The 114784-nt window shown below is 69.8% G+C and carries 102 protein-coding genes (1 of these 102 cut by a window edge); 53 read left to right on the forward strand and 49 right to left on the reverse strand.

Features of this window, described 5'->3' with window-relative positions:
* The first annotated feature begins 145 nt into the window (after positions 1-145).
* A complete protein-coding gene (locus WYM_RS08010; protein ID WP_019180310.1) occupies positions 146-466 on the forward strand; it encodes a MarR family winged helix-turn-helix transcriptional regulator in 321 nt (106 codons plus the stop codon).
* 80 nt (positions 467-546) lie between these two features.
* On the forward strand, positions 547-2253 hold the full coding sequence (locus WYM_RS08015) for a BCCT family transporter (RefSeq protein WP_019180311.1): 1707 nt from the start codon (positions 547-549) through the stop codon (positions 2251-2253).
* 15 nt (positions 2254-2268) lie between these two features.
* On the opposite strand, the gene WYM_RS08020 is transcribed toward WYM_RS08015, so the two are convergent.
* The 3 genes from WYM_RS08020 to WYM_RS08030 all read right to left on the reverse strand — a co-directional run bounded on the left by WYM_RS08020 (position 2269) and on the right by WYM_RS08030 (position 6755).
* On the reverse strand, positions 2269-4224 hold the full coding sequence (locus tag WYM_RS08020; RefSeq protein ID WP_019180312.1) for a vWA domain-containing protein: 1956 nt from the start codon (positions 4222-4224) through the stop codon (positions 2269-2271).
* Positions 4225-4455: 231 nt separating this feature from the next.
* Positions 4456-5838, reverse strand: coding sequence for an MFS transporter (locus WYM_RS08025; RefSeq protein WP_083866184.1), 1383 nt, complete (start codon positions 5836-5838; stop codon positions 4456-4458).
* A gap of 188 nt (positions 5839-6026) precedes the next feature.
* Complete coding sequence (locus WYM_RS08030) at positions 6027-6755, reverse strand: alpha/beta fold hydrolase (protein ID WP_019180314.1); 729 nt, start codon at positions 6753-6755, stop codon at positions 6027-6029.
* Positions 6756-6894: 139 nt separating this feature from the next.
* On the opposite strand from WYM_RS08030, the gene WYM_RS08035 reads away from it, so the two are divergent.
* On the forward strand, positions 6895-7575 hold the full coding sequence (locus WYM_RS08035; protein WP_019180315.1) for a GntR family transcriptional regulator: 681 nt from the start codon (positions 6895-6897) through the stop codon (positions 7573-7575).
* 58 nt (positions 7576-7633) lie between these two features.
* Here WYM_RS08035 and WYM_RS08040 read toward each other — a convergent pair whose 3' ends face one another.
* On the reverse strand, positions 7634-7843 hold the full coding sequence (locus tag WYM_RS08040) for a DUF2188 domain-containing protein (protein WP_019180316.1): 210 nt from the start codon (positions 7841-7843) through the stop codon (positions 7634-7636).
* 185 nt (positions 7844-8028) lie between these two features.
* On the opposite strand from WYM_RS08040, the gene WYM_RS19690 reads away from it, so the two are divergent.
* The 7 genes from WYM_RS19690 to WYM_RS08075 all read left to right on the forward strand — a co-directional run bounded on the left by WYM_RS19690 (position 8029) and on the right by WYM_RS08075 (position 15712).
* Positions 8029-8793, forward strand: a complete 765-nt coding sequence (locus WYM_RS19690) for a hypothetical protein (protein WP_019180317.1) — start codon at positions 8029-8031, stop codon at positions 8791-8793.
* Between the two features lie 152 nt (positions 8794-8945).
* On the forward strand, positions 8946-10829 hold the full coding sequence (gene dnaK, locus WYM_RS08050) for a molecular chaperone DnaK (RefSeq protein WP_019180318.1): 1884 nt from the start codon (positions 8946-8948) through the stop codon (positions 10827-10829).
* 2 nt (positions 10830-10831) lie between these two features.
* Positions 10832-11431, forward strand: coding sequence for a nucleotide exchange factor GrpE (locus WYM_RS08055; protein ID WP_019180319.1), 600 nt, complete (start codon positions 10832-10834; stop codon positions 11429-11431).
* A 15-nt stretch (positions 11432-11446) separates the two neighbouring features.
* The gene (locus tag WYM_RS08060; RefSeq protein WP_019180320.1) at positions 11447-12442 is read left to right on the forward strand and encodes a DnaJ C-terminal domain-containing protein; all 996 of its coding nucleotides are present in this window, start codon (positions 11447-11449) and stop codon (positions 12440-12442) included.
* A gap of 73 nt (positions 12443-12515) precedes the next feature.
* The gene (locus WYM_RS08065; protein WP_019180321.1) at positions 12516-12986 is read left to right on the forward strand and encodes a heat shock protein transcriptional repressor HspR; all 471 of its coding nucleotides are present in this window, start codon (positions 12516-12518) and stop codon (positions 12984-12986) included.
* 46 nt (positions 12987-13032) lie between these two features.
* A complete protein-coding gene (locus WYM_RS08070) occupies positions 13033-13437 on the forward strand; it encodes an MmcQ/YjbR family DNA-binding protein (RefSeq protein ID WP_019180322.1) in 405 nt (134 codons plus the stop codon).
* Between the two features lie 31 nt (positions 13438-13468).
* Complete coding sequence (locus tag WYM_RS08075; RefSeq protein WP_019180323.1) at positions 13469-15712, forward strand: LuxR family transcriptional regulator; 2244 nt, start codon at positions 13469-13471, stop codon at positions 15710-15712.
* A 2-nt stretch (positions 15713-15714) separates the two neighbouring features.
* On the opposite strand, the gene WYM_RS08080 is transcribed toward WYM_RS08075, so the two are convergent.
* Entirely contained in the window at positions 15715-16038 is a 324-nt protein-coding gene (locus tag WYM_RS08080; RefSeq protein ID WP_019180324.1) for a carboxymuconolactone decarboxylase family protein, read from the reverse strand.
* 131 nt (positions 16039-16169) lie between these two features.
* Here WYM_RS08080 and WYM_RS08085 point away from each other — a divergent pair, with 131 nt between their 5' ends.
* Positions 16170-18536 carry an arylsulfatase gene (locus tag WYM_RS08085; RefSeq protein ID WP_019180325.1) on the forward strand — a complete coding sequence of 789 codons (2367 nt, stop codon included), beginning with the start codon at positions 16170-16172 and terminating at the stop codon, positions 18534-18536.
* Between the two features lie 66 nt (positions 18537-18602).
* On the opposite strand, the gene WYM_RS08090 is transcribed toward WYM_RS08085, so the two are convergent.
* Together WYM_RS08090 and WYM_RS08095 are read right to left on the reverse strand one after the other, a co-directional pair.
* The gene (locus tag WYM_RS08090; protein WP_026059665.1) at positions 18603-20972 is read right to left on the reverse strand and encodes an arylsulfatase; all 2370 of its coding nucleotides are present in this window, start codon (positions 20970-20972) and stop codon (positions 18603-18605) included.
* A 129-nt stretch (positions 20973-21101) separates the two neighbouring features.
* Positions 21102-21485, reverse strand: coding sequence for an SHOCT domain-containing protein (locus WYM_RS08095; protein ID WP_019180327.1), 384 nt, complete (start codon positions 21483-21485; stop codon positions 21102-21104).
* A gap of 173 nt (positions 21486-21658) precedes the next feature.
* Here WYM_RS08095 and WYM_RS08100 point away from each other — a divergent pair, with 173 nt between their 5' ends.
* A complete protein-coding gene (locus WYM_RS08100; protein ID WP_019180328.1) occupies positions 21659-22792 on the forward strand; it encodes an AI-2E family transporter in 1134 nt (377 codons plus the stop codon).
* Positions 22793-22798: 6 nt separating this feature from the next.
* On the opposite strand, the gene WYM_RS19695 is transcribed toward WYM_RS08100, so the two are convergent.
* Positions 22799-24199: a DUF2252 domain-containing protein gene (locus WYM_RS19695; RefSeq protein ID WP_019180329.1), complete on the reverse strand. Its 1401-nt coding sequence runs from the start codon at positions 24197-24199 to the stop codon at positions 22799-22801.
* 143 nt (positions 24200-24342) lie between these two features.
* Between WYM_RS19695 and WYM_RS08110 the strand changes: the two genes are divergently transcribed.
* A complete protein-coding gene (locus tag WYM_RS08110; protein ID WP_026059666.1) occupies positions 24343-25278 on the forward strand; it encodes an HAD family hydrolase in 936 nt (311 codons plus the stop codon).
* A 77-nt stretch (positions 25279-25355) separates the two neighbouring features.
* Entirely contained in the window at positions 25356-26471 is a 1116-nt protein-coding gene (locus tag WYM_RS08115) for an AI-2E family transporter (protein WP_019180331.1), read from the forward strand.
* Here the strand turns inward: WYM_RS08115 and WYM_RS08120 are convergent.
* Positions 26460-27773 (reverse strand): ion channel protein, encoded by a 1314-nt coding sequence (locus tag WYM_RS08120; RefSeq protein WP_019180332.1) that lies wholly within the window; start codon positions 27771-27773, stop codon positions 26460-26462. The two genes, WYM_RS08115 and WYM_RS08120, sit on opposite strands and share 12 nt — an antisense overlap.
* Positions 27774-27849: 76 nt before the next feature.
* On the opposite strand from WYM_RS08120, the gene WYM_RS08125 reads away from it, so the two are divergent.
* Entirely contained in the window at positions 27850-28614 is a 765-nt protein-coding gene (locus tag WYM_RS08125) for a potassium channel family protein (RefSeq protein ID WP_019180333.1), read from the forward strand.
* Between the two features lie 49 nt (positions 28615-28663).
* Here the strand turns inward: WYM_RS08125 and WYM_RS08130 are convergent, their stop codons facing one another.
* The 4 genes from WYM_RS08130 to WYM_RS08145 form a co-directional block, all read right to left on the reverse strand.
* Positions 28664-28993: an SHOCT domain-containing protein gene (locus WYM_RS08130; protein ID WP_019180334.1), complete on the reverse strand. Its 330-nt coding sequence runs from the start codon at positions 28991-28993 to the stop codon at positions 28664-28666.
* A gap of 23 nt (positions 28994-29016) precedes the next feature.
* Positions 29017-29436 (reverse strand): DUF6325 family protein, encoded by a 420-nt coding sequence (locus tag WYM_RS08135; RefSeq protein WP_019180335.1) that lies wholly within the window; start codon positions 29434-29436, stop codon positions 29017-29019.
* A gap of 130 nt (positions 29437-29566) precedes the next feature.
* Positions 29567-31039, reverse strand: coding sequence for a cardiolipin synthase (cls, locus tag WYM_RS08140; protein WP_019180336.1), 1473 nt, complete (start codon positions 31037-31039; stop codon positions 29567-29569).
* Between the two features lie 64 nt (positions 31040-31103).
* Positions 31104-32603: an arylsulfatase gene (locus WYM_RS08145; protein ID WP_019180337.1), complete on the reverse strand. Its 1500-nt coding sequence runs from the start codon at positions 32601-32603 to the stop codon at positions 31104-31106.
* 387 nt (positions 32604-32990) lie between these two features.
* Here WYM_RS08145 and WYM_RS08150 point away from each other — a divergent pair, with 387 nt between their 5' ends.
* On the forward strand, positions 32991-33782 hold the full coding sequence (locus WYM_RS08150; protein ID WP_237739359.1) for an endonuclease domain-containing protein: 792 nt from the start codon (positions 32991-32993) through the stop codon (positions 33780-33782).
* Positions 33783-34264: 482 nt separating this feature from the next.
* Here the strand turns inward: WYM_RS08150 and WYM_RS08155 are convergent, their stop codons facing one another.
* The 4 genes from WYM_RS08155 to WYM_RS08170 are packed head-to-tail and all read right to left on the reverse strand — an operon-like array spanning position 34265 to position 37494.
* Positions 34265-35158 carry a formylglycine-generating enzyme family protein gene (locus WYM_RS08155; protein WP_019180339.1) on the reverse strand — a complete coding sequence of 298 codons (894 nt, stop codon included), beginning with the start codon at positions 35156-35158 and terminating at the stop codon, positions 34265-34267.
* A 48-nt stretch (positions 35159-35206) separates the two neighbouring features.
* A complete protein-coding gene (locus WYM_RS08160; RefSeq protein WP_019180340.1) occupies positions 35207-35878 on the reverse strand; it encodes a GAP family protein in 672 nt (223 codons plus the stop codon).
* A gap of 57 nt (positions 35879-35935) precedes the next feature.
* Positions 35936-36787, reverse strand: a complete 852-nt coding sequence (locus tag WYM_RS08165; RefSeq protein WP_019180341.1) for an LLM class F420-dependent oxidoreductase — start codon at positions 36785-36787, stop codon at positions 35936-35938.
* Positions 36784-37494 (reverse strand): hypothetical protein, encoded by a 711-nt coding sequence (locus tag WYM_RS08170; protein ID WP_019180342.1) that lies wholly within the window; start codon positions 37492-37494, stop codon positions 36784-36786. Before WYM_RS08170 ends, WYM_RS08165 begins: the two co-directional genes overlap by 4 nt.
* 152 nt (positions 37495-37646) lie before the next feature.
* Between WYM_RS08170 and WYM_RS08175 the strand changes: the two genes are divergently transcribed.
* From WYM_RS08175 to WYM_RS08190, 3 genes are all read left to right on the forward strand, one after another.
* Positions 37647-38885 (forward strand): glycosyltransferase, encoded by a 1239-nt coding sequence (locus tag WYM_RS08175; RefSeq protein ID WP_019180343.1) that lies wholly within the window; start codon positions 37647-37649, stop codon positions 38883-38885.
* 6 nt (positions 38886-38891) lie between these two features.
* Complete coding sequence (locus WYM_RS08180) at positions 38892-40133, forward strand: glycosyltransferase (protein WP_019180344.1); 1242 nt, start codon at positions 38892-38894, stop codon at positions 40131-40133.
* A 263-nt stretch (positions 40134-40396) separates the two neighbouring features.
* The gene (locus tag WYM_RS08190) at positions 40397-41407 is read left to right on the forward strand and encodes a GlxA family transcriptional regulator (RefSeq protein ID WP_019180346.1); all 1011 of its coding nucleotides are present in this window, start codon (positions 40397-40399) and stop codon (positions 41405-41407) included.
* A 51-nt stretch (positions 41408-41458) separates the two neighbouring features.
* Here WYM_RS08190 and WYM_RS19700 read toward each other — a convergent pair whose 3' ends face one another.
* A complete protein-coding gene (locus WYM_RS19700) occupies positions 41459-43075 on the reverse strand; it encodes a M28 family peptidase (RefSeq protein WP_019180347.1) in 1617 nt (538 codons plus the stop codon).
* Between the two features lie 176 nt (positions 43076-43251).
* Between WYM_RS19700 and WYM_RS19705 the strand changes: the two genes are divergently transcribed.
* A complete protein-coding gene (locus WYM_RS19705) occupies positions 43252-45465 on the forward strand; it encodes an ATP-dependent Clp protease ATP-binding subunit (protein WP_019180348.1) in 2214 nt (737 codons plus the stop codon).
* 152 nt (positions 45466-45617) lie between these two features.
* A complete protein-coding gene (locus WYM_RS08205) occupies positions 45618-46406 on the forward strand; it encodes a UbiA family prenyltransferase (protein ID WP_337479466.1) in 789 nt (262 codons plus the stop codon).
* Between the two features lie 343 nt (positions 46407-46749).
* On the opposite strand, the gene WYM_RS08210 is transcribed toward WYM_RS08205, so the two are convergent.
* From WYM_RS08210 to WYM_RS08225, 4 genes are all read right to left on the reverse strand, one after another.
* The gene (locus WYM_RS08210) at positions 46750-47883 is read right to left on the reverse strand and encodes an FAD-dependent oxidoreductase (RefSeq protein WP_026059668.1); all 1134 of its coding nucleotides are present in this window, start codon (positions 47881-47883) and stop codon (positions 46750-46752) included.
* Between the two features lie 212 nt (positions 47884-48095).
* Positions 48096-48800, reverse strand: a complete 705-nt coding sequence (locus WYM_RS08215) for a methyltransferase domain-containing protein (RefSeq protein ID WP_019180351.1) — start codon at positions 48798-48800, stop codon at positions 48096-48098.
* 16 nt (positions 48801-48816) lie between these two features.
* On the reverse strand, positions 48817-49980 hold the full coding sequence (locus tag WYM_RS08220) for a type III polyketide synthase (protein ID WP_019180352.1): 1164 nt from the start codon (positions 49978-49980) through the stop codon (positions 48817-48819).
* Positions 49981-50058: 78 nt separating this feature from the next.
* The gene (locus tag WYM_RS08225) at positions 50059-51468 is read right to left on the reverse strand and encodes an MFS transporter (protein ID WP_019180353.1); all 1410 of its coding nucleotides are present in this window, start codon (positions 51466-51468) and stop codon (positions 50059-50061) included.
* Between the two features lie 58 nt (positions 51469-51526).
* Between WYM_RS08225 and WYM_RS08230 the strand changes: the two genes are divergently transcribed.
* Together WYM_RS08230 and rraA are read left to right on the forward strand one after the other, a co-directional pair.
* The gene (locus WYM_RS08230) at positions 51527-52063 is read left to right on the forward strand and encodes a winged helix-turn-helix domain-containing protein (RefSeq protein ID WP_019180354.1); all 537 of its coding nucleotides are present in this window, start codon (positions 51527-51529) and stop codon (positions 52061-52063) included.
* 89 nt (positions 52064-52152) lie between these two features.
* Positions 52153-52620 carry a ribonuclease E activity regulator RraA gene (rraA, locus tag WYM_RS08235; protein WP_019180355.1) on the forward strand — a complete coding sequence of 156 codons (468 nt, stop codon included), beginning with the start codon at positions 52153-52155 and terminating at the stop codon, positions 52618-52620.
* Positions 52621-52631: 11 nt separating this feature from the next.
* Here rraA and WYM_RS08240 read toward each other — a convergent pair whose 3' ends face one another.
* Entirely contained in the window at positions 52632-54002 is a 1371-nt protein-coding gene (locus WYM_RS08240; RefSeq protein WP_019180356.1) for a glucose-6-phosphate dehydrogenase, read from the reverse strand.
* 102 nt (positions 54003-54104) lie between these two features.
* Here WYM_RS08240 and WYM_RS08245 point away from each other — a divergent pair, with 102 nt between their 5' ends.
* Positions 54105-54515 carry a VOC family protein gene (locus tag WYM_RS08245; RefSeq protein WP_019180357.1) on the forward strand — a complete coding sequence of 137 codons (411 nt, stop codon included), beginning with the start codon at positions 54105-54107 and terminating at the stop codon, positions 54513-54515.
* Between the two features lie 82 nt (positions 54516-54597).
* On the opposite strand, the gene WYM_RS08250 is transcribed toward WYM_RS08245, so the two are convergent.
* Positions 54598-55713: an ABC transporter permease gene (locus tag WYM_RS08250; protein ID WP_019180358.1), complete on the reverse strand. Its 1116-nt coding sequence runs from the start codon at positions 55711-55713 to the stop codon at positions 54598-54600.
* Positions 55710-56594 carry an ABC transporter ATP-binding protein gene (locus tag WYM_RS08255; protein ID WP_019180359.1) on the reverse strand — a complete coding sequence of 295 codons (885 nt, stop codon included), beginning with the start codon at positions 56592-56594 and terminating at the stop codon, positions 55710-55712. The genes WYM_RS08250 and WYM_RS08255 overlap by 4 nt, the downstream gene beginning before the upstream one ends.
* 212 nt (positions 56595-56806) lie before the next feature.
* Here WYM_RS08255 and WYM_RS08260 point away from each other — a divergent pair, with 212 nt between their 5' ends.
* The gene (locus WYM_RS08260) at positions 56807-57376 is read left to right on the forward strand and encodes an NADPH-dependent FMN reductase (RefSeq protein WP_019180360.1); all 570 of its coding nucleotides are present in this window, start codon (positions 56807-56809) and stop codon (positions 57374-57376) included.
* 276 nt (positions 57377-57652) lie between these two features.
* Here WYM_RS08260 and WYM_RS08265 read toward each other — a convergent pair whose 3' ends face one another.
* Positions 57653-58318 carry a response regulator transcription factor gene (locus tag WYM_RS08265; protein ID WP_051008101.1) on the reverse strand — a complete coding sequence of 222 codons (666 nt, stop codon included), beginning with the start codon at positions 58316-58318 and terminating at the stop codon, positions 57653-57655.
* 44 nt (positions 58319-58362) lie between these two features.
* Positions 58363-59652, reverse strand: coding sequence for a histidine kinase (locus tag WYM_RS08270; RefSeq protein ID WP_019180362.1), 1290 nt, complete (start codon positions 59650-59652; stop codon positions 58363-58365).
* A 136-nt stretch (positions 59653-59788) separates the two neighbouring features.
* On the opposite strand from WYM_RS08270, the gene WYM_RS08275 reads away from it, so the two are divergent.
* The 4 genes from WYM_RS08275 to WYM_RS08290 are packed head-to-tail and all read left to right on the forward strand — an operon-like array spanning position 59789 to position 62223.
* Positions 59789-60226 carry a VOC family protein gene (locus WYM_RS08275; protein ID WP_019180363.1) on the forward strand — a complete coding sequence of 146 codons (438 nt, stop codon included), beginning with the start codon at positions 59789-59791 and terminating at the stop codon, positions 60224-60226.
* Positions 60227-60925: a winged helix-turn-helix transcriptional regulator gene (locus WYM_RS08280; RefSeq protein ID WP_019180364.1), complete on the forward strand. Its 699-nt coding sequence runs from the start codon at positions 60227-60229 to the stop codon at positions 60923-60925.
* Between the two features lie 47 nt (positions 60926-60972).
* Entirely contained in the window at positions 60973-61611 is a 639-nt protein-coding gene (locus WYM_RS08285) for a dihydrofolate reductase family protein (RefSeq protein ID WP_019180365.1), read from the forward strand.
* Positions 61612-61659: 48 nt separating this feature from the next.
* Positions 61660-62223, forward strand: a complete 564-nt coding sequence (locus WYM_RS08290) for a hypothetical protein (RefSeq protein ID WP_019180366.1) — start codon at positions 61660-61662, stop codon at positions 62221-62223.
* A 3-nt stretch (positions 62224-62226) separates the two neighbouring features.
* Here the strand turns inward: WYM_RS08290 and WYM_RS08295 are convergent, their stop codons facing one another.
* Positions 62227-63084, reverse strand: a complete 858-nt coding sequence (locus tag WYM_RS08295; RefSeq protein ID WP_019180367.1) for an exodeoxyribonuclease III — start codon at positions 63082-63084, stop codon at positions 62227-62229.
* A gap of 159 nt (positions 63085-63243) precedes the next feature.
* Here WYM_RS08295 and pyrE point away from each other — a divergent pair, with 159 nt between their 5' ends.
* Positions 63244-63822: an orotate phosphoribosyltransferase gene (gene pyrE, locus WYM_RS08300; protein WP_019180368.1), complete on the forward strand. Its 579-nt coding sequence runs from the start codon at positions 63244-63246 to the stop codon at positions 63820-63822.
* A 50-nt stretch (positions 63823-63872) separates the two neighbouring features.
* On the opposite strand, the gene WYM_RS08305 is transcribed toward pyrE, so the two are convergent.
* On the reverse strand, positions 63873-65177 hold the full coding sequence (locus WYM_RS08305; protein WP_019180369.1) for a cellulase-like family protein: 1305 nt from the start codon (positions 65175-65177) through the stop codon (positions 63873-63875).
* Positions 65177-68455 (reverse strand): DUF5107 domain-containing protein, encoded by a 3279-nt coding sequence (locus WYM_RS08310; protein ID WP_019180370.1) that lies wholly within the window; start codon positions 68453-68455, stop codon positions 65177-65179. Before WYM_RS08310 ends, WYM_RS08305 begins: the two co-directional genes overlap by 1 nt.
* A 67-nt stretch (positions 68456-68522) precedes the next feature.
* Between WYM_RS08310 and WYM_RS08315 the strand changes: the two genes are divergently transcribed.
* A complete protein-coding gene (locus WYM_RS08315) occupies positions 68523-69413 on the forward strand; it encodes an AraC family transcriptional regulator (RefSeq protein WP_019180371.1) in 891 nt (296 codons plus the stop codon).
* Here WYM_RS08315 and WYM_RS08320 read toward each other — a convergent pair.
* The 5 genes from WYM_RS08320 to WYM_RS08345 form a co-directional block, all read right to left on the reverse strand.
* Positions 69410-70279, reverse strand: a complete 870-nt coding sequence (locus WYM_RS08320) for a carbohydrate ABC transporter permease (RefSeq protein ID WP_019180372.1) — start codon at positions 70277-70279, stop codon at positions 69410-69412. The two genes, WYM_RS08315 and WYM_RS08320, sit on opposite strands and share 4 nt — an antisense overlap.
* Positions 70273-71226 (reverse strand): carbohydrate ABC transporter permease, encoded by a 954-nt coding sequence (locus WYM_RS08325; protein WP_051008102.1) that lies wholly within the window; start codon positions 71224-71226, stop codon positions 70273-70275. The genes WYM_RS08320 and WYM_RS08325 overlap by 7 nt, the downstream gene beginning before the upstream one ends.
* Positions 71227-71288: 62 nt before the next feature.
* On the reverse strand, positions 71289-72611 hold the full coding sequence (locus WYM_RS22065; RefSeq protein ID WP_019180374.1) for an ABC transporter substrate-binding protein: 1323 nt from the start codon (positions 72609-72611) through the stop codon (positions 71289-71291).
* Positions 72612-72857: 246 nt separating this feature from the next.
* Positions 72858-73430, reverse strand: coding sequence for a YdeI/OmpD-associated family protein (locus tag WYM_RS08340; RefSeq protein ID WP_019180376.1), 573 nt, complete (start codon positions 73428-73430; stop codon positions 72858-72860).
* 65 nt (positions 73431-73495) lie between these two features.
* A complete protein-coding gene (locus WYM_RS08345) occupies positions 73496-74305 on the reverse strand; it encodes an HAD-IIA family hydrolase (RefSeq protein ID WP_019180377.1) in 810 nt (269 codons plus the stop codon).
* A gap of 59 nt (positions 74306-74364) precedes the next feature.
* Between WYM_RS08345 and WYM_RS08350 the strand changes: the two genes are divergently transcribed.
* The gene (locus tag WYM_RS08350) at positions 74365-75321 is read left to right on the forward strand and encodes an SDR family NAD(P)-dependent oxidoreductase (RefSeq protein ID WP_019180378.1); all 957 of its coding nucleotides are present in this window, start codon (positions 74365-74367) and stop codon (positions 75319-75321) included.
* Positions 75322-75603: 282 nt separating this feature from the next.
* On the opposite strand, the gene WYM_RS08355 is transcribed toward WYM_RS08350, so the two are convergent.
* Both WYM_RS08355 and WYM_RS08360 read right to left on the reverse strand, forming a co-directional pair.
* The gene (locus WYM_RS08355; protein ID WP_019180379.1) at positions 75604-76257 is read right to left on the reverse strand and encodes a metal-dependent transcriptional regulator; all 654 of its coding nucleotides are present in this window, start codon (positions 76255-76257) and stop codon (positions 75604-75606) included.
* A gap of 20 nt (positions 76258-76277) precedes the next feature.
* Complete coding sequence (locus WYM_RS08360) at positions 76278-77687, reverse strand: Nramp family divalent metal transporter (RefSeq protein ID WP_019180380.1); 1410 nt, start codon at positions 77685-77687, stop codon at positions 76278-76280.
* 156 nt (positions 77688-77843) lie between these two features.
* On the opposite strand from WYM_RS08360, the gene WYM_RS08365 reads away from it, so the two are divergent.
* Positions 77844-78479, forward strand: coding sequence for a TrmH family RNA methyltransferase (locus tag WYM_RS08365; RefSeq protein WP_019180381.1), 636 nt, complete (start codon positions 77844-77846; stop codon positions 78477-78479).
* Between the two features lie 13 nt (positions 78480-78492).
* Here the strand turns inward: WYM_RS08365 and WYM_RS08370 are convergent, their stop codons facing one another.
* Positions 78493-79818: an MATE family efflux transporter gene (locus WYM_RS08370; protein WP_019180382.1), complete on the reverse strand. Its 1326-nt coding sequence runs from the start codon at positions 79816-79818 to the stop codon at positions 78493-78495.
* Positions 79819-79987: 169 nt separating this feature from the next.
* Between WYM_RS08370 and WYM_RS08375 the strand changes: the two genes are divergently transcribed.
* The 4 genes from WYM_RS08375 to WYM_RS08390 all read left to right on the forward strand — a co-directional run bounded on the left by WYM_RS08375 (position 79988) and on the right by WYM_RS08390 (position 84744).
* Positions 79988-81967, forward strand: a complete 1980-nt coding sequence (locus WYM_RS08375) for a M13 family metallopeptidase (protein ID WP_019180383.1) — start codon at positions 79988-79990, stop codon at positions 81965-81967.
* Positions 81968-82129: 162 nt separating this feature from the next.
* Positions 82130-82969, forward strand: coding sequence for a serine hydrolase (locus tag WYM_RS08380; protein WP_019180384.1), 840 nt, complete (start codon positions 82130-82132; stop codon positions 82967-82969).
* A 73-nt stretch (positions 82970-83042) separates the two neighbouring features.
* Positions 83043-84155 (forward strand): 5-methyltetrahydropteroyltriglutamate--homocysteine S-methyltransferase, encoded by a 1113-nt coding sequence (locus WYM_RS08385; RefSeq protein ID WP_019180385.1) that lies wholly within the window; start codon positions 83043-83045, stop codon positions 84153-84155.
* A gap of 286 nt (positions 84156-84441) precedes the next feature.
* Complete coding sequence (locus WYM_RS08390; protein ID WP_040569197.1) at positions 84442-84744, forward strand: GIY-YIG nuclease family protein; 303 nt, start codon at positions 84442-84444, stop codon at positions 84742-84744.
* A gap of 186 nt (positions 84745-84930) precedes the next feature.
* On the opposite strand, the gene WYM_RS08395 is transcribed toward WYM_RS08390, so the two are convergent.
* Genes WYM_RS08395 through WYM_RS08410 form a run of 4 tightly spaced genes read right to left on the reverse strand, consistent with a single transcriptional unit; the run spans position 84931 to position 88561 of the window.
* Positions 84931-85896, reverse strand: coding sequence for a VOC family protein (locus tag WYM_RS08395; RefSeq protein ID WP_019180387.1), 966 nt, complete (start codon positions 85894-85896; stop codon positions 84931-84933).
* Positions 85893-87050, reverse strand: a complete 1158-nt coding sequence (locus WYM_RS08400) for a 4-oxalomesaconate tautomerase (RefSeq protein WP_019180388.1) — start codon at positions 87048-87050, stop codon at positions 85893-85895. The genes WYM_RS08395 and WYM_RS08400 overlap by 4 nt, the downstream gene beginning before the upstream one ends.
* A complete protein-coding gene (locus WYM_RS08405; RefSeq protein ID WP_019180389.1) occupies positions 87037-87750 on the reverse strand; it encodes a 4-carboxy-4-hydroxy-2-oxoadipate aldolase/oxaloacetate decarboxylase in 714 nt (237 codons plus the stop codon). Before WYM_RS08405 ends, WYM_RS08400 begins: the two co-directional genes overlap by 14 nt.
* A gap of 37 nt (positions 87751-87787) precedes the next feature.
* Positions 87788-88561, reverse strand: coding sequence for a PIG-L deacetylase family protein (locus WYM_RS08410; protein ID WP_019180390.1), 774 nt, complete (start codon positions 88559-88561; stop codon positions 87788-87790).
* 146 nt (positions 88562-88707) lie between these two features.
* Here WYM_RS08410 and ligM point away from each other — a divergent pair, with 146 nt between their 5' ends.
* Both ligM and WYM_RS08420 read left to right on the forward strand, forming a co-directional pair.
* Positions 88708-90111, forward strand: a complete 1404-nt coding sequence (gene ligM, locus WYM_RS08415) for a vanillate/3-O-methylgallate O-demethylase (RefSeq protein ID WP_019180391.1) — start codon at positions 88708-88710, stop codon at positions 90109-90111.
* Positions 90112-90615: 504 nt separating this feature from the next.
* Complete coding sequence (locus tag WYM_RS08420) at positions 90616-92244, forward strand: tannase/feruloyl esterase family alpha/beta hydrolase (protein ID WP_019180392.1); 1629 nt, start codon at positions 90616-90618, stop codon at positions 92242-92244.
* 444 nt (positions 92245-92688) lie between these two features.
* Here the strand turns inward: WYM_RS08420 and WYM_RS08425 are convergent, their stop codons facing one another.
* From WYM_RS08425 to WYM_RS08435, 3 genes are all read right to left on the reverse strand, one after another.
* On the reverse strand, positions 92689-93474 hold the full coding sequence (locus tag WYM_RS08425) for an NAD(P)-dependent oxidoreductase (RefSeq protein WP_019180393.1): 786 nt from the start codon (positions 93472-93474) through the stop codon (positions 92689-92691).
* Positions 93471-94388, reverse strand: a complete 918-nt coding sequence (locus WYM_RS19710) for an IclR family transcriptional regulator (RefSeq protein WP_019180394.1) — start codon at positions 94386-94388, stop codon at positions 93471-93473. The genes WYM_RS08425 and WYM_RS19710 overlap by 4 nt, the downstream gene beginning before the upstream one ends.
* Positions 94389-94557: 169 nt before the next feature.
* A complete protein-coding gene (locus WYM_RS08435) occupies positions 94558-95955 on the reverse strand; it encodes an aminomethyltransferase family protein (RefSeq protein WP_019180395.1) in 1398 nt (465 codons plus the stop codon).
* A gap of 285 nt (positions 95956-96240) precedes the next feature.
* Here WYM_RS08435 and WYM_RS08440 point away from each other — a divergent pair, with 285 nt between their 5' ends.
* From WYM_RS08440 to WYM_RS08460, 5 genes are read left to right on the forward strand one after another with little or no spacing between them, the layout of a single operon-like run.
* Positions 96241-97020, forward strand: coding sequence for an ABC transporter ATP-binding protein (locus tag WYM_RS08440; protein WP_019180396.1), 780 nt, complete (start codon positions 96241-96243; stop codon positions 97018-97020).
* A complete protein-coding gene (locus tag WYM_RS08445; RefSeq protein ID WP_019180397.1) occupies positions 97007-97717 on the forward strand; it encodes an ABC transporter ATP-binding protein in 711 nt (236 codons plus the stop codon). The genes WYM_RS08440 and WYM_RS08445 overlap by 14 nt, the downstream gene beginning before the upstream one ends.
* Before the next feature lie 3 nt (positions 97718-97720).
* Positions 97721-98602, forward strand: coding sequence for a branched-chain amino acid ABC transporter permease (locus WYM_RS08450; RefSeq protein ID WP_019180398.1), 882 nt, complete (start codon positions 97721-97723; stop codon positions 98600-98602).
* Positions 98602-99702: a branched-chain amino acid ABC transporter permease gene (locus tag WYM_RS08455; protein WP_019180399.1), complete on the forward strand. Its 1101-nt coding sequence runs from the start codon at positions 98602-98604 to the stop codon at positions 99700-99702. The genes WYM_RS08450 and WYM_RS08455 overlap by 1 nt, the downstream gene beginning before the upstream one ends.
* Positions 99699-100967 (forward strand): ABC transporter substrate-binding protein, encoded by a 1269-nt coding sequence (locus WYM_RS08460; RefSeq protein ID WP_026059673.1) that lies wholly within the window; start codon positions 99699-99701, stop codon positions 100965-100967. The genes WYM_RS08455 and WYM_RS08460 overlap by 4 nt, the downstream gene beginning before the upstream one ends.
* A 154-nt stretch (positions 100968-101121) precedes the next feature.
* Here WYM_RS08460 and WYM_RS08465 read toward each other — a convergent pair whose 3' ends face one another.
* Positions 101122-101820: a GntR family transcriptional regulator gene (locus WYM_RS08465; RefSeq protein WP_237739360.1), complete on the reverse strand. Its 699-nt coding sequence runs from the start codon at positions 101818-101820 to the stop codon at positions 101122-101124.
* A 116-nt stretch (positions 101821-101936) separates the two neighbouring features.
* Here WYM_RS08465 and WYM_RS08470 point away from each other — a divergent pair, with 116 nt between their 5' ends.
* The 3 genes from WYM_RS08470 (at position 101937) to WYM_RS19720 (ending at position 106967) form a co-directional block, all read left to right on the forward strand.
* Complete coding sequence (locus WYM_RS08470) at positions 101937-103448, forward strand: aldehyde dehydrogenase family protein (protein ID WP_026059675.1); 1512 nt, start codon at positions 101937-101939, stop codon at positions 103446-103448.
* Between the two features lie 167 nt (positions 103449-103615).
* On the forward strand, positions 103616-104491 hold the full coding sequence (locus WYM_RS19715; protein ID WP_019180403.1) for a PaaX family transcriptional regulator C-terminal domain-containing protein: 876 nt from the start codon (positions 103616-103618) through the stop codon (positions 104489-104491).
* Positions 104492-104585: 94 nt separating this feature from the next.
* Positions 104586-106967: a DUF6351 family protein gene (locus WYM_RS19720; protein ID WP_019180404.1), complete on the forward strand. Its 2382-nt coding sequence runs from the start codon at positions 104586-104588 to the stop codon at positions 106965-106967.
* Between the two features lie 95 nt (positions 106968-107062).
* On the opposite strand, the gene WYM_RS08485 is transcribed toward WYM_RS19720, so the two are convergent.
* Together WYM_RS08485 and WYM_RS08490 are read right to left on the reverse strand one after the other, a co-directional pair.
* On the reverse strand, positions 107063-107530 hold the full coding sequence (locus WYM_RS08485; RefSeq protein ID WP_019180405.1) for a hemerythrin domain-containing protein: 468 nt from the start codon (positions 107528-107530) through the stop codon (positions 107063-107065).
* Positions 107531-107682: 152 nt separating this feature from the next.
* Complete coding sequence (locus WYM_RS08490; RefSeq protein WP_019180406.1) at positions 107683-108093, reverse strand: DUF6157 family protein; 411 nt, start codon at positions 108091-108093, stop codon at positions 107683-107685.
* Between the two features lie 50 nt (positions 108094-108143).
* Here WYM_RS08490 and WYM_RS08495 point away from each other — a divergent pair, with 50 nt between their 5' ends.
* Positions 108144-108977, forward strand: coding sequence for a helix-turn-helix domain-containing protein (locus tag WYM_RS08495; RefSeq protein WP_019180407.1), 834 nt, complete (start codon positions 108144-108146; stop codon positions 108975-108977).
* 152 nt (positions 108978-109129) lie between these two features.
* Positions 109130-110368, forward strand: coding sequence for a DUF418 domain-containing protein (locus tag WYM_RS08500; protein ID WP_040569203.1), 1239 nt, complete (start codon positions 109130-109132; stop codon positions 110366-110368).
* Positions 110369-110386: 18 nt separating this feature from the next.
* On the opposite strand, the gene WYM_RS21080 is transcribed toward WYM_RS08500, so the two are convergent.
* Positions 110387-111823, reverse strand: coding sequence for an HNH endonuclease signature motif containing protein (locus WYM_RS21080; protein ID WP_019180409.1), 1437 nt, complete (start codon positions 111821-111823; stop codon positions 110387-110389).
* A 266-nt stretch (positions 111824-112089) separates the two neighbouring features.
* Between WYM_RS21080 and WYM_RS08510 the strand changes: the two genes are divergently transcribed.
* The 4 genes in view from WYM_RS08510 to WYM_RS08525 are tightly spaced (at most 1 nt apart) and all read left to right on the forward strand, a layout consistent with a single transcriptional unit that may run on beyond the window.
* The gene (locus WYM_RS08510; RefSeq protein WP_019180410.1) at positions 112090-112995 is read left to right on the forward strand and encodes a transporter substrate-binding domain-containing protein; all 906 of its coding nucleotides are present in this window, start codon (positions 112090-112092) and stop codon (positions 112993-112995) included.
* Between the two features lies 1 nt (position 112996).
* The gene (locus tag WYM_RS08515; RefSeq protein ID WP_019180411.1) at positions 112997-113920 is read left to right on the forward strand and encodes an amino acid ABC transporter permease; all 924 of its coding nucleotides are present in this window, start codon (positions 112997-112999) and stop codon (positions 113918-113920) included.
* Positions 113917-114723, forward strand: a complete 807-nt coding sequence (locus tag WYM_RS08520; protein ID WP_019180412.1) for an amino acid ABC transporter ATP-binding protein — start codon at positions 113917-113919, stop codon at positions 114721-114723. Before WYM_RS08515 ends, WYM_RS08520 begins: the two co-directional genes overlap by 4 nt.
* A protein-coding gene (locus tag WYM_RS08525; protein WP_019180413.1) for a CapA family protein crosses the window boundary here: on the forward strand, positions 114720-114784 show its start. Its footprint extends 1078 nt past the window's final position; 65 of the gene's 1143 nt are visible here — the first part of the coding sequence; its start codon is at positions 114720-114722; its stop codon lies beyond the right edge, outside the window. Before WYM_RS08520 ends, WYM_RS08525 begins: the two co-directional genes overlap by 4 nt.

Genomic DNA, 114784 nt, shown 5'->3' on the forward strand with positions numbered 1-114784 from the left:
ATGGGGCCCTGGCGGCGGGCACGGGGGATTGCATGGCGCGGGCCACGCTCCCGGCGACGGCCCCGGGCACGGTCCCTCCGGCTGGGGTCGGGGGCGCGGCGGTCCGCCGTGGGCGGGGGCCGCGCGCATAGGCGGTCCGGCGCGCATGAGACTGCTCGAAGCGCTGGCCGCGGCATCCCACCCGCTCTCGGTCGGTGAGATCGCCGACGCCGTCGGCGTCGATCAACCGCGGGCCTCTCGGCTCGTGCAGCAGTCGGTCGAGCTCGACCTGGTGCGGCGCGAGGCCGATCCCGACGACGCGCGGCGCACGCGTGTGGCGCTGACGGATGCCGGGGCCCGCCTGGTGCGAGGCTTTCGCGGCGAGCGCCGTGAGGCGATCGATGCGGCTCTCGCGCCCTTCAGCGATGCCGAGCGCGCCGAGCTCGCGCGCCTGCTGACCAAGCTCGCCGACTCCTGGCCCCGGTGATCTCCAACGGAACACGAAGTGCTCCGGTCGGCGCGCGCAACCCCCTGGCCGGACGGGGCGTCGTGAGCAACCGTGGAGCCGTGACGCACGACGCCGTGGCACCAGATTCCTCTGCGCAGTCCGTGCCGTCGGACGCCAGCGCCCCCGACCCGGTCCGCACACGCTGGGGTGTCCAGTCGTGGGTGTTCTGGCCGGCAGCCGGCATCGTGCTCGTGTTCAGCGCCTTCGCCATCTTGGCGCCGAGAGCGGCGGAGTCGCTGTTCGACGCCATTCAAGGCTCGATCGTCGATGCCTTCAGCTGGTACTACGTGCTGATCGCGGCGATCTTCGTCGCGATCGCCGTCGTGTTCGGCTTCTCCCGGTGGGGAGACATCAAGCTCGGTCGCGACGAAGACAAGCCCGAGTTCTCGATCGGCGCCTGGTTCTCGCTCCTGTTCGCCGCCGGGATGGGCATCGGCCTGGTGTTCTACGGTGTGAGCGAGCCGCTCAGTCACTTCGTCTCACCCCGCCCCGGCGTGGTGGGCGAACCCCCGCAGCTCGCGCAGCAGGCGCTCACGCAGACATACCTGCACTGGGGGGTGACGGCGTGGTCGATCTACGTGATCGTCGGGCTCAGCCTCGCCTACGCCATCCATCGGCGCGGTCGCCCGATCTCGATCCGCTGGACGCTCGAACCCGTGCTCGGCCGCAAGCGTGTGGAGGGACCCTGGGGCCACGCCATCGACGTCGTCGCACTTGCCGGGACCGTCTTCGGCGTCGCCACCTCGCTCGGGCTGGGGGTGCTCCAGATCAGCGCCGGGCTGGAGTCCGCGGGGCTCGCCGAGCCCTCGGTCGGCCTTCAGGTGCTGATCATCGGAGTCATCACCGTCTGTGTGCTGGCCTCGGTGCTGTCGGGCGTCGCTCGCGGCATGAAGTGGCTCTCGTCCGCGAATCTCATGCTCGCGGGGCTCCTGCTCGTCTACATCCTCATCTTCGGCCAGACCGAATACCTTCTGCGCGAATGGGTGCAGTCCATCGGCGGCTACATCCAGAACTTCGTCGGTCTGTCGTTCACCGTCAGCGCGTTCCAGGGCGCCGAGGGCGAGGCCTGGCAGGCGGCCTGGACCTCGTTCTACTGGGGCTGGTGGATCTCGTGGGCGCCCTTCGTCGGGATCTTCATCGCTCGCGTCTCGCGCGGGCGCACCGTGCGCCAGTTCGTGCTCGGCGTCATCGGCGTGCCGACCATGCTCGGCATCCTGTGGTTCGCCGTCCTCGGCGGGTCGGCGCTGTACCTCGAGTTGACCGCGCCCGGGTCGATGACCACACCCGAGGGCACCGTCGACGTCGAGGGCGCGATCTTCCAGCTGCTCGACTACTTCCCCGGGTCGACGCCGCTGACGCTCGGGGTGATTCTGCTCATCGCGATCTTCTTCATCACCTCGTCCGACTCCGGGGCTCTGGTGATGGGCATGATCGCCACGGGCGGGAATCCGGAACCTGCGCGCTGGGTGCGCACGTTCTTCACTCTGGTCACCGCGGTGCTGGCGATCTCGCTGTTGCTCACCGGAGGCCTCACCGCGCTGCAGACCGCCGCGGTCACGATCGCCCTGCCGTTCAGCGTGGTGATGCTGCTGATCTGCTGGTCGACGATCGTGGCGTTCCAGCGCGAGCATCGCGCGTACGAGCACGCCCGCCGCGCAGCGTTCGTGGAGCGCATCGGCGACTACTACGGCCTCGAAGTCGAGGAGCCCGACCAGGAGGGCGTGCACTGGCCGCAGCTGCCGGCGTGGATGCGCCGGCGACGCTGAGCCGCGGCATCCGTCTCAGAAGCTCGTGACGAGGTCGCCGAGCACCGCCTCGAGCATCGAGGGATCGGTGGCGTCGTAGTAGTGCGCGCCGGTCGCGCTCGCGATCGACTGCAGCGTGGCGACGTCCGCGTCGGCGCCGTAGGCCAGCGTGAAGACGAGCACCGGTGTGGCGTGGTGAAGGTGGTGCAGACCCTCGAGCATCCGGTCCGCGCTGATCGTCGGGGCGTTCGGGGTGTCGTTCTCGCCGTCGCTGAGCACGACGACCGCGTTGATGCGATCGGCCGCCCAGCGGGAAGCCTGCTGGGCGGCGAAGGTGTCGACCGCCTCGTAGAGCGGGGTGTCGCCCATCGACGCGATGCCTCCGAGCGCGGCGATCAAGCCGTCGCGCGACGAGCCGATGTCGGCGACCGGTGACAGCAGGCCCGGCAGCAGCGCGCCGTCCGGTGCCTGCGCGAATGCGGCCAGCCCGACGTCGTCGCCGGTGGTGAAGTGGTCCAGAGCCGCTTCGATCGCCTTCTTCGCCTGCGTCAGCTTGGTGTCGCTCGGCGAGATCGACTCGTCCATCGAGCCCGACGCGTCCAGCAGGAACAGCACGTTCGCCCGCTTGCGCACGGCCGGGAACGCGTCCTGCACCGCCGCGACGACCTCCGCGGCGGGGAACGCGAGCACTCCGGCCTGACTCGTGGTCAGCCTGCCGACGCGCTCCACCTCGGGGTCGAGCTGACGATTGAGGTCGCGGTACCCCGAGGAGCGGACGCTCGCCTGACCCTGCACGGTGCGGGTGAAGCGGATGAAGTCGGCGGCGGCTTCGGACTCCACCGGGTCGATCCAGGCGCCGGTCAGCCGCATCGCCGGGTTGTCGGCCGCGTAGTAGCCGTCGGCCGGATAGATCGGCACCAGCAGCTCGGCCGGCGGCGCCTCCAGGCTGCGGGTGACGCCGTCGCGGCTGGTCACACCACGGTTGTAGTCCCACACCGACTTCTCGTCGACGATGACCGCCGAGAGGAAGTCGGCGGCGGTTCCGGATGCCTCGGCCTGGCGTGCATGCCAGAGGAAGTGCTCCGGGGTGGCCATGTAGTGGCTGGTCGCGAGCTCGTGGTCGTGGACGGCCGCCAGCACCTCGGGGTCGGCGACATCCTCCGCCGACAGACGGGTGATCGATCCGGCGGCGGTGCCGAACGAGGTGAACATGGCCGCCTCGCCCGAGGTCGCCACCAGCGGGCTGGTCTTGCCGAGCTTGAAGCTGCCCCACTCGGGATGGCCGAGTCCGCTCCACAGGTCGGGGTCGCCGGCGGCCTCGAAGATCTCTTCCCACGTCGGCGCCTGCTCGTCCCAGCCGACGGCCTCGGCGAGCGGCTCGGGCATCGCGAGCACGATGTCGGACGAGCCGACGCTCGTGCCCTCCGGTCGCAGTGCGGTGGCGCCCTGCGCCTGCGCGACGTCGACCCATGTCGACGAGTCGGGGAGCCACACGGTGGGCTTCTGATCGTCGGCGAGTGCGGAGAAGCCGGTCGCCACGACCGCCGCCGCGGCCCCCGACTTGTCTCTGCTCGACGTCACGACCACGCACGAGCCGGCGACGTTGCGCGGCTTGCCGTTGTACGCGGCGGCGAGATTCTCGACCATCTCGGCGTTCTCGTACGACGCCAGCACGCGCACGGTCGTGCAGGGTTCGGCGCCGGGGGAGGCGGCCGGCTCGTCCTGCGGCAGCTCGCGCAGCTCCGGCTGGGGCTCAGCAGTCGGCGCAGCGGCTGGCGCGACCTCGTCCTGCGCGGCCAGCGCTGAGACGATCATCGTCGAGACGGTGCCGATCGCGGTGACGAGGATCACGATGCTCACCACGCTCGCCCACACCGCGATCCGCCGGCGCCCGCGCCGGCGCCGAAGGCCCCGCTGCTCCCTCGCCGAGGCGCCGCGCCCGCTCACCGACGGCACCGCGACGACCGCTCCGGGCGACGACGGTTCGCGCATCGGTGAGCGGGGCGCACGGCGGGGTTTCCGCCGCGAGCGGAGTCGGGCATGACTGGACCTCAGGCCGGGGGGTACCTGAGCCGGATCGAGTTCCGGCGTTCGCCCGAAGCCTAACCCGTCGAGGCGTTGCCGCGCGAGGGTCGGTTCTCCGCCGCGAGGCCGTGTCCGGCATCCGGATGAGAATCGGCCCCCACCAGCTCTTTGCGAGACGGGTGCGGTCCTGCGTCGTGGTCAGGAGGACAGCTTCTCCTGCGTCGCGCGCACCGGCAGGAGGAGCAGCAGTCCCACGAGGAGGACGAGCACGATGCCGAGGATGCCGTAGTACGCCTCGCCCGAGACGCCGACGAACACGGCGAACATCGTGGGGGCGAGGAACGAGACGGCCCGACCGGTCGTCGCGTAGAGCCCGAAGACCTCGCCCTCCCGCCCCGCGGGGATGATGCGCGCGAGAAAGGTGCGCGATGCGGACTGTGCCGGGCCGACGAACAGGCACAGGGCCAGGCCCGCGGTCCAGAACACGATCTGGCCGCCGTCGTGCAGGAAGAAGACGAGCAGCCCCGAGATCACGAGCCCGATGAGCGCCGCAACGATCACCGGCTTCGCGCCGAGCCGGTCGTCGAGGGCGCCGACCGCGATGGTCGAGACGCCCGCGACGACGTTCGCCGCGATGGCGAAGATGATCACCTCGCCGGCCGAGAAGCCGAACACGGAGGCCGCGAGCACCCCGCCGAACGTGAAGACGCCCGCGAGACCGTCGCGGAAGACGGCGCTGGCGAGCAGGAACCACAGGGTCGGGCGGCTCTCGCGCCACAGGCGCGCGATGTCGCGGCCGAGGCGCGCATACGAGGCGAAGAACGAGACCTTCTCGCGTCTGGCGCCGGCTCCGCGGTACTCGGGCACGGTGAACAGCACCGGAAGCGCGAAGAGCCCGAACCACACCGCCGAGACGACCATCGCGAGTCGCACCGGCCAGCCGTCCTCGTCGGGCACACCGAACAGTCCCTGGATGAAGCCGAAGTACACGATGAGAAGCAGCACGATGCCGCCCACATACCCCATGCCCCAGCCGAAGCCGCTGACACGGCCGATGGAGCGGGGCGTCGACACCTGCGACAGCATCGCGTTGTAGTTGACGCCCGCGAACTCGAAGAACACGTTGCCCGCGGCGACCAGCAGCAGACCGAGCCACAGATAGCTCGGGTCGGGCACCACGAACACCATGGCGGCGGTCATCCCGACGACGATGTATGTGTTGACCGCGAGCCACAGCTTGCGGCGACCCGAGGTGTCGGACCGCTGGCCGGTGATGGGCGCGAGCACCGCGATCAGCAGCCCCGCGGCTGCGAGAGCCCAGCCGAGCTGTGCCTCGACCGTGCCGGCGGGTCCGAAGCTCGAGCTGGTCAGGTACACGGTGAAGACGAAGGTCGTGACGACGGCGTTGAACGCGGCGGAGCCCCAGTCCCACAATCCCCACGCCAGCACCGCGCGGCGGCTGGTGCGCTCGGGTCCCCTCGCGTGCGCGTCGGCAGCCACGGCGGCGGCAATCGCGTCGGTCGGCGTGACGCCGGAGAACTCGGGGGCGCCGGCGGGGGTGCGAGGCTCGGGCGGACTCATGTCGCTCACGGTATGACCCTTCGGTGAACGGCCGGTGGCGCCGGCAGCATGTGCCGCGTCATCGCGGCGCTCCGCCAGGCTACGGCACGTCGACGCGAGAGAGAGCGGATGCCGGGGCACAGGGCCGTGCCGAGGGTGGGCCGGCGCGCGATCGGCGCGAGCCGGCCCGCTCGGCAGGGACGACCCGCTCAGACGGCGACGGGCAGGGCGCTGCGTGCGGCGTCGTGGATGATGCCGGCGACGACCTCGGGCTGTGTCATGAAGACGGCGTGGCTCGCCGACACGGTCGCGATCTTCGCCCCGCTGCGGGTCGCCATGTGCTGCAGCATGGCCTGGTCGAACGACTTGTCCTCCGTCGCGATGACGGCCCAGCTGGGCTTGGTGCGCCATGCGGCGTTCGTCAGCGCCGTGCCGAACGCCGACATGTTGATCGGGATCTGCGTGTCTCGCAGGAAGGCGGCGTCCGCGTCGCTGGCGTCGTGGGCGAAGCCGGCCTTGAACGTCGCCCGGTTGAGGAACCCGAACCCGTCGTCGGTGACATCGATGACGAAATCCGGCGTCGGCGCGAAGCCCTCGTACTGCTGGGCCGTGGTCTCGCCCGCATCCGGCGCGAGTGCGGAGACGTAGACCAGGCCCGCGACGTGGGGGTGCGTGCCCGCTTCGGTGATGACGGTTCCACCCCACGAATGACCGACGAGGATCGTGGGGCCGTCCTGTGCGTCCAGGATCCGGGTGGTCGCCGCCACGTCGTCTTCGAGCGACGTCAGCGGATTCTGCACGATGGTGACGGCGTACCCGCGTGCCGTCAGGTTCTCGTAGACACCGCGCCACCCCGATCCATCAGCGAAGGCGCCGTGCACGAGCACGACGTTCTTGATCTGCGGGCTCGACGTCGTTGCGGATTCGGTGCTGCTCATGGTTCTGGTCCTTTCCGTTGCCGCTCCCGGCAGGAGCGAGGCTCGTGAAACTTCCAACGCTGGCGATACGCAATATATTGCATGCATCACGCGCAGACAAGGGTGATCGAGAACGCGCTGCGTGTGTGCAATATGTTGTATGCCGATTCCCCAGCAAAGCTCCGTCGTCGGTCGCGCTCTCTTGCGGGACGACGTCTATCGACGCCTCCGCGACGCGATCGTCGACGGGACGTTCACGCCCGGCGAGCAGCTGAAAGACGGCGAGCTCGCTGAGTGGCTGGGCGTGAGCCGCACGCCCGTTCGCGAAGCGCTGCTGCGTCTCGCAGTGAGCGGGCTGGTCGTGGCGCTGCCGGGTCGGTCCACGACCGTGAGCGCCATCGACGCTCCGATGGTGCGCGACGCGAGGGATGTCGTCGCCGCGATGCATGAACTGGCCGTCCGCGAAGTGGTCGGGAGGCTCAGCGCGCAGCACATCCGCGGCATGCGCGAGGCGAACCGCCGGTTCGCTGCGGCCCTGCGCTCAGGTGATGTCGAAGCCGCCCTGGCAGCGGACGAGGAGCTTCATGGCATTCCCGTCGCGGCGTCGGGCAATCAGGCGCTCGACGCGGTGCTGGAGCAGTTCGGCCCACTCGTGCGCCGCGCCGAGCGGGTGCGATTCGGCGGAGACGGCGGAGCATCGGTCGAACAGCACGACCGCCTCATCGATCTGCTGGAGGCGGGGGACGCCGACGGCGCGGCGTCGTTGGCATTCGATATCTGGCGCAGCCTGCCTGCGGATGCCGGGTCTGAGGAAGCGGCCGAAGAGGGGCGTCCGGCTTAGAACGGCGGCGCGCGCGGCGACGAACGCCGGCGGAGCATCGGCTCCCGTCGAGATCGGACTATCGATCCTGTTCGTCCGTGATGGCGCCGGTGGGCTCCGCCTCCTCGACGACGTGCTCGACGCCGAGTTCGTCGGCGACCGTGCGACCCCCGTCGACGGCCTCCTCGCGGCTGGCGTAGCTCCGCGAGAGATCGGGGCGTCCCTCGACCGACACCTCCCACTGTCCACGGTTCGAGCGGGTCACGACGGTGCGGGTGGTGTCGTCCATGGTTCTCCAGTCCTCGGGATCTCCATGGTGTGCACAGTGGGCACGTCCGCGCAGGGGCTTGACGAAGCGGCGCGGCCGGCGCACGCACCCGTCCGCCCGTCGACATCCCTCGGCGCACCCAGGGGCGGCGCCTCGGAGGGGCGCCCGCGGGGCCCGCTCCCAGCCGCGGCTGCAAGACTCCCGCCATGTCGCCTGCCGCCTCGTCACGTGCCGGTGCGCGTCGACCCGGCTCCGGAGGAAAGCGACGCCCACCACCCTCTCAGCACAACGCCCGACGCGCGCGGGCGAAAAACCGCCGCACGGGGGCGTCGCGCGCTCGGCATCTGCGCACGGCGACCATCACCGCCCTCGCGACCGTCGCCGTCATCGCCGTCGTCGGCGTCTTCGCGCTGGTGAGCGCGAGCGTCCGCGGCTTCGACGGGTGCCGGCTGGACGCGTTCGCCCCCGGCGAGGCCCCCGCAGCGACCAGCCGCTGGGACGCCGAGCAGCTCGCGCACGCGTCGGTCATCATGTCCGCCGGCCGCGATCTCGGTCTGTCGGTCCGTGATCAGGCCATCGGCGTCATGACCGCGATGGGCGAATCGTCGCTGCGGAACCTCGACTACGGCGACTGGGAGACCAGCGGCGTCACCAACCCGGACGGCAGCCGCACCACCTCGATCGGGCTCTTCCAGCAGCAGGACGGGTGGGGTGCGCGCGAGCAGCGGCTCGATCCCTACAGCGCGGCCACGCTGTTCTACCGCGCGATGACGCTCGCCGTGCCCGAGAGCGAACGGCACGCGACGGCGCCGACGCTCGTGGCGCACCGCACGCAGATCAACGCCGATCCGCAGCACTACGCGCGGTACTGGCCGCTGGCCGTCGACGTCGTCGAGCACCTCTCGAACGCCGACACGGGGTTGGACGTCACGACCGGCGTACAGGGATGCCGACAGGGTCCATCAACTTGAGCCGGGTCATATCAACTTTGATTTGACGGATCCGGGGCTCCGGCGTATCGTTGAGTCATCGCGGCTCAACCTTCTGGTCTGGGCCGCGAGAAGACTTCCCCACCGACCCCGGGCCGCGGCATCCGTCGTCGCCCACACGAAGGAGAGAACACATGGCACGTGCTGTTGGAATCGACCTCGGTACGACCAACTCGGTCGTCAGCGTCCTCGAGGGCGGCGAGCCCAAGGTCATCGCGAACGCCGAGGGCTTCCGGACGACCCCGTCCGTCGTCGCATTCACCAAGGACGGCGAGGTCCTCGTCGGCGAGACCGCCAAGCGGCAGGCCGTCACGAACGTCGACCGCACCGTCTCGTCGGTCAAGCGCCACATGGGCACCGACTGGGGCTTCGATGTCGACGGCAAGAAGTGGACGCCCCAGGAGATCTCGGCCCGCATTCTGCAGAAGCTGAAGCGCGACGCTGAGCAGTACCTCGGCGACACCGTGACGGATGCCGTCATCACGGTCCCCGCGTACTTCAACGACGCTGAGCGCCAGGCCACCAAGGAGGCCGGCGAGATCGCGGGCCTGAACGTCCTGCGCATCATCAACGAGCCCACCGCCGCCGCACTCGCGTACGGCCTCGACAAGGGCAAGGAGGACGAGCTCATCCTCGTCTTCGACCTCGGTGGCGGCACCTTCGACGTCTCCCTCCTCGAAGTGGGCAAGGACGATGACTTCTCGACCATCCAGGTGCGCTCCACCGCCGGTGACAACCGCCTCGGCGGCGACGACTGGGACCAGCGCCTCGTCGACTACTTCATCAAGCAGTTCAAGGACACCACCGGCGTCGACGTCTCGGGCGACAAGATCGCGCTGCAGCGCCTCAAGGAGGCCGCCGAGCAGGCGAAGAAGGAACTCTCGTCGTCGACCTCGACGAGCGTCAACCTGCCGTACCTGTCGCTGACGGACTCGGGCCCGGTGTCGCTTTCCGAGACCATCTCGCGCGCGAAGTTCGAGGACCTCACCAAGGACCTGCTCGACCGCACCAAGAAGCCCTTCGAGGACGTCATCCGCGAGGCCGGCATCAAGGTGTCCGACATCGACCACGTCGTCCTCGTCGGCGGCTCGACCCGCATGCCCGCCGTCTCCGAGCTGGTGAAGCAGGAGGCCGGCAAGGAGGCGAACAAGGGCGTCAACCCCGATGAGGTCGTCGCCGTGGGCGCCGCCCTTCAGGCCGGCGTCCTCAAGGGCGAGCGCAAGGACGTCCTTCTCATCGACGTGACCCCCCTGAGCCTCGGCATCGAGACCAAGGGCGGCATCATGACGAAGCTCATCGAGCGCAACACCGCCATCCCCACCAAGCGCAGCGAGACCTTCACGACCGCCGACGACAACCAGCCGTCGGTCGCGATCCAGGTCTTCCAGGGCGAGCGTGAGTTCACCCGCGACAACAAGCCGCTGGGCACCTTCGAGCTGACCGGCATCGCGCCGGCGCCGCGGGGCATCCCGCAGGTCGAGGTGACCTTCGACATCGACGCGAACGGCATCGTCCACGTGTCGGCGAAGGACAAGGGCACCGGCAAGGAGCAGTCGATGACCATCACGGGCGGCTCGTCGCTGCCCAAGGAGGACATCGAGCGCATGGTGCGCGAGGCCGAAGAGAACGCCGCCGATGACAAGAAGCGCCGCGAGGCCGCCGAGGTGCGCAACCAGGCCGAGACCCTGTCGTACTCGATCGAGAAGCTGATCAAGGAGAACGAGGACAAGCTTCCCGAGGACGTCAAGACCGAGGTCCAGGGCGATGTCGACGCGCTCAAGACGGCGCTCGCCGGCGACGACGACGAGGCTGTGAAGTCGGCGTTCGACAAGCTGAGCCAGAGCCAGGGCAAGCTGGGCGAGGCGATCTACGCATCGGGCCAGGCGTCGCAGGCGGCGCCGGACGCTTCGGCAGGCTCGGCGACCGGCTCTGACGGCGCGGGCGACCAGGGCGCGACGACCTCTGACGAGGACGTCGTCGACGCCGAGGTCGTCGAGGACGAGGACGAGAAGAAGTAACCATGGCTGACAAGGACTTCGAGAACACCGAGGTCCCCGGTGGCGAGGACCCGGAAGCGCAGGCTTCCGGGTCCGACCCGCAGGAGGGCCAGGGCAACGCCGAGGGCGAAGAGCTGACCGTGGACGACATCCTCGGCGCCTCTCAGAACGCCGACGCCGCGGCCGAGGACGCCGTCCTGGCCGACCTGGAGTCGCAGCTGCTCGACGATCTCAAGCGGCTGCAGGCGGAGTACGCCAACTACCGCCGCCGCACCGAGGAGCAGCGCGAGGTCGAGATCGAGCGCGCGAAGGGCGCCGTCGCCAAGGGGCTGCTCCCCGTGCTCGACGATCTGGACCGCGCCGAGAAGCACGGCGATCTGGAGGAGGGCACGCCCTTCGCCGCCATCGCCGTCAAGCTCCGCGGGGTGGCCGAGCGCATCGGCTTGATCACGTACGGGGCCGCGGGCGAGGTGTTCGACCCGCAGCAGCACGAGGCGATCTTCCAGGCACCGACCCCCGGGGCCACCGAGCCGACGATTCTCGAGGTCGTCGAGATCGGCTACCGTCTGGGCTCGGTCGAGCTGCGTCCGGCGAAGGTCGTCGTCGCCGTGCCGGCCGAGTAGCACCGGAGGAGATGCATGGCCAGCCAGGACTGGTTCGACAAGGACTTCTACTCGGTGCTCGGCGTCTCGAAGGACGTCTCGGACGCGGACCTGAAGAAGACGTATCGCAAGCTCGCCCGCACTTATCACCCTGATTCGAACCAGGGTGACCCCAAGGCGGAGGCGAAGTTCAAGGAGGTCAGCGAGGCGTACTCGGTTCTCTCCGATGCGGAGCAGCGCAAGGAGTACGACCAGATCCGTGCGATGGGCTCGGGCGCTCGCTTCACCGCGGCCGGGTCCGGCGGGGCCGGCGGATTCGAGGATGTCTTCAGCGCCTTCAACCAGGGCCGTGGGGGGCGCCCCCAGTCGGCCGAGGACTTCGAAGACATCTTCGCGATGTTCAACCAGCAGCCGGGCGGCAGCTTCGGCAGCGGCCGGTTCGGCCAGTCGACCGGCGGGTTCCGCGGCTACGGAGGTCCGACCCGCGGGGCTGATGTCACCGCTCGCACCACGATCGACTTCATCACCGCGACCAAGGGCGAGACCATCACCCTCCAGGGCGAGGACGGCAAGCCGTTCAAGGTGAAGATCCCGGCCGGGGTCGCCGACGGTCAGAAGATCCGGCTGCGCGGCCGCGGCCGCCCGTCGCCCGACGGCGGCGAGGCGGGCGATGTCGTGGTGCAGGTGGCCGTGCGGCCGCACCCGGTGTTTTCGCGCGACGGCCTCAACCTGCGGGTCACCGTGCCGGTCACGTTCACCGAGGCCGCCCTCGGCGCCACCATCGAGGTGCCCACGCTCGGGGGAGACCCGGTGAAGCTGCGCGTCGCGCCCGGCACGCCGTCGGGCCGCGTGCTGCGCGTCAAGGGACGCGGCGTCGAGACGCAGAAGGGCACCGGTGATCTCCTCGCCGAGGTGCAGGTGGCCGTGCCGTCGCACCTCGACGAGGCTGCGCGCGAGGCGCTGCAGCGGTTCCACGATCTCGAGCCCAAGGAGAACCCCCGCGCCGACCTGATGGCGAAGGCGCGGGGCTGACACTCCGCCCGTCGGAGCAGCGAAGCGGGACCCGAAGCGGTAGACCGGAAGCACAGCGGAGGAGGGGATGAGGATGGGCGAGCAGCACGAGATCGACGACGACGCCCCGATCTTCGCGATCGCCGTCGCCGCGGAGCTCTCCGGCATGCACCCGCAGACGCTCCGGCAGTACGACCGCCTCGGACTCGTCGTGCCCGCCCGCACGCAGGGCGGCTCGCGCCGCTACTCGCTGCGGCACGTGGCGCAGCTGCGCGAAGTCTCCCGCATGTCGGCCGAGGGCATCGGCCTTCCGGCGATCGCCCGCATCCTCGAGCTCGAAGACCGGGTCCGCGAGCTGCACGGCCGCGTGCGCGACCTCGAGGAGCGTGTGCGGGTCGAGCTGGAGCGCCGCCCCGGTGCACGGGTGTTCGCCGCCGGCTCCACGGGTGCCGTGGTGACACTGCGCCACGGCACGCGCGTGCGCCGCGCCACCGAGCTGGTCGTCTGGCGTCCGCGCCAGCCGATCGAGTCCCCCCAGCCGGAGCACGACGAAGAGCCCGACTGACGCGCATCACTAGCGGATGCCCCGCCGACGCGCGCATCATGAGGCCATGGCGACTCTCGACGACGTCCGCACCCTCGCCCTCGCCCTGCCCGGCGTCGAGGAGCGGGTCGACGGCCATCGCGGGGGCGCGACCTGGCGGACGACGGCCGCGGCGTTCGTGTGGCAGCGCGGACCGAGCGGACGCGACCTCGAGCAGCTCGCCGAGCTCGGCCGCGAGTGGCCGCCCGGCGAGATCGTCGGCGTGCGCACCGACGGCGAGCAGGTGAAGAACGCCCTGATCGAGACCTACCCGGACGTCTTCTTCACCATCCCGCACTTCGACGGCTTCCCCGCGGTGCTGCTGCGCCTCGACGCGATCCAGTCCGATCTCCTGCGCGAGGTGGTCATCGACGCGTGGCTGCTGAAGGCCCCCAAGCGCGTCGCGGCGGCGTGGCTCGCCGAGAATGGTTGAGTCCTCACACGGGCGCCCATAGGATCCAGCTGTGGCGGACTCGTCTTCTGCCGCGGCTTCGCTCACGCACGACCTCGATGCGCTGCTGCTGGATACCAAGCTCACGGCGCCTTCGCCGAGGGCCGGTCTGGTGAGTCGTGCACAGGCGATCGCCGACGCTCGGGAGAGCGGCCGCCGGGTCGTGGCGATCTCGGCTCCCGCCGGTTACGGCAAGTCGAGCCTTCTCGCCGAGTGGGCCGCCGCCGAGCGACGGCCGGTGGCCTGGGTCTCGCTGGACCAGTACGACGACGACCCGGTGGCGCTGCTCTCGCTCGTGTCGGCGGCCTACATCCGTGCGGTCGGCGGCGATGCTCGCCTCGCGAGCGAGCGGAGCAGTCACGGCCTCACCGCGCTGGGTCGTGCCGCTCCGCGGCTGGCTTCGGCGATGCGCAGCAGCCCCACTCCGTTCGTGCTCATGATCGACGACCTCCACGAGCTGCGGGCACCAGCGTGCCATGACGTCCTGACGGTGCTGGTGGGCGGCATCCCGGAGGGTTCGCAGCTGGTCGCGGCGAGTCGCCACGACCAGCCGCACGTGCCCTGGCTCCGCGCCTCCGACGACGTGAAGGAGCTGCACGCCGACGACCTCGCCCTGAACGCAGCCGGCGCCGTGCAGATCTTCGCCGAGGCGCATGTCGCACTGTCACCGGCGCTGGCCGAGGCGGTGGTCGGGCGCACCGAGGGCTGGCCCGTCGGGCTGCATCTGGCCGCACTGATCGCCAGGAACGGGGCGGATGCCGCGGCAGCCGTCTCGGGCGACGACCCGTACGTGACGGACTACCTCTATCGGGAGTCGCTGACTTCGCTTGGTGAGGAGACCCGGCGCTTCCTGCGTCGCACGGCGCTGTTGGACATGCTCTCTGCGGAGCTCTGCGACAGCCTCTTGCAGACGACGGAATCGCAGCGGATCCTTCAGGAGCTCGAGGCGTCCCACGCCTTCATCGTTCCCCTTGATCGCCGGCGCGGCTGGTACCGCTATCACGGGCTCTTCCGCGAGTTCCTCGAGGGTGAACTGAGACGGATCGAGCCGGAGAGCGTTGAGCAGCTGCACATCCGCGCGGCCGATTGGTACGAGGCGAACGCCTCGGCACCGACGGCGGCGGAGCACCTGTTGCGCACCACGCAGCGCGACCGCGCCACACGGCTCGTGACGATGCTCGCGCTGCCCACTTACGAGTCCGGGCACGTCGCCACCCTGCAGCGGTGGCTCCGCGACCTCGGTGACGCCGTGATCGCGGACTATCCGCCCCTGGCGGTCCTGGCGTGCTGGGTGGCGGGGCTCACCGGGCAGGAGCGCGACGCCGACCGGTGGGCGGCGGTCGTCGAGGACGCCGAGTTCGACGAGACCCCCGCGGACGGCAGCGCGTCCTTCGCCTCAGCGCGGGCGATGATGCGCGCCTTCCGGTGCCCGGCAGGTGCCGCCGAGTCACTGGCCGATGCGCAGTTCGCCCTCGCGCACGAGCCGTCGTGGAGTCCGTGGCGGGACCTGGCGCTCGCGGTCGCCGGCGAGGCGCTGCTCATCAACGGCGACGCCACGACGGCCGACGAGCGCTTCGCCGAGGCATCCGCCATCGCCACCGCCGCGGGAAATCACGAGATCCAGGCGGTCTCGGACGCGGAGCGGGCGCTGCTCGCGATGGGCCGCGGGGCGTGGGATGACGCGGCGGACCTGGTCGAGCGGGCGCGATCGACCGTGGAGGAGTTCCAGCTGCACGACTATGCGGCTGCGTCGGTCGCCTTTCCCGCCGCCGCGCGGCTCGCCCTGCACACGGGTGACCGCAAGCTCGCCGAGCGCGAGCTCGCCTGGGCCATGCGCGCCCGGGCTGTGTGCACAGCGGCCCTGCCCATCCTTGCGGTGCGTCTGCGCCTGCATACCGCGATGGCGTACGTCGCGGCCGGCGATCCGACCACGGCGCGTCATCTCATGCGCGAGATCGATGACATCGCCGTCCGCCGGCCCGACCTGGGGACGCTGCGAGAGGAGGTACGGCAGTTCGCTGAGACGCTCGACGCGAGCACCAGCGACGGATTCTCGGGGCCGCCCCTCACGCCTGCCGAGCTTCGGCTGCTGCCGTACCTGCAGACCCACCTGTCGTACCCCGAGATCGGCGCGCGCCTTTTCGTGTCACGCAACACCGTCAGCACGGAGGTGAGCGCCATCTATCGCAAGCTCGGCGTCTCGTCCCGCACCGAAGCCGTCGAGCGCGCGACCGCCATCGGTCTGCTCGGCGGCTGAGCTCACAGGTCGGTCGCCTCGAGGTCGTACCCCAGAGCGAGTGCGATCTGCGGCGCCGCGGCGACGACTCGAGGGGCTCCGACGACGAGACGTACGCCGACCAGGACGTCCACGATCTCGTCCGCTCCCGCGCCCGCGCTGATCGCGGCGTCCACATGCTCTCCGAACGAGGGATCCGGGCCCCCGACGGCGATCAGCGCCGACAGGCGGGCCAGTGCGACAGTCTTCGCGTCGAGGTGCGGAGAGTCGTCGGCCGTCCCGGCGTCGGCCAGCAGGGTGTCGCTGATGGCGAGTTGCCGGAGGCGGTCGCGGTACGTCGCAGTCACGGCATCCTCGTTCCGTTCGTCGTGCGTCGAGAGTATGCCGGGCGCAACGGGCAGACATCACCCGGTTCGCATGACGATTCCGGCGGCCGTGCGGAGTTGGGTGGAACCGCAGCCATTCGCGAGGAGATGCCATGAACCCTGACCGTCACGCGCGCACGATGCTTCCCGTCCCCGACCGCCCCCGGCCGGGGCTCACCACGTACGACGCGAAGGATCCGGCGACGTCATTTCCGCCGATCGAGCCGTTGCTGCCGCCGGAAGGTGCACCCAACGTGCTGATCGTCCTCCTGGACGACGTCGGATTCGGCGCGTCCAGCGCGTTCGGCGGGCCCTGCGCGACCCCGGTCGCGGAACGGCTCGCGGGGGAGGGCCTGCGGTTCAACCGCTTCCATACGACGGCGCTGTGCGCACCGACCCGCCAGGCACTGCTGACCGGCCGGAACCATCACTCCGTCGGCATGGGCAGCATCACCGAGACTGCGACGTCCGCGCCTGGTCAGAGCTCGCTCCGACCGAACACGAAGGCGCCGCTGGCGATGACGCTGAAGCTCAACGGCTACTCCACCGCGCAGTTCGGCAAGTGCCACGAAGTCCCCGTGTGGCAGACATCACCCATCGGTCCGTTCGACGCCTGGCCGTCCGCCGGCGGCGGGTTCGAGCACTTCTACGGCTTCATCGGAGGTGAGAACAACCAGTGGGATCCTGCTCTCTACGAGGGCACCACTCCCATCGAGCCGCCGGCCGGACCCGAGGACGGCTACCACCTGACAGAGGACCTCGCCGATCGGGCGATCGGCTGGATACATACCCAGAAGGCCCTCGCACCCGACCGGCCGTTCTTCGTCTACTTCGCACCGGGCGCCACTCACGCGCCGCATCATGTGCCGCTGGAGTGGGCCGACAAGTACAAGGGAGCTTTCGCCGAAGGCTGGGACGTGCAGCGCGAGCGGACCTTCGCGAAGCAGAAGGAGCTCGGCGTCATCCCGCAGGATGCCGAACTCACGCCACGGCATGACGAGATACCCGCCTGGGACGACATGCCCGACGAGCTCAAGCCGGTCCTCGAACGCGAGATGGAGGTGTACGCCGGGTTCCTCGAGCACACCGACTTCCATGTCGGTCGAGTGGTCGATGCGATCGAAGAGCTGGGCGCCCTCGAGAACACGATCGTCTACTACATCATCGGCGACAACGGCGCGTCCGCCGAGGGCACGCTCAACGGCGCCTTCAACGAGATGGCGAACTTCAACGGCATGGCCGCGCTGGAGACCCCTGAGTTCATGGTCTCCAAGATGTCCGAGTTCGGCACGCCGACCTCGTACAACCACTACGCCGTCGGATGGGCGTGGGCGATGGACACCCCGTTCCAGTGGACCAAGCAGGTCGCCTCGCACTGGGGCGGCACCCGGAACGGCACGATCGTGCACTGGCCGCAGGGCATCGCCGAGCCGGGTGGGCTGCGCTCGCAGTTCACGCACGTCATCGACGTGGCGCCGACGATCCTCGAGGCGGCCGGGCTGCCGGAGCCGGCCATGGTCAACGGCGTACAGCAGTCGCCGATGGAGGGTACGAGCATGCTCTACGCCTTCGCCGAGGCGGATGCCGCGGAGCGCCACGACCTGCAGTACTTCGAGATGTTCGGCAACCGGGGCATCTACCACCAAGGCTGGAGCGCCGTCACGAAGCACCGCACCCCGTGGGTCATGGTCGGAGGAACGATGCCGGCGTTCGACGACGACGTCTGGGAGCTGTACGACGGATCGTCGGATTTCAGCCAGGCTCGCGATCTCGCGGCCGAGGACCCCGAGCGGCTGCGGCAGCTCCAGCGTCTCTGGCTGATCGAAGCGGTGAAGTACAACGTCCTGCCGCTCGATGACCGCACGGCCGACCGCCTCAACGCGGACACGGCCGGCCGCCCGACGCTCATCCGCGGCACCTCGCAGATGCTCTATGCCGGCATGGGGCGGCTGTCGGAGAACAGCGTCGTGAGCATCAAGAACAAGTCCTTCGCCGTGACGGCGGAGGTCGACATCCCGGCCGGCGGTGCGAGCGGTGTGATCGTGGCGCAGGGCGGCCGTTTCGGCGGCTGGAGCCTCTACCTGCACGAGGGCAGAGCGAAGTTCGTCTACAACGTGCTCGGCATCCGTGAATTCGCGATCGAGTCCGACGTGGTCGTCCCCGAGGGCCGGCACCAGGTGCGGATGGAGTTCGCCTATGACGGCGGAGGACTGGCCAAGGGCGGCGACGTCACGCTGTACTACGACGGCGAGAGCGTCGGCTCGGGACGCGTCGAGGCGACGCAGGCGATGGTCTTCTCCGCCGACGAGACGACCGACGTGGGCTACGAGTCCGGAACGACGGTCAGCGCCGACTACAGCACCCACTCCGGGCGCTTCACCGGCACGATCGCCTGGGTGCGCATCGACACCGGCGAGGACGACCACGATCACTTCATCACTCCCGAAGAGCGGATGCGCGTCGCCATGGCGCGCCAGTGATCGGCAGCTGAAACGGCCCGCGGCGATCGCCGCGGGCCGTTCTGCCTGCTCCGGGCTGGTTCGCCGTCACTGCCTCGTCATCACGACCCGGAGCCGCTCCTCGGGAGTGATGAAGTGGTCGGCGTCGCCGGCGTCTTCGCCGAGATCGATCTGGACCCACGCGACGCGCCCGGTGAACTGACTGTCACGCGGCCCGTAGTCGTCGCTGACCGGCGTGGCGCTGTCGGCGCCGAGGTCGGTCGTCTCGTCGGCGGAGAACACCATCGGCTGGGTGCGCTCGATACGGCCACCACCGGCTGACTGGCCGTCGACGTAAAGCGAGACGGTGCCGCCCTTCGCGAGCCCCCCGCCGTCGTACGCGAACTCCATGCGCAGCTGGTGCTCTCCCGCCTCGACCGTCCGGTCGGCATAGATCTTCGTGAGCTCGATGCCGCACAGGTTGTAGCAGAACGCGGGCCTGCCCTCGTGGAGATACAGCGACCATCCGCCGAACGCGCCGCCTTGGGCGATGACGACGCCCGTCCCCGGCGATGCGGCGAGATCGACCTCCGCCGTCACGGCGAAGGACTTGTTCTTCACGTTCACGACGACGTTCTCGGTGAGTCGTCCCATTCCCGAGAACAGCAGCTGGCTGTTGCCCCGGATCAAGACGGGCCGGCCGGCGAGGTCGGGATTGAACCGTTCGATGCGGCGGTCATCGAGCGGGAACACGTTGTACTTCGCCGCCTCGATCACGAAGAGCTGCTGCAGACGGCGGAGTTGGTCCGGATGCCGTGTGGCGAGGTTGCGGGACTGCGTCCAGTCCTCGGGTCCGTAGAGCTCCCACGCGTCGTCGTCGAACGAGGGCAGCTCCTGATGGAACGCCCAGGGCGTGCTGTGCCGCGTCACTGCCGTCCAGCCCTTGTGATAAATGCCGCGGTTTCCCATGATCTCGAAGTACTGCGTCTCGTGGCGGTCGGGGGCGTCGACGTCGTCGAAGCTGTAGGTCATGCTCACGCCTTCGAGTGGCCGCTGCTGAACGCCGTGGACCGCCGTCGGCTCTGGCAGCCCCGCGACGTCGAGGACGGTCGCCGCGACATCGATCACGTGGTGGAACTGATGCCGCATCTCACCCTTCGAGGCGATGCCGCCGGGCCACGACACGATCGTGCCGTTGCGCGTGCCACCCCAGTGGGAGGCGACCTGCTTCGTCCACTGGTATGGGGTGTCCATGGCATGCGCCCATCCGACGGCGTAGTGGTTGTACGCCGCCGGCGTGCCGAACTTGTCGATCCTCTCGGCGAGGAAATCGATCGTCTCCATGTCGGCGAGGCCGTTCAGGCTCAACAGCTCGTTGAAAGTGCCGTTGATGGTGCCCTCGGCCGACGCGCCGTTGTCGCCGATGATCACCATGACCAGCGTGTCATCGAGCGCGTCGAGCGCGTCGAGTGCGTCGATCACGCGTCCGATGTGGTGGTCCACGTGCGACAGGTAGCCGGCATACACCTCCATCTGGCGAGCCAGAATCGCGTGGAGACCGTCGGGCATGTCGTCCCAGGAGGGGATCTCTTCCGGACGCGTGGTGAGCTCGGCATCCGGCGGGATGACACCCAGTTCCCGTTGGCGAACGACGATCTCTTCTCGCAGGACATCCCAGCCGTCGTCGAATCGCCCGCGGTATCGATCCGACCACTCCGTAGGGCAATGGTGCGGGGCGTGCGTCGCGCCCGGTGCGAGGTAGATGAAGAAGGGCTTGTCGGGCATGAGCGCTCTCTGCTGCTGGATCCACCCGATCGCGTGGTCGGCCAGGTCCTCGGTGAGGTGGTAGCCCTCATCGGCGGTGAGATCCGGCTCGACGGGAACCGTGTCGCGGTACAGGGCGGGCGCGTACTGATTCGTCTCGGCCCCGATGAAGCCGTAGAAGTGCTCGAACCCGGCGCCGGTCGGCCAGGCGTCGAACGGCCCCATCGGACTCGACTGCCAGACCGGCACCTCGTGGCACTTGCCGAACTGCGCGGTGGAGTAGCCGTTCAGCCGCAGCACGTCGGCCAGCGGCGCGCACGAGTTGGGACGCAGAGAGGAATAGCCCGGCGCGGAGGTGGCCAGCTCGGTGAGGGAGCCCATGCCCACGGAATGATGGTTGCGACCGGTCAGCAGCGCCTGGCGAGTGGGGGCGCAGAGCGCGGTCGTATGAAATCGCGTGTACTTCAGGCCCGCTGACGCGAGGCGGTCGAACGTCGGCGTCGCGATCGGCCCGCCGAACGAGCTCGACGCCCCGAATCCCACGTCGTCGAGAAGCACCACGAGCACGTTCGGCGCCCCCGCCGGCGGGCGCAGCGGCACGATCGGTGCGAAGAAGGTGTCGGGATCCTTCGCATCGAACGTCGTGAGTCCGGGAACGGCGCGGTCCGGGATCGGGAGGTTCTCGCGGCCCAACGCCGCCATGGAATCGGTCATGCGCTGAGCATCCCCCTCCCCGAGGCGTCGGTCATCACCATGACCGCGTGATCATCCTCAGGGGTGCCGCACCACCCTGGGATCCCGTCGAAGCCGGACGGGATTCCAGGGATGTCGAAGAGGCGACGTCTAGGCCGCGAGCGCCTTCGCCTTCAGCGACTCGAACTCGGCCGGGGTGATGGCGCCGGTGTCGAGCAGCGACTTCGCCTTGGCGATGTCGTCGACGCCGCTGGTGGTGGTGCCGGCGGTCTGCCGGATGTAGTCGTCCTGCGCTTCCCGCATGGCGCGTGCACTGGCAGCGGACCGCTGCGACATCCCCCGGCCGCGGGCGATGAGATAGACGAGGGCGGTCAGAATCGGCACGAAGATCAGGAAGATGATCCACACCGCCTTCAGCCAGCCGTTCAGCTCGGAGTCGCGGAAGATGTCGCCGATGATCGAGAAGAGCACCATCAGGTATGCGATGAAGACGTAGATCCAGAAGAACCACGCCAGCCAAGACCACAGGTCCATGTCGTTCCCATTCGTTCGGGGCTGGGCTCGAGCGCCCGCCGTCGTTGGTCACGCTATGGTTCCCGAGCGTCGACCGCGTCACCCGAGTCGTGTGAGATCCCCGGCCGGCATGTGGTGAACAATCGCCCGGATCGCATGACGCGCCCGCGCGCGCGTCCGCCCTACCGTGGACCATGACCGGAATCCCGCCCGTCCACAGCGAACCCGTCCCCGAGCCGGTCGACGATCCGCCCGGCCCGCGTCAGCGACGGCTCGGCGTCCACGCGCTCGTGGAGCACCCCCTTGTGGGCGCCTTCGCCGCGACCCTCGGTGTGCTCGGCGCCCTCGTCATCGGCTCGGCCGTCGCCTCCATCGCCGCGATCATCGCCTACATCGTGCTCGCCCTCTTCATCGCGCTGGGGCTCGATCCGGTGGTGCGCGCGCTCGAGCGCCGGGGTATGAAGCGGGGCGCCGGGATCGGGATCGTGTTCGGCTGCTTCGCGGTGATCGTCCTTGCCTTCGCGGTGTTCGTCCTTCCCCCGGTTATCGCGCAGATCGGAGCCTTCATCGCGACCATCCCCACGGCGATGATCGACATCCAGCAATCAGACTGGTTTTTGGATCTGCCCGCCGACACCCAGGTGGCGCTCGGGGCGGGCCTGGATCAGGCCGCCCGGACGCTGAGCCAACCAGAGACGATCGCTGCCATCGGCGGCGGCGCGCTCGCCGTGGCGGTGGGTGTCGCCGGTGCGATCACGGCAGGTTTCATCATCGTCGCGCTGACGCTGTATTTCCTCGCATCGCTCACGGCCATGAAGGGGGCGCTCTACGCGCTCGCCCCCGCCCGCAACCGTCCGCGGCTGTCGGCGCTCACCGAGCGGGTCACGGCGTCGGTGGGCAGCTCTCTCATCGGGTCTGTGACCCTCTCGGCGCTCAACGCCGCGGTCGTGTTCGTCCTTCACCTCGTGATCGGGCTGCCGTTCCCCGCGCTCATGGCGGTGATCGCCTTCGTCGTGACGCTCATCCCCCTGTTCGGCTCGGTGATCTTCCTGGTCGTCGGGAGCATCGTGGCGCTGTTCTCGAGCCCGCCGCAGGCCTTGGCCTTCGCCCTGGCGTACCTCGTCTACATCCAGATCGAGTCGTACGTCGTGAGCCCGAGGGTCATGAACCGCGCCGTCGCGATCCCCGCTGCCCTCGTGCTCATCGGAGCGCTCGCGGGCGGGACGCTGATGGGAGTGCTCGGTGTCCTCGTCGCACTGCCGGTGGTGGCATCCCTGCTGCTGATCCTGCGCGAGGTGGTCGTCCCCCGGCAGGACCTCAAGGTCTGACGTCCGTCAGGCGAGCGGGTCGAGCCCGCGATGCCGGCGGAACTGCGCCCAGTCCGCCCGCGAGACATCCGCGTACGCGTATGCCCACTCGAGGATCGCCTCGCCCGCGACGCGACCGCCGCCGAGGTAGCCGACGACGGTCGACGACAGCGGTGACTGACCGTGTGCGCGGGCGAGTGTGGCCGCGCAGGCGTCGGCGTACCAGCGGAAGGCGGGGTCCTCGAGTGTGTCCATGTCGAACCCGCCCTTCTTGTCGTGGAACTGCCGCACGTAGAAGGAGCGGGGCGGCCCGCCCTCGACAGGCGTTCCGCGCACGTGGCCGAGGAACGGGTCCGAGACGGCCTGAAGGATCCGCTGCATCGCGACGACCCGGTCGCCGTCGCCGTTCTGCTCGATGTAGCGCCCCACCGAGGGGGGCTGCTCGGCGTTGCCGTGCTCGATCAGGACGCTGGCGCCTGCCTCTTTCGCCTGCATCAGCAGCACGTTCCCGTCGCCGTCTTGCAAGGCGATGAGATAACACCGCGTGCCGACGCTGCCCACGCCGACGACCCGGCGCACGACGTCCGAGATGACATAGTTCTGCATCAGCACACGGATGTCGATCTTCGCCGAGAAGACGTAGTCCCGAAAGACCTCGTCCACGCGTCGGACGATCGCGGGGTCGGCGTGCGTCATCGTCGGCGGCTGCTCGACGAAGCCGACGCGACCATCGGCCCCCCGCAGCGTGAGTTTGCGCACCGCGCGTGCGGTGGTGCGCTTCTCGGCATCCTTGATCGCCTTGCGCAACGCCTCACGCGACTCCGAATCGTCGGACCGCGCGGCGGCCTCGGCGTCGAAGTGCTCGAAGTACCGTTCCAACGGCGACCGCTGCGCGCCGTTCTCGAGCGCCCGCGCGTACGTGCGCACGGCGCCGAGCGCCGCATCCCGCACGACGCCCTCATCGCGGGATGTCGACTGCCCCGCGATGACGATGCTCGTGACGAGTCGCTTGAGATCCCACTCCCACGGCGCCCACGCGGCTTCGTCGAAGTCGTTGAGGTCGAAGACGAGGGTCCGCTGCGGGGATGCGTAGAGGCCGAAGTTCGAGACGTGCGCATCGCCGCACGACCCGACCGATAGCCCCGTGCTCGGCGAGCGCCCGAGGTCGGACGCCATGATCGCCGCCGTACCGCGGTAGAACGCGAACGCGCTCGCCGCCATGCGCTCGGTGCGGAGCGGGACGAGCTCGGCGACCCGATGCTCGTCCTGGGCGTCGAGGATCGCCATCGGATCGCGCCCGTCGGTGACAAGCGCGGCGAGCGACTCGCGGGGGACCCGCTCCCGCTCGGCCTGACCGCGGGCACGCTGCTCGGTGCGCGAGGGCGGCGGCGCCCAGTCCTGCTGCGAAGTCACCTCGGTCGTGGACATGCGCTCAGTGTGGCACCGAACCACTGCCGGATCTTCGCCTTGTTCGGGTGAGATCTCAGCGCGGACAGCGGATGCCGCGGCCCGGCCGCGGCCGGTAGGTTCAGGCTGTGACCTCGATCGTCCAAGCCCGGAAGGCGACACCTGTGATCAACACTCTGCTCTCCTGGCGCGACACCGGCACGCGTGCCGCGATCCTCGACTTCGTCTCGGCCGTCACAGACGAGACGTCGCCCGATTTCGTTTCGCACGAGGGTCGGATCGCCGTTTTCGACAACGACGGGACGCTGTGGACCGAGAAGCCGATGCCGACGCAGCTGCACTATCTGCTCGAGCAGTGGAAGCTGGCTGCGGCCGCCGACCCGTCGCTCGCGGAGCGTCAGCCGTACCGCGCGGCGGTCGACGGCGACTACGCGTGGCTCGGAGCCGCCATCGACAAGCACTACGCCGGCGACGACTCCGATCTCGGGCTGCTGATCGGCGCGGTGGCGGCGTCGTCCGCGGGCGCGAGCGTAGAGGAGTACGAGGCATCCGTCGCCGCCTTCTATCGCGAGGCGCGCCACCTGACGCTCGGCAGCTCGTACGCGCACACCGTCTATCAGCCCATGGTCGAGCTGATCCGGCTGCTCGACGCCCACGACTTCCGCACCTATATCGTCTCGGGGGGCGAGCGCGACTTCATGCGCCCGATGACGGTGGACTACTACGGCATCCCGGTGCAGCGCGTCATCGGGACCGGGATGTCGCTCGAGTACGACGCCGAGGCGAACGTGGTGCGCTACGGCAAGGCCCTGTCGTTCTTCGACGACGGCCCCGAGAAACCGGTCCGGATCTGGATGCGTACGGGCCGGCGCCCGATCCTCGCGGCCGGGAACTCGAACGGCGACATCCCGATGCTGCGCTTCGCGCAGGGGAGCCCGCGCAGCCTGAGCCTGCTGGTGCACCACGACGACGACACCGGCCGCGGGGACGCGCCCTACGACAAGGGAGCCGAGAAGGCACTCGAGGTCGCGCCCGCACACGGATTCACGGTCGTGAGCGTGCGGGACGACTGGTCGCAGGTCTTCCCCACGTCGGACTGATGTCGGCGCAGATCCGAGCGCGCGTTCTTCAGCGCGTCCGCGGCGCCACCCGCACTGCGGCCCCCTAGCCTGACCACGTGACCCGCGCCGCACCTGCCGCTCCGCCGCCCGCGCTCTCGCCGAGCCTGCGGACCGTGCTGGGCTTGGCGGCGACGGCGGTTCTGCTCGCGGGGGTCTTCTTCGCGCGCGACATCTTCGGGCCGCTGGCGCTGGCGATCGTGCTCGTCGTCATCTGCGAGCCGGTGCGGCGTCCGCTCGAGCGCCGCCGGTGGCCCCGCTGGACGCGGACGACCGCCGTGATCGTCGTGGCCTACCTGGTGCTGATCGGCATGGCGGCCCTGCTCTGGCTGGCCGGCACGCAGTTCGCGCGCCTCGTCGCCGACTTCGCCGACGAGCTGCGCGATCAGGTGCAGGGCGTGCTGTCGTGGCTGCAGTCCGCCGGGCTGGACCAGGAGGCATCGGATGCCGCGGCATCCGTCCTCGACCCGCAGACGCTGGTCGGGCTGGCCTCGAGCCTGGGCGGCACCGTCCTCTCCGTCGCGACGGCGCTGTTCTTCGTCTTCGCCTACGTCATCTTCATGGCCGTCGACGCCGCGAGGTACCGGGGCGCTGAGAGGGTCTTCGGCCCCGAGCGCCGGCCCGTCATCGACCGGATCGGACACCTCAACGCCGGCATCCGCCGCTATTACGTCGTCAACGCCAGCTTCGGTGCGATCGTCGCGATCATCGACGGCCTCGCGCTGTGGGCGCTCGGCGTGCCGGCGCCGGTGGTCTGGGCGATCCTCGCGTTCGTCACGAACTTCATCCCGAACATCGGGTTCGTGCTCGGACTCGTGCCGCCGGCCGTGCTGGCGTTCGTCGTCGGCGGGTGGCCGATGCTGCTGGCCGTCATCGCCATCTACAGCGTCGTGAACGTCGTGCTGCAGGTGCTCGTGCAGCCGAAGTTCGTCAGCGACGCTGTCGATCTGAGCCTCACTCTGAGCTTCTTCTCGGTGGTGTTCTGGACGTTCGTGATCGGCCCGCTCGGCGCCATCCTCTCGATCCCCCTCACGCTGTTCGTGCGGGCGCTCGTTCTCGAGGGCGACCCCGGCGCGCTCTGGCTGCGCTGGGTCACGGGCGACAGATCGGCGACGCCGGCGAACGCCCGGGCCGAGGCGGCGGCCGCGGCGAGGTCGGGTTCGTCAGCGAGCTGAGGCGGCGAAGTCCGTGCCGCGCTCGCGGGCGAGGTCGGCGGGGGTGATGAGCATCGGCCGTGCCCAGGTGACAGTCAGCCATGCGGGCAGCACGATGATGCACAGCATCGGCAGCACGGTGACGTCGCCCACGATGGCCACCGCCACGAAGAGCGCGATCCAGCCGTCGCGCGCGATGGCGAGCACGAGGCCGAGCACCCCGCATGCCACGGCGAGGCCGAACGGCAGCCCCGGCAGGAGCGCACCGCCGAGCATGCCCGCGGCAACGCCGAGGAAGACCGCCGGGAAGATGCGGCCGCCGCGGAAGCCCGCGGAGGCGGCCACGACGAGCGCCGCGAGCTTCACGAGCAGGATCACGGCGAGCTGCGCGGGTGTGTACGCGCTCGGATCCGACAGCAGCTCGGCGCTCTGCTCGAGGCCCTTGAACAGCGTGATCGGTCCACCGATCATGCCGAGCAGGCCCAGCACCATTCCGCCGAGCACGATGTAGAGCATCGGGTGGCGAAGTGCGTGGAACGCGCGATGGACCAGCGGGAAGAGGTAGACGCCGATCAGGCCGAACGCGGCGGCGAGGCAGGCGACGACCGAGCCCAGCAGCAGATCGAACGGCTGCGGGGAACCGTAGGGGTCGAGCGGCTGTGCCGCGCCGAAGCCGCCGCCCAGGAGGTACGTCGTCACCGAGCCCGCACCCGCGGCGACGAGGGGCAGGAACAGCTTGTCCCATAGCGAGCCGCCGGCCTTGAGCTGGCCGACGACGCCGGTGAAGACCAGGGCGGCGGCGACGGGCGTGCCGAAGAGCGCCCCGATGGTGGCCGAGATCGCGAGCACGCCGATCATCTCGGCCGGCACGGCCTTGGCGATGCGGGCCACGAGGGCCACCGCGAGCGAGACGTTGATGGCGATGATCGGGTTCTCGGGGCCGAGGCTCACACCTCCGGCGAGACCGAGGATGACGACCACGGCGAGGCCCGGGAGCACCGAGAGCTTGAGAGGATGCGGCTCGAGCTCGGTGGTCGCCGAGTCCGGGCCTGCGTGTCCCGGGGCAAGCCACACGACGAGTCCGACCGCGATGCCCGTGAAGGTGAGGACGGCGAAGATCCACCAGGGCGAGTCCGGCGAGATGCCCATTGCGCCCGGGGCACCGGTCCACAGCGCGTCCTCGAGGAACGAGGCGACCCACTCGAGCAGCCGCAGCGACACCGCCGAGAGGACCCCGATGACGAGCGCCGGAATCGACAGGAGCACCAGCCGTCGCACGGTGAGCGCCACGTCGGGCGACGGGACTGCGGGGGAGCCGGACATGCGCGCAACACTAGCGGTCGCGCCCCGTCCCGCGCGCCCTCGGGCGGCGGGCGCCGCCGTGCGGGATGATGCGCCTGTGGACGAGCGCGCGTGGCATCAGCACACCCGGACGCTGCTGATGATCGCCTCGCTGCTGTACCTCGTGGCGTACTCGTGGCGGGTGATCGGCGACCTCACGGGACCGGCTCGCATCGTCGCCTCCGCGGTGATCGCCGTCACCTGGGCGCTGTTCATCGCCGACTATCTCGTGCGACTCCTGCTCGCCGAGCAGAAGTGGACGTGGTTCCGCACCCACCTCTCCGCTCTGGCCTTCGCACTGGTTCCCGTGCTGCGCCTGGTCCGCCTGCTGCGGGTGCTGACGAGCATGCCCGGCCTGCGGCGCAGCGCGGGCGGGGTGCTGCGCAATCAGATCCTGGTCTACGGCATCGGCTCGGCTCTCGTGCTCATCTACATCTGCTCGCTGGCCGTGCTCGAGGTCGAGCGACATGCGCCCGACGCCAACATCACGACGTTCGGCATCGCGATCTGGTGGGCCTGCGTGACGGTGACGACCACAGGCTACGGCGACTACTTCCCGGTCACGGATTCCGGACGCTGGGTCAGCGTCGGGCTCATGTTCGGCGGTGTGGCGCTCGCGGGCATCATCACGGCGACGCTCGCTTCGTGGGTGGTGGAGCGGGCCGGACGCGGCCACGACGACGAGCAGCCGGCCACGCGTGCCCAGATCCGCGAGCTGACGGCGAGGCTGGAAGCCCTCACCTCGGGCGGCCCGGGGACTCCGAAGGGCGACGGCAGCGGCACCGGACTGGGCGACGGAGGCGATCGCCGCCCCGGAGGATGACAGCGAGATGACGGATGCCGCGGCCCGCGGCATCCGTCATCGCTTCGTGTCAGGACAGCAGCTTCGCCTTCGCGGCGGCAAATTCGTCGTCCGACAGAATGCCCTGCGCGTGCAGCTGCGCGAGCTGCGTGAGCTTGGCCATCATGTCGTCGCCGGCCGCGGGGGCCGCGGGTGCGGCGGCGGGCTGTGCGTTCGCGACGGCCTGCTGAGCCGCGGCATCCATCGCCGCCTGCTGCTGCTGGGCCTCGTACGCCTGTGCCTCCTGCGCCTGGTTGGCCTTGTCCTGCTGCCGGCGCTGCATGCCGCCCGACACGGCGGTCGCCGTTCCCGCCACGACGGCGGTTCGCGCGGCCATGCCGATCAGGCCGGGGCGCCCCATTCTGCGGATCATGTCGTCCTCCTTCAGTCGGCGTGCTCGGACAGGAATGCGTTGACGATCGGCGCCGGGATGCTCTGGCGAGCGATCACCGCTCCGCCCGCGTCGTACAGCGCGGCGGCGAAGGACTTCGCCCACAGCAGCTCCACCACGAGGATCGCCGCGGACGAGCCGGGCTCGAGCCCTTCGGCCAGCGCGAGGATGTCTTCTTCGCCGGCGAGGCCCTCGAGGTCGAGCGCCGGCGCTCCACCGTCGTCGATCGTGTCCGAGAGCTCGAGGATCTCGAGCTCACCCTCGGGTGAGCGCCGTGCGAATACGAGGTCGAGCACGTTGACCGTGCCCGATGCGACGAGGTCGTCCACCGCCGCGAGCACCGCCGGACCGGGTCGGTCGCCGTCGAAGCCGATGGCGTAGAACTCGATCGGGCCGTAGTCGAATGTCGTCATTTCATCTCCAGGTCCCACACGGGCGGCCGCCCACGTTGTGAAGAACATATCGCCGCCGGTGTCGCGGCGGCATCCCCTGATCAGGATGAAATCGCGGTGAACGTGCGGCGACTCGTACGCCGTTCCCGCGTCAGTTCAGTGCCGAGGTGAGTCGGGCCACGCCATCGAGGAACGTCGCCTTCGCCGGCTCCCGACGCCACTCCTCCAGAGTGAGCTCGCGGCCGGCGGCGCGGTAGCCCTGCTCGACCTCGCGCATCGCCCGCACGAACGATTCGCCGCGCACCATCATCGAGACCTCCGAGTTGAGGCTGAAGGACCGGATGTCCATGTTGCTCGAACCGATCACCGCGACGTCGTCGTCGATCGAGAAGTGCTTGGAGTGCAGGATGAACGGCGGCGGGTAGAGGAAGATCCGCACTCCGGCCTCGAGCAGCGTCGTGTAGTACGAGCGCTGCGCGTGGTAGACGAGCCCCTGGTCGCCGATCTCGGAGACGAACAGCTGCACCTCGAGTCCGCGCTGGCAGGCGGTCGTGATCGCGTAGACCATCGCCTCGTCGGGCACGAAGTAGGGGCTCGTCAGGATGACACGCTCGGTCGCGCCGTGAATCAGCGAGAGGAACAGCCGCAGGTTGTTCTCGGTCTCGTAGCCCGGTCCGCTCGGCACGACCTGGCACAGCAGGCCATCCGCTGATGCCGACGGCTGGAGCTCGGCGGCCGGCACGCGTTCCGCCGTGAGCTCCTCTCCGGTCTCGATGAGCCAGTCGGACTGGAACACCGCGTCGATGGTCGCCACGACGGGACCCGTGACCCGGGTGACCAGTTCCTGCCACTGCAGTCCCCGCTCGATGTTCTTGGGCGCGTCGTACGAGCGGGCGATGAGGTTCTGCGAGCCCAGGAAGCCGACGCGGCCGTCGACGACGACGATCTTGCGGTGATTGCGCAGGTCGGGGCGCTGGTACTCGCCCTTCAGCGGCCGCACCGGCAGCATGTACGCCCACGTGACCCCGATGCGGTCGAGCTCCGCCACGGTGGCGGCGCTGACCGTCGCCTTGCGCGACGCGATGTAGTCCAGCAGCACCCGCACCGATACCCCTCGCGCGACGGCGCGCTCCATCGCTGCGAAGAAGCCGCGCGTCGTGTCGTCGAGCCCGATGATGAAGAACTCGACGTGGACCCAGTGCCGGGCGTCGTCGATGGCGGCCGCCATCGCGTCGATCGACGCCTGGTAGTCGCCGTACAGCGTCGCATCGTTGCCGGTCGTCGCCGGAAGGGCGGTGAGCAGCTGATTCTGCTGCACCACTCGTCGGAACCACAGCGGTGCGTCGGCCGCCGGCGATTCGATACCGGCCTGCGCGACGGCCTGGCGGATGATGCCGTCGATGCGCGCCTGTTCGGCCATGCGCTTCTTCGGAAGCTTGACATTGCCGATGAGGAGGTACAGCACGATGCCGACGACGGGCAGCAGGAAGATCAGCAGCAGCCACGCCATCGCCGCCGTGGGCTTGCGGCCCCGTGGGATGACGATGAGTGCGGTGATGTTGATGGCGAGGATGACGAGCGCGCCGAGGGTCCACCCCAGGTTGGCGCCGAAGGCGGAGTCCATGTGGTGAGTCTGCCCCAGTCTGGTGATGTCGGCGTCGTGCAGTTCGCACTATTCCCGTCGCGAGCTACGACTCGCCGTGCGAGCTCTTCAGCTTCTCCATGACGCGATCGAGATTGAACGCGGCGGGCTCCTGCCGTGGCGGGAACTCGGCCAGGCTCTGCAGCATCCGTGCCACGTACGTCTGCGCAGGGACGAACAGGAAGACGCGGTCGAGCATCCAGTCGAAGTAGGTGTTCGACGTGATGTCGGCGCGCTCGAACGGGTCGGTGCGCAGGTTGAACAGCTTCGGGGCCCGCAGCACCGTGTACGGCTCGAGCCACACGTTGAGGGTGCCCACCGCCCGCTGCTCGAGGAACACGATCTTCCAGTTGTCGAAGCGGAGGGCGGTGAGGTCGCCGTCGTCCGAGACGTAGAAGAAGTGCCTGCGGGCGCTCTCGTCGACCTCGCCGGTGATGTAGTCGAGCTGGTTGTGCCCGTCGAGGTGGACCTTGTACTCGGTCCCGTCGAGTTCCGCGCCCTGCTTCAGGCGGTCCGCGACGTCGGTGTCACCGGCGGCGGCGAGGAGGGTCACGAACCAGTCGCTGTGGCTCACGATCCCGTTGAGGGTGGTGCCGGCGGGGATCCGTCCCGGCCAGCGCACCATGCACGGCACGCGGTACGCGCCCTCCCAGTTGGAGTTCTTCTCGTTGCGGAACGGCGTCATGCCGGCGTCGGGCCAGCTGTTCATATGCGGGCCGTTGTCGGTCGAGTACATGACGATCGTGTCTTCGGCGAGCCCCAGCTCGTCGAGCAGGTCGAGCAGGCTTCCGACGACGTCGTCGTGGTCGAGCATCGTGTCGTGGTACTCCGACTGCCACCGTCCGGCGCGACCCTTGCTCTCCTCCTTGGTGTGCGTGCGGAAGTGCATGTGCGTCGAGTTGAACCACACGAAGAACGGGGTGTCGTCCTCGGCCTGCCGGCGGATGAAGTCGGCGGCCGCGTCACGGAACTCTTCGTCGCATGTCTCCATGCGCTTCTTGGTCAGGGGGCCGGTGTCTTCGATGCGCTGGGTGCCGTCGTCGCTCGCCCACGAGTGGATCACCCCGCGCGGCCGGAACTTCTCGCTGAACCCGGGGAATTCGTCGTCGGTCGGGTAATCGGGGTGCTCGGGCTCCTCTTCTGCGTTGAGGTGATAGAGGTTGCCGAAGAACTCGTCGAAGCCATGGGCGGTGGGAAGGAACTCGTCACGGTCGCCGAGGTGGTTCTTGCCGAACTGGCCCGTCGCATACCCGACGTTCTTCAGCGCGGTCGCGATGGTCGGGTCCTCGGCGCGCAGGCCGATGTCGGCTCCCGGCATGCCGACCTTGGTGAGGCCGGTGCGGTAGGGGTTCTGCCCGGTGATGAAGGCGGCCCGCCCGGCCGTGCAGCTCTGCTCGCCGTAGTAGTCGGTGAACTTGACGCCCTCGTTCGCGACCCGGTCGATGTTCGGCGTGCGGTAGCCCATCAGCCCGTCGGAGTACGTGCTGAGGTTCGAGATGCCGATGTCGTCGCCCCAGATGATGAGGATGTTGGGCTGCGTGGCCATGTTGCTCCTGACGACGAGTGGGTGAAGGAGGCGTACGTCATGATCAAAACAGGTCGGAGGGTCCGAGGGATAGAGGCGGGCGCAAACCCATTCCCGGTCGTCCGACCCGTCGCGAATGGTCCCGCTGCGCTGATCCGAGCGGCCGAACGCGACGGCTGGATGGCGTGGCATCGCTCTCCACAGGCGGCGTGCGGCGGCGATCTGTCCACGGATGACGAGCTCGGCGGATGCCGCGGCTGCGGCATCCTTCAAGATTCGGGGATACCGCGCCCTCGACCTCTGCCCCCGCAACTGAACGTGCACGGCTTCGCCGTCGCCGACGCGTACGCAGCGGGTGTCTCGCGCCGTCGGCTGAGAGCGGCGGATCTTCGGGCACCTTTCCACGGCGTGCGCGCAGGCAGGATCCCCGACGACACCCGGGCGCTCGCGCAGGCCTACGCGGCCGGACTCCGGCACAGCGACGCCTTCAGTCATGGCACGGCGCTCGAGCTGGTCGGTGTCGCGGTGCCACCTCGGAGCACCTCCGACCTGCACGTGACGAGCATGGGCGGCGCGCAGCGAGCCCGTGGCCGCGGCGTCCGCGGGCATGAAGCCGCGACCGGATCTGTCCGCCTCGGCCTCGTCGCCGGTCTCCCGACCGTTCACCCCGTCGACGCCTGGTGTCAGCTCGGCTCGAGCCTCACGACGCGAGAGCTGGTGGCCGTCGGAGACGCCCTCGTCAGACGCGTCGACCCGATCGCAACGCTCGACGAGCTCGCGGTCGCGGTGCGGCGATGGGCGCCGCGTCGGGGTGTGAGGAGCCTTCGCGAGGCCCTGCCGCTCGTCCGCGAGCGCACCGACTCACGCCAGGAGACGGAGCTGCGCTTGGATGCCGCCGAGGCCGGGCTTCCTGAGCCCGAGGTCAACGGCATCATCGTCGACGACGACGGCCGCTTCGTCGCGTACGGCGATCTCGTCTACCGCGAGTACCGCACCGTGCTCGAGTACGACGGCGAACAGCATCGCGTCGACGATGTTCAGTTCGCTCGCGATGTCGGCCGGCTCGACGACCTCGCACGCCTCGGATGGCGCGTGATCCGCGTCACCAAGCAGCACCGGGGCCCCGGCCGCGGTGGCAGGCTCGCGCGACTGCGCGAGGCCCTGATGGACCGCGGCTGGAGGCCCGACGCTTCGTCGTGACACCGCGCGCCTGCCGCGAGCCGAGGCGTCGCCATCGGCCGCATCGTTCGCGGACGAGGAGTCGCAAGTGGCCGCAGCGCTCAGCGATGTCCAGGCGTCGCAAGTGGGCCGCAGCGCTCCGCGATGTCCAGGCGTCGCAAGTGGCCGCAGCGTCGCTCCGCGATGTCCAGGCGTCGCAAGTGGCCGCGGCGACCGTGGCGTTCAGGCCGTTTGCGACGGCTCAGGGAGGAACCCGGCCATTCGGGACGGTTCGGGGAGGAACCCGGCCATTCGAGACGGTTCGCGGAAGGAAACCCGCGCCGGCCCAGCCAGGCGTCGCGAATGGCCGCATCAACCCGGGCGCTCCGGCCGTTTGTGACGGTTCGGGGAGGAGCCCCGGCCGTTCGCGACGGTTCGGGCTCCGGTCGCGCGGACTCAAGCCCCGCGCGAACTCAGGCCCCGCGCGGACTCACGCCCCGCGCGAACGCGGGCCCCGCGCGGACTCAGGCGTCGCGCGCGCAGCGGAAGCCGATGTGCGACATGCCGGTGTCTTCCGCCTGCGGCGAGCGGGCCGCGGGCCGGAAGCGCAGGCAGTAGTCCGGTGAGCACAGATGCGATCCGCCCTTGAGCACCCGCCGGGCGGTTTCGGGGAAGCCCTCCTGCGCGCTCGCCGCGGCCAGCAGGTTCGCGCGCTTGCCGGCGTCGACCGGCTTGTCCGACAGGCGCAGATGCCGGGGGGTGTAGTAGTCGGTCGTCCACTCCCACACGTTGCCGGTCATGTCGAAGAGCCCGAAGCCGTTGGCGGGGTACGAGCCGACGGCTGCGGCATCCCCCACTCCCTGGTTGTCGTACGGGAACCGACCCAGCCACGAGTTCGCCTGCGCGACGCCGCCGGGGTAGGGCTCATCGCCCCACGCGAAGCGGGCGCCGTCGACGCCGCCGCGCGCGGCATACTCGTGCTCGGCCTCGGTCGGCAGCCGCAGCCCCGCCCAGGCGGCGTAGGCCGAGGCGTCCTCGAACGAGATGTGGACGACCGGATGCCGCAGCCTGTCGTCGATCGACGACTCCGGTCCGAACGGCGCCCGCCAGTGGGCTCCCGGCTGCCAGCGCCACCAGTTGCGCCAGTTGCGCAGGTCGACCGGCCCGGGGGTCGGCGTGAAGACCATGGCGCCGGGGACGAGCGCCGACGGATCGGCGCCGGGGAAGGCGGCGGGATCGAGCTCGCGCTCGGCGACCGTGACGTACCCGGTCTCGTCGACGAACGCCGCGTACTGCTCGTTGGTGACCTCGTACCTGTCCATCCAGAACGACGCCACCTCACGCTCGTGCACCGGCTTCTCGTCGGGATAGAACTCGTCCGAGCCCATGCGGAAGGTGCCGCCCTCGAGGAGCACCATGTCGTGGTTCGGCGACGTCACGCCTTTACCGTAGCCCGCGTGTCGGCGTCAGAAGCTGCCGATGCCCTTGCCGATCAGCGAGACGCCGATGACCAGCAGCAGCACGGCCATGATGACGGCGTTCTCCTTGGCGAGCCATCCGCGCAGGGCGTCGAGCGGGCCGCGGAGCTTCTCGGCGGCGATGAGGTAGCCGAGCACCGGAACCAGGACGGTGGATGCCGCGATCAGCGTGAAGACGGCGATCACGACCACGATCGAGCCGGTGTCGAGGCCGGCGGCGCCGATCGTGACGCCTGCGCTCGCGGCGAGGAGCAGGTTCTTCGGGTTGGCCGCCGACAGCAGGAAGCCGAGCCCGAGCGCCTTGGGGAAGTTGACGGAGTCGATGGCGCGCATCCACGTGGGCATCGCCGGCTCGACGCCCGGCTTCGGGCGCCCGCGCCACTGGCGCAGGGCGAGCAGAAGCAGCAGAACGCCGAGGACGAGCTGGATCACGCCCTTGGTCGGCTGGCCGCCCTCTGTCTCGTCCTCGGGAAGGACCGACGACAGCAGGGTGAAGACGGTGACCGCGACGACGATTCCGAATACCCAGCCGAGCAGGAAGCCGGTGCCGGTGACACGCGCCTTCGGCGAGAGCAGCATCAGGATCGCCGCGATGATCGGGATCGGGCTGATCGCCACACCCAGCGCGAGGGTGAGGATGTCTCCGATGACGGCGCCCATGGCGGCCTCCTGGTGGTGTGGCGGGGAAGTACTCCACACCGTAGCGCCGGAGCGGAATCAGGCGCCGTTCATCCGATCGCGCCACTCCAGCAGCGGCCGCAGCGAAGACAGGTCGTAGTCGGGGCCGTCGATGGCGGGGATGACGAGGCGGAAACCCAGCTCGAACAGGCGGGCCGGGGCATCCGTCTCCAGCAGGGGACCGAAGCCGCGGATGGTGTACCCGGTCGACAGCTCGATCTCGGCCGGGTCGCGCCCTTCACGCGCGCACCACTCGTGCAGCACGCCGATCTTGCGCGCCATGTCGTCCAGGCGCGTGAAGGTGTGCCAGATGTCGGCGTGCTGGGCGACGAGCCGCAGCGTCTTGCGCTCGCCCTGCCCGCCGATCAGCACCGGGATGCGGCGGGTCGGCGCGGGCGTCAGCCGGTCCCAGCGCGCGCGGATGCGCGGCAGATCGGCAGCGAGGGCGTCCAGGCGCGATCCGACCGTGCCGAACTCGTAGCCGTACTCGTCGTAGTCCTGCTCGGCCCATCCCGATCCCGTGCCGAAGATGAGCCGCCCGGTGCCGGCCGAGCCGGCGCTGATGTGATCGACGGTGCGCGCCATGTCGGCCTGCAGATCCGGGTTGCGGTACGAGCTGCAGTTGACCAGGGGCCCGAACTCCACCCGCTCGGTGATCTCGGCCATCGCGGCGAGCATCGTCCAGGCCTCGAAGTGCTCCGCCTCGAGCGGCTCGGTCAGCGGGAAGAAGTGGTCCCAGTTGAAGATCGCGTCGACGCCGAGGTCTTCGGCGCGCAGCACGGCGTCTCGGTAGGCCCCGTACGACCCGTGCTGGGGGGCGAGCTGCACGCCGATCCGCACCGGGCGATGAGCGGCCGGATGCCTCGGCTCGGCGTGGGCGGCACCGGTCATGGGCGGTCTCCTCCGTTGTTCGGGGCGATGCGCAGCACCTCGGGCGACTCGCCCACGGCGAGGTCGTCGACGACGCGGACCGTGCGGGCCACGTCGTCGATGGACCCGATCACGGTGCCGAAGCGCTCGCGGTCGGAGCACACCGCGGTGACGGTCACGAAGTGCGAGCCGGTGTCCCACGTGTAGGTCGCGAACGGGGGCTGGCGCGGATCGGAAGGCAGCGCCATCTCGAGCTTCTCGCCGACGCCGAGGTAGGGGTTCGGGAATGACTGGGTGTCGTCGTACTCCATCGGCATCATCGCGCGGGCGGCGCGCAGCTCGTGCGTGGCCTGCTGCAGCTGCGCCATGACGACCACGAGCTCGGCATCCGCCTTCCAGACCCACACCAGCACGCGGCCGGCGGCCCGGCGCATGAGGAGCGGGGCGGCCTGGCTCATCGCCCACGCGGCGAAGCCGCTTCCGGGGCGCGTGCCGTTGGAAGAGCCGGCTGCACCGGCGGGCAGCTCACCTCGGCCGCCGGTCGCTGAGCCGCCTCCGGTCGCTGAGCCGCCTCCGGTCGCTGAGCCTGTCGAAGCGCCGAGCACTCCGCCGGCCTGGTTCAGCAGCATCCGGATCGCCGCCTTGCGGTGACGGCGGCCGCGGAAGCCGAGGGATTCGGTCACCGGCACCCACAGGGTCGGGTCGGCGTCGGCCTGAAGTCGGGGCATGCTTCCAGCGTACGAGAGCCCTTCGGGATCGTCGCTGCGCGGCCTCCCGGGCTTGGCAGACCCCTCGGGTACAGTGGACCCGCGCGTGAACCGAGTTCCCCACCGACCCCGCCCGCCCGCCGCGCCCGCCGCACAGACAGGCCTCTCATCCCGTGACCGATCCTGCGACGCCCGTTGACCTGCCCGCGGATTCGACCCGCGAAGAGCGCCCCGGCGACGATCCCCGGGCGCTGAAGATCCTGATCGGCGCCGACACCTTCCTTCCCCATGTCAACGGCGCCGCGCGCTTCGCCGAGCGGCTCGCCGCCGGACTCGTCGGCCGCGGGCACCACGTCGAGGTCATGGCACCCAGCGCCGGCCACCGCAATCACGGCACGTTCACCGAGGTGATCGAAGGGCAGCAGATGGTCGTGCATCGCCTGCCCTCCTGGCGCTGGCCTCCGCACGACTGGCTGACCTTCGTGCTGCCGTGGATGTCGAAGCACTACGCACGCCGTGTGCTCGACAGCACCCGGCCCGATGTCGTGCACATCCAGTCGCACATCGTGATCGGTCGCGGGCTCGCGCGCGAGGCGCGCAAGCGCGGCATCCCCGTCGTCGCGACCAACCACGTCATGGCCGAGAACATCGTCGACTTCACGACGCTGCCGCCCTTCCTCGACAAGATCGCGATCAAGCTCGCGTGGGACGACGCCAAGCGCACCTTCGACCTCACGCGCGCCGTGACCACCCCTACGCGCCGAGCCGCCGACTTCCTCGAGAAGACGATCGACATCCACAACGTGATCCCGATCAGCTGCGGCATCGAGGCGGCCAACTACACGCCCGACCTGACCCCACGCGACGCCCACCGCATGGTGTTCGTGGGCCGGCTCACCACCGAGAAGCAGATCGACGTGGTCCTCCGGGCGATCGCCCGCCTCGACCCGGCGTTCGAGGTCACCTTCGACATCGTCGGCAACGGCGATCAGCGGCGCAACCTCGAGGAGCTCGCCACCGAGCTCGGGCTCGACGGCCGCGTCACCTTCCACGGGCACACCACCGACGAGGAGCTGCGAGGGTTCCTCTCGCGCGCAAGCCTGTTCGTCATCGCCTCGATCGCCGAGCTCCAGTCGATCGCCACGATGGAGGCCATGGCGTCGGGGCTCCCGATCGTGGCCGCCGACGCCGTCGCGCTCCCGCACCTCGTGCACGACGGAGAGAACGGCTACCTCTTCCGGCCGGGTGACGTCGACGACCTCACGGCGAAGCTCACCACAGTCCTGACGCAGGCTCCGGAAGAGCGCCTGCGCATGCAGCGGGCGTCGCTCGAGGGCGTCAAGGTGCACGACATGCGCCGCACCCTCGACACCTTCGAGGCGCTCTACCGCGACGAACCGCTCCCGGAGTAACGGCTCGTGCACGTCGTGATGTTCGGCGACCAGCACGCCGAGACCCTCGGCGGGGCGCAGGTCTCGATGCGGCTGCAACGACGATTCCTCGAGAAGGCCGGACACACCGTCACCATGGTCGCGCCGGCGATGCACGGCGCCCGCGGTCGTGCGGTACCGGCGGACCCGGCGTACGTCGACCTCCCCTCGGTGCCGATCACCGTCGATCGCGAGTATTCGATGTCATGGCCGGGCCGCCGCACGGATCGGCGGCTGGATGCCTGGTTCCTGAACCTGTCGAAGGACCGCTCCCGACCGCCGGTCGACGTCGTGCACGTGCAGGCCGACTTCTGGGGCGCGTTCATCGGGCACCGATTCGCCCGCCGCCACGGTCTGCCCGTCGTGCACACCATGCACAACCGCGTCGACGTCGGCATCGAGGCGACCGCCCCGTTCCCGGGGCTGGTGCTGCGGGTGCTCAACGCTTGGCAGCGAACGGCCCTGGGTTCGGAGGCGACCGGTTCGGACGGGTGGGCCTACCTGCGCGGCCTCGCCGCCGGGGCATCCGCCGTCACCGCGCCGTCCTCGCACTTCGCGCGCCGCCTCGAGCAGCACCGCGTCTTCCCCGGAGTCGACGTGATCTGGAACGGCATCGACGACGACCTCCTCGACGAGGCCCTCTCCTCGACCGAGGAGGCTCGCATCCCGGAACGGCCGAGATTCGTGTGGCTCGGACGGATGAGCCCCGAGAAGCGGCTGCTGCCCTTCCTCGAGGCCGTCGCGGCATCGGGCATCGACGCCGACGTCGAGGTGATCGGCGGCGGGGGCCAGCTCCGTGCAGCTCGGCGCCTGGTCGAGCGCACTCGCCCGCGTGCGACGGTGCGCTTCGCGGGACGGATGCCGTACGCCGAGACCCTGCGGCGGATCGCGGCCGCCGATGCCGTCGTGCAGACCTCGATCGGCTTCGAGACGCAGGGGATGACGATCTTCGAGGCGGCCTCACTCGGGACGCCCGCCGTGGTGAGCGACCCGGATCTCGGCGCTGAGCTGGGCTCGGGCTTCTGGCCCGTGGGCGATGCGGGGGCGTTCGACCGCGGCGAGGCCGACCCCTCGGTGGCGGCGCTGGCCGACGCGCTGCGGGCCGCGGCATCCGATATCGCCGCCGGAGCACCGCGCCAGCCCGATCCCTCGATCCGCGAGCGGTTCCGGCAGTCGTCGCGGACGGCCGCGATGATCGAGGTCTACGAGCGCGTCACCGCGCGCCGCTGACCTGCGCAGCTTCGAGGAGTCGCGCTCGGCCGGCGCGTTTCGGGAGTGTCAGGGCAGGCGGGTGAGGTCGGTCGGCGTGCGGTGGTAGCCGTCCTTGCGGAGGGCGACGACCGACGAGGCGAGGGCGAAGGCAGACAGGACGGCGAAGGCGATGGCGATGAACATGGCAGAAACGCTACGCTTGCGTGATGACTGCCACGAGTGGCAGGATGGACACACATCGTAAGAAAACTGCCACCTCCGGCATCCCGACAGGAGTCGCCATGAAGACCGTCGCGTGCATCGTCCAGGACGGGTTCGCCCCCTTCGAGTTCGGCGTCGCCTGCGAGGCCTTCGGCCTCGACCGCACCGACGACGGCATCCCCAATTTCGACTTCCGCATCGTGACGCCCGATCCCGGAGCGGTGTCGTCGAAGATGGGCTTCTCGATCAACGTCGACGCCGATCTCTCGTTCGCGTACGAGGCCGACCTGGTCGTCGTCTCGCCGGTCCCGCACCAGTACTGGGCGCACACCGACGAGCGCGTGCTCGACGTCATCCGCGCCGCCGTCGCGCGCGATGCCTGGGTGCTGAGCGTGTGCAGCGGCTCGTTCGTCGTCGCCGCGTCCGGTGTGCTCGACGGGCGCAAGGCGACCACGCACTGGATGTACGCGCAGAAGATGGCCGAGATGTACCCGAGGATCGACGTCGATCCCGACGTGCTCTACGTGCAGGACGGCCGCATCATCACGAGCGCCGGCACCGCCGCGGGCCTCGACGCGTGCCTGCATCTGCTCCGGCAGGAGCTGGGCGCCGAGCTGACCAACAAGATCGCCCGCCGCATGGTCGTGCCGCCGCAGCGCGACGGCGGCCAGGCGCAGTTCATCGACAAGCCGCTTCCCGCCACGACCTCGCTGTCGCTCGCGCCGGTCACCGACTGGATGCTCGACAACCTGCGCCTCGACCTCACCGTCGACCAGCTGGCATCCAAGGCGCACATGTCGCCGCGCACCTTCGCTCGCCGCTTCAAGGCCGACCATGGCGCGACTCCCGCAGCCTGGCTGGCGCGCCAGCGCATCATCCACGCCCAGCGGCTGCTCGAGTCCACCGACCTCGGGCTGGACCGCATCGCGTACGAGAGCGGCTTCGGGTCGGCGGCGGTGCTGCGCCAGAACTTCGCCCGCGTGCTGGGCATCACGCCGACCGCCTACCGCGCGCGCTTCTGCTGCACCCGCGAGGGGATGGCGACCGAGACCGCCGAGTCTGCGCCGGCCGCGCTCGTCTCCGTCGCGTAGCGCGCAGAGACGGCGGGGGCCCGGGCTCGGGCCTCCGCCGTCTCTCGTGGACTATCGCAGTGCGCGGTCGCGCAGCGCGTCGAGATCGACCGCTCCGCCCGCCGACTTCGCGCTGAACGCCTCGACGGAGCCGGTCGCGGTCGACGTCGCGCCGTTCACGCTCGACGTGTCGAACGCGAAGGTGATGACAGCCGCCGCCAGCGCGTCGGAGTTGACGTCGAGGGCGATGCGGTTGACGTTGCCTGTCAGCCGGCGCTTGTAGGCGTCGTTCAGAGCGTCGTACAGTGCCTCGTCCTGGCCGTCCCCGGTGAGGTTGTCACAGGGCTGGTGGTAGCACGGGTCGTAGGCCGCGTCGGGCACGCCCCCGTACAGCACTGCCTCGTCGGCCGTCTTGATGTCTTCCGCGCCGGTGAACAGGCCGCCGGCGGGGATGCCCACCTCGATGAACGGGCCGTAGTCCGAACGTCCCGAGAAGTCGGTGTCCTGGTACGGCAGCTCCCTGGAGTCGTAGAATTGCTCGAACACGTCCTCGATCGCCGCGGAGCCTTCCGGGATGAAGCCTGCCGGAGCCGTGCCGCTGGAGTTGTCACCGTCGTAGACGCCGTAGAAGTAGTTCGGCGAGCCGATCATGTCGAAGTTGAGGTACAGCGCGATGTTGCTCGCCTCTTCGTCCGTCAGGTCGGCGACGTAGTACTCCGAGCCCAGAAGGCCTTCCTCCTCGGCGCCCCACCACGCGAAGCGCACCGTGTTCGTCGGCTTGACCCGCTGCATCTGGATCGCCGTCTCGAGCAGCGCCGCGCTGCCCGTGCCGTTGTCGTTGATGCCTGCGCCGTCCTGCACGCTGTCGAGGTGAGCGCCGGCCATCACGACGTTGCCGTCATCTCCGGTGCCGGTCTCGGCGATGACGTTGTAGCTCGTCCGCTCCTCGGCGAAGTAGTCGACGGTCACCGTGACCTGCGCGTTCGGAGTCGACGCGAGGTCGATTCCCACCTCGGATGCCGCGAAGACGGCCGGGATGGTCAGTCCGGGCGCCGCGCCGATCATGCCCACGAGCCCCGGGCGTCCGTCGTTGGAGACGATGACCGCAGAGGCACCGGCCGCCTGCGCGTTGAGCGCCTTGAGCGAGAAGTCGCACGATCCGCGCTGCACGAGCGCGACCCCGCCCTGGGGGAAGCCGGTGAAGTCCGCGGCTTCACAGCCGCTCGTGCTCATTCCGTCCGCGGGGAAGGGGACGACGAGATCGACCGGGATGAGGGGACCGGTCGCGGTGCCCTCCGGGCTGCCGGTGTCGAAGTTGTTGCGCAGGAAGTCCTGCCCGTCGACCCACGTGGTGGCGGGCTCCTGACGGCTGAGAGCGTTGTTCTCCTCGGCGTACGTGAAGGGGAACTCCTGCACTTCCGGGGTGTACCCGGCGCGTTCCAGCTGCTCGACGACGTAGTCGACGGATGCCGCGTACCCGGGGCGCCCCGCGGCACGGTCGCCGTTGTCGTCGGCGATGTCCTGCAGTTCTTTCAGGTGGTTCATGACCTGGCTGATCTTCACCGCTTTGGTCAGCTTGTCGACGGTGTCGGCGACGGGCACGGCAGACGCCGGCGACGCCAGACCCATCGTTGCCAAGAGTGCGGAGGCGGCCACGACCGCCCCCACCGTGTGCTTTTTGAGCGACATGGCTTTCCTTTCGGACCCGGCGACCTCGTTGACGCCGATTCTCCGACGCTAGTCATCTCGATTGCTCATGACCAGAGTTTTGTGATCCGCGATTCCCCGTTGCCGCGGCATCCAGTGCCTGCTAAACTTGAGCCATCACGACTCAACTTTGACCGTGAGCAGATTTCAGGAGACATATGAACGCCACTCAGCAGCCCGGGCAGGAGGACGCGCAGAGCGCCCTCGAGCAGTTCGGCATCAACCTCACCGATCGTGCCCGTCAGGGCAAGCTCGACCCCGTCATCGGGCGGGACAGCGAGATCCGCCGCGTCAGCCAGGTGCTGACCCGCCGCACCAAGAACAACCCCGTGCTCATCGGCGAGCCCGGCGTCGGCAAGACCGCCGTCGTCGAGGGCCTCGCGCAGCGCATCGTCGCAGGCGACGTCGCAGAATCGCTCAAAGACAAAGAGCTCGTCACGCTCGACATCTCGGCCCTCGTGGCCGGCGCGATGTACCGCGGCCAGTTCGAAGAGCGCCTGAAGAGCGTGCTCAAAGAGATCACCGAGTCCGACGGCCGCGTCATCACCTTCATCGACGAGCTGCACGTGCTCATGGGCGCCGGCGGCGGCGAAGGGTCGGTCGCCGCCTCGAACATGCTCAAGCCCATGCTGGCGCGCGGCGAGCTGCGCATGATCGGCGCCACGACCCTCAACGAGTACCGCGAGTTCATCGAGAAGGATGCTGCACTCGAGCGCCGCTTCCAGCAGGTGTATGTCGGCGAGCCGACGGTGGAAGACACCGTCGCGATCCTGCGCGGGCTCAAGGAGCGGTACGAGGCCCATCACAAGGTGGCCATCGCCGACGCGGCCCTCGTGGCCGCGGCATCCCTCTCTCACCGCTACATCCCCAGCCGGCAGCTGCCCGACAAGGCCATCGACCTCATCGACGAGGCGGCGTCGCGCCTGCGCATGGAGATCGACTCGGCGCCGCTCGAGATCGACGAGCTGCGCCGCCACGTCGACCGCCTCAAGCTCGAAGAGCTGGCCTTGAAGAAGGAGAAGGACGAGGCCTCCAAGGAGCGCCTCGCCGCGCTGCGTGAGACCCTCCGCACCGAGCAGGAGAGGCTCGGTGAGCTGCAGGGCCGGTGGGAGCGGGAGCGCGCGTCGCTCAACCGCGTGGGCGACCTCAAGACCAAGCTCGACACGGCCCGCATGGAGGCCGAGCGCGCGCAGCGCGAGGGCAACCTCGAGAAGGCGTCGCGCCTGCTCTACGCCGAGATCCCGGCTCTCGAGCGCCAACTCGTCGACGCCGAGCGCGAAGAGCCCGCCGGCGACCGGATGGTCAACGACCAGGTCACCGACGAAGACATCGCGGCGGTGATCGCCGCCTGGACCGGCATTCCGGTGGGCCGCCTGCTGCAGGGCGAGACCGAGAAGCTGCTGCACCTCGAAGCCGAACTCGGCAAGCGACTGATAGGGCAGAAGGAGGCCGTCAAGGCGGTGTCCGACGCCGTCCGCCGCTCGCGTGCCGGCATCAGCGACCCGAACCGGCCGACCGGCTCGTTCCTCTTCCTCGGACCCACGGGCGTGGGCAAGACCGAGCTCGCCAAGGCGCTGGCCGAATTCCTCTTCGACGACGAGCACGCCATGGTCCGCATCGACATGTCGGAGTACGGCGAGAAGCACTCGGTCTCGCGCCTGGTCGGCGCCCCTCCCGGCTACATCGGGTACGAGCAGGGCGGGCAGCTCACCGAGGCCGTCCGTCGCCGGCCGTACTCGGTCGTGCTGCTCGACGAGGTCGAGAAGGCGCACCCCGAAGTCTTCGACGTGCTGCTGCAGGTCATGGACGACGGGCGCCTCACCGACGGACAGGGGCGCACGGTGGACTTCAAGAACGTCCTCCTGATCCTCACCTCGAACCTCGGTTCGCCGATCCTCATCGACCCGACGCTGTCGGTCGACCAGAAGCGCGAGCAGGTGCAGGGTCTGGTCCGGCAGGCGTTCAAGCCCGAGTTCGTGAACCGCCTCGACGACATCGTGATCTTCCAGGCGCTCACCGAGGACGATCTCGCGCAGATCGTCGAGCTCACCGTCGACGCCCTGCAGCGGCGACTCAAGGACCGTCGCCTCACCCTCGCGGTGACCCCCGACGCCCGGGCCTGGCTGGCCGAGCGCGGATACGACCCGGTGTTCGGCGCGCGGCCGCTGCGCCGCCTGATCCAGTCCGAGATCCAGGACCGCCTCGCGATGGCGCTGCTCTCGGGCGGCGTGCGCGACGGCGACGTCGTGCGGGTGGACGTCGCGGCCGACGGCTCGCAGCTGGTGCTGACCAGCGACGGCCCGTCGCCGACGCCCGAAGCCCGCGACGAGGAGCAGGATCAGGTCATCGAGGCCGAGCTGCTCGACGACTGACGCGGAGTCCGACGACACGCGCGGTCGGGGTTCGGCGGGTTCGCCTGGTGCGGGCCGTGTGGAATCCGGACCGGGGCCGCGGCGTGAGAGCATCGAGTGTGCGGACGGTGCGGGGATTGTGGGGGTCGTCGCACCCCGGACCGACGCTCGTCGTGACCGCTCTGGCCCTCGCCCTCGGCCTGTCGATCGGGCTGGAGCCATGGCGACTCGTCCTGCTGACGGTCGCGGTCTTCGCCGGACAGCTGTCGATCGGCATCTCGAACGATGCGCTCGACGCGGCCCGCGATCGCGCGGTCGGCCGCACCGACAAGCCCCTCGCCCGCGGCGATGTGAGCCTTCGGGCCGCGTGCGTGGCGGCATCCGTCTGTCTTCTCCTGGCGCTCGCGCTGTCGGCACCGCTGGGATGGCGGATGCTGGCGGCCCATGCCCTCTTCCTCGGATCCGCGTGGGCGTACAACGCCGGGCTGAAGTCCACGCCGCTGTCGCTCGTGCCGTTCCTGGTGAGCTTCGGCACGTTCCCGTCGCTCGCGACGCTGTCGGCTACCGAGCCCGCGTTCGCTCCCGGCTGGGCCTGGGTCGCGGGAGCCGTGCTCGGCGCCGCGGTGCACTTGACCAACGTGCTGCCCGATCTCGCCGACGATGAGCGCACCGGCGTGCGGGGACTGCCGCACCGGCTCGGGCCGCGCGCCTCGGCGGTGATCGCTGCGATCGCGTTGATCCTCGGTGCGGTGGCCGTGCTGCTCGGGCCGGCGGGCGGCGACATCGCTGCGGTCGGAGTGCTGTCGTGGGTGTTCTTCGCCGCCGTCGTGGCGGTGGCGGTCGCCACGGTCGTGCTGGCGGTCGTGCGGCCGCCGTCGCGCGTACTGTTCCGTCTCGTGATGCTCGCGTCGCTGCTGCTCGCCGCGCAGCTCGTGGCCTCGGGCGGAGCACTCGCGGGCTGAGCTCGCTTCGCTCGCCCGGTCGGTCCCAACAGGTCGACCGGCCTTCTACAGGAGGTTCGACCTCGCCGATCTCCTGTGAAAGCGCGGTTGACCTGTGCAACGGGCGCCCTTCCCGGCTCTGCCCCGGGTTGGACTGAGGCCGCCCCGCGAGGCGAAGTCACGGCGGCGCCGGTCGTGCCCCACAGGTCAACCGGCCCTCCACAGGAGCTTCGTGCGCTCAAGCCTCCTGCGGAAGCCTGGTTGACCTGTCGGCGAGCCAGCGGGGGGGGGGTTTCACGCAGGCCGCAAGGGCTCACGCAGGCCGCAAGAGCGCACGCATTCCGGGAGGGCTCACGCAGGCGGGTCACGCGTCGGCGTCGAGGCCCATCGTGTACGCGTGGGCGAAGAGCCGGCTCGCGGGCGGGGTGAGCATCGCGCGCACCGCGGTGCGCCGTGTCACGTCGAGCGCGCGGGGGAGTGCGCGCCCCAGGGCGGTGTTCACCGCCGCGAGTCGTCCCGCCGCCCGCGCCGAGGCCACCCGCCGGGCCTCCCATCGGCGAAGCTCGGCGTCCGGCGCCCGCCCGGTGCGCGTCCACTCGGCCAGCAGCGGGGCGAGCGTCGCGGCGTCGAGCAGCCCGAGGTTCATGCCCTGGCCGCCGATCGGGCTCACCTCGTGCGCGGCATCGCCGATGACGAACACCCGTCCGTTGCGCATCCGCGGCGCCACCGCACGACGCACCCCGAACGACGAGACCTCGGCGGGTTCGGCCTCCTCGCCGCGCCGGGTGAGGGCCGTCCGCATGCGCTCGACGCGCGCCGCCGGGTCGGCGTCGCCGCCCGGCGGGTCCCAGGTGACGAACCGGCGCCTCCCGCCCGGGAGCGGGAAGGACTCGAGCACCCCGGCTCGGTCGAGGTGCACCACGGCCACCTCGGCGTCGGCGCGGGCGCCGGTCTCGGCATCCGTCATCAGATAGCGGTCGCGGTACTCGCGCACGGCGATCGCGCCAGGCCGGTAGACGAGGTCGCGTCCGCCGGATCCGGATGCCACGACCACCAGTCCGCTCGTGCGCTCGACGGGGCGGCCCAGAACTCCCGCCCGCAGGTGCACGCCGTTGGGTCGGGAGAGGAGCGCGGTGACGTGCGCGCCGCGCAGCGGCTCGGGCGCGCCTTCTGCGAGCACGGCCTCGGTCGCCGCCTGCGGAAGGGTCGCCACGAACGGGAACCGCGTCGACAGCCGGTCGAACCGCACCGTGCCGAGCACCCGCCCGCCCGAGCGTGCCTCGCCCCGGCGCACCCGCACCGCGCCGTCGAGCAGTCGCTCCGTCACGCCGGAGTCTTCGAGGGCTGCCAGCACGGGGGCATGGACCCCGATCGCGCGCGATCCGTCGCCGGGCTCGGGCCGCCGCTCGAGCACGTCGACCTCGACGCCGCGGCGCGCGAGCTCGCCGGCGAGCAGCATGCCCACGGGGCCCGCGCCGACGATGGTGACCTCAGCCACGGCCGCGCCCGACTTCTGCCGGTTCGCGGGGCAGGTCGCGCCGCTTCCCACGCGCTGTGCCCGCAGGACCTGCCCCCCGAGCAGTGGCGCTGCGGGGTTCGCGATGTTCCGGGGGCGGTTCCCGCCGCATCCTGGGCGCCGTAGCAGCAGGACGCGTCCCCCGAGCACCGCGCCGACGATGGGGACGGATGCCGCGGCTCATGGCCCTGACCTCAGCCACGGCCGCGCCCGACGGCGAGCAGGCGGAAGGGTGCCGGCTTCTCGACCCGCCACTCATCCGACGCCCTCTCGGCGAGCGCGCCCGCCAGCTCGGCGCGTGTGAAACTGCGGCGGATCGAGCGCAGGCCGTCGGTCCGCAGGAAGGTACCCGGCGCCAACGGGGTGATGCCGGCGGTATAGAGCGCATAGGCGAGGCGGCTCCGCTCGATGTCGCCGTGCAGCACCAGACCCCGCGACAGCTGCAGGGACTCCGCCGCGAAGTCCGAGAGCTCCGGACCGAGGTGGTGCAGCACGTGATTGGACAGCACCACGTCGAACCGCGCGCCCTCGTCGAGGAGGGTCGCGGCATCCGCGCACCGGAACCTTACGGTCTCGGGCAGCTCGCGCTCCACGGCGACCTCGTGCGCGCGGGGATCGGGGTCGACTCCCGTCCACGTGACGTCGAGCCCGTCGCGGTCCGCGAGCGCGGAGAGGCGTGCGACGAGGTCGCCGCCGCCGGCGCCCAGATCGAGCACGTGCGCGGGTCGCCCGAGCGATGCCAGGTACGGCGCGAGGGTGGTGCGGTACACCGTCCCCCAGCCCGACACGAGCCGGTTCACCGTGCCGAAGCGGCGCAGCGTCGCCTTGAGCCGGCGGGCGTCGCACTCGGGGTCGTCCATGAGCTCGACGACGGCCAGATCGCGCACGGCGAGGCTCATCGCGTCACCGCCGCGGTCATGCGCGAACGGCCAGGACAGGGGCGGCCTCAGCCGCGGCCACCGTCCGACCCGCGGTCGTGCTTGCGCGTTTGGTCATGAGCGCCGACTCCACGGTGAGCCCGGGGCCGAACGCGAGGCCCGCCACCCGCGCGCCGTCGGCGAGCGTGTCATCGTGCAGCAGCTCGCGCAGGATGAACAGGATCGTCGCGCTCGACATGTTCCCGTAGTCGCGCAGCACTCCGCGCGACCGCTCGAGCGCGGCCGGGTCGAGCTCGAGCCCCGTCTCCACACGGTCGAGCACACTGCGTCCGCCAGGGTGGACCGCCCAGGCATCGGGGGCATCGTCCAGGCCTACGAAGCGGTCGACGGCGGCGCGGATCTCACGCCCGATGATGCGCGGCACCTCGGCGGAGAGCACCATCTCGAACCCGTGATCGCCGATGGTCCACACCATGTCGGTCTCTCCCTCGGCGGTCAGGGCGGTGCCGAAGCGGTCGAGGTCGAGACCGCCGGCGTCGCGTGCACCCTCCGAGCCGGTGACGATCGCGGCCGCGGCCCCGTCGGCGAAGACGGATGCCGCGACGATCTGCTGCGGGTCGGCCGACGCCCGGATGTGCAGCGAGCACAGCTCGACGCAGACGACCAGCACGACCGCGTCGGGCTGCGCGTCGGTGATGCGAGCCGCCAGCCGCAGTCCGGGCAGGGCGGCCGCGCAGCCGATGAAGCCGAGGTGATAGCGCTCGGTCGTGGTCGGCAGTCCGAGATCGCGCACCAGCCGGTAGTCGGGGCCGGGCGCGAAGAAGCCGGTGCACGAGACGGTGACCACGTGGGTGATGGCGGATGCCGCGAGCCCGGCATCCGTGAGGGCCTGCCGCGCCGCCTCGGCGCACAGTCCCGGTGCCATGCGGGTGTACAGGTCGTTGCGCGGTCCGGTCGTCGGCGCGAGCACGACCCGCTCCGCGTCGAGGAATGCCGGGGCGTCCGGCGCCGGCGGCAGACCGGCCAGCTCGGAAAGCACGGTGTGCCGGTGCTCGATCGCTGAGGCGTCGAACACGGCCTGGATGCGCCGCCGCGTGAGCCGGTCCACGCCCGGCTGCGCGGCGAAGAGCTCGCGCACGCCGTCCTGCGGAAGCCGGGTCGGCGGAACCGCGGTGCCGATGGAGACGATGCGGGCCGTCATGGAGCCACCCAATCACGCCCGGCCCCGTGGCGGCAGTGCTTGCGCGATATCCGCCGCCCGGGTAGAAGAACTTTCTTCTCAGGCGGGAGTCGAGTCGTCCGGCGCACCGGGCAGGTCGCGCATGCGCCAGAACGGGCCGATGACGACGAAGAGACAGGCGAGCAGCTCGCCGGCAGCCGCGATCCACAGCGTCGGCACGGTGCCGATCCAGGTGCCGAGGGCGCCGGCGATGAGCGCGCCGACCGGCATGACGCCCCACACGACGAAGCGGATGGAGGCGTTCATGCGGCCCAGGAGCCGCCGCGGAGTGATCCGCTGGCGGAAGGTGACCTGCGTGATGTTGTACAGCAGCACGGTGAAGCTCATCACGAAGGACTGGGCCACCAGCAGCGGAAAGGCTAGCGCCGGCACGAGCGAGATCGCGGGGAGGAAGAAGGGGACGACGCAGAACGCGATGGCACTCAGCGGGATGGCGCGCGCCTCGCCGATGCGGGCGACGATGCGCGGAGTCGCGATGGCCCCGATGAGCCCGCCGACCGCCGACAGCGAGAACACGATGCCGAGCATCACCGGGGTGAGGCCCAGTTCGCGGAGCACGAAGACCGGCAGGAGGGTCGTCGCGATGGTGCCGAAGAAATTGGCCATGCCGGTGGTGCCCACGATCCGCCTCAGCAGCGGGTTGCCGAACACCCACCGCAGTCCCTCGCCGATCTCGGTCAGCAGCGGCTGGTGGTCCTCGGGTGCGCGGCGGATCTCGTGATCCTTCGTGAACAGCAGCGCGATGAACGAGGCGACGTACGTGCACACGGTCAGCAAGATGGCGAGTGGAGCGGCGAGGGCGCCGACGAGCCATCCTCCGACGGCCGGGCCGGCCAGGCCCGCCAGCTGCTCGGTGGACTGCAGCTTGCCGTTGGCCTCGGCGATCTGATCGCTGCGCACGAGCGAGGGGATGATGCTCTGGTTCGAGACGTCGAAGAACACCGTCGCGACGCCCATCACGAGCGCGACGGCGATCATGTGCCAGATCTCGAGCATGCCGAGCACCGCGAGCAGGGGAAGGGCGGCCAGCGCCACTGCTCGGATGACATCGGCCCAGATCATGACATGGCGCTTGCGCATGCGGTCGATCCAGGCCCCGGCGGGCAGCCCCACGATCAGGAAGGCGGCGACCTGAGCGGCGCCGAGCAGCCCGACCTCCCACTCGGTCGCCTGCAGGGTCAGCACCGCCAGGACCGGCAGGGCGAGCTCGGTGATCTGCGCGCCGAACTGGCTGAGCGCCTGCCCGCTCCACATCGTGACGAAGTTGCGGTCGCGCCACAGCGACCCCTTCGGCGCCGTGGTCACCGGGGCGGGGGCCGCGGCATCCTGATCCGCCTCGACGGCGTCCTCGGCACTCGCACGCGAGTCCGGCGTCATGCTCTCGGCGCGCGCTTCAGCGAGCACGCCGGCCTCGACGTCGCCCGCCGTCGAGTCCTCTGATTGAGACATGTCAATCAGTCTGCGCGGCCGATTGAGAGTTGTCAATCAGTTGGCTAGGCTCAGGAACGTGGTCGAGCATCGCGAAGAGCGCGTGGAGCTTCGTCCGGGGGATCCCGAGGCCGAAGCGCGCATGAAGGCGCTGAGCTCTCCGCTGCGTCTGCGCGTGCTGCGTCTGTGCGCGTTCGAGGCGCGGACCAACAAAGAGCTGGCCGAGCTGCTCGAAGTGAACCCGGGCACGATGCTGCACCACGTGCGTACCCTGGTGTCGACCGGCTACCTCGCCGCCGAGCCGGAGCGCGCCGGGGCGCAGGGCGCCCGCGAGGTGCCGTATCGCGCGACCGGGCTCTCGTGGCGCACGTCGATGCCGGGCGGCAGCACCGTGCTCGTCGAGACCTTCCTGCAGCAGATCGAGGGCCTCACCGACGAGGAGCTCGACACCACCTGGCTCGGGCTCAAGCTCAACGCCGAGCACAAGGCCGAGCTCGAACAGCGGCTCTACGACCTCACCCAGGAGTTCAAGGAGCGCGGCCCCGACGCCGACGGCGAGACCTACTCGCTGTTCACGGCGTTCCATCCCGACCGCAATCCGCCCGCGGGCCGCTGACCGGCGCTTCTTGCGGCGGGCAGAACCATCGGCGGAATTCACGGCCGGACGGATGCCGCGGCCCGGCCGGCGCGCCTACGGTGAGGTCCATGAGCACAGCCACGGCCGACCTCTACGACGAGCGCGGCGACGACCTCGACTCGCTCGCACTGCAGCTGCAGGACATCGGCGGGCTCACGGCCTTCGACGGTCCGATCCGCACGGTGCGATGCCATCGCGACAACGCGCTGGTGAAGTCCGTGCTGGCCACACCGGGCGGCGGCGCCGTCCTCGTGGTCGACGGCGGCGGCTCGCTGGAATCCGCCCTCGTGGGCGACCTCATCGCCGCGTCGGCTGTCGCGAACGGGTGGGCGGGCGTCATCGTCAACGGCGCGGTCCGCGATCGCGAGGCGCTCGCCGGCCTGCCGCTCGGAGTCAAGGCCCTCGGCTCGAATCCGCGCAAGAGCGCGAAGGAGGGCGCCGGCGAGATCGACGTCGAGGTGCTGATCGCCGGTGTCCGGTTCGCGCCGGGCCGGCACGTATGGGCCGACGCCGACGGCGTGCTCGTCGAGCGCTGACCGAACTCGGCTCAGGAGGGGAGCCGGCGCCAGCCGTCCGGTCCCACCGAGCCGGCGCGATACTCGTCGAGCGGCACCGTGCCGTCGCGCCAGGCGGCGATGACCGGGGCGACGATGCGCCAGGACTGCTCGGCGGCGTCGCCGCGCACCGACAGCGCGGCATCGGCGTCGAGGATGCCGGAGAGCACCTCGCCGTACGCCTTGAGTGCACCCGGACCGAGGTCTGCCTCGAGGATCGCGCGTTCGAGCTCCCACGGGTCGTCGCCCCCGTTGACGTTGAGCTCGAGCTCCATGCGGTCGGGGCCGAGCGAGAAGCGCAGCACCGAACCCGGGGCATCGCCGGTCAGGCCTGTAGGCACGTGGTTGACCGGCCGGAAGGTCACGACGATCTCGCCGTTCTTGCCGGCGAGCGCCTTGCCCGAGCGCAGCGTGATGGGCACGCCCGTCCAGCGGTCGTTGCGCACTTCGCACGTCATCTCGGCGAGGGTCTCTGTCTCACGTGCCGAGTCGACGCCGGGCTCATCGGCGTAGGAGGGAAGCTTCCGCTCGCCCACGGTTCCCTCGGTGTAGCGCGCGCGGCGTGACGAGGCGACGGGATCGTCGCCCCAGACGTGCGTGGCGCGCAGCACCGCGCCGGTCGCGTCGCGGAGGTCGCGCTCGTTCAGCGAGGTAGGAGGTTCCATCGCGAGCACCGCGAGCACCTGCAGCAGGTGGCTCTGGATCATGTCGATCAGCGCGCCCGCCTTGTCGTAGTAGCCGGCGCGCGCCTCCAGGCCCAGGGTCTCGTCGTAGCGGATCACGACCGACTCGATGTGCTCGGCCGACCACACCGGCGCGAACACGCGATTCGCGAAGCGGACGCCCAGCACGTTGAGCAGAGTGGAGCGGCCGAGGAAGTGGTCGACACGGAACACCTGCTCCTCGGGCACCAGCCTCGCGACTGTCGCATTCAGCGCGCGGGCGCTCTCTTCGTCGACGCCGAACGGCTTTTCGAGCGCCAGCACGGTTCCCTCCGGGATGTCCACGCCCCCGAGAGCCACGCACGCCGCGGCGGCGACCGCGGGGGGCACCGCGAAGTACAGCGCGATGCGATCGCCGGGGTCGGCGAGCAGTCGCTCGAGGTCGGCCGCGGCGGTGATGTCGGCGCGCACGTAGGTGGTCTCGGCCACCCGCTCGAACGCGGTCTCCGAGCCGCTGGACGCGAACGCCGCGCGCACCGTCTCGCGCCAGCGGGCGTCGTCCCAGTCCTCCACGCCTGAACCGCGCAGGCGCACCCGCCGCTCCGGTTCCAGCGTGAGCAGCTGGCCGAGGGCAGGCAGCAGCAGCCGCGAGGCGAGGTCGCCGGTGGCGCCGAGGATGAGAAGCGTGGTCTCCGTGGCCATGCCGCCAAGCTACCCGGCCTTGCGGCGTGCGGGAGGGCTCTGGACAGGGGATTCGCCCAGGAGGATCGTGACTGTGGGGACACTCTCACCTTGGAGGCGGACATGTTCACACCCGACCGACCGTTCTCGAGCTTCGCCGTCCCGGATGTCGGCGAAGCGGCCACGTTCTACCGCGACACGCTCGGACTCGCTGTCACCGAGTACGAGGAGATGGGAGGTGGCTTCACCATCGCCTTGCCGGGCGGCGGCCACGTCTTCGTCTATCCCAAACCCGATCACCAGCCGGCCGTTTTCACGGTGCTGAACTTCGATGTGGATGACGTCGATGCAGCCGTCGACGACCTGAATTCGCGCGGGGTCGTGACGAAGATCTACACCGATCCGGATTACGGCACCGATGAGAAGGGCATCTCTCGCGGCTTCGAGGGAGGGCCCGACATCGCCTGGTTCCGCGACCCGGCCGGCAATGTCATCGCCGTGGGCCGCATGGACCCGCGGATGATGGGCGGCTGATCGACGCGCAGCTGAGACGGCGAACGGATGCCGCGACACGTGGTCGCGGCATCCGTTCCCGTTCGTCGGGCCGGCCCTCGGATCAGCGCGCGAGCGCCTCCGAGAGCTTGACGCGCCCACCCATGCGCAACAGCGAGTTCTCGTAGATGCGCGCCCCCACGAGGATCGCGCCCACGCACGTGGCGATGAGGATGACCAGCGACAGCAGCGGCTCCCACCACTGCGCCTGGCCGAGGAAGATGCGCATGGGCATGCCGACGGGGGCCGAGAACGGCACGTACGACATGACGCCCAGCACCAGCGGGTTGTCGTTGAAGAAGATCACCAGGAAGTACGGCGCCATGATGAGCAGCGTCAGCGGCGTCGTGGTCGAGCCGATGTCTTCCTGGCGCGACACCATCGCCGCGGCGGCCGCGAACAGCGACGCGAGCAGGATGAAGCCGAACAGGAAGAACACCGCGAACCAGGCGATCGGCGCCCCGAGGCCCTGCAGCAGAGCCGTCTGGTCGGTCACCGTGAGTCCGACCACGGCGACCGCCGCCAGCAGCAGGATCTGACCCATGGCGAGGATGGTGTTGCCGATCACCTTGCCCGCCAGGAGCGAGCGCACCGGGATCGCCGAGATCAGCAGCTCGACCACGCGGGTCTGCTTCTCTTCGACGACGCTCTGCGCGATGGTGCCGCCGAACATCGAGGCGGCGAAGAGGAACACGATGCCGAAGCCCAGCGCAGCGACGTAGCCGAGAGCGCCGTCGACCTCGTCGGGACTGAGCAGCTCGACCGGCGGCAGCTGCGCGAGCTGCAGCATCAGCTGCGTCGGGGCCTCCGAGTCGGCGAGGATCGTGAAGCCGGTCGGCGAGGAGGTGTCGCCGACGATCGCGGCATCGACGTCACCGCTCTCGACGAGCTGCTCGGCTGCGGCGCGGTCCGACGCGTCGGTGACGTCGAGGCCCTGGGCCTCGGAAACGTACTGCGAGGCGTCGGGGGTGACCGCCACCGGGGTGCCGCTCGAATTCGACGCCGCGAAGCCGCCCCAGATCACGGCCGCCAGGGCGCCCAGGATCAGGATCGCCGTCGAGATGACGAACGCCTTGCTGCGCAGCTTCGAGCCGATCTCGCGCTCGGCGACGAGCCAGATGCCCTGGGCGGCGCTCAGCCCGTGCGCGGGGGCCGCACTGCTCTTGACGGGGGTGCTCATTGGATGACCTCCTTGAAGATCTGGGCGAGGGTGGGATGCTGCGGCGCGAAGCTGGCGACATCGCCCTGGGCGACGGCGCGGCGCAGCACGCGCTGCGCGGTCTCGTCGGTGTCGGCGTCGAAGACGGCGTAGCCGCCGTCGAAGTCGAGCACCTCGACACCGGGCTCGGCGCGGAGCCAGCCGGCGTCGCCCGCGGAGACGAGCTCGAAACGGCGGGTCGAGTGCTGGGCGCGCAGGGTGTCGCGCGCGCCGGCCGCCCGGATCGTGCCGCCGGCGATGATGACGAGGTCGTCGCACAGGCGCTCGACGACGTCGAGCTGGTGCGACGAGAACAGCACGGCGGTCCCCGCAGCGGCGCGCTCCTGCAGCACACCGGCGACGACGTCGACCGCGAGCGGGTCCAGGCCCGAGAACGGCTCGTCGAGGATCAGCACCTGCGGGTCGTGCACGAGGGCCGCCGCGATCTGGGCGCGCTGCTGGTTGCCCAGCGACAGCGTCTCGACGTTGTCTTCGAGGCGCTCGCCGAGTCCGAGCTGCTGGAGCAGCGCGGTGGCGCGGTCCGCGGCATTCGTCTTCGAGAAGCCGTGCAGCCGCGCGAGGTACACGATGTGCTCGAGCACCTTCATCTTCGGGTACAGGCCGCGCTCCTCGGGCATGTAGCCGAAGCGCCGGCGATCGGATGCCGTCACCTCGGTGCCGTCGAGCGTCACAGCGCCGCCGTCCCGGGCGAGCACGCCCAGCACGATGCGCATGGTGGTGGTCTTGCCGGCGCCGTTTCCTCCGACGAAACCGGTCAGTCGTCCTGGCTTGACCTCGAACGACACGTCGTCGAGCACGCGGCGTCCGCCGTAGCTCTTGGTGATCCCGCTCAGCTGCAGCATCCTGTCTCCTTTCGCTCGATATCAGGCTAGGGAGATGCGGTTCGAAGGGCCTCCCCCTGGGGGTGGAGACCGATCCGATCCGCCGTGGGGAGGAGGGGATGACGCTGTCTTGCATGCTCAGGAATAGATCTCAGGTCCATGTGCTTGCATCGAACTGGAACGTCCACGGTGGTCCCCGCCGGGGACCGCACTGCGTTAAGGAGCACTACCACATGACCGATCGGACCATCGGCTACATCGTCGGCAGCATCTCGTCGACCTCGCTCAACCGTCGCCTGGCCAAGGCGCTGGAGCGTCTCGCACCCGAGGGCACGACCCTCGTCGAGATCCCGATCAAGGACCTGCCGTTCTACACCCCCGACTTCGACGGCGGCTTCCCCGAGGCGGCGCGCGACTTCAAGCAGGCGATCGACGATGTCGACGGCGTCGTCATCGTGACCCCCGAGTACAGCCGCTCGATCCCGGGCGTGCTGAAGAACGCCCTCGACTGGTCGGCCCGTCCGTACGGCCAGATGTCGTTCAACGGCAAGCCCACCGCCGTGATCGGCACGTCGCAGGGCGGGATCGCCACCGCCGCGGCCCAGCAGCACCTCAAGGCGATCCTCAGCCACTACAACGCCCCCACGCTCGGCCAGCCCGAGGGTTACGTGCAGGCGACGCCCGGACTCTTCTCCGAGACCGGCGAGGTCACCAACGACCAGACCGCCGACTTCCTCGTCGCCTACCTCCAGGCCTTCAACGCCCTGATCGACCGCTACGCGCACGTCCCCGTCGCCGCCTGACATCTCAGGCCTCTGACGATCGGATGCCCCGATCCGAGCCCATCTGCGGGCTGAGGGTCGGGGCATCCGTCGTTCGCGGGCGGTTCACCCGCTGATCCGCAGTCACTTCCTGCGGTCTTCGGTCGCCTCGTCCCGCATCTCCTGACTGCGGAACGAGAGGGCCCGATGCTCCGCAGTCAGGAAGCGCGGAGTTCGCGGGTTCGGACGCGCAGATTGTGACTGCGGAGCGGGTGAGGGCGCGGCGCGGAGAGGGTACGGCGCGGCGGCGCGGGGGACTCAGGCGAGGCCGTGGCGGTGGGCGTACACCACGGCGGCCACGCGGTCGCGAGCGCCGAGCTTCTGCAGCAGGTTCGAGACGTGCGTCTTCACCGTGGCCTCGCCGATGTACAGGCGCTGCGCGATCTCGGCGTTGCTCATCGCCTGCGCCACGAGCCGCAGCACCTCGGACTCGCGCTCGGTCAGCTCGACTCCGTGAGCCCCCATCGCCCGCAGCTCGCCCGTCACGGGCTTGCGGTCGGTGCCGCCGTCGGCGACCGGCGAGGGCCGGCTCTCGCTGCTCGACGCGAATCGCGCGATCACCCGCCGCGTCACCTCCGGAGCGAGCAGCGCGTCGCCGGCCGCGGCGACGCGCACGGCGGCGAGGAGCTCCTCGGGCCCGGCGTTCTTGAGCAGGAACCCGCTCGCCCCGGCCGCGAGGGCGTCGAAGAGGTAGTCGTCGCGGTCGAACGTCGTGACCACGACGACGGCGGGCGATCCGGCGCCGTCCGCGACGATGCGCCGGGTGGCCTCGAGGCCGTCCATGTCGGGCATCTGCACGTCCATGCACACCACGTCGGGACGGAGAGCGGATGCCGCGGCGACCGCTTCGACGCCGGTGGAGGCCTCGCCGACCACCGCGATGTCGCCCGCCGACTCGAGGATCATCCGGAAGCCGGCACGCATCACGGCGTGATCGTCGACGAGCAGCACGCGGATCGGCGCGCCGCTCACGAACGGGCTCCCTCACGCGCGCCCACGTCGGCCCCGGAAGGCACCGGCACCCGCAGGCGCACGAGGAACCCGCCGCGTGCCCGTGGGCCGGCGTCGAGCGTCCCGCCGGACGCGATGGCGCGCTCCCGCATGCCGACGAGTCCCAGGCCCGGTCGTGAGGCGACCACCGAGCGACCGGTGTTCGCGACCTCGAGCTCGATCGCGTCGTCCCCGTAGCGCAGGCGCACGTCGGCCGCGGCATCCGGCCCGCCGTGGCGGCGTGCATTCGTGAGCGACTCCTGGGCGACGCGGAAGACGTTGACCTGCACCAGCTCGGGCAGGTCGACGGGGTCGCCCACGATGGTGAGCGTCGTCGGAAGTCCGTTCTCATTGGCGTGCCGGACGAGGTCGGGCAGCCCGGAGAGGTGCACGGCCGAGCCGCCGTCGGCGTCGGCGGCGGGAGTGCGGAGGGTCTCGAGCAGCTGGCGCAGCTCATGCAGGGCCGAGCGAGCGGATGCCTCGACCCCGAGGAGCGTCGTGCGCGCGGCCTCGGGATCCCGTTCGAGCACGGCTCGGGCCGCGCCCGCCTGCACGCCCATCGCCGACACGTGGTGCGCGACGACGTCATGAAGCTCGCGCGCGATGCGCACCCGGTCGAGCGCGACGGCCTGAGCGGCGGTGACTTCGCGCTCGCGCTCGAGCTCGAGCGTGCGCTCCTCGAGGGCGGCGCGCGAGAGCGCCGCAGCGTGCGCCCGGTCGCCCATGTAGTACGCGCCGCCGAAGAAGGCCGCGTTCACCAGGAACTGAATGAGCATGAACGCGGCGAACGGCGAGAAGAACCCGGCCTGCGAGAGCCCGTCGTCGGTGGGATCGATGGCGGCCTGGAAGGTCGTCACCAGCAGCCACACGAACATGGCGACGATGACTCCCGCCCGCACGTACAGAGCGCGGCGGCGGTCGTCGACCCAGGCGCCCACGGTGTAGACCGCGATGAAGATGGCGATGTTGCTGACGTAGAGCTCGGGGATGCGCGAGGAGACCCCGACGAAGAAGACCAGGGCGATCGCCACCACGACGAGCTCGGGGAAGCGTCGGCGGACGGCGAGCGGCGCCGTGAGGCCGAACGCATAGAGGAGCGCCCACTGCATTCCCGGCGTGTCCTCGCCGTAGAACCCCGAGACGGCTCCGAGCGCCGCGCTCAGCACCGCGCCGACGAACAGTGCCGCCGCGAGCCACACGTCGTTGCGGAGATCGCGCGGCGTCGGCCGTGGGCGATGGTCGAGGCGCGCGGGTGTGAAGTCGGACATTCCTCCACGGTACGGAGGACAGGCGCCGGCGGCATCCGCCGCACGGGGGAGAGACCTCGAACTTGTTATTGACAAGCTTGCTTGTTATTTGCAACTATGGTGCCAACGTCATCCATCACCGCGAAGGAGCCAGGAAATGACCCACATCTTCGTCAACATCCCGACGAGCGACCTCGAGAAGGCGAAGGCGTTCTACACGTCTCTCGGGTGCGACATCAATCCGCTCTTCACCGACGAGAACGCCGCCTGCATCGTGTGGGACGAGAACGTGTACTTCATGGTGCTGACCAAGGAGTACTTCGCCACCTTCACCGACAAGCAGCTCGCCGATCCCAAGACGCACGCGCAGACTCTCATCGCCCTCAGCCGCGAGTCCCGCGACGACGTCGACGCGATCATCGCGGCCGGCGTCGCCAACGGCGGCACCGAACCGACCGAGCCCAAGGACTACGGGTTCATGTACAGCCGCGACCTTGAGGACCCCGACGGCAACGGCATCGAGTTCGTCTTCATGGAGGCGCAGGCCGCCGAGCAGGGGCCCGACGTCTACATGGCGGAGCAGGCTCAGGCGTAAGTGGCCTCGCGCAGCTACGGGCAGTACTGCGGTGTCACGACGGCCGTCGAGCTGATCGGCGAGCGGTGGGCGATGCTCATCGTCCGCGATCTGCTCGTCGGCCCTCGCCGCTACACCGACCTCAAGCAGGGGCTGCCCAAGATCCCCACGAACATCCTCTCCACGCGGCTCAAGGAGCTGCAGGAGGGCGGTGTCGTGCGCCGTGTGCCGCTCATGAACTGCGGGCTCGTGTACGAGCTCACCGACTACGGCCGGCAGCTCGAGCCGGTCGTGCTGGCGCTCGGCCGATGGGGGTTCCAGCAGATGGGCGACCCACAGCCCGAGGACGTCGTCACGGCGGACTCGCTGACGATGGCGCTGCGCACGGCGTTCCGGGCGGAGGCGGCGACATCGCTGCCCGCAGCCGACTACGAGCTGCACGTGGCCGACGTCGCCCTCCGGGTGCAGGTCGACGGCGCCGGCCTGCGGGTCACGCAGCTGGCGCCTCCGGCCCCGCCTGTCGGAGGGAGAGTCCCCGATGGGGAGCCGGATCTCGTCTTCGCGGCCGGCCCGGGCATCCGCCGCGTCATCTCGGGTGAGCTGACACCCGCGCAGGCGATCGATGAGGATGTGCTCGCCGTGGTCTCGGGCGACGCCACCCTCCTCGAGCGCTTCGCCCAGACATTCCACATCGACCCGGGGGTCGTGCTCGCCGCGTGATCCCATCGACGGATGCCGCGGCATCCGTCCGACGAAAGGAGCCGGCGATGGCCGGACGCATCACGATCGACCTGTTCGTCTCCCTCGACGGCGTCGCGCAGGCGCCGGGAGCCCCCGACGAGGACCCCTCGAGCGGTTTCCCGTACGGGGGCTGGCAGGCTCCTGTCGCCGGTGAGACCGACGGCCGCCAGATCGGCACGGGCATCGACGCCATGGATGCCCTCGTTCTCGGCCGCAAGACTTATGACATCTTCGCGGGGTACTGGCCGAAGCACACCGAGGGCGATGCCGAGGGCAGAATCGGGCGCAAGTTCGACGCGATCCCGAAGTACGTCGCGTCGCGGAATCGCCTCGAGCCGGCATGGCAGGGCACCACCCAGCTCGGCACGGACGCGGTCGCCGCGGTCGCCGAGCTGCGCGAGCGCCACGACGACATCCACGTCATCGGCAGCGTCGACTTCGTGCAGTCGCTCCTGGCGGCGAATGCCTTCGACGAGCTCCTGCTGTGGGTGTATCCCGTGGTCATCGGCCAGGGCAAGAAGGTGTTCCCCGACGGTGCGGCGCCGGCGACCCTCGAACTCCTCGCGCCGCCGGTCGTCTCGGAGAAGGGCGCGGTGCTCCTTCGCTACGGCCCGGCCGGACCGCTGCGCACCGGCGACATGTCGGAGCCCGAGGGCGCCGCCTGAACCGCGTGTGAGCACGGATGCCGCGCACTCGCGCGCTACGGTTCGACCGTGAGCGAGGCATCCGCGCGGGACAGCAAGCGCCGTCGCGACGTGCCGGTCGGCGTGATCATGGTCGGCATGGCGGCGATCGCATGGTGGCCGGCGTTCACGCTCGGCGCGTGGGAGGAGATCTTCTTCGACGACATCCTCGCGGTGTGGGCCGCCTCGACGGCAGCCTTCGTCTTCGTGCTGGTCGAGCGTCGCCCCGTGGGCGGGCGCCTGCTGCGGGCGTTCCTGCTGCTGCTGCCGTCGCTCTGGCTTCTGCTGAACTTCATCGTGGCCGACGACACCGAGGATCTCGGCGTCTTCGTCGTCGATCTGCTCGCCATCGCAGCCGTTCTCGTCGGCATCCCCTTCACCCTCTGGGTGCTGGTGCGGATCGTCTGGCCCGACTTCTCGAACGACATGCCGCGGCGCACCAAGTGGCTCATCGCGCTCGTCGTGCTCGGCGTCGCCGTGGCGTCGTTCGTGCTGGGCCTGAACCAGGCGCACTTCCTCACGTGCGAGGACTTCGCGATCAGCGGCAACTCCGAACCCCCGGGGTGCACGCCGCTCGCACCCGACGAGGGCTGAGTCTCAGAAGATCATCGGGCGGTCGTCGTCGTCCGGACCGGTGAGGTCCAGGTCGACGACGACGGGAACGTGATCGCTGGGAGCCTCACCCTTGCGCTCGTTCCGGTGGATCTCGGCGCCCGTCACGGCATTCGCGAACGCATCCGAGCCGAGCACGAAGTCGATCCGCATGCCCTGATTTCGGGGGAAGCGCAGCTGCTTGTAGTCCCAGTACGTGTAGCCGGTCGGTACGAGCGGGCGGACGACGTCGTGAAGACCCGCCGCCTCCAGCGCGGCGAACGCCTCGCGCTCGGGCGGCGAGACGTGGGTCGAGAAGCCCTGGACGACCTCGGGGACGCCGTTGTCGGCATCCGTCGGAGCGATGTTGAAGTCTCCGACCAGCGCGAGAGCGAGATCGGGGTTCGCGGCGAGCGCGCTCGAGGCGTACTCCTTCAGCGCCGACAGCCACTCCAGCTTGTAGAAGTAGTGCGGGTCGCCGAGCGAACGCCCGTTGGGGACGTAGAGGCTCCAGACCTCGACGCCGCCGACGGTCGCCCCGAGCGCCCGGGCCTCGAGCGGGGCGTCGAGCGCCTGCCCTGAGCCTGTCGAAGGGTCGCCCTTCTCGAAGCCGGGCATCCCGGGGAAGGCGGTGCGCACATCGGTCACCGGCTCACGGCTGGCGATCGCGACGCCGTTCCACTGCGAGAACCCGTGAGCCTCGACGTGGAAGCCGGCGTCCTCGAAGCGGTCGAACGGGAACTGCTCGACCTTGCACTTGATCTCCTGCATCGCGAGCACATCGATGTGCTCACGCACCGCGAAGTCGACGATGCGGTCGACCCGGGCGCGGATGGAGTTGACGTTCCACGTGGCCAGGCGCATTCCTCCAGCCTACGGCGGGGCGCGGACGTGGTCGGCATGCCGCCGTCTTCAGACTTCGCAGGATGACGCGAGATTCGCAGCATCCGCCGCAAACCCTGCGATCTTCGTGCGCTTCTGCGAAGCCTGTGACGACGCGCGCGGCTCTCTAGACTCGGGGGCATGACCGTCGCCTCCACGCCCGCGCTCGAAGCCGATCGCCAGTACCTCATCGCGCTCATCCAGGACGAGGCGGTGTTCCACGGCGACTTCACGCTCTCGAGCGGCAAGAAGGCCACGTACTACGTGGACATGCGCAAGCTCACCCTCGACCACCGGGCGGCGCCCTCGATCGGGCGGATCATGCTCGACCTCATCAGCGAGGTCGACGGCATCGTCGCTGTCGGCGGTCTCACCCTCGGAGCCGACCCGATCGCGAACGCCGTGATGCACGAGTCCGCGCGCACGCACACCCCGCTCGACGCGTTCGTCGTCCGCAAGGAGCCGAAGGACCACGGCCGCGGGCGTCAGGTCGAGGGGGCGGATGTCGCGGGCAAGCGCGTCGTCGTGCTCGAAGACACCTCGACCACCGGTCAGTCCGCCCTCAAGGCGGTCGAGGCGTTGCGGCGCGAGGGGGCCGAGCCCGTCGCGGTCGCCGTCATCGTCGATCGCAGGACCGGCGCGCAGGCCGCGGTCGAAGCCGAGGGTCTTCAGTGGCTCGCCGCGATCGATCTCGACGACCTCGCCCTCGAACCCCAATAGCGAGCCGTCGCGGCGCCGACGTGGCGTCTCCGAACGGATGGTCGACGACGTCAGCGCGCGAGGATCTCGGCGTTGAGCGAGCGCTGCCACTCCCGCAACCGCCACATCGGGTGGTGCGGCGCGGCGTTGGAGCAGAGCACCACTCCCCACACGCCATGATCGAGCGCGGTCCGGACGCCGTGTTCGGCCAGCGACAGCCCGATCTCGTTCTCTTCGAATGCGCCGTGCAGCGGGGTGTAGCCGACCCAGCCCTCGCCGACGACAGCCGGGACACCCTGCCAGCGCGCCCACGCGGCGATGGCGATCGTTCGCGCGGCGATCTCGCGGCGCATGGCGTGCTCGTACGGCGGATAGTGCTCGATGAGCCAGGCATCCCAGGCATCGGGATCCACCCAGTCGTAGCCGTAGATCATCTGGTCTGTGACGACGGTGGCCCGGTACTTCCAGTCCGCGGCGCGACCGTATTCATCCACCGACGGAGCGTCGGCCCGGAGCAGCCCGCGAAGAGCGGCGTTCGGGAACCCTTCGCTGCCTTCCGACCGGATGTCGATGCGCTGCTGCAACGCGTCGAGGACGCCATAGCTGTACACGTGGAACTGTCCCGCACCGAGGCCTGCGGGCAGGACGTGCATCGCGAGGTGGGGCGGCTTGCCGTAGCTGGCGGTGATGAGGAGGTCGGGATGCCGCGCCCGCAGTTGCGAGATCTGCTCGGCCCCGCTCCCGGCCAGCGCGGGCAGGATCGAGAAGTCCACTTCGTTGTGGAGTTCCACCAGTGCGATGCGATGGCGATGACCGTGCAGCGTGAGCCATTCGATCATGCTGTCCCATGCTCGCGCGAGCAGTCGGTACCGGTCCTGCAGGGGAACCGCGTCTATCGCATCGAACCAGGCCGAGGATGCGGCGAAGGCCGGGGACTGCTGATACTCCCAGCTGGCGAGCACGATGACGACGTCGTGGCGTGCCGCCGCCTCGAACAGCTCGAGGAGGCGAGCGCGCAGATCCAGGCGGAATCCGCCGGGGGTGTCGTACCACCGGGTGCGCTGACCGAAGTAGCCGCCGTGGGGCGATGCGCCGAGCCCTTCGATCTCCAGATCCTGCGCCAGGCGGTCCAGCCCGAGGTCTCCGAACAGGAGAAGCGGCGCGGCGCAGATGCGGATCGCGTTGTACCCGAGTGACGCGGCATCGGCGACGGCCGAGTCGAGGTCGGCGTACGGCTCGCCTCTACCCGCCTGTGTGTACCAGGAGAAGTCCCACAGGCTGATCGTCAGCCGCTGCGGAAGGTGGGCCGGCACCACTCCGGTGAGCGAGGACTCGTCCGGCTCGATGGCGCCGGTCCCGAGGTAGCGCTCGGTCATCAGGTGGTCCTTTCCGGGATCGCGACGAGGAGCGTGCCGGCGACCTGCAAGCCGCGCCCCTGGGCCGCGAGCTCCGCCAGCTGATCAGCGACCCTGCTGCGGCCGGCCGCGGTATCGGACGTGAAGAGGGTCAGCTCCGGCACGGACGTCGCGAAGTAGTCGACGACGTCGCCCGCGGCTCGTAGGCCCGCGGCACGCGCGTCCAGGGCGTCCCACGCCGTCGACGCGGCGACGGTGTCGCCGAGGTGCAGATGAGCGATGCCCTCCCAGTACGTGGCCTCGTCCGCAGGACGCGGCGCGACGGCGAGCGGCGAGGGGGCGACCGCGGCACGCCAGGCCCGCTCTGCGCCGTCGGGATCGCCGGCGGCTGCGCGGGCTCTTCCGAGCAGCACCCATCGCCGCACCGGTCGCTCCGCGGGATGACGTCCTTCGCCGAGCGTGCGCGGCGGCTCGAGACCGGATTCCAGGAGCGTGGCGGCTGCGTCCGGATCGGTGTGCAGCAGCTCCTCGGCACGCATGCACGCCGCTCGGTCGAAGGCCGCGATGACGCGTCCCTCGCCGCCCTCGAACGGTCGGAAGCGGCGAGTGGTGAGGAGCGTCCACGCCTCGTCCACGCGCTCAGCGTCGAGAAGCAGCTCGGCGTACCGCACCGCGAGGTCGTCGCGGTCCCCGAGGAGAGAGGCGTGGCGCTCGAGCATCGCGAGGCGCGCTGTCGAGTCCATACCGCGGCGGGCGGCCAGGACATCCCGTTCGAACACCAGCCGCGCGTCCGCGCGGAGCTCGATCGCCCGAACGAGAGCGTCATCCGCCGCGGCCTCATCGTTCTCGACGGCGACCAGACCCAGCGCGAGATTCCGCCAGACGACGGGGTCGGTCGATCCGCAGTCGGCCGCCCGTCGCAGCACGGCGAGCGCGTTCTGCTCGCGGTGCGCGTCGAGAAGCCACATCCCGAGGAGGCCGGCGGCGACCGCGTCATCGGGATCGGCGTCAAGCGCCGAGACGAGGGCATCGTACTGATCAAGCCCGGCGGGGAAGGCGAGCGATGCCGGAATCCCGCGCGCGGTCGTCCGCTCGCGGTGAGCCTCCGCGGGTCGGCCCGCGCGCTCGAGCCAGTGCGCACGGAGGTAGTGCCGGAGCGGGCCGGCGAGCCCGGCGGCGGGCGTCGCCTCCACAGCGTCGCCGGTCGCGCGCAGGGCCTCATCGACGGCGCCGGCCCGCGCGAGCTCCGCGCCGACATCCAGATTCGTGCGGGCGTCGCGGTCCCGTCGGTGGCCTGCGAGGGCGCGTGTCGCGGGATCGAGCGGATCCTGCGCCAGCAGCGACTCGAGCTCGTCGGACGCCGCGGCGGTCTCACCTCGGCGTGACAGCGCCAGGACGGCGAGTCGTCGGGCCTCCGGGATCGTGCCCGCGTCGCGGGCCAAGGCCGACGCCTCGGTTGACCGCCCGCTGCGCAGGGCGATGCGTGCGCGGCCGAGCGCCGCGGCAGCAGCGTAGGCCGCGTTCCATCCGGCCTTGCCCAGCCAGCGGTCGGCCGCTTCGAGATCGCCCAGTCGCTCGTGGACGAGCCCGAGAAGATACGCGGCCTCGCCGTCGCGGGGATTGAGATTCCGGCGGGTCACACGTTCGATCGCGGCGGAGAGGAGCTGCCGTGCATCTTCATACTCGCCGCGCGCGAAGTGCCAGGCGCCGAGCGCCGTCGCGGCGCGCGAGTCGAGCGGGTCGCGGCGCAGCGCCTCCTGCAGGTAGGGAAGGGCGGAGCGGGTGGGGTGCCGGTACTGCAGCAGGTGGACCGCGGTGGTGTAGAGCTCGTCGTTGCTCGCGACATCCGCCGGCAGCTCGGGCGCGGTCGCCGTCCATGGCTCACCGGCGTGCTCGCGTCGCGCGCGCCACACCACCAGCTCCTCACCGTCGCCGACGACGCGGACCTCGAGCCCCGGCTCATCGACAGGCATGTCGATCCGGCCGATGAAGGGAGTATCGGGGCCGAGGTCGGCGGTCCAGGCGGCCACGAGCGACTGGTCACGTCGCGCCTCGATCGTCGCAGCCGCGAGCTTCCGCGTGGCGATGACCGTGACGCGAGCGGCCTCGCCCTCGGCGTGGACGCCGATCGCGGCATCCGTCGTCGCCTGCCGGACCGGTCCGGTGCGGTGAATGGGGTACCAGTACTGGCGGAACCGCTTCGTCTCACCCGGCAGAAGCCAGCTGAAGTCCGGCTGGTTGTCGGTGTAGACGCCGGCCATCAGCTCGACATACGGACCGTCGCCGTCGGTGAGCTGATCGTCCCAGGCGTGTCCGATGGGCCCGTCACCCCACGTCCACTGCTTCTTGCCGGGAGAGATCGCGCGGTCTGCCCAGTGGACGAACCCGGCGTCGGCGGCGTGGTCATACCCGCCGAAGAAGGCGTCATCGGTGTCGGTGATCATGTACGACGTGGGAACCGCGATGTTGCTGTACACGTCGATGCGGTCGGCCCCGGGGCGCTTGGCTGCGAGGGCGGGGTAGTCCACGCCGTAATAGGGACGGTCCGCACACGGGAATGCGGTGACGGCTCTGCGGGCGTGATCGGCGACGAAGGCGACGTCGTCCGGGAAGAACGCCTGGTACTGGTCGTGCGACCGGGCCGCGACGTTCGCCCACCAGAGGAAGGTCTGCGGCATGTCGGTGCGGTTGTGCAGGCTCACATCGAGCTCGATCACCGAGGACCCCGGGCGAAGTCGCACCCCATGCAGTCCGCGCATGCGCTGCAGCGGGTCGAGATCGCTGTGCCACACCACCACGGCGCCGTCGGGCTCCCGCTCGATGCGGGCGTCGACGGGCAGGAAGGTCGCGGGGCGATGATGCTGAGGCCAGTTGAACTCCACGCCGCCCGAGATCCATGGTCCGGCGAGTCCCACGAGCGCCGGCTTGATGACGTTGTTGCGGTAGAAGAAGTCGTAGCCGGCGACCTTGTCGTAGCCGATGTGGATGCGCCCGCCGATCTCGGGCAGGAGCACGAGGCGCACGAACTCGTTCTCGAGGTGGATCGCCTGCCACTGGCGAGGCGCTTTCTCGTGCGCGACGCTGTCGATCATCGGGAGCGGGTAGACCTTGCCGCTCGACCCCTGGTAGACGCGGCGGTCGAGGAACAGCGGGTAAGGGTCGGGGGCGCCGGGAGCATACGTGTCGATCCACAGCGGCTCGCTCCAGCAGGCGACACCGCCGGCTGCCAGCCGCCGTGCCTGCTCGGCAGGGGCGTCGGGAAGATCGATGCGGCTCGGGCCGTCGGCGTCGGGAGTCACCTCGCAAAGCTATGCCGTGCGGCGCCACCGGACAATGGCCGAACGGGCGTCGAACATGGATGATCCGATGATCGCTTCGTGGGAGGATGCCGGGGTGGAACGTGCGGAGGGATTCGAGCGGCAGCGCCTCAGCGTGGTGCCGAGACCGCTCGTGGACTCGGCCCTGCAGCGTCCGGTCACCCGCCGCATGCTGGTGACGGACGCGGGATACTTCCCGCGGGCCGAGCATCATGGTCGCCACAGGCCGCGCGGCGCCGCCGAGACGATCGTCATCGTGTGCGTCGCCGGTGCGGGATGGGTGGAGGCGGAAGGCGTCCGGACTCGCGTCGGCAGCAGCACCGCGATCGTGATCCCGGGCGGCGCCGCGCACTCGTACGGTGCGGCGACCGACGACCCCTGGACGATCTGGTGGTGTCACGTGCGAGGCAGCGACGTGGCGGAACTGGTCGAGGCGGCCGGAGTCCGGCCCGGGCGACTCACCCTCTCGCTGCGCGAGGTCGACCGGGTCACGTCGATCCTCGATGAGATCTCGGTGTCGCTGGCTCGCGATACGACTCCCGCCCGCCTCACCGCCACCGCCGGGATGGCGTGGCGGCTGTTCACTCAGCTCGCCGTCGATCGGGTGCTGCCCAGCGACGGGGCACCGGTGCAGCGCGCCATGCGCTATCTGGAGGACCGCATCGACGGTCGCGTGCAGGTCGCGGAGCTCGCCGCGATGGTCGGGGTGTCGGCATCCCACCTCGCCGCCCTCTTCCGGGAGGCCACCGGAGGGGGAGTGCTCGCCCACCACAACGCGCTCAAGATGGCGCGTGCGCGCGCGCTGCTCGACACGACGGACCTGCCCGTCGCGGAGGTCGGGCGGCGAGTCGGACTCGAGGACCCGTTCTACTTCTCCCGCCAGTTCAGCCGTACGCACGGCGTGAGCCCGCGCGCGTACCGGGAACTGCGAAAGGGCTAGCCCTTCGTGGCGCCGGCCGTGAGGTCGGCGCGCCAGAACCGCTGCAGGGCCGTCATCAAGGCGACCAGCAGCAGCGCCGAGACCGCGGAACCAGCCACGACGAGCGAGTAGAACATCGGATCGCGCTGAGTCTGCCCGTTCCAGAGGGTGAGGCCCAGTGTCACGGGGAACGTCGAGGTGTCGTTGAGCATGACGAGCGGGAGCAGGTAGTTGTTCCAGATGGTGACGAACTGGAACAGGAAGATCGTCACGAGCGCCGGCACCATCATGCGCGCGGCCATCGACCCGAAGATGCGCAGGTCGCCGGCCCCGTCCAGGCGTGCGGCCTCGATGACCTCATCGGGCACGCTGGCATTGGCGTGGATGCGCGCGAGATAGACGCCGAAGGGGCTCACCATGCTGGGCAGGAGAACGGCCCAGTACGTTCCCGTCAGCCCGACGGTGTTGAGCAGGAAGTAGAGCGGAAGCGCGATCACCGTCGCCGGCACCAGGACTCCGCCGAGGATCACGGAGAAGAGCAGGTCGCGGCCGCGGAACGGGAACTTCGCGATCGCATAGCCGCAGGCCGCCGAGATCGCCATCGCGACGAAGGCGCCCACGCCCGAGTAGATGATGCTGTTCACCACCCATCGCGTGAACGCGCCGCCGTCCTGCGTGAAGAGTGCGACGAGGTTCTCCCATGCCTGCGGCGAATCTGAGAACCACAGGCCGAAGGTGCCGAAGAGATCGGCGGGAGACTTGGTCGCCGCGATGATCACCCAGACGAGCGGGAGGAGGAAGTACACGCCGGCGACGAGGAGGACGGCGTTGACCGCGACGGTTCCGGCGGCGCCGGTGCTGCTTGGGGAGCGGCGGGACGTCACCATGCTCGGTTGTCCTTCCGGTTGACGAGACGGAGGAAGCCGAACGAGAACGCGAAGCCGAGGACGGCGACGATCACGGCCATCGCGGCGGCGAGGTTCGGATTGCCCTGCGCGAAGGCCTGGTTGTAGGCGGCGAGGTTGGGCGTATAGGTCGAGCTGATCGCCGTGGTGAGCGGCCGCAGCACCAGTGGCTCGACGAAGAGCTGCAGGGTGCCGATGATCGTGAACACGGTGACCAGGATGATCGAGGGGCGCACCAGGGGCAGCTTGATGTGCCAGACCGTCGCCCACGCTGACGCGCCGTCCACCCGTGCGGCTTCGTAGAGCTCGGACGGGATGGCGTTCAGCGCCGCCATGAGGATGACCATGTTGTAGCCCGCGAAACCCCACAGTGCGATGTTGGCGATCGAGAACAGCACGGTGCCGCTGGCCAGCGGGTCGAAGTCGACGCCGGCCATGCCCAGCAGCTGCAGCACCGGACTGGTCGCGGGGACGTAGAGAAAGCCCCACAGCAGCGTCGCGACGACCCCGGGAACGCCGTACGGCGAGAAGTAGAGCACGCGGAATACCCGCGGAAACAGCGCCCGCCCGGAATCGAGCAGGAGCGCCAGGACGAGCGCCGTCGCCACCATCAGAGGGACCAGGATCGCCGAGAACAGCACGAGCCGCCCGAGGCTCTCGACGAAGGCCGGATCGGACAGGGCTCGCGTGTAATTGTCGAGGAAGACGAACACCGTCTCGGGCGCACCGTATCCCAGACCCGAACTGCGGGTGGTGAACATGCTCTGCACGAGGGCGTACACGATCGGTGCCACGAAGAACGCGGCGAACATCACGACGAACGGCAGCACGAGCACCCACACGGCGCCGGGCAGGCGCCGGCGCTTGCGGAGGGGGGCGGGCGCCGGCGCGATGGCGGCCGGCGTCGACGAACGGACAGCGAGACTCACGGATTCTCCCGGGAAGTAGCCGACGGGGTGGGCGCGATCCGCGCGACCCACCCCGTCAGGTGTCAGTCGACCGAGATGCCGCGCTCTTCGAGCGCTGCCACCATGTCGGCCTGGGTCTTGGCATAGGCGTCGACGAGCGGGGTGCCGGCGTCGACCGCCGCCTTGACGTTGTCGGTCAGGCTCGCGAACAGGGTGGACGACAGCGGCGGCCATGCCCAGGATGTGTCGACGGCCTTGTCGGACTCGGCGAAGACGTCCCAGATGTCCTGGCCCCCGTAGAACTCGAACACTTCGGGCGCATCCTGCAGCGAGGCGATCGCGTCGGTGTCGACGATCGAGGGCCACCCGGCACCGATCTTGGTGAGAATGCTGACACTGTCGGTGTTCGAGTTGAGCCAGACGGCGAACTCGGCGGCGGCCTCGGGGTTGTCCGAGCCCTTGAGCACGGCGTTGGCCGAGCCGCCCGCCCAGGTCGCCGAGACGTTCTCGCCCGCATTCCACTGGGGAACGGCGCCGACCGCCCACGATCCGGCCGTGTCAGGGGCCGTCCCGCGAAGAATGGCGTCGGCCCAGGAACCCGAGATCCACGACAGGATGTTGCCGTTCTGGAGGTCGGCGTTCCACTCGCTGGAGAAGTCGGCTTCGACCTTGACCAGGTCCTCGTCGATGAGCTTCTGCCAGAACTCCGCCACTGCGGCCGTCTCGGCGCCGTCGATCGACACGGTCCACGCGTCGTCTTCGGCGGTGAACCAATTGGCCCCGCCCTGCTGTGCCAGGCCGATCATCCACGGCGCCTGATTGAAGGCGAACGCGGTGATGTAGCGGTTCGGATCGGATGCGCGCACGACCTTCGCCGCTTCGTAGAACTCGTCCCAGGTCTCGGGGTACTCGATCCCGAGCTCGGCGAAGATGTCGGCGCGGTAGAACTGGCCGAGCGGACCCGACGCCTGCGGGATCGAGTAGACCTTGTCTCCGAAGACGCCGGTCTGCCACTGCCACGGGACGAACAGGTCCTCGGACTCGGCGACATACGGAGTGATGTCTTCGAGGGCGTCGTTGATGAGGAAATCGGGGATGGCGTCGTAGCCGAGCTGCACGACATCGGCCGGGTTGCCGGCCTCGACGGCCGAGAGCATTGTGGCGTATCCGCCGTCGGGTCCGGCGGTGATCGTCTCGAGCGTGACCTGGATGTCGTCGTGAGACTCGTTGAAGGCGTCGACGGCACGGTCGATATTGGGCACCCACGACTGGAAGGTGATCTCGACGGGCTCGCCGTCGGCGGGCTGATCGGACGAACCGGCGCAGCCGGCGAGGATGAGCGCGGCGGCGACTCCGCCGGCGAAGAAGGTCGCCGCTCGGGTGCGGCGGCGTGCAGAAATGGACATACATGCTCCCTTGCGATGCAGACGGGACGACCTCGTCTGGGTGGTGCGCACCGAGATTACGTCGATCAGGGCATCGCGAACATGGGATAAGCGCGCGACGGCCTGGACGATCCGACGAAGCGCGCTCCGCGTCTCAGTCGTCGCTGCGGCCTCGGCCGCGCCACCACTGCCAGACGATCACGACGAGCGTGGTCAGCACGATCACTGCCGACACCGACAGCAGCAGGGTCCGCTCCAGCTCCGACATCACGGTCGCCTTCCTTCGGCGGCATCCGCCACGATCTTCGCGACGCGTGCCGCGCGCGTCTCTGGCCGCCGCGCCATGTCCACGGTGGCGATGCCGAGCTTGCGCGTCGACGGCGGAAAGGCGTCCCAGGCGGCTCGCGCTGCGGGGACGCCGTCGAGGGCGGCCGCAAGGTCGTCGGGCTCGCGCATCGCCTCGGCGTTGTCGAGCACCGCCCAGGCGCCGTTCGCCTTGGCCACCTCGACGGCGCGGTAGCCGGCATCGGTCATCAGCCCTGCCGCCTCCAGCTCGATGAGCCTCGCCTTGTTCGTCGCCGCCCAGCCGCTGGAAGGTCGGCGCGGGGCGAACCACAGCCCCCCGCGGTGCTCGTCGAACGAGCGGACCGGGCCGTCGATCCATCCGAAGCACAACGCGTGGCGGATCGCGTCCTCGTAACCGACCAGGGGCAGGTCGGAGCCCGGCCGTGGACGCACCAGCCACGCGCCCTTCGAGGTGCGATGGTTCTGCTCGAGCCACGTGCGCCAGGTCGCGGCATCCGCCGCTTCCACTCTCTCGCCGTCGTCGAGCGCTCCCATGACCGCGACCCTACCGGGAGCCGGCGACACTGCTCATGAGCGCCGCGACCGGCGCGCAGGGAGCGTCACAGCAGCTCGGCGTCCTCGGACTCGACGGGCTCGGCGTCGAGCAGCGTGGCGACCGAGTCGAGCACCTCGTCGGGGCGGAACGGGTACCGCTGGATCGCCGCCGGATCGCTGATGCCGGTGAGCACCAGCACGGTGTGCAGGCCCGCCTCGATCCCCGCGACCACGTCGGTGTCCATGCGGTCGCCGATCATGCCGGTGTTCTCGGAGTGCGCACCGAGCCGGTTCATCGCGGAGCGGAACATCATCGGGTTCGGCTTGCCGACCACGTACGGCTCCATGCCGGTCGCCTTCGTGATGAGCGCCGAGATTGCGCCCGTCGCCGGAAGCACGCCCTCGGTCGAGGGGCCGGTCGCATCGGGGTTCGTGGCGATGAAGCGAGCGCCGGAGCCGATGAACCGGATGGCCTTGGTGATCGCCTCGAACGAGTAGTTGCGGGTCTCGCCGACGACGACGTAGTCGGGGTTCGTCTCGGTCATGATGAAGCCGGCCTCGTGCAGCGCGGTCGTCAGCCCGGCCTCGCCGATCACGAACGCCGTACCGCCGGGCATCTGCGACTTCAGGAAGTCCGCCGTCGCCAGCGCGGAGGTCCAGATCGACTCCTCCGGCACGAGCAGCCCCGACGCCCGCAGGCGAGCCGAGAGATCTCGGGGCGTGAAGATCGAGTTGTTCGTCAGCACCAGGAAGGGGACGCCCTGATCGCGCCACTGCTGGAGGAGCGCGGATGCCCCGGGGATCGGTGTGTTCTCATGCACCAGCACCCCGTCCATGTCGGTCAGCCAGCATTCGATGTCGGCACGGGTGCGCATGCGTCCAGGTTATGCCGTCGCGGCGGAGCAGAGCGTCGCGCAGGCGTAGGGTCGTAGCCGTGACGTGGGACCCCCGGAGCCTTCCCGACCTGTCCGGCAGGACGTACCTGGTGACGGGCTCCAACGCCGGGCTCGGCTACTTCGCGTCGGAGCAGCTGGTGCGCGCGGGGGCGACGGTGTTCATGTCGGCCCGTCACCCGAACCGGCTGTCGGCGGCGCGCGCCGCCATCCGCCGGCGAGTGCCGGATGCCGCGCCGGACGCGACCGAGCCGCTCATCCTCGACACCTCGAACCTCGGTTCGGTCCGGTCTGCTGCGGCGAGCGTGCGCGGCCGCGGGGGCTTGGACGGTGTGCTGCTGAACGCCGGGATCGTGCACCCGCCGAAGGAGCGCGAGACCACCATCGACGGACACGAGGTGGTCTTCGCCACCAACGCGCTCGGGCACTACGCCCTGGGCGGCGAGCTGCTTCCCGCCCTCGCGGCGGCCTCGGGGCGCATGGTGTGGGTCGGCAGCGTCTCGACCGCGCTGACGCCCTACGACCCGATCGATCCGCAGCTGGCCGAGGGATATTCGTCGTGGCGCGCGTATGTGCAGTCCAAGGTCGCGACGACCGCTCTGGGATTCGAGGCCGATCGTCGCCTTCGCGCCGCAGGTGTGCCCGTGGCCAGCATCGTCGCCCACCCTGGCTACTCGACGCGCGGACGAACGGCCGGGATCACCGGAGTGAACGAGCCGTCGCGGGTGAAGAGGTTCGCCGACAACCTGCAGGCCGCCATCGCCCAGTCCAAGGAGCACGGAGCCTGGCCGCTCGTGCGCGCCCTCGTCGACCCCGACGCCCTGGGCGGCGAGTTCTGGGGTCCGCGGACCGGCACCCGCGGCGAGCCGCGTCGCCGCACCGCACCGCGGATCACGCGCGACGAGGCGATCGCCGCGCGCCTGTGGGAGGTCGCGCGGACGGCGACCGGCGTGCGCTGGCCGTTCGAGAAGGCCGCCGCCGTGACGCGCGGCGCCTGAGCGCCCGCGACGAGGTCCGAGGGGCAGCTGATGCGGGATCGGGTCGAAGGAACCTGCAGAAGCTGCCCCCCGAACGGTCGGTGGGACCGGGTCCGGTGCCCACGTGCGACATCCGTCGTCGGTACGTGGGAGCGGTCGGTCGGGTAGGCGACTGCGCTTCCTCCGCTCGTCCCCGACGAGCGTCGAATGTGTAGCCCTCCCCAGAGAGCTTCCCCACGGGGATTGTCCGCCCCCGAGAGGTCGGAGTCAAGAGACCTCCGAGCCGCGGCGCGCGCGCCGGGCTCAGGCGCTGAGCCAGATGGTGCCGGCGGCCGCCGGAGGAAGCGACGCCTCGAAGGCGCCGGCGTCGTCGGCCGCCGCGATCCGCAGCGTCGAGGCATCCAGCACCGTCACCGTGGCGCCGACCGCGACGCCGGCCTCCTCGACCGCGCGGAGCAGATCCGGGTCGCGGTCGCTCACGCGCAGCACGCGTCCGATGTGGCCGGCGGGCGCCGCGCCGAGGAGCACGAACGGCTCGCGGTCGACGTGGCCCGCGGCATCCGGAATCGCGTCGCCATGCGGATCGTGCCGCGGTCGTCCGAGACGCTCGTCGATGCCCTCGAGCAGACGGTCGCTGACGGCGTGCTCGAGGATCTCGGCCTCGTCGTGCACCTCGTCCCACGCGTAGCCGAACTCGCGCACGAGCCACGTCTCGATCAGGCGGTGCCGGCGGATGATCGCGGCGGCGCGGCGCTCGCCGGCCTCGCTGAGCGAGATCGGACCGTAGGGCCGGTGCGTGACGAGGCCCTGCGCGGCGAGCTTCTGCACCATCTCGGTCACGCTCGACGGGGCGAGCCCGAGCTCGCCCGCCAGCTGCGACGGCGTGATGCGATCGTTCTGCCACTCGGTGTGGTGGTAGATCGTCTTGAGGTAGTCGTCGATCGCGGGGGAGGGCACGCTCCAGGGTACCGGCGGGCTCAGGCGCCGGTGAGGACGAGCCAGAGCAGGATCGCGTTGAGCGCGATGAGGAAGACGGATGCCGCGATCCCGGCGATCGTCGTCCACACCCGGTTGCGATAGCCGCCCAGCACCTCGGCCTTCGCGGTGAGGGCGACCAGCGGGATCAGCGCGAACGGGATGCCGAACGACAGCACCACCTGGCTGAGGACCAGTGCGACGGTCGGGTCGAAGCCGATGGCGAGGATCACCAGTGCGGGGATCAGCGTGACCAGCCGCCGGGCGAGCAGCGGCACCTTGACGTGCAGCAGGCCGTGCATGATCTCGGCGCCGGCGTAGGCGCCGACCGAGGTGCTGGCCAGCCCGCTCGCCAGCAGGCCGACGGCGAACAGCGTCGCCACGAGCGGGCCGAGTCCGCTCGACAGTGCCGCGTACGCGCCCTCGAGCGAGTCGGTGCCGGGGACGCCGGCGAGGTTGGCCGCCGCCAGCAGCAGGATGCACAGGTTCACCGTGCCCGCGATCAGCATCGCGATCGTGACGTCCCACTTGGTCGCGCGCAGGAGGCGACGGGTCGGGATGCCGCGCAGCTCGTCCAGCGGGATGTCGACGCGAGCGCCGGGTCCCGCGTCCGTCGACGCGCCCGCCTCACCCCGGTCCCCGGCTTCACCCCGGTCGCCCGCCTCACCCCGGTCCCTGGCTTCACCCCGGTCGCTGAGCTTGTCGAAGCGCGGCGCGAACCGGTCCCGTGCGAGAGCGCTGTGGGCGTAGATCGCGTGGGGCATGATCGTCGCCCCGAGAATGGAGGCGGCCAGCAGCACGGAGTCGGTCCCCTCGAACCGCGGCACCAGCCCGCCGATCACGCCGGCGGGGTCGGGCGGGGCGATGAACACCCCGAACGAGAAGCCGATGGCGATGATGGCGAGCAGGCCGATCACGACGAACTCGAAGGGGCGCGGGCCACGCCGCGACTGGATCAGCAGCAGAGCGATCGACACCGTGCCGGTGATGACACCGCCCCACAGCAGCGGCACGTCGAACAGCAGATACAGGGCCACGGCGCCGCCGATCACCTCGGCGATGTCGGTCGCCATCGCGACGAGCTCGGCCTGGAGCCAGTACGCGCGGCGGCCCCACCGGTTGCGGATCCGCAGCCCCAGCGTCTCGGGAAGGCTCCGGCCCGTGACGACCCCGAGCTTGGCCGACAGGTATTGGATCAGCCACGCCATCACGTTGCCGATGACGACGACCCACACCAGGAGGTAGCCGTAGCGCGCGCCGGCGGTCATGTTGCTCGCCACGTTGCCGGGGTCGAGGTACGCCACGCCCGCGACAAGAGCAGGGCCGATCAGCCACGCGACCCGCGGCACGGTTCCGGGTCGTCGCCCGGGCACGGCCGCCGGGCGGGTGACGTCGTCGGCAGTTTTCGGCATGCCGAAACCGTACAGGACATTTCGGCCTACCGAAATATCCTCGGCGGTTCACAATTCAGTCCCCGAACGCCCGAAGTCCGCGACACGCCGGGCCGGTGCGACTGCGGCTTTCAGCGAGACTGAATTGCGAACCGCCGTGCCGGATAGCCTGAGCCGGTGACCGCCTCCGAGCACCCGACCGAGCCGACGCTGCCGGTCGGCGTGGGTCCGTGGCCGGGAGGGCCCGATGCATGGCCCGACAACCCTCGCTACGACCCCGATCTGCTGGCCGAGGGCGATGCGCGCAACGTCATCGACCGCTACCGCTATTGGACGATGGAGGCCATCGTCGCCGACCTCGACACCCGCCGCCACCGCTTCCACGTGGCGATCGAGAACTGGCAGCACGACATGAACATCGGCTCGATCGTGCGCAGCGCCAACGCCTTCCTCGCCGCCGAGGTGCACATCATCGGCCGCCGCCGCTGGAACCGCCGTGGCGCGATGGTCACCGACCGCTACCAGCACGTCCGCCACCACGAGGACGTCGCCTCCTTCAAGACGTGGGCGGATGCCGCGGCCCTGCCGATCATCGCGATCGACAACGTCCCCGGCTCGGTGCCCCTGCAGCGCGCCGATCTGCCCGAGGGGTGCGTGCTGCTGTTCGGTCAGGAGGGGCCGGGGCTCTCGCCCGAGGCGGTCGCCGCGGCATCCGGCGTCGTCGAGATCACCCAGTACGGCTCGACCCGCTCGATCAACGCCAGCGCCGCGGGCGCCGTCGTCATGTACGAGTGGTGCCGCCGCTGGGCGTGAGCCCGCCCGGGTCTCAGACCTCGACGGTCATCCACGCGGCGCCGCGGACGCGGAGTCCGAGCGTGACCAGGCGCGCCAGCATATAGACGCCGAAGAACGCGACCGCGAGCCATGTCAGGCCCGCAGCGCCGGCCGGATGCAGCACGGCGACGAGCACGAGCACCGGAAGGAACGGCACCAGGTTCAGCACGCCGACGACGGCGAGGTACTTCGCGTCGCCCGCCCCGATGAGCACACCGTCGAGCACGAACACGATGCCGCACACCGGCTGTGCGACGGCGAGGACGATGAGCGCCGGCTGCACGAGGGCGGCGATCTCGGCATCGCCGGTGAAGAGCAGTCCGATCAAGCCCGACAGAGCGCCGATCACAACGCCCACGATGACGCCGAACCATGCGCCCCACGCCACCGTGCGGCCGAGCACGCGGCGCACCACATGCGTGTCGCGGGCGCCGAGCCCCTTGCCGACGAGCGCCTGCGCCGCGATCGCGAGCGCGTCGAGCGCGAACGCCGCCGTCGAGAAGATCGTGAACGCGACCTGCCAGCCGGCGAGCTCGTCGGTGCCGAGGCCCGTCGCGACCGCGACTGTCGCGAGCAGCGCCACGCGCAGCGACACCGTGCGGACGAAGAGCCAGCCTCCGGAGCGCGCCGACCCGCGCACGCCCTCGCGCTGAGGGCGGACGGATGCCTCGTGCCGCCGCGCGAGCCGAGCCACCACGACGACGTACGCGGCCACCATGCCCCACTGCGCGACCACGGTGCCCACCGCCGACCCTGCGATCCCCCAGCCGAGGCCGTAGATGAAGGCCCAGTTGAGAAGCGCGTTGGCTGCGAATCCGAGGCCGGCGATCCACAGCGGCGTCACGGTGTTCTGGAGTCCTCGCAGGAGTCCCGTCGCGGCGAAGACGACGAGCATCGCGGGCAGTCCCCACATCGAGATGCCGAGGTAGGTCTCGGCCTGTGCGGCGACGGCGGGCGAGGCGCCGAACAGACCCACCAGCAGCGGCGTCGCGAAGTATCCGGAGAGAGCGAGCACGGTGCCGATGCCCAGCGCCAGCCACATGCCGTCGATGCCGACCGAGACGGCCCGCGACGGATCACCGGCGCCGAAGCGCCGGGCGACCGCCGGCGTCGTCGAGTACGCGAGGAACACCATCAGGCCGACGATCGTCTGCAGCACCGCCGACGCGATGCCGAGGCCGGCGAGCGGCTCGATGCCGAGGTGTCCGACGAGGGCGGAGTCGACGATGAGGAAGAGCGGCTCGGCGACGAGGGCGCCCAGGGCCGGGACGGCGAGCCGCAGAATGTCACGGTTCAGCGTGTCTGGCGGGCTCGTCACCCTCCGAGCCTACGAGCCGGCGCACCCTCGGATCCGCAGGTGCGGAGATGCCGGGAGGCACGCCGGGTCGCGGCATCCGGAATCGGCGCGTCGGCCGAGACGTCCGCTCCTGCGGATCCGATTTCCGGTTGCGGGAGAGGGACCCAGCGCGGACGCCTATCCTGGACGCATGACCGACGCCCCCCGAACCGGTCTCGCGCTCGAGGAGCTCAGCGCCGAGATCCGCCCGCAGGACGATCTGTTCCGTCACGTCAACGGCGCGTGGCTGGAGCGGACCGAGATCCCCGAAGACAAGGCGCGGTGGGGCTCGTTCCACCTGATCGCCGAGCAGGCCGAGAAGGACGTCCACGCGATCGTCGAGGAGTCCCAGCAGGCGGAGCCCGGCACGGAGTCCCGCAAGATCGGCGACCTCTACACGAGCTTCATGGACACCGAGCGCATCGAGCAGCGCGGCGCCGGAGCCCTGACCGACGTCCTCGCTCGCGTGGACGCGATCGACAGCGTGCCGTCGTTCCTGCGCACGATCGGCGAGTTCGAGCGTGAGGGCGTCGCGGCGCTCGTGCATCTCTACATCGAGCCCGATCCCGGCAACCCGCAGCGCTACGTGCCCTTCTTCATCCAGGGCGGCCTCTCGCTTCCGGACGAGAGCTACTACCGCCTCGAGAACTTCGAGGCCACGCGCACCGCGTTCCGCGCCCACGTGCAGAAGATGCTGGAGCTCGCCGGTGTGCCCGGGGCCGAGGCATCCGCTGATCGCATCTTCGCGCTCGAGACCGAGCTGGCCACACACCATTGGGACAACGTCGCCAGCCGCGACGCGGTCAAGACCTACAACCTCTTGACGTGGGACGCCCTGCAGACGCTTGTCGGCCTGGACCTGGCGCCGTGGCTCGAGGGCGTCGCCCCGGATCACCCCGACGCGTTCGGCGAGGTGAACGTCTACCAGCCGAGCTTCTTCGAAGGACTGGGCGGGCTGCTGACCGAGGAGCGACTCGAGGACTGGAAGGCGTGGCTGCGCTTCGCCGTCGTGCACTCTGCCGCCGCGTTCCTGTCGGAGGAGTTCGTCGCCGAGAACTTCGCGTTCTACGGCACGCAGCTCACCGGAGTGCCGGTCAACCGCGAGCGCTGGAAGCGGGGCGTGAGTCTCACCGAGGCGGCCATGGGCGAGGCGATCGGCCGCGTGTACGTCGAGCGCCACTTCCCGCCGGCGGCGAAGGACGCGATGGACGAGCTCGTCGCGAACCTCATCGAGGCGTACCGCCAGTCGATCACCGACCTCGAGTGGATGAGTCCCGAGACGCGCGAGCGTGCGCTCGCCAAGCTCGACGCGTTCACGCCGAAGATCGGCTACCCGGTGAAGTGGAAGGACTACTCGGCGCTCGAGATCGACGCCGCCGACCTTCCCGGCAACGTGCGCCGCGCGCACGTGTGGGAGCACGACCGGCAGCTGGCGAAGGTCGGGCAGCCCATCGACCGCGACGAGTGGTACATGACCCCGCAGACGGTCAACGCGTACTACAACCCGCTGATGAACGAGATCGTCTTCCCCGCCGCGATCCTGCAGTACCCGTTCTTCGAGGCCGACCGCGACGCCGCGGCCAACTACGGCGGCATCGGCGCGGTCATCGGTCACGAGATCGGCCACGGCTTCGACGACCAGGGCAGCCGCTTCGACGGTGACGGATCGCTGCGGGACTGGTGGACCGACGCCGACCGCACCGCCTTCGAGGAGCGCACGAAGAACCTCATCGCCCAGTTCGATGCGCTCGTGCCGCGCGGTCTCGCCGACGAGCACCACGTCAACGGCGCCCTCACGATCGGCGAGAACATCGGCGACCTGGGCGGACTGGGCATCGCGATCAAGGCCTACGAGCTGCACCTCGCGAAGTCGGACCCCGACGGTGACCACGGGCCGGAGCTGGACGGGTTCACCGGCATCCAGCGCCTGCTGCTGAGCTGGGCGCAGATCTGGCAGCAGAAGGGGCGGGATGCCGAGACCATCCGCCTGCTGACGATCGATCCGCACTCGCCCAACGAGTTCCGCTGCAATCAGATCGTGCGCAACATCGATGCGTTCTACGATGCATTCGGAGTCACTGAGTCGGACGAGCTCTGGCTCGACGCCGAACAGCGCGTCACCATCTGGTGACTCGCGGCCCGTGGACCACCCATCCACCGGGCAAGCCGAACCGAGACCGAGACCACCTGGGATCCGATAACCGGAAGGACACCCGTGGGCACTGAGCCCAGAAGGGATGCCGAGTCGCTGCGGGGGGCACGACGAAGCACAGGACGACGACCACCGAGGAGGGTGGCGGCGGGCCGCCGATCGTTCACGTCGACGCTGAAGGCGCTCGACGACCTGGCCGCGTCCGGCGCGAAGATCTCGGTGCGCATCACCGACCTCGATCGGGGCACCTCGGTGCTCGCGGGGGACGACTTCGTCACCCTTCCGGTCGCAGGACTCGGGGTGGTGCCGCTGCTGATCGAGGTCGCCGCCGCGTTCGAGTCGGGGCAGCTGGAGCCGCTCGAGATCCTCGATCGCTCGCAGATCGAGACGGTCACCGTCGGCGGCGTGTGGCAGCACCTGAAAGCGCCGGCCCTGCCGCTGTCGGATCTCGCCGTGCTCACGGCGTCGACCGGCGACGCGCTGGCCGCGAACGCCCTGCTCTCGCGGGTGGGGCTGCCGGCGGTGCGGGCGCGCATCGAGCAGCTCGGGCTGACCCGCTCGGCGCTGCTGGATCGCTTCCGCGACGAGCGCGGCCCTGACGACGCGCCGCACTTCGCGCTGGGATCGGCCCGCGAGCTGGCCCAGGTGTTCGCGGCGCTGGTGAACTCCCAGATCGTCTCGCCGGGGGTCAGCGCTCAGGTCGCCGAGTGGCTGAGTCTCAACCACGACCTCTCGCTCGTCGCGTCGGCGACCGGACTCGACCCGTTCTCGCACGAGAACGACGAGCACGGGCTGCTCTTCATCAACAAGACCGGGCGGGATGCCGGCATCCGGGTCGAGGCGGGAGTGCTCGCCGGTCCTCGGGCCGGCGTCTCGTACGCGCTGATCGTCTGCTTCGACGACCTGTCGATCTACCACCGCATGCGCGCGCACGAGGCGTTCCGCACGCTCGGCGTCGAGCTCATGGAGTACGTGTTCTGACGGCGGTCCGGCGGGTGACTCCGGATGACGGCCTCACTCCCTCTGCGCAGAGGGATCGCGTACGATCGCAAGGGTGTCAACGCCGCCCTTCCGCGCCGATATCGTCGGCAGCTTCCTCCGTCCCGCCGCCCTCGCCGAAGCCCGCCGCCGGTTCGCCGACGGTCAGATCGATGCCGAAGCGCTGAAGGTCGCGGAAGACACCGCGATCGCCGAGCTCGTCGTCCAGGAGGCCGACGCGGGCCTGAAGCTCGCGACCGACGGCGAGTTCCGCCGCTCGTGGTGGCACTTCGACTTCTTCGGCCTGCTCGACGGCGTCGAGGTCGTCGAGCTCGATCACGGCATCCAGTTCCAGGGCGTGCAGACCCGCCCCCGCGGCCTCGAGATCAGCGGCAAGATCGGGTTCAGCGACACCCACCCGTTCCTCGACCACTTCCGCTCGCTGAAGAGCCTGCTGGAGCGCACGACAGGCGCGGTTCCGAAGTTCAGCATCCCCGCGCCCACCGTGCTCGACTTCCGGCTCGAGCCCGGCCACATCGCCGAGTCGGCGTACGACGGCCGCGACGCGATCGTCGACGACCTGGTCCAGGCGTACCGTGACGCCGTCTCCGCGTTCTACGACGCCGGCGCCCGCTACCTGCAGTTCGACGACACCGCGTGGGCCTATCTGTGCTCGGACGTCGAGCTCGAGAAGGCCCGTGACCGCGGCATCCGCACCGACGGCATCGCCGAGCGCTACGCGACGATCCTGAACCGCATCCTCGACGGCAAGCCCGACGACCTCGTCGTGACCACCCACGTCTGCCGCGGCAACTTCCGCTCGACGTGGATCTCGTCGGGCGGGTACGAGCCGGTGGCCGAGCAGCTGCTGGGCAACACCGCGTACGACGGCTACTTCCTCGAGTACGACTCGGAGCGCGCGGGTGGCTTCGAGCCGCTGCGCTTCCTGCCCGAGGGCGACAAGACGGTGGTGCTCGGCCTGATCACCTCCAAGAGCGGAGAGCTCGAGAACGTGGATGCCGTCAAGGCGCGCATCGACGAGGCCGCGAAGTTCGCTCCGCTCGAGCAGCTCGCGCTGAGCCCGCAGTGCGGCTTCGCCTCGACCGAGGAGGGCAACGTCCTCACGGAGGCCGAGCAGTGGGCCAAGGTGCGCGAGGTCGTCGACATCGCCGCCGACGTCTGGCGCTGACCCTCTCCCGGTCCCGAGCTTGTCCGTCCCTGAGCTTGTCGGTCCCTGACTCGTCGGTCCCTGAGCTTGTCGGTCCCTGAGCTTGTCGAAGGGCCGCCAGCGTCGGGTCGCTGAGTTTGTCCTAGGGCGCGCAGAGCCACGGTCCCTGAGCCTGTCGAAGGGCCGCCCAGATCCACGATCCCTGAGCCTGTCGAAGAGTCCTCCCCAAGCCTGCGGTCGCACCCGTTCCTCACAGAGGCATTCGGATGGCTTCGCGTCGACCCCTGGCTGTCCCACCATGTCGATCATGGCTTGGACCTACATCCTTCGCTGCGTTGACGGCAGCTTCTATACGGGCAGCACCGATAAGGATCTTGACGCGCGCGTCTGGGAACACAACAACGACGATGTCTTGGCCGCCAATTTCACGCGCAAGCGGCGGCCCGTCATCGTCGCCTACGCGGAGCATTTCGACAGCGTCGACCTGGCTTTCGCCCGCGAAGAGCAGCTTCAGGGCTGGGGACGGGCCAAGAAGACGGCTCTCATCGAAGGCAGAGGCTCGGATCTCCCGCGGCTGGCGCGGGCTCGGAGTGAGCCGCGAAGCGACTGAGGGTTTGGAGGGTGGGCGCTTCGACGGGCTCAGCGACCGGGTCGGGCGCTTCGGCGGGCTCAGCGACCGGGGTGGGCGGTTCGACTGGCGCTTCGACGGGCTCAGCGACCGGGTTGGGCGCTTCGACGGGCTCAACGTCGGGCTCGGTGGCCGGGGTGGGCGCTTCGGCGGGCTCAGTGACCGGGGTCAGTGGGCGGGGGCGTCGACGACGGGGGTGCCGTGGGTGTGGAAGGTCTCGATGGTCTTCATGCCCCACGCCTGTCCCTTCTTGCGCTCGGCCTCGCTCCACTCGACGACGGGCTGATCGGGGTCGAGCAGCAGCCGCGCACCCGCCTGGGCGAACTCGATGCGGTTGCCGCCGGGCTCCCACACGTACAGGAAGAACGTCTGGTTGATGGCGTGCTTGTGCGGTCCCGACTCGATGTGGATGTCGTTCTCCAAGAAGATGTCGGCGGCCTTGAGGATGTCTTCGCGGGTGTCGGGGGCGAACGCGATGTGGTGCAGGCGGTTGCCGTGCTTGGTCCAGTCGTCGGAGTACACGACGTCGTAGGACTTCAGTGAGAAGTGGAACCACCACGCGGCGAACTTCCCGGTGTCGAGCCGGATCCGCTCGGACTCGCGCATCCCGAGCGCCGTGGCGAGGAACTCGCCGTTCGCCTCGACGTCCTTCGCGAGGTAGTTGATGTGGTCCAGGCGCCGGGCGTTGACGCCGCGGCCGGGGAACCGCGACGCCTGGTTCTTCAGCGCCGGGCGGTCCTGGTCGCCGGCGACGTAGCGCTCGGTGTCGTAGTAGATGCCCATCGCGTGGCCGTCGGGGTCGCGGAACAGGAAGGTGCGGCCGGTCCCCACCTCGCCGTCGGCCCACCCCTCGCCGAGCCCGGCCTTCTCGATCGCCGCCACCCGGCGCTCCAGGGCTTCGTCGGACGAGGCCCGGAACGACGTGCGGCCCACTCCCGCGGCATCCGACCCCGTCAGCTTGATCGTGTACAGCTCGTACTCGTCCCACGTACGGAGGTAGACCGAGTCGCCCTCCTCGGCGACGACGCGCATCGCGAGCAGCTCCTCGAAGAACCAGCGACTTTCGTCGGGCTTCGGCGTGAGCAGCTCGACGTTGGCGAGGTGGGCGACGTCGAACGACGTGTGTGCGGTCATGAGGCGTCCTCTCTGACGGGGCTGACAGGGGTGTCGACGGACGGAGGCTGCTGCCCCGCGCTCCGCGGGAACACGAGGCCGTCGAACAGCTTGCGGGCGGTGCGCAGCGACGCCGAGGTCGCGCGCCAGGTTCCGTCGGCGTCGGGCGAGACGTGCACGCGCGCGGGGAAGTCGCCGCTCGGGTGCTCGATCGTGGTGACCTCGCCCGTGACGGGACCGGCGATCTCGGCGGCGATCGTGCCCGGCACCCGGACCGCGGCGGCCACGGATGCCGCCATCAGCACGCCGATGGACGTGTGGACGCGCGAGGGGATGAAGGCTCGGGTCGACAGCGCGCCGCCGGCGCGCGCCGGCGAGACGAGGATCATCTTCGGCACGGTCTGCGCGCGCACGTCGCCGAGTCCCATGCGGGGACCGGCCGCGAGCCGCACCTGCTCGATGCGCGCGCTCAGCTCGGCATCGGCTTCGAGGTCGGCGGGCGACTCGGTGCCGTCCACCCCGAGATCGTCGGCGCGGAGCACGGCCACCGGCATGCCGTTGTCGATCAGCGTGACGCGATGCCCGTCGATCTCGTCGACGACGCGGCCGGTCGGCAGCAGCGGCTTGTCGGGGCCGCCGCCCACCTCGAGGTGGATGGCCGAGGCGGTGCCCGGCACCCCGTCGATCGTCACCGCGTCGTCGGCGCCGTCGTAGTCGGGCAGGCCGTCGCTGGTGGTGAAGACGGAGGTCGCGATGTCGCCCGTGTTCAGCAGGCGGATGCGGACCGTCGTGCTCTCGCCGGTCGCCCGCACGAGCCCGCGCTCGACGGCGAACGGGCCCACGCCCGCGAGCAGGTTGCCGCAGGTCTGCGCCGTGCCCACGATCGGCTCCTCGATGCCGACCTGCAGGAAGAGATAGTCGACGTCGACGTCGTCGGCGGTCGAGGGCGCCACGACGGCGACCTTGCTCGTCAGCGGGTGGGCGCCGCCGATCCCGTCGATCTGACGCGGATCGGGTGAGCCCATGATGCGCAGCAGCAGGTCGTCGCGGGCGGCGGAGTCGGCCGGCAGGTCGGCGGCCAGGAAGTAGGCGCCCTTCGACGTCCCGCCGCGCATGAGCATGCACCGGATGCCGCGGCGCACGGCATCGGCCCCCTGCGGGTCAGCGGCGGCCATCGCTCTGGCCGGACCGGTGGTCGCGCTGGGCGACGTAGGTCACGCCGAGATCGGCCAGCAGCGGGCGCAGCCCTTTGCGATCGAGGCTCAGCTCGCCGCTGCGGTACGCCTGGCGGTCGGCCTCCTCCTTCTCGGCGCGCGCGTCGGAAGCGGCGAGGGCTGCGGGGGCGTCCAGGCGCGGAACCCGGAGCACGCCGTCGTCGTCGGCCACGATGACATCGCCGGGGCTCACGGCGACGCCCCCGACGACGATCGGGACGTTCACCGAGCCGGGTGTCGCCTTGACCGTGCCCTGCGCGTGGACGGCGGCCGACCACACCGGGAATCCCATGGCGCGCAGCTCGGCGACGTCGCGCACGCCCGTCGTCGTCACCAGTCCTCGCACGCCCCGGGCCTGCAGGGCCGTGGCGAACAACTCGCCGAAGGCACCGTCGACCGAGGGCGATGTCGTCGTGACGACGAGCACGTCTCCCTCTTCGCACTGCTCGACGGCGGCATGGATCATGAGGTTGTCGCCCGGCCAGCTCAGCACGGTGACGGCGCTTCCCGCGATGCGGGCGCCGTCCTGGATGGGGCGGATGCCGGCGCCGACCAGACCGGTTCGGCCCATGGCCTCGTGCACGGTCGCGACTCCGTGACCGCCGAGCGATGCGGCGGTCGCGGCATCCGCTCGTTCGATGTCGGTGACGACAGTGCTCATAGATCTCCACCCCGCTCGATCGAGGCTCTGCCGAGCGTCATGCCAGCACGTCCGTCACCTGTGGCAGGTGCCGCATGTACGCCTCGCCCATCGTCTCGTGCGCGAGGCCGAGGTTCGGTCCCGCATTGCGCTTGACCTGCACCCCGCGGCGCACCGCGAGGTCTGTGTAGTACGACCACATGTGCTTCTGCGCGGGCAGGCACTCCATCGCGGCCCGCTTGCGCGGGAAGGCGTCGGTGATGTCGAGCAGGACGTTCGGCGTGAAGTCGCACTGCTCGGGCTGGTGCGGCTCGAAGAAGAAGACCGGGGGAGCGCCGATGATCTCGTCGGCGGTGGGAAAGGTGCCGTCGGAGTTCGCGACGCCGATGGCCTGCGCCAGGATGCGGGCCTCGAGGGCCATGCGCGCCGCGGCGGGGTGGTCGCCGTTGTACGGGTCGCGCAGCGTGTGGGTGAGGACCACCGTCGGCTGCACGCGGCGGTAGACGTCGACGAGACGGGCCACGGCTTCGCGCGACTCCACCAGCGGGTAGTCGCCGAGGTCGAGGAACTCGATCTCGGCACCCAGAGCGGATGCCGCGGCCTCGGCCTCGCCGCGACGGATGGCCTTGATCTCGTCGAGGCCCTTGCCCTGCAGCCACTGGCTCGCGGATTCGCCGCGCTCGCCGTACGAGAGGCAGACGACGACGGCGCGTTCGCCGCGCATGGTCGCGGCGGCGATGGCGCCGCCGGCGCGCCACACGAAGTCGCCGGCATGGGCGCTCACGACCAGGAGGGCGTCCGTGCCGGGGGCGGAGTCGGGCGTCTGTGCCATGCCGCCAGCGAACCACAGGTCTGGCGCAATGGTCAAGATTCTGTCTACAATCTTGGCGACGGAGATATCCCTCTGTACATAGGTATCGCCGATCCGTACGCTCAGTCGTTCAGACATACCCGAAGACAAGGAAGTCGAGGAGACCCATGGCCGAGAACCTCCAGGAGCTGCTGGACGAGTCCGGAAACGCCGTCGAGCTGCTGCGCAACTCGCAGCTCGGCACGTACATCTACCCGGTGGTCCCCGCGGAGTTCTCCAACTGGAGACGCGAGCAGAAGGCCTGGCGCGACGCAGCCGTGCTCTACGACCAGTCGCACCACATGGTCAACTTCTTCATGTCGGGTCCCGATGCGCTGAAGCTGCTGAGCGACACCGGCATCAACTCGTTCGCGAACTTCCCGGTCGACACCGCGAAGCAGTTCGTGCCGACCGCCTCGAACGGCGGCGTGATCGGCGACGGCATCCTGTTCCACGAGGCAGAGAACGACTACGTCTACGTCGGGCGCGCTCCCGGTGCGAACTGGCTGCAGTTCCACGCCGAGACTGGTGGCTACGACGTCGAGACGCGCTACGACGACCGCTCGCCGTCGCGCCCGTACGGGGCTGCGGTGAACCGCGAGTACTACCGCTTCCAGATCCAGGGTCCGAGCGCCTGGGCCATCATCGAGAAGCTCGCCGGCGGCACCGTCGACAAGGTCAAATTCTTCCACATGGGTCACATGACGATCGCCGGCGAGCAGGTGCGCACGCTGCGCCACGGCATGGCGGGCGCGCCCGGGCTGGAGCTGTGGGGGCCGTACGCGCAGCACGGCAGGATCCGCGACGCCATCCTCGAGGCGGGTCGCGAGTTCGGCATCGAGCCGTGCGGCTCGCGGGCGTACTCGTCCAACACGCTCGAGTCCGGCTGGATCCCGTCCCCGCTGCCGGCGATCTACTCCAGCGAGGGGGAGCGGGCATACCGCGAGTGGCTGCCGGCCAACAGCTACGAGGCGATCAACGCGTTGGCCGGATCCTTCGTGTCCCAGAGCATCGAGGACTACTACCTCAACCCGTGGGAGCTCGGCTACGGGTCGTTCGTCAAGTTCGACCACGACTTCATCGGCCGCGACGCGCTCGAGCAGATCGATCCGCAGCAGCAGCGCAAGAAGGTCACGCTCGCGTGGAACGACGAGGACCTCGCCAAGATCCTGACCTCGGTCATCGACCGGGAGGGCCCCGGCTATCAGTTCTTCGACCTGCCGAACGCCAACTACGGCTCGTCGAACTACGACGCCGTCATCGACGCCGACGGCAGCCACGTGGGCCTGTCCCTCTTCACGGGAGTGACGGCCAACGAGCGGCGCGGACTGTCACTGGCCACGGTCGATCACGACGTGCCGATCGGCGCCGAGGTGCGCGTGGTGTGGGGAGAGCCCGACGGCGGCTCGGGCAAGGCCACAGTGGAGCCGCACGAGCAGATCGCCGTGCGTGCCGTGGTCAGCCCGGTGCCGTACGCCGTGACGGCCCGCACCGAGTACCACGGCGGCTGGCGCACCAGCGGCGCGGCCTGAGCGTCGTGGTCGCAGGTACCTGAGCGGAATCTCGGTCGCTGATCCAGATCGGACCTCGGTCCCTGAGCCTGAACGAACCTCGGTCCCTGAGCCTGTCGAAGGGCGCCTCGACAAGCTCAGCGACCACGGGGCTCAGCGGGCGCTTCGACAAGCTCAGCGACCACTGGGCTGAGCCTGTCGAAGGGCGGGCGGTCCCGGTCCCTGAGCCTGTCGAAGGGCGGGCGGTCTCGGTCCCTGAACCTGTCGAAGGGCGCTTCGACAAGCTCAGCGACCACGGGGGCTCAGCGGCGCTTCGACAAGCTCAGCGACAACTGGGCTGAGCCTGTCGAAGGGCGCTGATTGCGGTCCCTGAGCGTGTCGATGGGCGCGCTGCGTCGCGCATCGCCCGGCGCAGAATGAGACCATTCTCATCAACAGGATTGTTAACGATATTGGGTGTGATCGGTTCTAGGCTCGGCCACGGGGTCGAGTGCGGCCCCGCAGCGAACTCAGCGAGGAGTTGTCATGCGAAGGAGAATCACCATCACGGCGGCGCTAGGAGCGGTCCTGCTCGGCGCCAGCGTGCTGACGGCAGGCGCCGGTGCCGCCGCATCACCTAACGGAAACCGGCCGGGCATCACGGAACAGAAGTGCGCGGCGCTGGCAGACTTCACGGTTTCGGAGCGCAAGATCGATCTGCCCACGACGGGCGCCGACATCACGAGTGCCACATGGGTGGGCGACGGGGGCGGACAGTGCCGCGTCGTCGGCGACATCCATCCGGTCGATCCCGAAGCGCCGCCGATCGAGTTCCAGGTCAATCTGCCGGCCGACTGGAACAAGCGGGCACTGCAGATGGGCGGTGGCGGCTATAACGGCAGCCTCGTGACGGGGCTCGACCCCTATCGGCTGCAGCCGGCGGGGCAGCCGACGCCCCTCGAGCAGGGGTTCGTGACGCTCGGCTCGGATGGCGGTCACAAGGGAGCGGGCTTCGACTCGTCGTTCGGACTGAACGACGAAGCGCTCGTGAACTACGGGACCGACTCCATCAAGAAGACCCACGACGTCGCGATGGCGATCATCAAGGAGACGTACCGGAAGACGCCGCGCTACTTCTACTTCATCGGCTTCTCGCAGGGCGGCCACGAGGCGATCAACGCGGCCGGTCTGTACCCGAAGGACTATGACGGCGTCGTCGCCGGCACCCCGGCGTACAACGTCGCGATGATGCATGCGGGCATCGGCGGCACCTTCCGCGACATCCTCTATCGCGATGGCGGGGTCGGCTGGCTCAATCCCGCGAAGACGCAGCTGATCGTGCAGTCCGTCTACGACACGTGCGACGGGCTCGACGGACTCGAGGACGGAGTCATCGCCGATACCGCCGGCTGTCTCGAGGCATTCGACCCGCTGACCCTCCGCTGCCCGGACGGCGTGGACACCGGCGACACCTGCCTGTCGGACGAGCAGATCGCGACCGCGGACGCCATCGCGAGCGAGCACGACCTCGGCTTCCCGATCGAGGGCAACAGCATCGTCCCGGCGAGCCCCATCTATTACGGCGGCACCTATGACCGCTTCACCCTCGGCACGGTGCCGCAGCCGGCGCATCCCGCGAGCGGCCAGGAGGCGTTCCACTATTCGGTGCTGAGCGCCATCGCCACGAACATCGTGACCCGCGACCCGGGCTACGACGTGCGCAGCTTCGACCTGGACCAGTGGTCGGAGCGCATCCAGGAGGTCGGTGAGGTGCTCGACAGCACCGAGGTCGACCTGTCGAAGTTCGCCCAACGCGGCGGCAAGATGATCCTGACGACGGGTCTCGCCGACGACGGCGTGCTCCCTGAGAACACACGCGCCTTCTACGAGCGCCAGGTCGCGGCGTTCTCCGAGAGAAAGCTGGACAGGTTCCTGCGCTATTACGAGATGCCGGGCTTCTCGCACGGGTTCGGGCCGTTCTCGGCGACGTACGACGCGCTTCCGGCACTGATGGATTGGGTCGAGGAGCGCGAGGCGCCGGAGCAGCTCGTCATGATCGACGCGAATGCCGCGACGGCGGGACGCACGCGTCCGATGTGCGAGTACCCCGCATGGCCTCAGTTCACCGGTACCGATCCGAGCGACGCGGCGAGCTTCACCTGCGTGGTGGGCTGACGGGCGTACGGATGCCTCGGCTCGGCGGATCTGCCGGGCCGAGGCACCCCCGCAGGCTGAGGGGCGGGTACTCCGGTCCCTGAGCCTGTCGAAGGGCGGGCGGTCTCGGTCCCTGAGCCTGTCGAAGGGCGCTTCGACAAGCTCAGCGACCACGGGACTGAGCCTGTCGAAGGGCGGGTGGTCCCGGTCCCTGGGCCTGTCGAAGGGCGCTTCGACAAGCTCAGCGACCACGGGACTGAGCCTGTCGGAGGGCGGGCGGTCCCGGTCCCTGGGCCTGTCGAAGGGCGGGCGGTCCCGGTCCCTGAGCCTGTCGAAGGGCGCTTCGACAAGCTCAGCGACCACTGGGCTCAGTGACCACTGGGCTCAGTGACCACTGGGCTCAGTGACCACTGGGCTCAGCGACCACCGGGACTCAGCGACGACGGGCTAGCGACCACCGGGGGCTCAGCGACCCGGCGGCGGACCCTCGGGGGCGAGGCGCTCGAGCCAGGCGAGGGTGGCGCGGGTCATGTCGGCGGGCTGGCCCGTGGCTTCGATCTCGGTGAGGGCTGCGCGCACCTCGTGCACCCGGCGCCCCGCGTGCGCGTGCGTGCCCTCGACGAGGCGGTGCACGAGCGCGTCGCCTTCGGGCCCGAGCTCGTCCGCGATCTGCGCGTGAAGCCACTCCTCCGCGCCGGCGGCGCGTGCCGCGCCCAGTCCCTCGATCACGAGGGTCGCGAGACCCTTCATGAAGACGCTCCGCAGCAGGCGCAGCCGCGCCGCCTCGCCCGCGGCCGCGTCGAGCACCGCGATCGGCACCCCGAACGGCGCGAGTCTTTCACCGAGTGCGCGCGCCCCGGTCCCGCTCACCAGAAGGGGAGTGCGATGCCCGGCACGTGCGACCGGCGCCAGCACCGCGGCATCGGCCATCAGCAGTCCCTGGCCCGCGGCGAACTCGGCGATCTCCTCCTTCATCGCGGGCGACCCCGAGTTCAGATCCGCGTACACCGCCCCATCGCGCACGTGGGGGAGGGCGCTTCGTGCGACGGATGCCGCGGCATGGCCGCTCACGAGACTCAGCACGACCTCGGCCCCGGCCAGCGCCTCGGCGAGGTCGGCGGACTGCGCGACCCCCGGCGCGTTCAGCCAGTGGTGCGGGTCGTAGCCGCGCACCACGGCGCCCGCGCCGGCGAGCCCCTGCGCGTAGAGGCGGCCTGCCTCGCCGAGACCGAGGATCGCGATCGTCGTCATGGCGCGTCCACCGCGGAGCCGCGCGAGAGCGAGGCCGCGGCATCCGGAATCGTTCCGGAGTGATGCGGATCGGGCTCGAGGCTCTCGAAGTACTCCAGAGAGCGGCGCGATCCGCTGACCAGCGAGCGGATGCCATGCGTGCGCTCGTCGACATCGGGCCGATACGCCACCGCGAGATCGCGGGCGATGCCGGCGGCGGCGCGGCGCAGCAGCTCGATGTGAGGGAGAGGCGACGTGCCGTCGTTGGGGACGACGACGCCGATGGCGGCGTAGACGGAGCCGCCCGGGCCCATGACCGGCACTGCGATGCCGCGCGACTCGAGGTGGATGTGTCCCTCGGTCACCGCATGCCCCTCGGTGCGGACGAGGCGCAGTCGTGCGCGCAGCTCGGCCGCCGTGCGGATCGTGTTCTCGGTGTAGACGCGCAGGCCGTGCGCGAGCACATCCGAGAGCACGCCGGGATCGGCGTGGGCCAGCAGCACCAGCCCGCTCGACGACACGTGCAGCGGCGTGCGGCCTCCGATGAGGGTGGCGTTGACGACGGCGTCGCGCGTCGACATCCGGTCGATGAAGAGCACATCCCGGCCGCTGAGCACGCCCAGCTGCGTGTGCTGGCGCACCCGCTCGTGCACCGCGCCCAGCCACGGCCGCGCGATCTCGCGAAGGCCGAGCGCCCCCGGGGTGCGGCTGGCGAACTCCCACAGCCGCACCCCGAGGCGATACGTCCGGTCGGGCAAGCGCTCGAGCAGTCCCTCGCGCTCAAGCTCGGTGATGAGCCGGTGCGCCGTCGACGGGGCCAGCCCGGCAGCCTCGGCGATCTCGCTCAGGGTCAGGAACGGATGCCACGCGTCGAAGCTCTCGAGCACGCGCAGGTGCCGGTGCAGGACCGATTCCCCTGCTGATCCTCGTGCCACGGCATCCTCCTCATCGAGTGGGCGCCATGCTACCGCGATTCCGTTGAACGGAACCCTTCGACGGCTCAGGGATCTCGACGGGCTCGGGGGCCCTTCGACAGGCTCAGGGACCTCCACGGGCTCGGGGACCCTTCGACAGGCTCAGGGGCCTCGGGCTCGGACCCTCGGGTCAGCCGTTCGCGCGATAGACCGTTCGCGCGTAGTCGTGGTACGGGGCAGGGGCGACGGTGGCGCGGATGCGCACCTGGCGGTGCTGGGCGTCGACCGAGTCCTTGCGCGAGATCGGATCCTCTCCCCACACCACCTCCACCTGCGCGCCCTCCTCGATGTCGGCGTCGAGGGTCGCGAGCGACATGTAGAGCTGGTCGTATGCCACGTAGCCGGCATCCGTCGAGATGCCGACGGGCCGGCCGTCCTGCTCGATCGCATCCATCTGGTACAACCCGTACCGGGCCTTGGGGAAGTCGAGGAACTTCGCCGGGACGCCCGGCTCCACCTGCGAGCGGACCACGGCGGCGACGTCGTCGGAGTTCCAGATCAGCGTCACCTTGCGGCGGCGCTGATTCTCGGCGTGCTTCTCGAGAGCGGCGCGGCCGTGGAAGTCATGGTCGAACCGGACCGAGCGGCCGAGCCCGATGTCGAACGGCGTCATGTAGAAGTCGTGCACGTCGTCGGAGTGGAGCGACCCGGCGACCGAGCCGATGCGGGCGGCCGGCAGCCACTCGCGGTACTCGGCGAAGTCGTCGTTGAAGACGGCCGGGAACGGCGTCGGCACCCAGCCGGACTCGAGCGGCGACGACGAGTACGCCTTCGCCCCGACACGGCGGATGTCGTGCTCGGCGCCGGCCTCCATCAGAGCCTCGAGCACGACCTCGTTGTCTTCCCAGGGGCCGTAGAACTCGAAGCCGGGCTGCCCGGCCATGCCGTGCCGGAGCGCCTTGACGGGCCGGCCGGCGATCTCGACGTCGCCGATGTGGAAGAACTTGATCTCCGGTGCGGGACCGCCGAAGACCTTCTCCATGACGATGTCGGCCTTCGGCCCCTGCAGCTCGTAGCGGTAGAACGTCGGCGGGCCCTGCCGCATGTGCGAGTTCGCCTCGAGCCGGTAGCGCACATCGCGGCCTTCGGCCTGCGCCTTCTCGACGTTGAACCGCACCCAGTCGATGAGGATGTGGTGCCCGATGAGCACGAGGCCCTCGGGACCCTCGGCGTTGTAGAACAGGATGCCGTCGCCGATGAGGTAGCCGTCCTGGTTCACCGAGATCAGCTGCTTGGCGACGCCGGGCCGGAACGTCGTGAACGTGTTGGGCGAGATCGAGCTGAGGAGCGGGATCAGGTCGGCGCCGTCGAGGAAGAGCTGGGTCATGTGGTGGGACTGGTCCATCAGGGCGACGGTCGTGTTCCATGCCCGCTGCTCGTCACGCCAGTTGGTGAACTCGGGCGCCACGGGAAACGTGAACGCCGGCCAGTTCTGGTTGCGCAGCAGCTCCACGGGGCTGCCCGCGCGCTCGATCGCCTCGGCGAGCGACTCGCTCTTCGTCGTCGTCTGCGTGCCTGTCTCGGTCATCGTCGACCCTCCTGTCGGTTCGCCGCCATGCTAGGCAGGCCGGTGGCGCCCGCCGGAATTCTTTCCGTTCATGCGAAACAGATGCCCCGGTCGCCAGCCTCGCGGGCCCACAATCTCAGGAGTGGTCGCCGCGGCGTCCGGCGCAGAACATCACGATCGAAGAACTGCTCGCAGTTCTCAAACCAAAATCGTTGACAATCTGCGTGGACATCCGTAGCGTCCCACCAGAGGGGGAACTCGAACCCCGGATGATGCACACCGACGCAAGGACGCGGGAGGCGGGCGATGGGCGCGCAACTGACGGTCAGCGATGTCAGCCTTCACTTCGGCGGCGTCAAGGTTCTGCAAGAGGTGTCGTTCGACGTCACCGCGGGCCAGATCTTCGGACTGGTCGGCCCCAACGGCGCGGGCAAGACCTCGCTGTTCAACTGCATCAGCGGCCACTACAAGCCCAGCGCGGGCTCGATCCTGATCGACGAGGCGGAGGTCAGCGGTGCCCGACCGGCCACGCTCGCGCGCCACGGCCTGGCCCGAACGTTCCAGCATCCCGCGCTTCAGCTGCGTGAGACGGTGCTCGAGAACGTCCTCCTCGGTGCGCACAGCCGTCTGCCCGGCGGTCCTGTGGAATGGGCGGTGCGGATGCCGCGCACGACGCGCGCCGAGAAGGAGCTGCGTGACGAGGCCCTGGCCCTGCTCGAAGCGCACGGGCTGGCGTGGGCGGCTCGGATGCGCGCCGACCAGCTGTCGCACGGGCTGCACAAGGGCGTCGAGCTCTGCCGAGCGCTGCTGATGAAGCCGCGACTGCTCCTGCTGGACGAGCCGGCTGCCGGCCTTCCCCATTCGGAGGTGGAGCAGCTGATCGAGACGGTGCGACGGGTCCGGGATGCCGACATCACCGTGATCATCGTCGAGCACAACATGGGTCTCATCTCGGCGCTGACAGACCGCGTCATGGTGCTCGATCACGGACGCAAGCTCATGGAGGGCACCGCTGCGGAGGCGCAGGCCGATCCCCGGGTGATCGAGGCCTACATCGGGAAGGACGTCGCCGATGACGCTGCTTGAGGTCGCCGACCTCACCGCGTCCTACGGACCGGTGCAGGTGCTCGAGAGCGTCTCGCTGACGGTCCCCGATGGGGGAGCGGTCGGCATCCTCGGTGCGAACGGCGCGGGCAAGACGACGACGCTCCGCGCGATCTCGGGCACGGTCCGCTCGACCGGCACGCTGCGGTTCGACGGCAAGGACCTGCGCGGTCTGCGGCCCGATCAGGTCGCGGGGCTCGGGATCGCCCACGTCCCAGAGGGACGAGGGACGCTGTCGGACCTGACCGTGCGCGAGAACCTCAAGGTCGGCGCCTACCGGCGCAAGGATCGCAAGGGCATCGCCGCCGACATCGACTACTGCCTCGACCTGTTCCCGCAGCTGCAGGAGCGCATCCGCTCGAACGGCTCGGCGCTGTCCGGCGGCGAGCAGCAGATGCTGGCGGTGGCGCGGGCGATCATGGCCAAACCCCGCCTCATGATGCTCGACGAGGCCTCACTCGGCCTCGCGCCCAGCACGGCGCGCGCGGTGTACGCGGCCATCGGCCGCCTGCGCCGCGAGTCGGGAATCGCGATGCTCGTCGTCGAGCAGAACGCCAACCTCGCGTTCTCGCTGGTCGACACCGCCACCGTGCTCGAGACCGGCCGGAGCGTGCTCACCGGCACCTCTGCCGAGCTGCGGGGCATGGACGAGATCCGCCGCGCGTACCTGGGAGGCTGACGGATGGGCACGTTCATCCAGCTCGTGATCGACGGACTGTCGACCGGCTCGATCTACGCGGCGCTCGCGCTCGCGATCGTGCTGGTCAATCAGGCGACCGGCCTGATCAACTTCGCACAGGGCGGCATGGCCGTGCTGTCGGCGTATGTGGCGTGGGCGCTCACCGGCCTCGGCCTCCCGCTCATCGTCGCGATCCTGATCGCCATCGTGTTCTCCTTCGTCCTGGGCGCCGTCATCGAGCGCTACCTCATCCGCCGGTTCGAGGGCGGCGATCCTGACACGGCGGTAGTCGTGACGATCGGACTGCTGACCCTGATCACGGGCATCTGCGCCTGGATCTGGACCTACAACAACCGCCTCTTCCCCTCGCTGTTCCCGCTCGAGACGGTGCAGATCGCGGGCGCCTCGATCAGCGTGCGGTCGCTCGGCACGTTCATCGTGATCGTCGCGATGATGGGACTGCTGCAGGCGCTGTTCCTCGGGACCAAGCTCGGACTCGCCCTTCGCGCCGTTGCGATCAACCCGCACTCGTCGGCGTTCTCGGGGCTTCCGGTCGGGCGGCTGCTGATGACCGGATGGGGCCTGGCCGCCGTGCTCGGCGCCGTCGCCGGCGTGCTCGTCGCCCCCCAGCTCACCCTCACGCCCGGGATGATGGACTCCGCGCTCGTGTACGCCCTGGCCGCCTGCATCCTCGGTGGTCTGTCGAGTCCCGTCGGCGTGGTCGTGGCCGCCTGGCTCATCGGCGTGCTCGAGAACCTCGCCGCGGTCTACGTGCCGTTCATCGGCCACGACCTGAAGATCGCGGTGCCGTTCATCCTCATCTTCGTCGTGCTGATCCTTCGGCCACAGGGCCTGTTCGGCCGGAAAGCGGTGGTGCGCGTCTGATGTCGACCGTCACGGACTTCTCCCGCACGATGGCCCCGCGCCAGCCCTCCTTCTTCGAGAGGACCTGGGTCCGCTGGGCAGGCATCGGGCTGCTGATCGTCGTTCTCCTCGTGCTGCCGCTGCTGCTCCCCGAGTTCGCCAACCAGACCATCGCGCGCATCGGCGTCTTCGCGGTGGCGGTGCTCGGGCTCAATGTCGTGATGGGCTACACCGGCCAGGTCTCGCTCGGGCAGATCTTCTTCGTCGGCGTCGGCGCGTATGTGACGGCGTATGGCGTGAACCAGGACTGGAACGTGCTCCTCGTCTTCCTCGCGGCGTGCGCGATCCCGGCGGTGGCCGGGCTCCTCATCGCCCTTGCGGCTGCGCGGCTCGGCGGTCTCGCGATCGCGATGGTCACCATCGCGCTGCCCATCGTCGGCGTGCCGCTGGCGAAGCGACTGTCGGACGTGACGGGCGGGTCGCAGGGCACGTCGGCGCGATTCACCGACGCGCCGGAGTGGACCGGCCTCTACGACGATCAGTGGCAGCTGTACATCGTCTTCCTCATCGGCGGCATCACGTTCCTGCTGACGCGCAACCTGGTGCGGGGTAAGTACGGCCGCGCATTCGCGATCGTGAAGGGCAACGAGGCGGTCGCGGCATCCATGGGCGTCTCTCCGTACCGCTACAAGGTGCTGGCGTTCACCATCGCGTCGCTCATCGGCGGAGTCAGCGGCTTCCTCTACATGGTGGTCGTGCAGTACACCTCGCCCGAGACCCTGCACTTCGGCCACTCGATCGAACTTCTCGCCTCGATGGTGATCGGCGGCGCCGGAAGCATCATCGGATCGCTGCTCGGCGGCGCCTGGTACGTGCTCGTGCCGCAGATCACGAACATCATCGACCCCAACATCACGGCGGTGCTGCAGGGAGCGATCCTGCTGGTCGTGCTCTTCGTCCTCCCGGGCGGGCTGGTCTCGCTTCCCCGGCTGTGGCGCCGACGGGGTCGGCAGGACGGCCACGCCACACCGCCGACGGCAGCCGCCCGCGCCACATCGCCGGCGACCCCCGCAGAGTCTCCATCCACAGAACCACAACCAAGAGAGAGGCAAGACCCATGAGCATCAACCGCAGAAGAATGCGGGCGGCTTCGGTCATCGCGGGCATCGGCATCGTCGCCGTCCTCGCTGCCGGGTGCGCGCGCGGCGGCGGAACGCCCAACAGCACCGAGGGCGGTGGCGGAGAAGCGAGTCCCGGCATCACCGACGACTCGATCACGCTCGGCATCACGACGCCCCTCAGCGGGCCGACCGCCGGCCCCGGCACCTGTACGGTCGCGGGCATCACCGCGTACTTCGGCGCCCGGAACGCCGAAGGCGGCATCGAGTTCGGCGACGGACAGACCCGGACCGTCGAGATCGAGGCGCTCGACGACGAGTACGACCCGCAGAAGGCCAAGGCGAACTACGACCAGCTCAAGGGCAGCGTCTTCGCGATGACCTCCGGGCTCGGCACGCCGACCAACCGCGCCTGGCGCGAGGCGGCGATCGCCGACGAGGTGCCACAGGTGCTCATCCAGACCGGCGACCCGATCTTCAGCAACCAGGAGGAGAGCCCCTGGCAGCTCGGCTTCGTCCCGATCTACCAGAACGAGGGCGAGGCCTTCGGCGAGCTGCTCGCATCGTCGTCCGAGGACCACAAGGTCGCCATCCTGTCGCAGAACGACGACTACGGCGAGGGCTACGTCGAGGGATTCATGTCGGCGATCGAGGGCTCCGACAACATCGAGGTCGTCAAGGAGCTCACCTACGAGGCCACCGACACGTCGGTCGACGCGCAGCTGACCGAGCTCGCAGGCTCGGGCGCCGACGTCTTCTTCAACGCGATGTCGATCACGCCCCTCGTGATCTCGTCGCTGCAGAAGTCGCAGGAGCTCGGCTGGCTGCCCTCGTGGTTCCTGCCTTCGAACACCTCCAGCCCGACGGCGATCCTCGAGCCGGGCGGCGCCGCGGCGTTCCCGGGTGTCTACACGGTCGCGTTCGCGCAGTCTGCAGCCGCCCCGACATTCGCCGAGAGCGAGGAGGGTGCGGCGTTCCTCGAGCAGCTGAACGAGTACGCCAACTACCCCGACGTGCCGGCGTTCCCGCACTGCGTATGGTCGTACCAGATCGGCGCGACCCTCGAGCAGGTCTTCGGCGAGATGACCGAGCCGACGCGCGAGAACTTCATGGAGGCGCTGCGCGGCATCTCGGGGTTCACCGCGCCGCTCATGCTCGAGGGCTCCTCCGTCGACACGACCGAAGACGGCCAGCCCGCCGTCTCGACCGTCCAGGTGCAGAAGTACAACGGCAAGGGCTACGCGCCGTCCGAGACCTGGGGCGAGTGACCTGAACGTCGGCGGGGCGGCGCGGATGTCATCCGTGCCGCCCCGTCCGTCGTTCGGCCCTGAGCCTGTCGTTCGGCCCCGTCCGTCGTTCGGCCCCGAGCCTGTCGTTCGGTCCCTGAGCCTGTGGTTCGGTCCCTGAGCCTGTCGAAGGGTGTCAGTCCAGCGCGCGCAGCACGTTCACGATGCCGCTGAGGTGCGCTCGTGTGGCCGCCTCGGCGGCGTCCGGGTCCTTCGTGAGGATCGCGTCGATGATCGCGATGTGCTCGGGGGCCGACTGCGAGGCGCGGCCCGGATGGAACGGCAGGCGGAACTGGTGGCGGGCGGACTGAGCGCGCAGGCGCTCGAGCAGCTGGGTCGCGGTGCCGTGGCGGCTGAGGTCGCGGATGCGCCGGTCCAGCTCCTGGTTCAGGCGCGAGTACTCGACGAGGTTGCCGTTCGACACGGCGTCCTCGATGTCGGAGCGAAGGGCGCGAAGCTCACGCGCATCCGCCTCGGTGAGATTCTCGGCGGCCTTGCGCGCGCACAGCGTCTCGAGCCCGATGCGCACCTCGACGATCTCGATCGCCTCGTCGACGGTGATGGCGCGGACGCGGGCGCCCCGGTTCGGGAGTCGCTCGACCAGTCCCTCGCTCGCGAGCTGGAGCAGCGCGGTGCGGACGGCTGCCCGTGAAGCGCCGTACCGCTCGCTGATGTCGGCCTCGATGAGGCGCTGGTGCGGGGCGAACTCGGCGGCGAGGATCGACTCTCGGATCTGGTGGGTCAGATCCGGTCCCGTTGCGGGTTCGTTCTCAGCCAGGATCGCGGCATCCGTCATCTCGGTCTGTCCCTTCCGCGCACGGCGACGTGCCCTCACGAGATTATCCTGCGGACGAGGCCCGTCTGGCGAGATTCACGCGAATATTGTCTGCAATCTTGTCATCTAAGTGCGCGAGGAGCAGGCTGGGGGAGACACAGAGAGGTGGGGTCGACGTGACCGATACAGCAACGCAGGGGTTGGTCCAGACCGACGCCGTCGAGACCGGACTCTTCATCGGCGGCGAGGTCCGTCGCACCGCCGAGACGCTCGACATCCCGGATCCCGCCAAGCCCGGTGTCGTCGTGGGCCGTGCGGCCTCGGCCTCGGCCGCGGATGTCGCCGATGCCGTGGCGGCCGCGAAGGCGGCGTTCCCGTCGTGGGCCGCGCTGAGCCCGCAGGAGCGCGCCCGGCAGATGACCGAGGCGATCGCCGGCATCGCGGACGATCGCGACGAGGACGCCGCGATCCTCTCGCAGGAGAACGGCAAGGTGCGGATGGAAGCGTGGATCGACGCCCTCGTGTTCGAGATCCGCTGGAACCTCGCGCTCATGCTCGTCGACGAGGTCGGCAAGGGCAAGACGCTGCCGGTCGTTCCCGGCGCGATCCCGGTGTCGACCGAGGTGTCGTACCAGCCGCTCGGCGTGGTGACCGTCATCGTGCCGTTCAACTGGCCGATCGCCATCCTCGGCGCCTCGCTGCCCCACGCGCTGCTGGCCGGCAACACCGCGATCGTGAAGCCGCCGCCCTCGGCGCCGCTGGCGACGACGCGCGTCGTGCATCGCATCGCCGAGAAGCTGCCCGCCGGCGTGCTGAACGTCGTCACCGGCAAGGACGAGAACATGGCGGGGCTGATCCAGAACCACGACGTCGCCAAGGTCTGCTTCACCGGCTCGGTGAACGGCGGCAAGCGCATCATGGAGATGGCGTCCAAGACGCTCACCCGCGTCACGCTCGAGCTGGGCGGCAATGACGCGGCGGTCTTCCTCGACGACGCGATCCTCGACGACGCGCACCTCGACCGGCTGTACGCGGCGGTCTACGACACCACCGGGCAGATCTGCATGAACGCCAAGCGGGTCTTCGTCCATCGTTCGCGGCTCGACGAGCTGGTCGCGGGCCTCTCGTCGCGGCTCGAGCAGGCCAAGCTCGGCTCCGGGCTCGACGAGGGCACGACCATGGGCCCACTGCATCAGCCGGCGCAGAAGGCGTTCGTCGACGAGCTCATCCAGGAGGCGAAGGATGCCGGCGCCGACGTCCGCGAGTTCGGCTCGCTGCCCGACGGCGACCTGGCCGGCGGCAACTTCGTGCGTCCGGCGATCGTCGTCGATCCGTCGCTGGACCTGCGCGTCGTGACGCAGGAGCAGTTCGGGCCGGTGATCCCGGTGATCCCCTTCGACGACGAAGAAGAGGCCGTGCGCCTGGCCAACGACACGTGGGGCGGACTGTGCGGCTCGGTGTGGACGGGATCGCCCGAGGCTGCGCAGCGCGTCGGGTCGCAGCTCGTGTGCGGCTACGTCTGGGTCAACGACCACGGCGCGACAAGGCTCGACCTGAGGGCACCGTTCGGAGGGATGAAGCAGTCCGGGTTCGGTCGGGAGCAGGGCATCGAGGGCGTGCGCGCGTTCCAGGACACCCGCTCCATCGCGACCATCGACCCGGAGGCGCTCGCCGCCATGGCGCACTGACCTCTGCCCTTCGACAGGCTCAGGGGCCGCTTGCTTCCGGTGGCTGAGCCTGTCGAAGCCCCCGGTCGCTGAGCCTGTCGAAGCCCCGGCCTGGGCCTGTCGAAGCGGCGGCCTTGGCCCGCAACGGTGGCCCGAGCATCGCGCCGGTCGGTGCCATGATGTAGGCCATGACTCTCGCCGACGAGGGGCCCGGCGGGCCCGGAATCCGCCGCGCGTCTCCGGTGCGCCAGGTGCTGACGATCTTCGGCGACTACTGGTGGCACACCGACGAGCCGATGCCGACGGGAGCCCTGGTCGCGGTTCTCGGCGACCTCGGCCTCAAGGAGGCGGCGGCCCGCGCCACCCTCACCCGGATGTCGAAGAGCGGTCTGCTCGTCGCCGACCGCAGCGGCCGGCGCACGACTCACCGCCTGACCGAGCGGGCGGCCGCAATCGTCGACGAGGAGGCGACGTGGCTCGACACCTTCGGCGTCGAGGAGCCGGCCTGGGACGGCCTGTGGACCGTGCTGGCCTTCTCGATCCCCGAGGCGCAGCGCGCCACGCGCCATCTCGCACGATCGCGGCTGAAATGGCTCGGGTTCGCGCCGCTGTATGACGGCGTCTGGGTCTCGCCGCTGAACCATGCCGCCGAGGCGCTGGCCCAGCTGCGCGACCTCGAGATCGCCGATGTGACGGCGATGCGCGCAAGTCTGGAGACGTCGATCCAAGGCGGGCCGCAGTCGGCGTGGGACCTGCAGGCTGTGGCCGAGCAGTACCGTGCGTTCGCCGAGGCGGTGTCATCGACGGATGCCGCGACTGGGGTCTCGGCGTTCGTCGAGCGGACGCGCCTCATGCTGCGGTGGCAGGCGTTCCGCGTGCTCGACACCGGGATGCCGGCCGAGCTGGTCCCGGCGGGATGGCCGAGGGTGGGCGTGCGGCGCGCGTGGATGCAGCTCTACAACCGGCTGGGGATCCCGGCCGAGGAGCACGTGCGCGCCGCCGTCGATGAGATCGACGCGGGCTCGCGCGGGCTCGTGACCCAGCGTCGCCTCCTCGATAGTTGATCTTTTCTTGACGCACGTCACACAGAGTTTTACTCTGTGGCGTGAGGCGGCAATGATGCCGCTCGCGAGACGACGACGTCTACGGAGGATTTCGATGAAGCGATCCAGGTACAGGACGCGCGCGTTCGGGGCCGGCGTGCTCGCCGCGTCGGGCGCGCTGGTGGCGGGGCTGCTGCTCGCCCCGGCCGCCGGCAACGCGGCGCAATCGGTGGAGATCGAGGTGCTGTCGGGCCGGGCGGATTCGGTCTCGGGTGGTGACGCTCTGATCTCGGTGACGGACGCACCGCGCGACTACCGCGTCGTGGCTGCCGGCGTGGACGTGACCGATGCGTTCGCGCCTCTCGGCGGCAGTGTGGTCGGACTGGTCGAGGGCCTGCCGCTGGGCGTGAGCGAGATCGAGGTGACCAGAAGGAACGGCCAGGTCCAGGGTTCGCTCGAGGTCGAGAATCACCCGATCACCGGTCCGGTGTTCTCGGGCCCCCAGCATCCGATGTACTGCACGGCGTCGGGCGCGCCGTGGAACCTCGGTGCGGTCGACGAGGACTGCCACGTCGCCGCGCCCGTCGTGAGCTACCGCTACCGCACGACCGCCGGCCAGTTCGCCGACTACCCGACGGATGGAACCGTGCCCGCCGACCTCGCCACGGCGACCGTCGACGGTGCCGGCGTGCCGTACGTGGTGCGGATCGAGCGGGGCACCATCAACCGCGCCGTGTACGAGACCGCGGTGCTGCACCAGCCCGGAACGCCCGAACCCTCGCCGTCGCACGGCGAGCCCGGATGGAACGGCAAGCTCGCCTACACCTTCGGCGGCGCGTGCGGCGTCGGCTACTGGCAGGGCAGCAGCACCGGCGGGGTGCAGAACGACCTGCTCCTCAGTCGCGGCTATGCCGTGGCATCCGCGACGTTCAACGTCTACGCGCAGAACTGCAACGACGTCACGAGCGCCGAGACGGCGATGATGGTGAAGGAGCACGTGGTCGAGCAGTTCGGTCCCGTGACTTACACGGTCGGATCGGGCGGATCGGCCGGCACGATGCAGCAGCTGCTGCTGTCGAACAACTACCCCGGCATCCTCGACGGCGTGCTCGGCGAGATCGGCTACCCCGACGAGCGGTCCACCACGATCGGCGGGCACGATTGCCGCGGACTGCAGAACTACTGGAACTCGCCGGCCGGTGTCGGCTGGACCGACGCGCAGAAGATCGCGGTCACCGGCCACGCCACCCCGGGCACCTGCGTCGGATTCACCTTCTTCGATGGCGTCGACGACCCGAACCGCGGCTGCAATCCGGCGATCCCGGTCGCCGATCGCTGGTCGCCGTCGAACCCCGGCGGGCTGCGCTGCACCATCGCCGACATGGTCAAGAACGTGTACGGGACGGATGCCGAGGGCCGAGGCCTGCGCGTCGAGCCCGACAACGTCGGCGTGCAGTACGGCCTGACCGCGCTGCAGGAGGGCGCGATCAGCATGGAGCAGTTCGTCTCGCTGAACGAGAGCGTCGGCGGGATGGACATCGACGGCAACCGCACGGCAGAGCGTTCGGAGGCCAGCGTCGAGGCGATCGAGCGCGCCTACGAGACGGGCCGCATCAACATGATGACGGGCGGGCTGGCGTGGACGCCGGTGATCGAGATCCGCAACTACACCGACCCGACCGGCGACTTCCACGAGCGCTACCGCTCCGCGATCATCCGGGAGCGGATGCTGGCCGCACACGGCGATGCCGGCACCCACGTGAGCTGGACCGGGGCCAACATCCCGGCCAACACCGCAGCCATGCGTGCCGCGGCGCTGGACCAGCTCGAGGACTGGCTGGACGCGATCGAGGCGGCGGGCGGCCCGGGTGATCGGGAGCGCACGATCGCGGCGCGACCGGCCGGTCTGGTCGACGGATGCTACGACGCACAGATGGCCTTCATCGAGGAGGTACTCGACTACGAGGACCCGACGACGGCGTGCAACCAGCTGTACCCGTTCCACTCGCAGCCGCGGGCCGAGGCGGGCATGCCGCTGCTGGCGGATGGACTGAAGTGCGCGCTCACCGGTGCGGACCGTGAAGACTACCCCGAGATGACCGATGGGCAATGGCAGCGGCTGGAGGCGGTCTTCGCCGGCGGTGTGTGCGACTGGTCTGAGCGGCCTCAGGGCGCCTCGGAGCTCGAGGGCGTCTGGCTCGAATTCGGCGCCACCGAGCGTGTCGGCATCTCGAACGCGTCGATCGAAGGGCGGGCGCGTGCCGGTGAGACGCTCACCGTCGAGGTGGCGGCGCCGGCCGGCGCGACCGTCTCCTACCAGTGGATCGCCGACGACGTGCCGATCGACGGTGCCACCGGTGCGTCTTTCGTGCCTACGCCGGACCTTGTGGGCGCCGAGCTGACCGTTCGCGTGACCGCGTCGATCGACGGCTACGTCGCGACCACCGTCGTGACGGACGAGACCATGAAGATCAAGAAGGCGCAGGGCAAACCGTAACCGGCAGGGCGAGCCGTAACTCGCAGTGACGAGGGCGGATCCCCTTGGTGGGGATCCGCCCTCGCCGCGTGATCCACTGAGGGATCCGGCGCACGTCAGAGGGAGCCGAGAACGAGACGCGGGTCCTCGTCGAGGGCGAGGGTGTCGAGCACCGTCAGAAGCTGCCGCTCTTCAAAGGCGAAGTGGCTTTCCATGATCGCGCCGACTCCGTCCAGGTGCCGTTGCAACTCCTGCTGGGATGCCGACGAGTCGACTGCTGCGGCGAGCGCCGTCAGCAGGTAGTCGATCATCGAGTGGTCTTGCGTGAGCTTGCGCAGCACGGGAGCCAGCTCCGGATGCGCGGCTTCGATCGCGGGAAACAGCGACCGGTCTTCGGCGCGATGATGCTCGCCGAGAGCGACGCAGAAACCCCAACAGTAGAGGAGCAGCTCGCGGGTCGCATCCGGATCGTCGTTATCGTCGAGAGCCTCACGCGCGACTCGCAACGCTTCGCGGAGGCCTTGATGCACGCGACGCAGTTCCTTGCTCCAGGCGATGAGCCTGTTCGTCTCGCGCTCAGACACGCGAGAACAAAAGGGGCGACGAACTCACATCGACTCCTCTGATCCGGCGCCTCCATGCTTGACACAGCCTGCCACCAGCACGCGACGCTGAGTCGAGGGTATCGGAAGCCCGCGAGAGCGCCCGTCCACCGCTGGGCGCACCGGCAACGGGGTCACCTCGTGCGGGACGATCGCATCGCGACTCTCTGAACGAGGTTCGGGTCGGCGAGCAAGCGCTGCGTCTCGTCGGACTCGACGGGGATCAGTGACACCCGGCCCTGCTCGTCATGGTGGGTTCCCCATCCGTACCTCTTGCTCAGGGGAGAGGCGCGGAGGCACGCCTGGTCCTTCGCGAAGAAAAGGGCCCGTTCCTCGTCGAGGCGCTCGGGTGACAGATTCGCGCGGCGCGCATAGACGGCGAACAGCACGTCGTCGGATGTGTATTCGTACGGATGCGCGGCCAGCAGTTCGTACTGCAATGCGGCGACAGTCGGCTTGTCTGCACTCGACGGCGGCTTCACGGCGACCGTGACCGGGCAGTCGGGTGCGACGGAGATGAAAGTGGCGTAGTAGTTCGTGGTCATCTTCCGATCGTCGCGCGCTGCGCGCCGGCCGTATTGGAGAATTGCGACTGATGACCGCACAGCGAGCTCCTATCGAGACCGACGAGCGTTCGGGCGTCCTCCATCCCGAGAATCTTCCTCGGTTCTCCGCAGAGTGGATCACGCCGGCTGGACGCGTCTCGGCAGTGGTCGCCGCCTACTGGACCGTGTCATGGAACCTGAGCGCGGGCGAGAGTATCGCTCAGAAGATCATCGACTTCCCGGCTGTCACCTTGAGCGTTGAATCCGGAAATGTGCCCGCGCCGCTCATGATCTCGGTCGCGCGTCCGGGAGTGTGGCAGAGGAAGGTCGCGGGCGAGGGCCGCGTGTTCGCGATCCGGCTCCGGCCGGCAGGTCTGGCGGTCGTATCAGACTTGGACGTGACGCAGCTCGGGGGCGAACAGCCTGTCACTGGCGACCTCGACTGTCGACTGCATCGACTGCTCCAACGGATCGCGGAGGGTCGGACCCTGACAGAGATGGTCGAGCTGGCTGACGACGCTCTCAGCGACGCTCTCACTCGCCATCCGCTCACGCATCGCCAGCGCCTGGCCAATGATGCATTCGATCTCCTCACCGGGGCGCCGGTCGCGACCATCAGCGGCCAGGTCGCCGCTGCGCTCGGGTGCGACGTGCGCACGGTCCAGCGTGCGCTGCGGGAGACGGTCGGGATGGGTCCGGCGGAGGTCGGTCGACGGCTCCGCGTCCAAGATGTCGTCAGGCGCCTCTCGCTGCCGGACGCCCGTCCTGCGGCGATCGCGGCCGACCTCGGCTACGTCGACCAGGCGCACATGATCAGAGACTTCCGCACCGCCGCCGGCATCACACCCGGCCAGTACCTTCGCGACATCGCCGGCGCGAACTGAGGCTGCAGGCGCTACCGTGCGCTGGCACATCGTTCGCAAGCGGGCGGAAGTGGCGGCAGCCAGCGAGGTGCGGGTGACGAGCGGGGGTTGATCGTCGCCCGCATCCGGGCAGACTGGAGCGACCGCCGTCTCGTCCCGTGGAGGTCTCGCCGATGTCAGCCCTCGCGTCGACCGCGCCGGCGAGCGCATACGGTTCCCGGGCCCTCGCTCCCGACCTGTCACGCGGAATGATGCTGCTGTTCATCGCGCTCGCGAACGTCTCGTGGTTCCTCTACGGCACTCCGACGACCGGAATGAACGCGCATCCCGTAGGGGCGGAGGGCGCCGATGCGATATGGCAGGCGATCGCCATCGTTGCGATCGACGCTCGCAGTTATCCCCTGTTCGCCTTCCTGTTCGGTTACGGCATCTGGCAGCTGTACGCGCGGCAGCAGGCGAGGGGACTGGAAGCCCGGAGCGCACGCCGGCTCCTGCAGAGGCGTCATCTCTGGCTCATTGTGTTCGGCGCCGTCAACGCCGCCCTCCTCTGGTACGGCGACGTGCTCGGAGCCTGGGGCCTGCTGGGGCTTCTCGTGACGTGGATCTTCCTCCGGCGAAAGGACAGGACACTGGTCGTCTGGGCCTCCGTCCTGCTGGCGATCCTCGCGATCATCGCGCTCTTGTCAGTGGTCGGCGGACTTCTCACGCCGCCAGGGGTCGGGGGCATGGACGACTTCTCGATACCGAACCCCTCGGCGATATCCGACTACCTCGCGTCCATCGGTCCCCGACTGATGTTCTGGCTGATCCTCACCCCGGGGCAGGCCATCCTGCTGCTGGCCGCGCCCATCGTGGTGCTGATCGCCATCGTGTGCGCCCGGCACGGCATTCTGGAGTCTCCCGCGGCTCACCGGCGTCTGCTTGTCGGCACAGCGCTCATCGGCATCACGGTCGGCTGGGTGGGTGCGGTACCCGAGCTGCTCGCCCACTTCGGCGTGTGGTCCATTCCCGCCTGGGCTCTGACGTCGCTGCACGGCATGACCGGGCTCTTCGCCGCGCTCGGATACGTGGCGGTCTTCGCGCTCATCGCCTCGCGATATGGCGGCGCGCGCCGCCCCGGGCGGGTCGTGCGGTCGCTGACCGCTTTGGGGAAGCGGTCGCTGTCGGGGTACCTGTGGCAATCCGTCGTCTTCGCGCCCGTGCTGTGCGCCTGGGGACTCGGGCTCGGCGGCATCCTTCAACAGTGGCAGGCCGCCTTGATCGCCCTCGTCACCTGGCTGATCTCTCTTGCGCTCATGATGGTGCTCGACCGCAAAGGCGTGCGGGGACCTGCGGAATGGCTTCTGCGAAAGCTGATCTACCGCAGCAGCGGCGCAACGGCGGCGACACCAGTCACGTACACCGCGGGCTAGGGGTCTCCATCGTCGGGATCAGGTCCGCAGCGCGATGAGATCGCGCCTTCGCGTGGGTGACTTCGTGGCCGGGCGCCACTTCATGGCGGAGTCCCACCAGGACGGACCTCGCACATGCGGGACGCCGCCGACCATGCGGACCTGCCAGCCGCCGGTGTCGATGGTGCGGTGGTGGAACCAGCAGAGCAGCACGCCGTTATCGGTGTGCGTCGGTCCGCCCCGGGAGTGCTCCTCGACGTGGTGGACCTCGCACCACTGGGGCGGGACGTGGCAGCCGGGGATGACGCAGCCGCCGTCACGGAGCGTGATCGCCTTGCGCTGATGGCGGTTGAAGATGCGGTCGAGGGTGCTGATCGAAACGATCCGGCCGTTCTCCGCGGTCACGACGCGCTGCACGGCGCCGGTGCACGCGACGTGCCGCGCCGCCGCGAGGGGGATCGGCAACTCATCACCGGGAAGGTGGGCCTGACCGCGGCCGGTGGCCAGGTCCCGCTCGCGCACCGACACCACGAGAGTCGGGGCCGCGCCGCCGAGAGTCGGCAGTTCCCCGGATGCCGCGGCCGCAGTCAGCAGGACGGCGAGAGCGTCGTGCAGTTTCTGCGAGTGGCTGCGCTGGTCTGCGGCGGAGGCGACGGGAGAGTCGGGGTCGTCGCCCGCATCCGCGTCGTCGAGGAAGCGCGGGCCGGGTGCCGGAGCTCCGTCGACCCGCGGGTTGAGGATGCTGTCGCATCCGACTCGCAGCTGTGCAGCGACCTCGGGCAGCAGCAGGCCCCGGAGCGGGACGAGTCCGTCGTCACTACGACGGCCCAGGCTGATCCCGCGCTTGCGCAGGGCTCGACTGTCGTCCGGTTCGGTGCCGTCCTGGTCGAGGTAGGCCGCCCAGACGCAGGCGAGGGCACGCAGGTCGTCGGCGGATGCCGGTGGAGCAGCGTCTGCCCCCACGCCGCAGGCAGCGGCCGCGAGCTCGACATCAGCGGCGAGCATCTCGGCCCGTCCGGCCGCGCACCCGCGGAACGCACCGGTCACGGCCGTGACGCCGTCGATTCCCACCTCTCCCGCCGCGAGAGCCGCACGCATCCCGGGGAACTGCGCCGGCAGCACCTCGCCCGTCGACAGAGCCACCGACCGCTGCACCGCACCAGCCGCCGCGATGATCTCCGACGCGGTCCGGCTCGACACCCGCGTCGCGCGCTGGACCAGCTCGGACATACTGCGGCAGCCGTACCGAGTCGTGAGTCGCTCGGCAGGCCCGACGCCGCCGTCGCGGTCCATGGTCACGCCGACGGCCTCCGCCATGACGGCATCGGCACATCGCCGGATCCGACCCGCCACGGCCAACGCCCGCAGCACTTCGGTGTCATCCGATGCACGCAACCCGCCCTCGCCGACAGCTGCCGCCGTCACCGCCGAGAGCGCATCTCCGAGCTCGGTCAGTGCGTCGGCGAGGTTCGACATGCCTCCATTCTGACGAGAGCCTCCGACATCGAAATGACCCGATGAGACGGACAAATCAACCTGTGGATAACTCCGGACCTACCGCGTGAGCCGGTCGCTGGGGAGGAGGGGAGGCGACGCCGAAGCGCCGACCGCGCTCCCACTTGCCGACGCGGCTCACCGCGTTGCAGAATTTGATAGTTGAAAACTTCAACCATCAACTTTTATGATGTTCTTGCGATGTCGCCCGACCTCGCACCCGTTCTGCACAACGATGTGGAGTCCCCATGCGCACCACCACAGGCCTCGCGGCCCTCACCCCGCTTCTGGTGATCGGCCTCATCGCCGGATGCTCGTCGTCGGCGACACCCGAGAGCGACCCGACAGAGACGGATGCCGCGGCCGACGCCCCGCTCTACGACCAGCTCCCCGACGCGATCAAAGAGGCCGGCGTGATCAAGATCGCCGGGGACACCCACCCGCCGTACCGCACCATCGAAGAGGGCGGCGAGATCACCGGCATCGACCCGGATCTGCAGGCGGCGCTGTCGGAGCAGCTGGGCGTGCCCTTCGAGATCATCACGTCCTCGGGTCTCGACGCGATGCTCACCGGCATGCTGTCGGGGCGCTTCGACGCGTTCAACGGACCGGTGCGCACCACACCCGAGCGCGAGGCCGACTTCGACGCCGTGGTCTGGATGACCACGCGCACCTCTTACGTCTACCTCGCCGAGCGTGCCGACGACCTCGGCGACCCCGAGGCCCTCTGCGGCGCACGTGTTGCGGGCGTGACGGGTTCGGTGACCGAGAGCCAGCTCGCCCGCTACAACGAATGGTGCGCCGACGAGGGCCTCGACCCGGCCGAGTTCATCGGGCTGGAAGACAGCAACGCGACGTTCCTCGCGGTCAACTCCGATCGCGCCGACTACGCGGGCACCACCCAGTCCGCTGCGATCGACCTGCAGGCGTCCGATCCCGACACGTACGAGTTCATCATCCAGTCCGATGAGCAGGGCGCCGGGGTCGACCAGCTCGCGATGTTCCTGCCGAAGGACAACGGGCTCGCCGAGCCGATGCTCGCCGCCTTCGAGGCGATCTTCGAGAACGGCGAGTACGAGCGGATCATGACCGAGTGGGGCATCGAGGATGCCGCCGTCGACGCGCCCACGCTCAACCCGATGACCAGCCAGTGACATGACCGACCTCACCACCCAGCCGGTGCGCAACCCGTCGGCCGACCGCTCGGTCGACGCCGCACGCGCACGACGCCGGATCCATCCCTGGCGCGTCGTGGTCGGCATCCTGCTCGCCTTCGTCACCGTGCAGATCGTGATCTTCCTCGTCACGAACGAGCGGTTCGAGTGGCCGGTCGTCGCGGAGTACCTCTTCAACCCGAGCGTGCTCATGGGCCTCGGGATGTCGATCATGCTGACGATCGTCGGCATGGTGTTCGGCTCGCTGCTCGGCACGGCGCTCGCCGCCGGCCAGCTCACCGAGTTCGCGCCGCTGCGGTGGGCGTGCATCGTGTTCGTCGGGGTCTTCCGCGGGGTTCCGCCGCTGGTGCAGCTGATCTTCTGGTACAACCTCGCCTACCTGCTGCCGCGCCTCGCGGTCGGCGTGCCGTTCGGGCCCGAGCTGTTCAGCTGGCCGACGAACGACCTGATCACGCCGCTCACCGCCGCGATCATCGGCCTCTCGCTCCACGAGGCGGCCTACATGGCCGAGATCATCCGCGCCGGCATCCTCTCGGTAGACTCGGGTCAGCGCGATGCCGCCGCCGCCATGGGGTTCAGCCGCTGGCACTCGTTCACCCGGGTCGTGCTGCCGCAGGCGATGCGCGTCATCATCCCGCCGACCGGCTCGCAGGTGATCGCCCTCATGAAGGGCACCTCGCTGGTCAGCGTCATCGCGATGGGCGACCTGCTGCACTCGGTGCAGGTCATCTACAACCGCACGTACGAAGTGGTGCCGATGCTGATGGTGGCCGTGATCTGGTACCTGGTCGTCGTCACCGCCCTCACGCTCGTGCAGCGCCGGGTCGAGCGGCACTTCAACAGGGGGATGACGCGCGCCGCGGTCGTGCGGCGCGTCGTCGAGCGGACGGAGGCGGCGGCATGACCGCGAACGAGACGCTGGCACCCGTGCTTCAGGTGGTCGGACTGCGCAAGACCTACGGCGACAACGTCGCGCTGGACGGCGTCGACTTCGAGGTGCACGCGCAGGAGGTCGTCGCCGTGCTCGGACCCTCGGGATCGGGCAAGTCCACACTCGTGCGCTGCATCGATCAGCTGGAGTCGATCGAGGGCGGCGCGATGTATCTCGACGGCGAGCTGCTCGGCTACGAACGCCACCGCGACGGCATCCGTCCCCTCAACGACGCCGATGTGAAACGTCAGCAGCGCCGGATGGGCATGGTGTTCCAGCAGTTCAACCTGTTCCCGCACTGGACCGTGCTGCGCAACATCACCGAGGCGCCGATCAAGGTGCACGGCGTTCCCGCCGCCGAGGCGAAGGCGCGGGCGCTGGAGCTGCTGGCCCGAGTCGGACTCGCCGACAAGGCGGACGCCCACCCGCGTCAGCTGTCGGGCGGGCAGCAGCAGCGCGTGGCGATCGCGCGCGCGGTGGCCACGAATCCGCGGATCCTGCTGTTCGACGAGCCCACCAGCTCGCTCGATCCGGAGCTGGTGGACGAGGTGCTGCAGGTCATGAAGGACCTCGCCGAGTCGGGCATGACGATGATCGTCGTCACGCACGAGCTCGACTTCGCCCGACACGTGGCCGACCGATGCGTCTTCATGGCGCAGGGGCAGGTGATCGAGGACCGGCCGTCGGCGGAGTTCTTCGCCGACCCCCGGTCGACCCGGCTGCGCACCTTCCTCACCCGCACGGCGGATGCTCCCGCCCGCGAGGTGGGGGCGTGATCACCGTCCGCGCCGTCGGCGACCTCGTGCTCGAGCGGGACGATGCGAGCTCGCTGCTCGC

It is taken from the genome of Microbacterium yannicii PS01, from assembly GCF_000304335.1.
Lineage (GTDB): Bacteria > Actinomycetota > Actinomycetes > Actinomycetales > Microbacteriaceae > Microbacterium > Microbacterium yannicii_A.

Coding starts and splice junctions, on each gene's coding strand:
- WYM_RS08010 (WP_019180310.1), top strand. CDS start 146: ATGAGACTGCTCGAAGCGCTGGCCGCGGCATCCCACCCGCTCTCGGTC.
- WYM_RS08020 (WP_019180312.1), bottom strand. CDS start 4,224: ATGCGCGAACCGTCGTCGCCCGGAGCGGTCGTCGCGGTGCCGTCGGTG.
- WYM_RS08025 (WP_083866184.1), bottom strand. CDS start 5,838: ATGAGTCCGCCCGAGCCTCGCACCCCCGCCGGCGCCCCCGAGTTCTCC.
- WYM_RS08030 (WP_019180314.1), bottom strand. CDS start 6,755: ATGAGCAGCACCGAATCCGCAACGACGTCGAGCCCGCAGATCAAGAAC.
- WYM_RS08035 (WP_019180315.1), top strand. CDS start 6,895: ATGCCGATTCCCCAGCAAAGCTCCGTCGTCGGTCGCGCTCTCTTGCGG.
- WYM_RS08040 (WP_019180316.1), bottom strand. CDS start 7,843: ATGGACGACACCACCCGCACCGTCGTGACCCGCTCGAACCGTGGACAG.
- WYM_RS19690 (WP_019180317.1), top strand. CDS start 8,029: ATGTCGCCTGCCGCCTCGTCACGTGCCGGTGCGCGTCGACCCGGCTCC.
- dnaK (WP_019180318.1), top strand. CDS start 8,946: ATGGCACGTGCTGTTGGAATCGACCTCGGTACGACCAACTCGGTCGTC.
- WYM_RS08055 (WP_019180319.1), top strand. CDS start 10,832: ATGGCTGACAAGGACTTCGAGAACACCGAGGTCCCCGGTGGCGAGGAC.
- WYM_RS08060 (WP_019180320.1), top strand. CDS start 11,447: ATGGCCAGCCAGGACTGGTTCGACAAGGACTTCTACTCGGTGCTCGGC.
- WYM_RS08065 (WP_019180321.1), top strand. CDS start 12,516: ATGGGCGAGCAGCACGAGATCGACGACGACGCCCCGATCTTCGCGATC.
- WYM_RS08070 (WP_019180322.1), top strand. CDS start 13,033: ATGGCGACTCTCGACGACGTCCGCACCCTCGCCCTCGCCCTGCCCGGC.
- WYM_RS08085 (WP_019180325.1), top strand. CDS start 16,170: ATGAACCCTGACCGTCACGCGCGCACGATGCTTCCCGTCCCCGACCGC.
- WYM_RS08090 (WP_026059665.1), bottom strand. CDS start 20,972: ATGACCGATTCCATGGCGGCGTTGGGCCGCGAGAACCTCCCGATCCCG.
- WYM_RS08095 (WP_019180327.1), bottom strand. CDS start 21,485: ATGGACCTGTGGTCTTGGCTGGCGTGGTTCTTCTGGATCTACGTCTTC.
- WYM_RS08100 (WP_019180328.1), top strand. CDS start 21,659: ATGACCGGAATCCCGCCCGTCCACAGCGAACCCGTCCCCGAGCCGGTC.
- WYM_RS19695 (WP_019180329.1), bottom strand. CDS start 24,199: ATGTCCACGACCGAGGTGACTTCGCAGCAGGACTGGGCGCCGCCGCCC.
- WYM_RS08120 (WP_019180332.1), bottom strand. CDS start 27,773: ATGTCCGGCTCCCCCGCAGTCCCGTCGCCCGACGTGGCGCTCACCGTG.
- WYM_RS08130 (WP_019180334.1), bottom strand. CDS start 28,993: ATGGGGCGCCCCGGCCTGATCGGCATGGCCGCGCGAACCGCCGTCGTG.
- WYM_RS08135 (WP_019180335.1), bottom strand. CDS start 29,436: ATGACGACATTCGACTACGGCCCGATCGAGTTCTACGCCATCGGCTTC.
- cls (WP_019180336.1), bottom strand. CDS start 31,039: ATGGACTCCGCCTTCGGCGCCAACCTGGGGTGGACCCTCGGCGCGCTC.
- WYM_RS08145 (WP_019180337.1), bottom strand. CDS start 32,603: ATGGCCACGCAGCCCAACATCCTCATCATCTGGGGCGACGACATCGGC.
- WYM_RS08155 (WP_019180339.1), bottom strand. CDS start 35,158: ATGGTGCTCCTCGAGGGCGGCACCTTCCGCATGGGCTCGGACGAGTTC.
- WYM_RS08160 (WP_019180340.1), bottom strand. CDS start 35,878: ATGGGCGCCGTCATCGGAGACATCCTCACCCTCGCGCTGGGTGTGGCG.
- WYM_RS08165 (WP_019180341.1), bottom strand. CDS start 36,787: ATGACCGGTGCCGCCCACGCCGAGCCGAGGCATCCGGCCGCTCATCGC.
- WYM_RS08170 (WP_019180342.1), bottom strand. CDS start 37,494: ATGCCCCGACTTCAGGCCGACGCCGACCCGACCCTGTGGGTGCCGGTG.
- WYM_RS08190 (WP_019180346.1), top strand. CDS start 40,397: ATGAAGACCGTCGCGTGCATCGTCCAGGACGGGTTCGCCCCCTTCGAG.
- WYM_RS19700 (WP_019180347.1), bottom strand. CDS start 43,075: ATGTCGCTCAAAAAGCACACGGTGGGGGCGGTCGTGGCCGCCTCCGCA.
- WYM_RS19705 (WP_019180348.1), top strand. CDS start 43,252: ATGAACGCCACTCAGCAGCCCGGGCAGGAGGACGCGCAGAGCGCCCTC.
- WYM_RS08215 (WP_019180351.1), bottom strand. CDS start 48,800: ATGAGCCTCGCCGTGCGCGATCTGGCCGTCGTCGAGCTCATGGACGAC.
- WYM_RS08220 (WP_019180352.1), bottom strand. CDS start 49,980: ATGACGGCCCGCATCGTCTCCATCGGCACCGCGGTTCCGCCGACCCGG.
- WYM_RS08225 (WP_019180353.1), bottom strand. CDS start 51,468: ATGTCTCAATCAGAGGACTCGACGGCGGGCGACGTCGAGGCCGGCGTG.
- rraA (WP_019180355.1), top strand. CDS start 52,153: ATGAGCACAGCCACGGCCGACCTCTACGACGAGCGCGGCGACGACCTC.
- WYM_RS08240 (WP_019180356.1), bottom strand. CDS start 54,002: ATGGCCACGGAGACCACGCTTCTCATCCTCGGCGCCACCGGCGACCTC.
- WYM_RS08245 (WP_019180357.1), top strand. CDS start 54,105: ATGTTCACACCCGACCGACCGTTCTCGAGCTTCGCCGTCCCGGATGTC.
- WYM_RS08250 (WP_019180358.1), bottom strand. CDS start 55,713: ATGAGCACCCCCGTCAAGAGCAGTGCGGCCCCCGCGCACGGGCTGAGC.
- WYM_RS08255 (WP_019180359.1), bottom strand. CDS start 56,594: ATGCTGCAGCTGAGCGGGATCACCAAGAGCTACGGCGGACGCCGCGTG.
- WYM_RS08260 (WP_019180360.1), top strand. CDS start 56,807: ATGACCGATCGGACCATCGGCTACATCGTCGGCAGCATCTCGTCGACC.
- WYM_RS08265 (WP_051008101.1), bottom strand. CDS start 58,318: ATGCGTGCCGGCTTCCGGATGATCCTCGAGTCGGCGGGCGACATCGCG.
- WYM_RS08270 (WP_019180362.1), bottom strand. CDS start 59,652: ATGTCCGACTTCACACCCGCGCGCCTCGACCATCGCCCACGGCCGACG.
- WYM_RS08275 (WP_019180363.1), top strand. CDS start 59,789: ATGACCCACATCTTCGTCAACATCCCGACGAGCGACCTCGAGAAGGCG.
- WYM_RS08285 (WP_019180365.1), top strand. CDS start 60,973: ATGGCCGGACGCATCACGATCGACCTGTTCGTCTCCCTCGACGGCGTC.
- WYM_RS08295 (WP_019180367.1), bottom strand. CDS start 63,084: ATGCGCCTGGCCACGTGGAACGTCAACTCCATCCGCGCCCGGGTCGAC.
- pyrE (WP_019180368.1), top strand. CDS start 63,244: ATGACCGTCGCCTCCACGCCCGCGCTCGAAGCCGATCGCCAGTACCTC.
- WYM_RS08305 (WP_019180369.1), bottom strand. CDS start 65,177: ATGACCGAGCGCTACCTCGGGACCGGCGCCATCGAGCCGGACGAGTCC.
- WYM_RS08315 (WP_019180371.1), top strand. CDS start 68,523: ATGATCGCTTCGTGGGAGGATGCCGGGGTGGAACGTGCGGAGGGATTC.
- WYM_RS08320 (WP_019180372.1), bottom strand. CDS start 70,279: ATGGTGACGTCCCGCCGCTCCCCAAGCAGCACCGGCGCCGCCGGAACC.
- WYM_RS22065 (WP_019180374.1), bottom strand. CDS start 72,611: ATGTCCATTTCTGCACGCCGCCGCACCCGAGCGGCGACCTTCTTCGCC.
- WYM_RS08340 (WP_019180376.1), bottom strand. CDS start 73,430: ATGGGAGCGCTCGACGACGGCGAGAGAGTGGAAGCGGCGGATGCCGCG.
- WYM_RS08345 (WP_019180377.1), bottom strand. CDS start 74,305: ATGCGCACCCGTGCCGACATCGAATGCTGGCTGACCGACATGGACGGG.
- WYM_RS08360 (WP_019180380.1), bottom strand. CDS start 77,687: ATGCCGAAAACTGCCGACGACGTCACCCGCCCGGCGGCCGTGCCCGGG.
- WYM_RS08375 (WP_019180383.1), top strand. CDS start 79,988: ATGACCGACGCCCCCCGAACCGGTCTCGCGCTCGAGGAGCTCAGCGCC.
- WYM_RS08390 (WP_040569197.1), top strand. CDS start 84,442: ATGGCTTGGACCTACATCCTTCGCTGCGTTGACGGCAGCTTCTATACG.
- WYM_RS08395 (WP_019180387.1), bottom strand. CDS start 85,896: ATGACCGCACACACGTCGTTCGACGTCGCCCACCTCGCCAACGTCGAG.
- WYM_RS08400 (WP_019180388.1), bottom strand. CDS start 87,050: ATGGCCGCCGCTGACCCGCAGGGGGCCGATGCCGTGCGCCGCGGCATC.
- WYM_RS08405 (WP_019180389.1), bottom strand. CDS start 87,750: ATGAGCACTGTCGTCACCGACATCGAACGAGCGGATGCCGCGACCGCC.
- WYM_RS08410 (WP_019180390.1), bottom strand. CDS start 88,561: ATGGCACAGACGCCCGACTCCGCCCCCGGCACGGACGCCCTCCTGGTC.
- ligM (WP_019180391.1), top strand. CDS start 88,708: ATGGCCGAGAACCTCCAGGAGCTGCTGGACGAGTCCGGAAACGCCGTC.
- WYM_RS08420 (WP_019180392.1), top strand. CDS start 90,616: ATGCGAAGGAGAATCACCATCACGGCGGCGCTAGGAGCGGTCCTGCTC.
- WYM_RS08425 (WP_019180393.1), bottom strand. CDS start 93,474: ATGACGACGATCGCGATCCTCGGTCTCGGCGAGGCAGGCCGCCTCTAC.
- WYM_RS08435 (WP_019180395.1), bottom strand. CDS start 95,955: ATGACCGAGACAGGCACGCAGACGACGACGAAGAGCGAGTCGCTCGCC.
- WYM_RS08440 (WP_019180396.1), top strand. CDS start 96,241: ATGGGCGCGCAACTGACGGTCAGCGATGTCAGCCTTCACTTCGGCGGC.
- WYM_RS08445 (WP_019180397.1), top strand. CDS start 97,007: ATGACGCTGCTTGAGGTCGCCGACCTCACCGCGTCCTACGGACCGGTG.
- WYM_RS08450 (WP_019180398.1), top strand. CDS start 97,721: ATGGGCACGTTCATCCAGCTCGTGATCGACGGACTGTCGACCGGCTCG.
- WYM_RS08455 (WP_019180399.1), top strand. CDS start 98,602: ATGTCGACCGTCACGGACTTCTCCCGCACGATGGCCCCGCGCCAGCCC.
- WYM_RS08460 (WP_026059673.1), top strand. CDS start 99,699: ATGAGCATCAACCGCAGAAGAATGCGGGCGGCTTCGGTCATCGCGGGC.
- WYM_RS19715 (WP_019180403.1), top strand. CDS start 103,616: ATGACTCTCGCCGACGAGGGGCCCGGCGGGCCCGGAATCCGCCGCGCG.
- WYM_RS19720 (WP_019180404.1), top strand. CDS start 104,586: ATGAAGCGATCCAGGTACAGGACGCGCGCGTTCGGGGCCGGCGTGCTC.
- WYM_RS08490 (WP_019180406.1), bottom strand. CDS start 108,093: ATGACCACGAACTACTACGCCACTTTCATCTCCGTCGCACCCGACTGC.
- WYM_RS08495 (WP_019180407.1), top strand. CDS start 108,144: ATGACCGCACAGCGAGCTCCTATCGAGACCGACGAGCGTTCGGGCGTC.
- WYM_RS08500 (WP_040569203.1), top strand. CDS start 109,130: ATGTCAGCCCTCGCGTCGACCGCGCCGGCGAGCGCATACGGTTCCCGG.
- WYM_RS21080 (WP_019180409.1), bottom strand. CDS start 111,823: ATGTCGAACCTCGCCGACGCACTGACCGAGCTCGGAGATGCGCTCTCG.
- WYM_RS08510 (WP_019180410.1), top strand. CDS start 112,090: ATGCGCACCACCACAGGCCTCGCGGCCCTCACCCCGCTTCTGGTGATC.
- WYM_RS08515 (WP_019180411.1), top strand. CDS start 112,997: ATGACCGACCTCACCACCCAGCCGGTGCGCAACCCGTCGGCCGACCGC.
- WYM_RS08520 (WP_019180412.1), top strand. CDS start 113,917: ATGACCGCGAACGAGACGCTGGCACCCGTGCTTCAGGTGGTCGGACTG.